93 protein-coding genes, 1 tRNA gene, 4 pseudogenes and 1 riboswitch (2 of these 99 cut by a window edge) are annotated in these 115,343 nt (G+C 34.8%); of the genes and pseudogenes, 56 read left to right on the forward strand and 42 right to left on the reverse strand.

Features of this window, described 5'->3' with window-relative positions:
• The 7 genes from ACNQGD_RS08390 to ACNQGD_RS08420 all read right to left on the reverse strand — a co-directional run.
• Positions 1–1,517, reverse strand: partial view of a TonB-dependent receptor plug domain-containing protein gene (locus tag ACNQGD_RS08390; RefSeq protein ID WP_417998985.1) — the 5' portion only. The gene continues 394 nt to the left of window position 1, outside the view; only the first 1,517 of its 1,911 coding nucleotides appear in the window; the start codon lies at positions 1,515–1,517; its stop codon lies off the left edge, out of view.
• 76 nt (positions 1,518–1,593) lie between these two features.
• Positions 1,594–1,871: riboswitch (cobalamin riboswitch) on the reverse strand.
• Positions 1,872–1,979: 108 nt separating this feature from the next.
• Complete coding sequence (cobC, locus tag ACNQGD_RS08395) at positions 1,980–2,519, reverse strand: alpha-ribazole phosphatase (RefSeq protein ID WP_417998986.1); 540 nt, start codon at positions 2,517–2,519, stop codon at positions 1,980–1,982.
• Positions 2,504–3,310, reverse strand: a complete 807-nt coding sequence (locus tag ACNQGD_RS08400) for an adenosylcobinamide-GDP ribazoletransferase (RefSeq protein ID WP_417998987.1) — start codon at positions 3,308–3,310, stop codon at positions 2,504–2,506. Before ACNQGD_RS08400 ends, cobC begins: the two co-directional genes overlap by 16 nt.
• Positions 3,311–3,400: 90 nt before the next feature.
• Positions 3,401–5,077, reverse strand: coding sequence for a nicotinate-nucleotide--dimethylbenzimidazole phosphoribosyltransferase (gene cobT / locus ACNQGD_RS08405; RefSeq protein WP_417998988.1), 1,677 nt, complete (start codon positions 5,075–5,077; stop codon positions 3,401–3,403).
• A 131-nt stretch (positions 5,078–5,208) separates the two neighbouring features.
• Positions 5,209–5,859 (reverse strand): Dph6-related ATP pyrophosphatase, encoded by a 651-nt coding sequence (locus ACNQGD_RS08410; RefSeq protein WP_417998989.1) that lies wholly within the window; start codon positions 5,857–5,859, stop codon positions 5,209–5,211.
• A 90-nt stretch (positions 5,860–5,949) separates the two neighbouring features.
• Positions 5,950–6,465, reverse strand: a complete 516-nt coding sequence (gene cobU / locus ACNQGD_RS08415; RefSeq protein WP_417998990.1) for a bifunctional adenosylcobinamide kinase/adenosylcobinamide-phosphate guanylyltransferase — start codon at positions 6,463–6,465, stop codon at positions 5,950–5,952.
• Between the two features lie 19 nt (positions 6,466–6,484).
• On the reverse strand, positions 6,485–6,850 hold the full coding sequence (locus ACNQGD_RS08420) for a DUF5522 domain-containing protein (RefSeq protein WP_417998991.1): 366 nt from the start codon (positions 6,848–6,850) through the stop codon (positions 6,485–6,487).
• A 96-nt stretch (positions 6,851–6,946) separates the two neighbouring features.
• Between ACNQGD_RS08420 and ACNQGD_RS08425 the strand changes: the two genes are divergently transcribed.
• From ACNQGD_RS08425 to ACNQGD_RS08440, 4 genes are all read left to right on the forward strand, one after another.
• A complete protein-coding gene (locus ACNQGD_RS08425) occupies positions 6,947–8,089 on the forward strand; it encodes an ABC transporter substrate-binding protein (protein ID WP_417998992.1) in 1,143 nt (380 codons plus the stop codon).
• Between the two features lies 1 nt (position 8,090).
• Entirely contained in the window at positions 8,091–9,122 is a 1,032-nt protein-coding gene (locus ACNQGD_RS08430; RefSeq protein ID WP_417998993.1) for an iron chelate uptake ABC transporter family permease subunit, read from the forward strand.
• The gene (locus ACNQGD_RS08435; RefSeq protein WP_417998994.1) at positions 9,122–9,904 is read left to right on the forward strand and encodes an ABC transporter ATP-binding protein; all 783 of its coding nucleotides are present in this window, start codon (positions 9,122–9,124) and stop codon (positions 9,902–9,904) included. The genes ACNQGD_RS08430 and ACNQGD_RS08435 overlap by 1 nt, the downstream gene beginning before the upstream one ends.
• 277 nt (positions 9,905–10,181) lie before the next feature.
• Positions 10,182–11,036, forward strand: coding sequence for a hypothetical protein (locus ACNQGD_RS08440; RefSeq protein ID WP_417998995.1), 855 nt, complete (start codon positions 10,182–10,184; stop codon positions 11,034–11,036).
• 57 nt (positions 11,037–11,093) lie between these two features.
• Here the strand turns inward: ACNQGD_RS08440 and ACNQGD_RS08445 are convergent, their stop codons facing one another.
• From ACNQGD_RS08445 to ACNQGD_RS08455, 3 genes are all read right to left on the reverse strand, one after another.
• A complete protein-coding gene (locus ACNQGD_RS08445; protein ID WP_417998996.1) occupies positions 11,094–12,704 on the reverse strand; it encodes a class I SAM-dependent methyltransferase in 1,611 nt (536 codons plus the stop codon).
• 114 nt (positions 12,705–12,818) lie between these two features.
• Complete coding sequence (locus ACNQGD_RS08450; protein ID WP_417994013.1) at positions 12,819–13,274, reverse strand: tRNA (cytidine(34)-2'-O)-methyltransferase; 456 nt, start codon at positions 13,272–13,274, stop codon at positions 12,819–12,821.
• Between the two features lie 26 nt (positions 13,275–13,300).
• Positions 13,301–13,876, reverse strand: a complete 576-nt coding sequence (locus tag ACNQGD_RS08455; RefSeq protein ID WP_417998997.1) for a pseudouridine synthase — start codon at positions 13,874–13,876, stop codon at positions 13,301–13,303.
• 170 nt (positions 13,877–14,046) lie between these two features.
• Here ACNQGD_RS08455 and ACNQGD_RS08460 point away from each other — a divergent pair, with 170 nt between their 5' ends.
• The gene (locus ACNQGD_RS08460) at positions 14,047–14,412 is read left to right on the forward strand and encodes a hypothetical protein (protein WP_417998998.1); all 366 of its coding nucleotides are present in this window, start codon (positions 14,047–14,049) and stop codon (positions 14,410–14,412) included.
• Positions 14,413–14,444: 32 nt separating this feature from the next.
• On the opposite strand, the gene ACNQGD_RS08465 is transcribed toward ACNQGD_RS08460, so the two are convergent.
• Complete coding sequence (locus ACNQGD_RS08465) at positions 14,445–15,086, reverse strand: Pr6Pr family membrane protein (RefSeq protein WP_417998999.1); 642 nt, start codon at positions 15,084–15,086, stop codon at positions 14,445–14,447.
• A gap of 137 nt (positions 15,087–15,223) precedes the next feature.
• Here ACNQGD_RS08465 and ACNQGD_RS08470 point away from each other — a divergent pair, with 137 nt between their 5' ends.
• The 4 genes from ACNQGD_RS08470 (at position 15,224) to ACNQGD_RS08485 (ending at position 18,322) form a co-directional block, all read left to right on the forward strand.
• Positions 15,224–16,594, forward strand: a complete 1,371-nt coding sequence (locus ACNQGD_RS08470; RefSeq protein WP_417994017.1) for a DNA recombination protein RmuC — start codon at positions 15,224–15,226, stop codon at positions 16,592–16,594.
• Positions 16,595–16,601: 7 nt separating this feature from the next.
• The gene (locus ACNQGD_RS08475) at positions 16,602–16,967 is read left to right on the forward strand and encodes a 6-phosphogluconate dehydrogenase (protein WP_417996619.1); all 366 of its coding nucleotides are present in this window, start codon (positions 16,602–16,604) and stop codon (positions 16,965–16,967) included.
• On the forward strand, positions 16,968–17,513 hold the full coding sequence (locus ACNQGD_RS08480) for an acyl-CoA thioesterase (RefSeq protein ID WP_417996618.1): 546 nt from the start codon (positions 16,968–16,970) through the stop codon (positions 17,511–17,513).
• Between the two features lie 269 nt (positions 17,514–17,782).
• Positions 17,783–18,322, forward strand: coding sequence for a YceI family protein (locus tag ACNQGD_RS08485; RefSeq protein ID WP_417999000.1), 540 nt, complete (start codon positions 17,783–17,785; stop codon positions 18,320–18,322).
• Positions 18,323–18,324: 2 nt separating this feature from the next.
• Here ACNQGD_RS08485 and ACNQGD_RS08490 read toward each other — a convergent pair whose 3' ends face one another.
• Positions 18,325–19,242 (reverse strand): TIGR01777 family oxidoreductase, encoded by a 918-nt coding sequence (locus ACNQGD_RS08490; RefSeq protein ID WP_417999001.1) that lies wholly within the window; start codon positions 19,240–19,242, stop codon positions 18,325–18,327.
• Positions 19,243–19,357: 115 nt separating this feature from the next.
• Here ACNQGD_RS08490 and ACNQGD_RS08495 point away from each other — a divergent pair, with 115 nt between their 5' ends.
• The 9 genes from ACNQGD_RS08495 to ACNQGD_RS08535 all read left to right on the forward strand — a co-directional run bounded on the left by ACNQGD_RS08495 (position 19,358) and on the right by ACNQGD_RS08535 (position 27,627).
• A complete protein-coding gene (locus ACNQGD_RS08495; protein WP_417999002.1) occupies positions 19,358–20,017 on the forward strand; it encodes a TetR family transcriptional regulator C-terminal domain-containing protein in 660 nt (219 codons plus the stop codon).
• Positions 20,017–21,324, forward strand: coding sequence for an ABC1 kinase family protein (locus ACNQGD_RS08500; RefSeq protein WP_417999003.1), 1,308 nt, complete (start codon positions 20,017–20,019; stop codon positions 21,322–21,324). The genes ACNQGD_RS08495 and ACNQGD_RS08500 overlap by 1 nt, the downstream gene beginning before the upstream one ends.
• Positions 21,324–21,458, forward strand: a complete 135-nt coding sequence (locus ACNQGD_RS08505) for a DUF2256 domain-containing protein (protein ID WP_082014130.1) — start codon at positions 21,324–21,326, stop codon at positions 21,456–21,458. Before ACNQGD_RS08500 ends, ACNQGD_RS08505 begins: the two co-directional genes overlap by 1 nt.
• Positions 21,434–22,738 carry a DASH family cryptochrome gene (locus ACNQGD_RS08510; protein WP_417999004.1) on the forward strand — a complete coding sequence of 435 codons (1,305 nt, stop codon included), beginning with the start codon at positions 21,434–21,436 and terminating at the stop codon, positions 22,736–22,738. Before ACNQGD_RS08505 ends, ACNQGD_RS08510 begins: the two co-directional genes overlap by 25 nt.
• Before the next feature lie 7 nt (positions 22,739–22,745).
• Positions 22,746–24,230: a cryptochrome/deoxyribodipyrimidine photo-lyase family protein gene (locus tag ACNQGD_RS08515; protein WP_417999005.1), complete on the forward strand. Its 1,485-nt coding sequence runs from the start codon at positions 22,746–22,748 to the stop codon at positions 24,228–24,230.
• A 54-nt stretch (positions 24,231–24,284) separates the two neighbouring features.
• Positions 24,285–24,566 (forward strand): TIGR03643 family protein, encoded by a 282-nt coding sequence (locus ACNQGD_RS08520; protein WP_416847286.1) that lies wholly within the window; start codon positions 24,285–24,287, stop codon positions 24,564–24,566.
• Positions 24,567–24,607: 41 nt separating this feature from the next.
• On the forward strand, positions 24,608–25,291 hold the full coding sequence (locus tag ACNQGD_RS08525) for an SDR family NAD(P)-dependent oxidoreductase (RefSeq protein ID WP_417994026.1): 684 nt from the start codon (positions 24,608–24,610) through the stop codon (positions 25,289–25,291).
• A gap of 145 nt (positions 25,292–25,436) precedes the next feature.
• On the forward strand, positions 25,437–26,048 hold the full coding sequence (gene folE, locus ACNQGD_RS08530) for a GTP cyclohydrolase I FolE (protein WP_417994027.1): 612 nt from the start codon (positions 25,437–25,439) through the stop codon (positions 26,046–26,048).
• A 160-nt stretch (positions 26,049–26,208) separates the two neighbouring features.
• Positions 26,209–27,627: an SDR family oxidoreductase gene (locus ACNQGD_RS08535; protein ID WP_417994028.1), complete on the forward strand. Its 1,419-nt coding sequence runs from the start codon at positions 26,209–26,211 to the stop codon at positions 27,625–27,627.
• A gap of 82 nt (positions 27,628–27,709) precedes the next feature.
• Here the strand turns inward: ACNQGD_RS08535 and ACNQGD_RS08540 are convergent, their stop codons facing one another.
• From ACNQGD_RS08540 to ACNQGD_RS08570, 7 genes are all read right to left on the reverse strand, one after another.
• Positions 27,710–29,005 (reverse strand): cryptochrome/photolyase family protein, encoded by a 1,296-nt coding sequence (locus tag ACNQGD_RS08540; RefSeq protein ID WP_417999006.1) that lies wholly within the window; start codon positions 29,003–29,005, stop codon positions 27,710–27,712.
• Positions 29,005–29,466: an SRPBCC family protein gene (locus ACNQGD_RS08545; RefSeq protein WP_417999007.1), complete on the reverse strand. Its 462-nt coding sequence runs from the start codon at positions 29,464–29,466 to the stop codon at positions 29,005–29,007. The genes ACNQGD_RS08540 and ACNQGD_RS08545 overlap by 1 nt, the downstream gene beginning before the upstream one ends.
• 177 nt (positions 29,467–29,643) lie before the next feature.
• Positions 29,644–30,084, reverse strand: a complete 441-nt coding sequence (locus tag ACNQGD_RS08550) for a sterol desaturase family protein (RefSeq protein ID WP_417999008.1) — start codon at positions 30,082–30,084, stop codon at positions 29,644–29,646.
• A gap of 47 nt (positions 30,085–30,131) precedes the next feature.
• Positions 30,132–30,971 carry a phytoene/squalene synthase family protein gene (locus tag ACNQGD_RS08555; RefSeq protein ID WP_417999009.1) on the reverse strand — a complete coding sequence of 280 codons (840 nt, stop codon included), beginning with the start codon at positions 30,969–30,971 and terminating at the stop codon, positions 30,132–30,134.
• A gap of 1 nt (position 30,972) precedes the next feature.
• Positions 30,973–32,448 (reverse strand): phytoene desaturase family protein, encoded by a 1,476-nt coding sequence (locus ACNQGD_RS08560; RefSeq protein ID WP_417999010.1) that lies wholly within the window; start codon positions 32,446–32,448, stop codon positions 30,973–30,975.
• Between the two features lie 36 nt (positions 32,449–32,484).
• The gene (locus ACNQGD_RS08565; RefSeq protein WP_417994034.1) at positions 32,485–33,384 is read right to left on the reverse strand and encodes a MerR family transcriptional regulator; all 900 of its coding nucleotides are present in this window, start codon (positions 33,382–33,384) and stop codon (positions 32,485–32,487) included.
• A 71-nt stretch (positions 33,385–33,455) separates the two neighbouring features.
• Positions 33,456–34,409 carry an ion channel gene (locus ACNQGD_RS08570; RefSeq protein ID WP_417994035.1) on the reverse strand — a complete coding sequence of 318 codons (954 nt, stop codon included), beginning with the start codon at positions 34,407–34,409 and terminating at the stop codon, positions 33,456–33,458.
• Positions 34,410–34,688: 279 nt separating this feature from the next.
• On the opposite strand from ACNQGD_RS08570, the gene ACNQGD_RS08575 reads away from it, so the two are divergent.
• From ACNQGD_RS08575 to ACNQGD_RS08605, 7 genes are all read left to right on the forward strand, one after another.
• Positions 34,689–35,324: a phosphoribosyltransferase gene (locus tag ACNQGD_RS08575; RefSeq protein ID WP_417999011.1), complete on the forward strand. Its 636-nt coding sequence runs from the start codon at positions 34,689–34,691 to the stop codon at positions 35,322–35,324.
• Between the two features lie 41 nt (positions 35,325–35,365).
• On the forward strand, positions 35,366–36,025 hold the full coding sequence (locus ACNQGD_RS08580) for a dienelactone hydrolase family protein (protein ID WP_417999012.1): 660 nt from the start codon (positions 35,366–35,368) through the stop codon (positions 36,023–36,025).
• A gap of 18 nt (positions 36,026–36,043) precedes the next feature.
• Complete coding sequence (locus ACNQGD_RS08585) at positions 36,044–36,481, forward strand: VOC family protein (protein ID WP_417999013.1); 438 nt, start codon at positions 36,044–36,046, stop codon at positions 36,479–36,481.
• Between the two features lie 201 nt (positions 36,482–36,682).
• The gene (locus ACNQGD_RS08590; RefSeq protein WP_417999014.1) at positions 36,683–37,576 is read left to right on the forward strand and encodes a dienelactone hydrolase family protein; all 894 of its coding nucleotides are present in this window, start codon (positions 36,683–36,685) and stop codon (positions 37,574–37,576) included.
• A 568-nt stretch (positions 37,577–38,144) separates the two neighbouring features.
• Complete coding sequence (locus tag ACNQGD_RS08595; RefSeq protein WP_417999015.1) at positions 38,145–39,680, forward strand: hypothetical protein; 1,536 nt, start codon at positions 38,145–38,147, stop codon at positions 39,678–39,680.
• Between the two features lie 484 nt (positions 39,681–40,164).
• Complete coding sequence (locus tag ACNQGD_RS08600) at positions 40,165–40,773, forward strand: YkgJ family cysteine cluster protein (RefSeq protein WP_417994041.1); 609 nt, start codon at positions 40,165–40,167, stop codon at positions 40,771–40,773.
• 475 nt (positions 40,774–41,248) lie between these two features.
• Positions 41,249–41,605: a hypothetical protein gene (locus ACNQGD_RS08605; protein WP_417999016.1), complete on the forward strand. Its 357-nt coding sequence runs from the start codon at positions 41,249–41,251 to the stop codon at positions 41,603–41,605.
• 167 nt (positions 41,606–41,772) lie between these two features.
• On the opposite strand, the pseudogene ACNQGD_RS08610 reads toward ACNQGD_RS08605, so the two are convergent.
• Positions 41,773–42,348: pseudogene (locus ACNQGD_RS08610) on the reverse strand (ATP-binding protein); the annotation flags it as partial.
• Between the two features lie 76 nt (positions 42,349–42,424).
• Between ACNQGD_RS08610 and ACNQGD_RS08615 the strand changes: the two are divergent.
• The 5 genes and pseudogenes from ACNQGD_RS08615 to ACNQGD_RS08635 all read left to right on the forward strand — a co-directional run bounded on the left by ACNQGD_RS08615 (position 42,425) and on the right by ACNQGD_RS08635 (position 46,954).
• Positions 42,425–42,694 (forward strand): hypothetical protein, encoded by a 270-nt coding sequence (locus tag ACNQGD_RS08615; protein ID WP_417999187.1) that lies wholly within the window; start codon positions 42,425–42,427, stop codon positions 42,692–42,694.
• A 470-nt stretch (positions 42,695–43,164) separates the two neighbouring features.
• Complete coding sequence (locus tag ACNQGD_RS08620; protein ID WP_417999017.1) at positions 43,165–44,628, forward strand: M28 family metallopeptidase; 1,464 nt, start codon at positions 43,165–43,167, stop codon at positions 44,626–44,628.
• Between the two features lie 9 nt (positions 44,629–44,637).
• Complete coding sequence (locus tag ACNQGD_RS08625; protein ID WP_417999018.1) at positions 44,638–45,804, forward strand: ATP-grasp domain-containing protein; 1,167 nt, start codon at positions 44,638–44,640, stop codon at positions 45,802–45,804.
• 432 nt (positions 45,805–46,236) lie between these two features.
• Positions 46,237–46,821 (forward strand): annotated as a pseudogene (locus ACNQGD_RS08630) (zeta toxin family protein).
• Positions 46,808–46,954, forward strand: a complete 147-nt coding sequence (locus ACNQGD_RS08635) for a hypothetical protein (RefSeq protein WP_416843104.1) — start codon at positions 46,808–46,810, stop codon at positions 46,952–46,954. The pseudogene ACNQGD_RS08630 and the gene ACNQGD_RS08635 overlap by 14 nt, the downstream one beginning before the upstream one ends.
• Positions 46,955–47,007: 53 nt before the next feature.
• Here ACNQGD_RS08635 and carB read toward each other — a convergent pair whose 3' ends face one another.
• Both carB and rpmH read right to left on the reverse strand, forming a co-directional pair.
• The gene (gene carB, locus ACNQGD_RS08640) at positions 47,008–49,860 is read right to left on the reverse strand and encodes a carbamoyl-phosphate synthase large subunit (protein WP_417996594.1); all 2,853 of its coding nucleotides are present in this window, start codon (positions 49,858–49,860) and stop codon (positions 47,008–47,010) included.
• A gap of 157 nt (positions 49,861–50,017) precedes the next feature.
• Positions 50,018–50,179 (reverse strand): 50S ribosomal protein L34, encoded by a 162-nt coding sequence (gene rpmH, locus ACNQGD_RS08645; RefSeq protein ID WP_007136275.1) that lies wholly within the window; start codon positions 50,177–50,179, stop codon positions 50,018–50,020.
• Between the two features lie 164 nt (positions 50,180–50,343).
• On the opposite strand from rpmH, the gene ACNQGD_RS08650 reads away from it, so the two are divergent.
• Positions 50,344–50,859: a DUF2892 domain-containing protein gene (locus ACNQGD_RS08650; RefSeq protein WP_417995328.1), complete on the forward strand. Its 516-nt coding sequence runs from the start codon at positions 50,344–50,346 to the stop codon at positions 50,857–50,859.
• Between the two features lie 273 nt (positions 50,860–51,132).
• On the opposite strand, the gene ACNQGD_RS08655 is transcribed toward ACNQGD_RS08650, so the two are convergent.
• Both ACNQGD_RS08655 and ACNQGD_RS08660 read right to left on the reverse strand, forming a co-directional pair.
• Entirely contained in the window at positions 51,133–52,026 is an 894-nt protein-coding gene (locus ACNQGD_RS08655) for a lytic transglycosylase domain-containing protein (protein WP_417999019.1), read from the reverse strand.
• A 27-nt stretch (positions 52,027–52,053) separates the two neighbouring features.
• On the reverse strand, positions 52,054–52,737 hold the full coding sequence (locus tag ACNQGD_RS08660; protein ID WP_417999020.1) for an alpha/beta hydrolase: 684 nt from the start codon (positions 52,735–52,737) through the stop codon (positions 52,054–52,056).
• 113 nt (positions 52,738–52,850) lie between these two features.
• Between ACNQGD_RS08660 and ACNQGD_RS08665 the strand changes: the two genes are divergently transcribed.
• Both ACNQGD_RS08665 and ACNQGD_RS08670 read left to right on the forward strand, forming a co-directional pair.
• A complete protein-coding gene (locus tag ACNQGD_RS08665; protein ID WP_417999021.1) occupies positions 52,851–53,573 on the forward strand; it encodes a pirin family protein in 723 nt (240 codons plus the stop codon).
• A gap of 24 nt (positions 53,574–53,597) precedes the next feature.
• Complete coding sequence (locus tag ACNQGD_RS08670) at positions 53,598–53,882, forward strand: GNAT family N-acetyltransferase (RefSeq protein WP_417999188.1); 285 nt, start codon at positions 53,598–53,600, stop codon at positions 53,880–53,882.
• A 56-nt stretch (positions 53,883–53,938) separates the two neighbouring features.
• Here ACNQGD_RS08670 and ACNQGD_RS08675 read toward each other — a convergent pair whose 3' ends face one another.
• A complete protein-coding gene (locus tag ACNQGD_RS08675; protein ID WP_417999022.1) occupies positions 53,939–55,573 on the reverse strand; it encodes an ABC-F family ATP-binding cassette domain-containing protein in 1,635 nt (544 codons plus the stop codon).
• Positions 55,574–55,963: 390 nt separating this feature from the next.
• Here ACNQGD_RS08675 and ACNQGD_RS08680 point away from each other — a divergent pair, with 390 nt between their 5' ends.
• The gene (locus ACNQGD_RS08680; protein WP_417999023.1) at positions 55,964–56,497 is read left to right on the forward strand and encodes a murein L,D-transpeptidase catalytic domain family protein; all 534 of its coding nucleotides are present in this window, start codon (positions 55,964–55,966) and stop codon (positions 56,495–56,497) included.
• 261 nt (positions 56,498–56,758) lie between these two features.
• On the opposite strand, the gene ACNQGD_RS08685 is transcribed toward ACNQGD_RS08680, so the two are convergent.
• Positions 56,759–57,934 (reverse strand): GlmU family protein, encoded by a 1,176-nt coding sequence (locus ACNQGD_RS08685; RefSeq protein ID WP_417999024.1) that lies wholly within the window; start codon positions 57,932–57,934, stop codon positions 56,759–56,761.
• Positions 57,935–58,115: 181 nt separating this feature from the next.
• Positions 58,116–58,367: a type B 50S ribosomal protein L31 gene (locus ACNQGD_RS08690; protein ID WP_039109118.1), complete on the reverse strand. Its 252-nt coding sequence runs from the start codon at positions 58,365–58,367 to the stop codon at positions 58,116–58,118.
• A gap of 240 nt (positions 58,368–58,607) precedes the next feature.
• On the opposite strand from ACNQGD_RS08690, the gene ACNQGD_RS08695 reads away from it, so the two are divergent.
• The 5 genes from ACNQGD_RS08695 (at position 58,608) to ACNQGD_RS08715 (ending at position 64,648) form a co-directional block, all read left to right on the forward strand.
• Positions 58,608–59,138, forward strand: coding sequence for a DUF4199 domain-containing protein (locus ACNQGD_RS08695; protein WP_417999025.1), 531 nt, complete (start codon positions 58,608–58,610; stop codon positions 59,136–59,138).
• 6 nt (positions 59,139–59,144) lie between these two features.
• The gene (locus tag ACNQGD_RS08700; protein WP_417994442.1) at positions 59,145–60,104 is read left to right on the forward strand and encodes a glycosyltransferase family 2 protein; all 960 of its coding nucleotides are present in this window, start codon (positions 59,145–59,147) and stop codon (positions 60,102–60,104) included.
• A gap of 194 nt (positions 60,105–60,298) precedes the next feature.
• Entirely contained in the window at positions 60,299–62,026 is a 1,728-nt protein-coding gene (locus ACNQGD_RS08705) for a phospho-sugar mutase (RefSeq protein ID WP_417999026.1), read from the forward strand.
• The gene (locus tag ACNQGD_RS08710) at positions 62,026–63,855 is read left to right on the forward strand and encodes an ABC transporter ATP-binding protein (protein WP_417999027.1); all 1,830 of its coding nucleotides are present in this window, start codon (positions 62,026–62,028) and stop codon (positions 63,853–63,855) included. Before ACNQGD_RS08705 ends, ACNQGD_RS08710 begins: the two co-directional genes overlap by 1 nt.
• A gap of 91 nt (positions 63,856–63,946) precedes the next feature.
• Positions 63,947–64,648: a hypothetical protein gene (locus tag ACNQGD_RS08715; RefSeq protein WP_417994445.1), complete on the forward strand. Its 702-nt coding sequence runs from the start codon at positions 63,947–63,949 to the stop codon at positions 64,646–64,648.
• Between the two features lie 11 nt (positions 64,649–64,659).
• Here the strand turns inward: ACNQGD_RS08715 and ACNQGD_RS08720 are convergent, their stop codons facing one another.
• The 3 genes from ACNQGD_RS08720 to ACNQGD_RS08730 all read right to left on the reverse strand — a co-directional run bounded on the left by ACNQGD_RS08720 (position 64,660) and on the right by ACNQGD_RS08730 (position 69,682).
• Positions 64,660–65,382: a hypothetical protein gene (locus ACNQGD_RS08720; protein WP_417996586.1), complete on the reverse strand. Its 723-nt coding sequence runs from the start codon at positions 65,380–65,382 to the stop codon at positions 64,660–64,662.
• Between the two features lie 121 nt (positions 65,383–65,503).
• Positions 65,504–67,972 carry a TonB-dependent receptor gene (locus tag ACNQGD_RS08725; RefSeq protein WP_417999028.1) on the reverse strand — a complete coding sequence of 823 codons (2,469 nt, stop codon included), beginning with the start codon at positions 67,970–67,972 and terminating at the stop codon, positions 65,504–65,506.
• A 12-nt stretch (positions 67,973–67,984) separates the two neighbouring features.
• Positions 67,985–69,682: a M23 family metallopeptidase gene (locus ACNQGD_RS08730; protein ID WP_417999029.1), complete on the reverse strand. Its 1,698-nt coding sequence runs from the start codon at positions 69,680–69,682 to the stop codon at positions 67,985–67,987.
• Between the two features lie 174 nt (positions 69,683–69,856).
• On the opposite strand from ACNQGD_RS08730, the gene ACNQGD_RS08735 reads away from it, so the two are divergent.
• From ACNQGD_RS08735 to rny, 3 genes are all read left to right on the forward strand, one after another.
• On the forward strand, positions 69,857–70,147 hold the full coding sequence (locus ACNQGD_RS08735; protein ID WP_417994449.1) for a hypothetical protein: 291 nt from the start codon (positions 69,857–69,859) through the stop codon (positions 70,145–70,147).
• Between the two features lie 8 nt (positions 70,148–70,155).
• Positions 70,156–70,449 carry a cell division protein ZapA gene (locus ACNQGD_RS08740; RefSeq protein ID WP_417994450.1) on the forward strand — a complete coding sequence of 98 codons (294 nt, stop codon included), beginning with the start codon at positions 70,156–70,158 and terminating at the stop codon, positions 70,447–70,449.
• Between the two features lie 207 nt (positions 70,450–70,656).
• Complete coding sequence (rny, locus tag ACNQGD_RS08750) at positions 70,657–72,222, forward strand: ribonuclease Y (RefSeq protein ID WP_417996583.1); 1,566 nt, start codon at positions 70,657–70,659, stop codon at positions 72,220–72,222.
• Between the two features lie 107 nt (positions 72,223–72,329).
• Here the strand turns inward: rny and ACNQGD_RS08755 are convergent, their stop codons facing one another.
• From ACNQGD_RS08755 to ACNQGD_RS08770, 4 genes are all read right to left on the reverse strand, one after another.
• Positions 72,330–73,856, reverse strand: a complete 1,527-nt coding sequence (locus ACNQGD_RS08755; protein ID WP_417999030.1) for a PAS domain-containing protein — start codon at positions 73,854–73,856, stop codon at positions 72,330–72,332.
• A gap of 188 nt (positions 73,857–74,044) precedes the next feature.
• Positions 74,045–74,941: a site-specific tyrosine recombinase XerD gene (gene xerD, locus ACNQGD_RS08760; RefSeq protein ID WP_417999031.1), complete on the reverse strand. Its 897-nt coding sequence runs from the start codon at positions 74,939–74,941 to the stop codon at positions 74,045–74,047.
• 78 nt (positions 74,942–75,019) lie between these two features.
• Positions 75,020–75,619 (reverse strand): hypothetical protein, encoded by a 600-nt coding sequence (locus ACNQGD_RS08765; protein WP_417999032.1) that lies wholly within the window; start codon positions 75,617–75,619, stop codon positions 75,020–75,022.
• A gap of 157 nt (positions 75,620–75,776) precedes the next feature.
• Positions 75,777–76,367: a porin family protein gene (locus tag ACNQGD_RS08770; RefSeq protein ID WP_417999033.1), complete on the reverse strand. Its 591-nt coding sequence runs from the start codon at positions 76,365–76,367 to the stop codon at positions 75,777–75,779.
• Between the two features lie 327 nt (positions 76,368–76,694).
• On the opposite strand from ACNQGD_RS08770, the gene ACNQGD_RS08775 reads away from it, so the two are divergent.
• The 3 genes from ACNQGD_RS08775 (at position 76,695) to ACNQGD_RS08785 (ending at position 80,333) form a co-directional block, all read left to right on the forward strand.
• Positions 76,695–77,258 carry a porin family protein gene (locus ACNQGD_RS08775; protein WP_417999034.1) on the forward strand — a complete coding sequence of 188 codons (564 nt, stop codon included), beginning with the start codon at positions 76,695–76,697 and terminating at the stop codon, positions 77,256–77,258.
• A gap of 77 nt (positions 77,259–77,335) precedes the next feature.
• Positions 77,336–77,749: a type II 3-dehydroquinate dehydratase gene (gene aroQ / locus ACNQGD_RS08780; protein WP_417994457.1), complete on the forward strand. Its 414-nt coding sequence runs from the start codon at positions 77,336–77,338 to the stop codon at positions 77,747–77,749.
• A 97-nt stretch (positions 77,750–77,846) separates the two neighbouring features.
• Positions 77,847–80,333, forward strand: a complete 2,487-nt coding sequence (locus tag ACNQGD_RS08785) for a DUF5686 and carboxypeptidase regulatory-like domain-containing protein (RefSeq protein ID WP_417999035.1) — start codon at positions 77,847–77,849, stop codon at positions 80,331–80,333.
• Between the two features lie 228 nt (positions 80,334–80,561).
• On the opposite strand, the gene ACNQGD_RS08790 is transcribed toward ACNQGD_RS08785, so the two are convergent.
• The 4 genes from ACNQGD_RS08790 to ACNQGD_RS08805 all read right to left on the reverse strand — a co-directional run bounded on the left by ACNQGD_RS08790 (position 80,562) and on the right by ACNQGD_RS08805 (position 84,061).
• Positions 80,562–81,428, reverse strand: a complete 867-nt coding sequence (locus ACNQGD_RS08790; RefSeq protein WP_417996576.1) for a cation diffusion facilitator family transporter — start codon at positions 81,426–81,428, stop codon at positions 80,562–80,564.
• A gap of 115 nt (positions 81,429–81,543) precedes the next feature.
• Positions 81,544–82,854: a UDP-N-acetylglucosamine 1-carboxyvinyltransferase gene (gene murA / locus ACNQGD_RS08795; protein ID WP_417999036.1), complete on the reverse strand. Its 1,311-nt coding sequence runs from the start codon at positions 82,852–82,854 to the stop codon at positions 81,544–81,546.
• 107 nt (positions 82,855–82,961) lie between these two features.
• Complete coding sequence (locus tag ACNQGD_RS08800; protein ID WP_417999037.1) at positions 82,962–83,687, reverse strand: DUF4290 domain-containing protein; 726 nt, start codon at positions 83,685–83,687, stop codon at positions 82,962–82,964.
• 89 nt (positions 83,688–83,776) lie between these two features.
• The gene (locus tag ACNQGD_RS08805) at positions 83,777–84,061 is read right to left on the reverse strand and encodes a DUF493 family protein (protein WP_417994462.1); all 285 of its coding nucleotides are present in this window, start codon (positions 84,059–84,061) and stop codon (positions 83,777–83,779) included.
• Between the two features lie 147 nt (positions 84,062–84,208).
• Between ACNQGD_RS08805 and ACNQGD_RS08810 the strand changes: the two genes are divergently transcribed.
• The 5 genes from ACNQGD_RS08810 to ACNQGD_RS08830 all read left to right on the forward strand — a co-directional run bounded on the left by ACNQGD_RS08810 (position 84,209) and on the right by ACNQGD_RS08830 (position 88,780).
• A complete protein-coding gene (locus ACNQGD_RS08810; protein WP_417999038.1) occupies positions 84,209–84,748 on the forward strand; it encodes an AAA family ATPase in 540 nt (179 codons plus the stop codon).
• 58 nt (positions 84,749–84,806) lie between these two features.
• Positions 84,807–86,702 carry a RecQ family ATP-dependent DNA helicase gene (locus ACNQGD_RS08815; RefSeq protein ID WP_417999039.1) on the forward strand — a complete coding sequence of 632 codons (1,896 nt, stop codon included), beginning with the start codon at positions 84,807–84,809 and terminating at the stop codon, positions 86,700–86,702.
• On the forward strand, positions 86,702–87,649 hold the full coding sequence (gene fmt, locus ACNQGD_RS08820; RefSeq protein ID WP_417999040.1) for a methionyl-tRNA formyltransferase: 948 nt from the start codon (positions 86,702–86,704) through the stop codon (positions 87,647–87,649). Before ACNQGD_RS08815 ends, fmt begins: the two co-directional genes overlap by 1 nt.
• A 180-nt stretch (positions 87,650–87,829) precedes the next feature.
• On the forward strand, positions 87,830–88,102 hold the full coding sequence (locus tag ACNQGD_RS08825; RefSeq protein WP_073017033.1) for an HU family DNA-binding protein: 273 nt from the start codon (positions 87,830–87,832) through the stop codon (positions 88,100–88,102).
• Positions 88,103–88,219: 117 nt separating this feature from the next.
• Entirely contained in the window at positions 88,220–88,780 is a 561-nt protein-coding gene (locus tag ACNQGD_RS08830; RefSeq protein ID WP_417994466.1) for a YqgE/AlgH family protein, read from the forward strand.
• On the opposite strand, the gene ACNQGD_RS08835 is transcribed toward ACNQGD_RS08830, so the two are convergent.
• Together ACNQGD_RS08835 and ACNQGD_RS08840 are read right to left on the reverse strand one after the other, a co-directional pair.
• Positions 88,777–89,616 carry an aminotransferase class IV gene (locus ACNQGD_RS08835; protein WP_417999041.1) on the reverse strand — a complete coding sequence of 280 codons (840 nt, stop codon included), beginning with the start codon at positions 89,614–89,616 and terminating at the stop codon, positions 88,777–88,779. The genes ACNQGD_RS08830 and ACNQGD_RS08835 overlap by 4 nt on opposite strands.
• Before the next feature lie 55 nt (positions 89,617–89,671).
• Positions 89,672–90,064 (reverse strand): START-like domain-containing protein, encoded by a 393-nt coding sequence (locus ACNQGD_RS08840; RefSeq protein ID WP_099716121.1) that lies wholly within the window; start codon positions 90,062–90,064, stop codon positions 89,672–89,674.
• Between the two features lie 155 nt (positions 90,065–90,219).
• On the opposite strand from ACNQGD_RS08840, the gene ACNQGD_RS08845 reads away from it, so the two are divergent.
• Both ACNQGD_RS08845 and ACNQGD_RS08850 read left to right on the forward strand, forming a co-directional pair.
• Positions 90,220–90,296: transfer RNA gene (locus ACNQGD_RS08845), tRNA-Met, on the forward strand.
• 440 nt (positions 90,297–90,736) lie between these two features.
• Positions 90,737–91,297 (forward strand): annotated as a pseudogene (locus tag ACNQGD_RS08850) (DUF6642 family protein).
• Positions 91,298–91,358: 61 nt separating this feature from the next.
• On the opposite strand, the gene ACNQGD_RS08855 reads toward ACNQGD_RS08850, so the two are convergent.
• Together ACNQGD_RS08855 and ACNQGD_RS08860 are read right to left on the reverse strand one after the other, a co-directional pair.
• Positions 91,359–91,622 (reverse strand): T9SS type A sorting domain-containing protein, encoded by a 264-nt coding sequence (locus ACNQGD_RS08855; protein WP_417999042.1) that lies wholly within the window; start codon positions 91,620–91,622, stop codon positions 91,359–91,361.
• Between the two features lie 762 nt (positions 91,623–92,384).
• Positions 92,385–92,981 carry a TonB-dependent receptor plug domain-containing protein gene (locus ACNQGD_RS08860; RefSeq protein WP_417999043.1) on the reverse strand — a complete coding sequence of 199 codons (597 nt, stop codon included), beginning with the start codon at positions 92,979–92,981 and terminating at the stop codon, positions 92,385–92,387.
• A 214-nt stretch (positions 92,982–93,195) separates the two neighbouring features.
• Between ACNQGD_RS08860 and ACNQGD_RS08865 the strand changes: the two are divergent.
• The 4 genes and pseudogenes from ACNQGD_RS08865 to ACNQGD_RS08880 all read left to right on the forward strand — a co-directional run.
• Positions 93,196–94,079, forward strand: a pseudogene (locus ACNQGD_RS08865) (IS982 family transposase).
• A gap of 280 nt (positions 94,080–94,359) precedes the next feature.
• Complete coding sequence (locus tag ACNQGD_RS08870; protein ID WP_417999044.1) at positions 94,360–100,764, forward strand: DUF8202 domain-containing protein; 6,405 nt, start codon at positions 94,360–94,362, stop codon at positions 100,762–100,764.
• A gap of 371 nt (positions 100,765–101,135) precedes the next feature.
• Complete coding sequence (locus tag ACNQGD_RS08875) at positions 101,136–106,799, forward strand: choice-of-anchor D domain-containing protein (protein WP_417999045.1); 5,664 nt, start codon at positions 101,136–101,138, stop codon at positions 106,797–106,799.
• Between the two features lie 443 nt (positions 106,800–107,242).
• Positions 107,243–115,343, forward strand: the 5' portion of a protein-coding gene (locus ACNQGD_RS08880) for a LamG-like jellyroll fold domain-containing protein (RefSeq protein WP_417999046.1). 3,668 nt of this gene lie beyond the right edge of the window; 8,101 of the gene's 11,769 nt are visible here — the first part of the coding sequence; its start codon is at positions 107,243–107,245; its stop codon lies beyond the right edge, outside the window.

Here is a 115,343-nt window from a genome sequence, read left to right on the forward strand (position 1 = left end):
GAAATCATTGTTTCAAAACCTTTTGCTTTGTTTTTACCCGCTACATTAAAGTATTTATACGTCATCAAATCAAATCCTATTGCATCTTCCTCTTCTCTTTGAAAAGCTACTGCATTTAAAACTAATTTTTTGTTTACTAAACTCACTTCAAAACCTACTTCGGCAGTGGCGTCTTTCTCAGGAGCTAAATTCAAATCACCATACGGAGAGTACAATTGGTACAAACTTGGTGTAACAAATGCAGTACTGTAAGAAGCCAAAACTTTTAATGATTCTGAAAAGCTATACGATGGATTCACATTATACACTAAATTATTCCCGAATTTACTATGAATAGTATACCGTGCTCCTGCATTTAAGTTTAATCCAAAGTCAGAATTATAAACAGCCGTTACATAAGGGTCAATCATATTAAATTTTGCCACCTCAGTTGTAATCGCATCATACTCGCTTGTATTTGACATTTCGTGAAACTGAAATTGTGCTCCAGTAACCACAAATAACTGAGATGAAATTTCATATTTATTAAAAGCATCCACATTAATGCTTCTTGACTTTGCCTGGAATAAAGAACCATAACTAAAGATGTCGCGGTTGATTACATTTGCGCCAGTATTAATTACCAATTCTCCTTTATTGTATTTGTATTTTGGAGAAAAACCAACTCTAAATTGCTCCGAAAGACTGAAGTTTTTAAGATCATCTGCAAACGAACCTGCATCAAAATCGTTTTTCATTCGGTCATAATTAGCAAAGAAATCCAAGGATAATTTTTTAGTTGGCGTAAAACCAATTTTCACTACAGAATTTATTCTTGAAAAATCATCCTTCTCAAATTTAGTATTTGAATTTAATGGCTTTGCTTCAGAAATCCCTGTTGTTTCAGTACTATTTAAAGAGGCAAAATAATTTATTTTTTCAAAACCTCCATTTACAGCAAATCCCTGATTGTAATCTTGTACATTATAATTTGCTTTTTTAGCAACTGTTTGTGTACCAATATTCATATATGCATTTCCTGCAATCGCTTTTTTACCTGCTTTTTTTAGTGTAATATTAATAACACCAGTCGCTGCTCCAGAACCGTATAAAGTACTTGAAGCGCCTTTCATAATCTCAATACTTTCAATTTGCTCCACAGGAAGTAATCTCAAATCATACGATAAACTAATCCCGGAAGCATCGGTTACCGGAACGCCATCAATCAAAATTAAAACCTGATGATTTCTCCCGCCTCGAATGTAAAGCCCTAGGTCTTTACCATTACGACTCTGATTTCCATTAATTTCAACACCTGCAACCGTACTTAAAATTGAAGCTACTGATTGTCCTGCTTTTTTCTTCAAATCTTCGGCAGTGATTTTGACGATCACTTTTCCTGATTTCTCTTTTGGCAAAGCAAATTTCGAATCAGAAACAACCACCTCATCAAGTTGTTTTGGCTCTTGGTCTTGTGCATACGTGTTCATTGCAAATAACAATGCAACCGCACTAAAGCGAATGAATTTTTTGTTCATTTTAAAAATGTAAAAATTTAATAAATTGGGAGAAAAGCACAGAATGACCCATACCCAAACCTTTTTTCCCGAAAGTTTGATACTCGATGTAATAGGCAGGTCTCCTGGCTTGCGTCTTGTTGTTTACCTTCCCAAGAAACTAAAATAAATTCAGCTAACTCAGTGGTTTTGTAGATAACAACAAGCTTGATAGCTTACAGTTGCGGGTACAGCGTGAGATTTTTGAATTTTGAATTTTGAATAATGAATTCAGATTTTAACTCTGAAATCAAAAATCGTTAATCATCAATCTTCAATCACTCTCTTCCCTTTTAATGTGGTTTGAAAAAACAAACCTCAACCTCAATACGGCGGCAAATATAATGTTAAAATTACTTAAAAATCAATTTTACAAAGCTTTTCGAAGTAAACTTTAAATAAAAAACAGTAATTCAAGCACTTAACAACTTTTATTATAATATTTTATTCTATTTCAATTTTAATTACAGATCCAAAATCTACTTTATTCTGAAAAGCCTCTTTAAGAGGTAAATCCGAAATTTTACATAAAAAACTTCGTATCACTCCTGCATGTGCCACAATAATTACTGGTTTTGAATGGGTTGTCTGAAGTTCATTATTTATAAAATCAATTACCCGATCATGCAAATCTGTAAATGATTCTCCATTGGGTACGCGCACATTTACAAAATCAGTCATCCAAGGTGTAAAATCATCTGGTGAAATTGCATCCCAATTTTTCATTTCCCAATCGCCAAAATTCATTTCCAGCAAGCGGGAATCTTCGTTAACAGTAGTAATTCCTGAATTGTCTTTGATGTAATTTGCCAAAAGCACACAGCGAAGCAAAGGACTGGAATACAGCGTTGCATCTTGTGGCAATTGACTCAAAACAGACTTAAAAACAGCGTCACTAGGCTCCATAATTTTCACATCAGATTGCCCATAACAAATTCCTTTTTCGCAAACCGTTTCGGTATGCCGTACTAAATAAACTTCCATACTGCAATCACTGATATATAAAAAACCACTTCACAAACCTGTTGGGTTGCGCCCAAACAATCCCCGGTATACCCGTCAATCCACTTCTGAAAATAACGTGCTAAAAAAAATCGAATCAGAAAAACAGGGATTAAAACCAACAGCATTTGCCACTGAAAATAGGACCAAATAACTAATGGAAGTAATCCAAAAAAGAAAGCTCCCACCACTTCTCTCCAGGAATAACTTTGTGCAATAGGTTTGCTTTTACTGGAAGCGTCTTCACGAGAATATTGATGGGTAAAAACAATTGAAATGGCCGCTAATCGACTGATGGAATGCGCCGAAACAAGGAGTAATAAAATTATACATTGTGGATTATAAATTATGAATTTAGGATTATCCGAGACATCAATTAATTGAGTCAACCCTTGAAATTTAAGCACTAATAACAGCACTAAACCAATTGCTCCATAAGCACCAATGGCGCTGTCTTTCATAATTATCAGGATTTTTTCTTTGGTCCAACCGCCGCCAAAACCATCGCAAACATCAGCAAATCCATCTTCATGAAAAGCTCCTGTAACTAAAACGGAAGCAATCATAGAGAAGATTACCGCAATTTCAGGAGTGACTAAATAATTAAAAACGCAATATACACCAAAAGCCACGCTACCCACAATCCAACCAATTAGTGGAAAATAACGAGACGCTTTATTTAAATAATCCGGATTATGATCGATGTTTTGAGGACATGGAATCCTGGTATAAAACATTAATGCTGTAAAAAATATGTGTAGTTCTTTTTTCATTTTTGGAATTATTTTTGATTTTATTTCTTGTAGAGACGCACGTAGAGACGCACTGCAGTGCGTCTCTACAACAATCCGGCATAATGCCGTTTATCGACTGCTAACCCCCGCTGATTCAAAACTCGCCATGTCATTCAAGAATGCTACAGCCGACTCAATTATAGGAAAAGCTATCGCGCAACCCGTGCCTTCGCCCAATCGCAAATCAAGTTGCAACAGGGAACGAACTCCTAAGTAATCTAATATTTTTTGGTGTCCTTGCTCCGCAGAAGAATGGCAAAAAATAGCATTTTTAATAATGGATGGATTCTTTTTAAAGGCAATTAAAAAAGCAACACTACAAATAAAGCCATCCACTAGAATCAGCATATTATCTTCTTTTGCCTGAAGCATTCCACCTACCATTTGCATGATTTCAAATCCTCCGAAATAAGCTAATTTACTGTCTAGATCCTCCGAACCATTATAATTAGCAAGGCATTTTTTAAGGATATTGATTTTTTGAAGCAACTGTTCGTCATTTACTCCAGTACCTTTTCCTACGCAATCTTGAATAGGCAGTTCTAAAATAATGCTCATTAAGACCGAAGCTGTAGCTGTGTTGCCAATACCCATTTCGCCAAAACCAATACAATTACTGCCCTTTTTTGCAATAGTGGCAACAATCTCGCTTCCTTTGATAAAACACAATTCAAGTTCTGTATTACTCATGGCAGGTCCTTGTAAAAAGGAGTGTGTTCCCTTCCCTATTTTTGCCGAAATCAAATTCGTATTCATAGGGAAATCATAATTCACACCTGCATCTACTATAGCTAATTGGATCTTATTTTGTTTACAAAACACGTTGATTGCTGCTCCCCCTATCAAAAAATTATTCACCATTTGTCTGGTGACATCTTGCGGATAGGCACTTACTCCATGATTTGCAATTCCGTGATCCGCAGCAAAAACAACCAGATTGGGTTTTATAATTTTTGGCTCTAAAGTTTGAAATACCATTCCTATTTGTTTCGCAAGCACTTCTAAAATTCCTAAAGAACCCGTTGGTTTGGTTTTTTGGTCTATTTTATGTTGTAACGCATTTGCGAAAGCAGTAGCATCCATTTCTTTTTTAGTATCAAAAAACACTTTCTCCACCTTACTTTGATGCAAAACAGTAATTTCCTCCACTAATGGAATTTCTTGTTTTTGTTTCCAATTCAGTTGTTGCAACATGGGTTGATTCTCATAATTGGTAGCCGGTTTTCCCACACAAAAATACCCCAACGGCTCCATGTTTTCAGGTAAATCCAATAATTGCTTGAACTGATAGTAATTCAATATGGAAACCCACCCCATAGAATAGCCTTGTTCCGTTAAGGATAGCCAAATATTTTGCGCCGCACAAACCGAGCTGAACTTTACCGATTCATTACTCCCAACGGTTCCAATGGTAAAATTATTCAAAACCGAACGATCATAACAAATGACTAATCCCAGTGGCGCTTCTTCAATAGCTTCTAACTTTAGGGCTTTGTAGGCTTGTTTTTGTTGTTCGTCATCTGTTAGTGCGACAGCTTTTTCATCATAATCTAAAAACAAATCTTTAATGGCTTTTTTTATTTCAGTCGACCTGATCAGATAGTATTTTGTAGCATCGGTCAAACCCACAGAAGGCGCCCAATGTCCCGCTTGCAGTGCTTTTTCAAGAACAGCATCCGGTACTTGATCCTCCGTAAAATGCCGGGTGTCGCGACGGGATTTTAAAATTTCATCTAAATAAGTCATGTTAAAATGATTTTTTGTTTTTATTCCAACGGATTAAAATCCGATGCTACAATATGTGCCGTTCCTACGGAACTTGGATATTCGTAAAAAGTTGTCAATGTGGGAGGTATTGTGAGAATGTTTTCTGAATTCTACCTTCCTGCCTCCCAAACGATGAAACAATAATTCTCATGGGTAATTTTATTGAATTCAGGCGGTTCAATCGCTCCCGAAAACAAGGGACAATTAATTACCAAAGTATGAAATTCCCCATTTTCACCACAAGGATCTATTCCTTTTTCATATAATTCTTGTGCTAATTCTTTAGTCAAAATTTTGCCCAGATAACACTCTCCCATCATGGTATTACAAGAAACAATCATCGTTACAATTCCGTTTTCAAGCATTTGATTTACCAAAACGATTCGGTCTTGTTGCCACAAAGGCAAAATTGCTTTTAACGAAGCTGCGGCACATACTTTATCTTCCCAATCTTTATGCGGTTGCAAATCAATATCCCCAAAAACAGCTGCTTCCAAATCAAATTTGGTTTTTAGCCTTTTCAAAACTGCAATAAACTTGGCTTCATAATCGCCCCAAGTTGCAGGAATTCCCTCTAGAGGCAATCCCATTTTTTGGGCTTGCTGATTCAATATAGACAAAGGCAACCCATGAGAACGGGATACTTTCCCGTTTTCATTCATCATATTGAGCAACACTTTGGGAACAAATCCTTGCTGAATTGCTTGCATCATTGCGTAACTGCTGTCTTTTCCGCCACTCCAAGAAGTTAGAAAATTCATATGTAGTTATTTATTGATTTTTAATTGAACATGTAATACGCTATGAGGCAATACTTTCTTTGAATTCAATATTGTAAAATCATAGCTATTTCATTTTTTTTCTTTTATTGTTACAGGAATTCCAGAAACCATCAGCACAACGGTATCGGCCTTTTTAGCAATGTATTGATTCATCCAACCTTGAAGTTCAGTAAATTTTCTACCAATATCGGTTTCGGCATGAACGCCCATTCCTATTTCGTTGGTTACAATAATTATAGTTGCATTTTCTTGATTGGCAATGGCGTCAAATTCAGCTTTAGCTTGTTCTAAACACAACGCAACATCATTTTTAGTATCTACAAAAAAGTTCGTTAACCAAAGCGTAACACAATCGACGATAGCTACTTTTCCTGAAAAATTAATATCACTCAAGTGCTTTTCTTTTTCGACATTAATCCATCGTTCATCCCGATCTTTTTGATGGCGATCGATTCTCTTTTGGAAATCATCATCCCATTTTCTAGCTGTGGCTACATACATTGGTTTATCTGACAATCCTTTTGCTAAATTTTCAGCATAATTGCTTTTACCGGAGCGTTCACCGCCTGTTATTAGGTATATCATTGTAATTGTAGATTGTTATTTATTTATACGGACAATGTCTACAACCATTGGTACAACAATGCCCTCTTTTTAGATGAAACCAAGCTTTAAAAACATAGTTCCCATTTTCTAAGTAATAGTCAATTCCTTCCACGATATTACTCGTTTTGGGTAAATCTTTAGCTTTATTATGCGTTGCTGATTCGGGAGTTACAGACTCCACATATTCTTCTATTTTAATGGAACAAGTAGTTGTAAAGCAACTTGGACAAAGGCAATCGACTACCTCTGATGGCGTGAAAATTGGCGGAAAATCATTGCACCAGCATTTACTTCCTTCTAGCGTATCTCCACAATTGAAAGGAGTTCCACAGGTAGAACAGTTTTTGACTTTAATGCTATTCATTTCGTAAAGATAGTATTTGTTGAATTTTTTACTGCTAAAAATAAACAAGAAATTTTATAAATTTGGTATACCTTTGTTGCTATCGAAAAATAAAACATGAAATTCACCTTTAAATTAATCCTTTTTGTTTTCTCTTTTTCCACTTTCGTTGGATGTAAAAAAAGCGAAAACAGGAACGTAAAAGAAAGTACAAATTCAAAAAACACGATCGAATATGCCTCGGGACTTTCTATTAACAAGTATGAAGGATATTCAATAGTGACAGTTTCAAATCCTTGGCCTGAAGCCAATAAAAACTTCACTTATATATTAAAAGAAAAAAACGGCAGCATTCCGGACAGCCTACAAAAATACACCACAATTTCAGTTCCTTTAGAATCAATTGTCGTTACCTCAACGACTAACATTCCTTTTTTGGAAATGCTGGGTGTTGAAAAAGCACTGGTGGGTTTCCCCCATACCGATTATGTTTCTTCTGAAAAAACCAGAAAACTAATTGATGACGGCGCTGTTAAAAACATCGGACAAAACGAAAAATTAAACGTGGAGCAGCTCATTGAATTGGCGCCTAATTTAATTGTAACTTTTGGAGTTAACAACAACAATCCGATGATTGATAATTTACAAAAAAGCGGTCTTAAAGTACTCATTCAAGCGGACTGGATGGAACAAACACCGTTAGGAAAAGCAGAATGGATTAAGCTTTACGGTGCTTTATTTGGAAAAGAAAAAGAAGCCAAAACGCTTTTTGATGAGATCGTTAAAAATTACAATGTTGCGATACAATTGGTAGCAACCAAAAAACCAACAGCAACAGTTCTTTACGGATCTATGTACCAAGACACATGGTATGTAGCAAGAGGAAACAGCTGGGTAGCCCAATTTATGAAAGATGCCAAAGCAAATTATTTGTGGGCAAATGTTGAAGGAACAGGAAGTCTTAGTTTGCCTTTCGAAAAAATATTAGAGAAAGCAAAAACAGCGCACTATTGGATTGCAACAGGTTCGTTTAAAAGTAGTGCTGAATTCGCAAATAGTAATCCACATTACAGTCAGTTTGACGCTTCAAAATCTAAAAATGTCTATACTTTTGAAAGTAAATTAGGTGCAACAGGAGGAACCATTTATTATGAATTAGCACCAAGCCGACCGGATTTGGTATTGAAAGATTTTATCAAAATCTTTCATCCTGAATTGCTTCCAAATTATACGTTTACTTTTGCACAAAAATTAAATTAAATTGGCGAATCAAAAACGAAATACGATTCTATTTTTCTTGCTTACTTTTGGGCTTGTGCTATTGTTTTTTGTAAACATTAGTTTTGGTTCCATTACGATACCTTTTAAAGAAATTTACACTAGTTTAACGGGTGGTCAAGCGAGTAAATCCACTTGGGAATATATCATCATCAATTATCGGTTGCCCAAAGCCATTACTGCAATTCTTGTTGGAATGGGATTATCCATAAGTGGTTTGCTGATGCAAACTTTATTTCGAAATCCATTGGCAGGACCTTATGTTTTAGGACTGAGTTCCGGTGCCAGTTTAGGTGTCGCTTTTGTAATCTTAGGAGCGAGCTTACTTCCCCCTTTTTTAAGTACTATTTTGTTATCCTCGTATGGAGTGGTTTTAGCCTCAACTATAGGAAGTTCTGTTGTATTACTCGCCGTTTTGATGGTTTCCCAAAGGCTACGCGATACCATGGCCATCTTAATTGTGGGATTGATGTTTGGTAGTTTTACCAGTGCAATAGTTGGCGTTCTTACGTATTTTAGTTCCGCTGAACAATTGCAAAAATTCACGTTTTGGTCCATGGGAAACTTAGGCAATTTGTCTTGGACTTCTATAGTAATTCTAACCGTTTGTGTAGCGATTGGTTTGTTATTAAGTCTGTTTAGCATCAAGCCTCTTAACGCATTGTTATTAGGTGAAAATTACGCTCGCAGTTTAGGTTTGAATTTCAAAAAAACACGATTAATTATTATTTTTGCAACAAGTATTTTAGCAGGAAGCATCACAGCGTATGCAGGTCCAATTGCCTTTATAGGACTGGCAGTCCCACATATAGCAAAATTAGTGTTTCAAACCAGTAACCATTCGGTTTTGTATTGGAGTACGCTACTTTTAGGCGCTTCAATTATGCTTATTTGTGATGTAATTTCAGAATTGCCCGGATTGGAAATCACTTTGCCAATCAATGCGGTGACTTCAATAATTGGTGCTCCTGTAGTAGTTTGGTTGTTGGTTAGTAAACGAAAAATGATTGCCTAATGGAAAATAAAATCATCTTACAAGCGTCTCAAATCAGCATTGGCTATTCTCATAAAAAAGAGAAAATCGTAGTAGCTTCGAATATTTCTATTGCTTTAAAAAAAGGAAAACTGATTGCTTTAATTGGTGCTAATGGCATAGGAAAATCAACACTTTTAAAAACGATAACGGGAATCCAGAAACCGCTTTCCGGTACTGTTTTCTTGAATGGAAGGAAAATTACTGATTACGAACCTTTGGACTTGGCACAAAACTTAAGTATCGTTTTAACCGAAAAATTGCCTCCCAGTAATTTAACTGTTTTCGAACTCATTGCTTTAGGAAGACAACCCTACACCAATTGGATGGGAACTTTATCTGATATTGATATTGTTAAAGTTAATGAAGCCATGGCATTGACACAAATCAGTCATTTAGCCCCAAAAAAGCATTATGAAATTAGTGATGGGCAATTGCAAAAAGTATTGATTGCACGCGCTTTAGCACAAGATACTCCGTTAATAATCTTGGACGAACCTACAACCCATTTGGATTTATTACATAAGGTGGCTTTATTCAAACTCTTGAAAAAGCTTACTCATGAAACCGGAAAATGCATTTTATTTTCTACTCATGATATTGATATGGCGATACAACTGAGTGACGAAATGATCATTATGACTCCTGAAACTGTGCTTCAAGACGAACCTTGTAATTTTATTGCAAAAGGAAGTTTCAATACTTTATTCAAAGACGAGCATATTGTTTTTGATGCTGAAAAGGGAAAATTCATGATTGTTTAGTTTCTTAGTAATTACCTACTGAAACACAACGTTTATAACAAAATTCTACTTTATAAAATCTGTTTTCTAAAAACTATTCTTTTCCCTATCTATAAATTTTATAATAGTTATAGATCATTCACGAACCAATTAACACAGAGCGTTTAATTAATTCTAAAATAAAAATATACTGAATATCAAGTAGTTATGATATTTATTGTATTTTTGTTCATCGTTTTATTTCCCCCAAAGCTTAACTTATCTACAGCATTAAAAACAATCTTTTAAAATTTTAATTATGAAAAATTTGTTTACATTGCCAAAAAAAATGATGGTTTTGGGGTCATTATTTTTCCTTTTTTCTTGTAGTCAAGATGAAATGATTATTACTGATTTACAAAAGAATGCATCCTCATCATTTACCGCTAAAACGAGTGCTGCCAAACTTACCGTATTTAAAGGACCTCAGGTAGCTCTTGGATACGGAAAACTACGTTCCTGGATTAGTGTGGATTCAAATGGTTATCCTAACGAAATAGGAATTGAAATCACTCCTGAAGCCTTTAAAAATCTGGAAACCAACAATAGTAAATCTGTTCCACCAGATGGCGAAACTATTGTAGTACCATTGCAATCAAAGGCGAGAGAATTAACCCCTTTTGATCACATTGGACTTAACTGGAATCCTCATGGTCATGAACCCGCTGGCGTTTTTGATGTATCCCATTTTGACATTCATTTTTACATGATTTCTGCCCAAGAGCAACTCGCAATACCGGCATGGTCAACAGAAACGGATGCTGCTTTCAACAATTATCCTCCTATAGGTTACATGCCTGCAGATTATTTTACTCCACCTGGTCCAGCAACTGCCGAGCCCCAAATGGGAAAACACTGGCTACCTATCAACTTAGGAGCGTATCTTCCATTTTCTAAAATTATGATTTACGGTTCTTATAATGGTAAATTTATTTTTGTGGAACCAATGATTACTTTAGATTATCTACTTTCTGATGTTGATTTTAGTGCCAATTATCCCCAACCCCAATATTTTGAAAAAGCGGGGAATTATCCAACGAAATATAATATTTATCACGATGCGGTGAGCGGAAACACATACGTTACATTAAGTGATTTCGTTGCTCGAAATTAATTCTAAATGAGGAAGTTTACTCAACTTCCTCATTTTCATTTTTTTTTTCAAAATATACTAACCATTTCCTTTCAATAAATTTATACTCACCGTTGCCGTATTGGAATCAGGAAATCTCCTAAAGAAATTAGTATCCGGATACAATCTTGCTTCAGCAGCGATTTTATGCAAAACGGGAATTTCGACGATGTATTGATCCGAAAAACCATGCGTGGCATCATACGCCGTAGCAGCCGTTTTCCCTAAATTAGCAGCAGTCAAATTTGGAGCAATCGTATGTAATTCAATCATTAACAACCCAAATTTCCGAACGTAAGGCGACCATTTATTCAAATGTTCCAATAGATTATCTTCGACTAAACTATTACTGATACGCTCTCCTCTATGCGCAAATGCGCCTGTAGAATGACTCACTCTGTCTTTGGTGATTTGCTTTGGCATTTTCCAAATTCGGTTGTGATCCAAGAAGGTTCTTACATTCAGTAAATCTTTCAAATCAATGTTATAATTTTCCAATAAGTCATTGGCTAATAAATCCGGCTGTCCAATATCGCCCCAAATTACTTTGGCCCAAATATCGGCTTTGATTAAATTGGCTCGGGTTACTTTCAACGCCGCCTGATTGTAATCGGCACCAACTAGGAATAAAGGATAATCATCGAGCATCTTTCCGCGAAGGGTTTGTCGTTCGACTACAGTATAAATATGTTCAATAAATGCGCCATTACCACAACCCATATCGAGAATTCCTTTCGGCTGATCTTCAATTGGTAAATTGAATAATTTGATAATAATTTCATCCACAATTTTAAAATAAGTATCGTGTGCGCCTCCGCTTCCCCAAACATTCATTTCTCGGTCCACATGAATTTCATCCTCGCCTTCGACCACCATTCGAAGTATATTTGGGTTACCAAAAAGCAAATCTTCTATTTTACTGAAAGTAGGTAAATACGAAACCGTCACGCCATAAGCAGACGCTCTTTTGGCAAAAAACAACCCCTTTTCCGTAAACTGATAATTGCCTTTTTTTTGGGTAAACCAACCTAAATTAACAAAGAAATCCAGTATGATTTTGAAATTTTCGGGAGATTTATGAAATTCTTCGGGACGAAAAGATATTTCCATAAAATATTTATGGAACATGCCGCTCATACCGAGTCGCACTAATATTGGTCCAACCAAACACCCTTCAATATGCGTTAGAATCTGATGCTGAATTTCATTGGTCAGCGCATCATTCGAAAATAAAATTCCATAATTAGCTGCGTACAATTCGAAAATTAAACCCAATCGAACAAATGGAATATCGTCTAACAATCGCGTGCGAAACTGCATCGTGAAATGCAGTAAATCAAGCACATCTTCATACAAATAGAACATTGGAAAAGCAATGGCACTTTTATCGTTTATGTTAAATTTAATTTGGTCCTTGGCAGTATTGATATGATAATCCAGGAATCCCTGCGAACACAAAACACGCAAGCCCACATTAAGATAACCTTCATTGGCTTTAAAATGTTTTGTGAGTTCCGAAAGTGTGACTTCTTTTTTATCAAGAATATAAGACAGTACTCCTTTTTCAAACAAAACATACGCAACTGGAGCGGTAACCAATCCATCCAAATGTTTGAAAATGGTACTTCTAAGGATAACTTTATCAATCATAAAAAGTACGTTTTAAAGGAGAAAAAAACACAATTCAATCAAAAATGACCTACTCAAATATATAAAATTTCAACTACAAAATCGACTTACTTTTTACAATTATAAATTCATAATTTAGAATTTACCAGCTATTTGTCTCTTAGCTTCGCCAATGACAAACGCAACAGAATTTGCAATGTTAAAACTTCTAATCAGCGATGACATTGGAATGGTCAGATGATTGGGGAATTCGTTTAAAACCGCTTCACTCAAACCTTTACTTTCTTTTCCAAAAACCAACCAATCTCCATCCTGAAAATCATTCTCCAGATATGATTTTTCGGCATGAGAACTCATCAGGAAAACTCGGGACAAATCCGAGATTTGTGCTTTCCATTCGGCTATATTTTGATATTCAGTAACATCAAGATGTACCCAATAATCCAAACCGGAACGTTTTAAGTTTTTATCATTAATAACAAATCCAAAAGGATGAATTAAGTGCAATCGGCTTTCGGTACCCACGCACAATCGGCCAATATTTCCGGTATTATTTGGGATTTCAGGTTCTACTAAAACGATGTTTAACATTTCTTTTGGGTTAATCGGTTATTTGTTTATTCGGTTATTTGAAAATCTTCAACTTCCAAAACTGCTCCAGCCTGCAAATCATTGAGATGTACATTTCCTATTCGAACACGAACCAAGCGCAATGTAGGAAAACCAACAGCGGCAGTCATTTTCCTGACTTGGCGAAACTTTCCTTCATTCACCGTAATCGAAGCCCAAGACGTAGGACCGTGGCGTTCATCCCGTATCTTTTTTCCTCTAGTTCCAAAGGCCGGAATTTGATGTATTAAAGTAGCTTTACACGGTTTTGTGATGTACTTAGTTCCATTAAAACCTATTTCAACCCCTTTTTGCAATTGTTCAATGGCTTCCTGATGAATAATGCCATCGACTTGGACATAATATTCTTTGTCGACTTTTTTGCTTCGAATGATTTCGCTCATCATCCCGTCCGTAGTCAACAGCAATAATCCTTCCGAATCTTCGTCAAGACGGCCTATTGCCATCGTGCCTTTAGGGAAATCGTGCAATTCTCCTAGCAGTTTCTTTTTTCTTTTTAATTCGTAAATAAACTGACTCAGATATCCGTAAGGTTTATGAATGATGAAATGAGAATGAGCCATTTTAGTGTATAAGTTGTACGTGCAAAGATAGTCTTGTTTTCGTTGGATTTAAAATAGTGTCGCCATACATTTATTGGTGTAAACCAAAAGCTATGTTAAATAATTGAAAACCATAGAATAAAAGACGTAATATTATAGTAGTTAACCGTATTCACTTTAAATCAAATATTATGGAAAACAAGGATTTAGGTTCAAAAAAAACAAATAACAAACAAAATATAAACGAAGGATTTAGCGGTCAGAATCTAGCCGAAAACACGAATCCTGAGGTTTCCCATTTAAAATCAGAGGTAGAAACCGACAATCATGGAAATCAAAAAATCGTTAAAAGAGCCCGAAATATAGACGGAACCTTGGAACAAAATGAGGATAACTGTCCTGAAAATATAAGTTCAGATGCCGCAAATGTTCCCGAAGAGCAAGCTAAAAAAATGGTAGAAAACAAAGACCATAACTCGGACATCATTCCAAACCGATATCCTAATGAACATCCCGATAATAAGGAAGACAGAGGGAATATTAAACTGGATCAATAACAATTGCTTTTATTCAAAAGGCCTATACGAATCTAATTTGTATGGGCCTTTTTTATTTTCCCAATACCAATGAATAAAGTTCCCAAAAAAAGAAAAGCCAATACCATAAAAAAGCTGTTAAGCAATACTTTGTTGTAGCCCAAAAGAATCACATCAACAAATGTATACGGGTAAAAACTAAAAAAAGCACCCCGAATTAAAGTGTAGACTAAATATACTGACGGAAAAATTAACCACGGAAAGATGTTTTTGAATTCTAATGTTTTTTTAGGAACAAAAAGAATCCAATAAGCTAAAACCAGAATTGGAACAACCAAATGCAATAACTCATCCGCTATTTTTTGGTAACCCGTTGGAGCCCATAAAAATCTAAGAATTGCATTGTAAACAAGCCCTACAATCGTGATGTACAACGTAATTGCGGTTGTGTTTTTGGGTTTCGAAAAAAACAAACCCCATTTGGATTTTGGCTTGAGCCAAAGAAAACTAAAGCATATTGCAACCAAAATATTCGTTTGAATCGTGAAAAAACTAAAAAACCGTACCATCGTTTCCGGAAGTGAAGCCACACGATTCAAAATTATAAGATACAATTGCAACACAACAGCAAACCAACCGATAATCGCTATGATTGCAAAAAAATAAAAATTCAATTTTAAAGATTTATCTTGCATATTTTTTATAGTATAAAAATTAATTGGTAACTAAATTTACTAATCCATGAATGCTAAAACTTGAGATACTATTTTGATTTCCGAAAGGAAAGAAGGAAACTTTTGTTTATTTTTACAAACTTACAAAAAGAAATTCTATGTCAAATATGCTTCCGTTTTTATTGCTTTTTATCGTTGCTCTCGCTATTGGTATTTTCATTGGCAAACTCATTTTCTCCGCCCGATTCCAATCGGAAAAAATTAGTTTAGAAGAAAAGCTGATTGCTTCCTCTTCCCAATTCAATCAACTGAAAGAACAAAATGGCATTGACAAAACAGCCTTTGAAAAGCAATTAGAAAATGCCAATGGGGAGAAAGAAAGCATTCGAAATGAAAAAGACAGTTTAGCCATTCAGCTTTCTAAGAAAGAGGTTGATTTTGAGAATCTTTGGGAACGCAACAAAGAGCAAAAAGAAGAAGTGGAGAAATTACAGGAAAAATTCACCAAAGAATTTGAGAATCTCGCCAACAAAATATTAGAAGAAAAGTCCAATAAATTTACGGAACAGAACAAGGAGAACATGAAAAATATCTTGACTCCTTTACAGGATAAAATTCAATTGTTCGAAAAAAAAGTCGAAGACACGCACAAAGAAAGTATTGATTATCATGCGGCTTTGCGCCAACAAATTCTGGGCTTACGAGAAATGAATATTCAAATGAGCAAGGAAACCATCAACCTGACGAAAGCTTTGAAAGGGGACAGCAAAATGCAGGGAAATTGGGGCGAATTAGTTTTGGAACGCGTTCTTGAAAAGTCAGGCTTAGAGAAAGGCCGTGAATACGAAGTGCAACAAGCGTTCACTACCGAGGATGGAAATCGCGTTTTTCCGGACGTGGTGATTAATCTGCCAGACGGCAAAAAGATGATTGTCGATTCTAAAGTTTCTTTGACTGCATATGAAAAATACATCAACGAGGAAGATGACGATGTAAAAATTGGCTATTTAAAAGAACACGTCAACTCTATCAAACGCCACGTAGAACAATTAGGCAATAAAAACTACCATGATTTATATCAAATAGAAAGCCCAGATTTTGTATTGCTATTTATCCCAATCGAACCCGCTTTTGCTATGGCGTTGAATGAGGATACCACTTTGTACAACAGAGCATTCGAGAAAAACATTGTCATTGTTACTCCAGCAACGCTACTGGCTACTTTGCGAACGATTGACAGCATGTGGACCAACCAAAAGCAACAGGAAAACGCTTTGGAAATTGCGAGACAGGCGGGCGCATTGTACGATAAATTTGAAGGATTTGTAGCAGATTTAATCAAAATTGGTAAGAAGATTGATGAAAGCAAAATTGAATACAGCGGCGCCATGAATAAACTAGTAGAAGGAAAAGGAAACTTAATCGTGAGTGTGGAGAAATTGAAAAAAATGGGAGCCAAAGCAAAAAAAGCGCTTCCGGAAAGCATATTGAATCGAGCAGAAAAAGACGAAAATCAACTTTTAAACTAAATAAAAAATGAGAAAATTTTTAATGGTTATTACTGTAATTGTTGTACTATCAGTTGCCGGTTATTTCGCTTTTTTATACAGTGCCACGTATAGCGAAGGGGTACGCTCAGGCGAATTAATAAAAGTGAGTCGTAAAGGAGTTGCATTCAAAACGTGGGAAGGTGAAATTAGTCAAGGAATTTCCGGGGCACAAATTTTCTCTTTTTCGGTGATGGACAGTGAGGAAAAAGTGATTGCCGATTTGAAAGATATGGAAGGGAAATATGTTCAGGTAACTTATGTAGAACGCTACAGAACTTTTCCTTGGTGGGGCGATACGCGCTATTTCATCACTGACGTAAAAATGGTAAATTCTCCTTTTAAAATAAAATAAATGAATCGTATTTTTAAAACTGTCGCATCCTCAAATATTAGAATTTCAGAATTAATGTTGCCGTCTCATACTAATTTTAGTGGTAAGATTCATGGCGGTTATATTTTATCGTTATTAGATCAGATTGCTTTTGCCTGTGCCTCAAAATTTTCAGGTAATTATTGTGTCACCGCATCCGTAGATACCGTAAATTTCCTTAATCCTATTGAAGTTGGCGAACTCGTGACGATGAAAGCCTGCGTGAATTACGTAGGTAACAGCTCCATGATTATTGGCATTCGTGTAGAGGCGGAGAATATTCAAACAGGGAAAATCAAACATTGTAATTCGTCTTATTTTACGATGGTTGCCAAAGATAAAGAAGGTAATAGCATGCCTGTTCCCGGTTTAATTTTATCTAATATGAATGAAGTACGTCGCTTTTTCAATTGCCTAAAACAAATCGCCTTAAAAAAAGAAAAAGACCTGCACGAAGAAAAGTTTGATTATACATCTAAAGAATCATTAGAAAGCTTACAAAAACACAACATAAAATTAGAACTGTAACGACAACTAAGAAAGTCAAAAGAAGCAATATTCCAAACAGTAGTTCAAAATCAACCTATTGTGTCATTTTGTCTAATTTTTAAACACGAGATTACATAATGGCTGTTACTTATCTAATTCGTAAAAAACTGTTTTTACGAATATTATACTTTAATTTCTGATTAAAAAACCCTTGAAAAATTAACTGATTAGCTGATTTTTCAACGGCTCAATACTTTCATTTCATTCGATTATTTCGTAACTTTAAGTAATTTAATTCATAAACCACTATGAAAAAAATTACTCTAATAGTACTGCTTATTGTTGCAATTAAATCTATTGCTCAAGATAAAATGGTTACTTATGGAGGAATCATACATTTTGAGGCTTCAATACCTTTATTTGAAGAAGTGAAAGCAAGCAATGAAAAAACAACCTGTATTTTGATAACTAAAACGGGACAGATTGCTTGTTGGATAAACATCAAAGATTTTAAATTTAAAAGAGATTTGATGCAAGAGCATTTCAATGAAAATTATATGGAAAGCAGCCGGTTTCCAAGAGCTGTTTTCAAAGGTAAAATTGAGAAATTTGATCTAAAAAATCTTAATTCAGAATCCAATCAATACCAAATAACGGGTAAAATAACGATACGCGGGCGAACTAAAAAAATAGTGATTACTGGAACTCTGAAAAAAGTGGGCAAAACAATTGAACTCCATACAGTATTTCGTTTGAATACGGATGATTTCAAAATCGACATTCCTTTTATAGTGCGTAGTAAAATATCTAAAAACGTAAGCACACAACTTATTTGTGTCTTAGAATAATTCTACTTTGTTAAACAATTTCTTAATGCCTCTTCCAGATTTTTAAATTTAAATTGAAAACCGGTTTGTTCGATTTTATCAGAGGAGACTCTTCTTCCAGTAAGGACAATTAATGCCATTTCACCCATAATTAATTTTAATACAAAAGCAGGAACATTGGGCAACCAAATAGAATATCCAAAAATACGTGCCAGTGTTTTAGAAAAAACAGTGTTGGTCGTATTATCATTAATGGCAGCATTGTAAGGCCCTTCCATATTGGGATTTGAAACCGCTTGAAGATAGATGTTACACAAATCGTCGACATGAATCCATGGCATGTATTGCTTTCCGGAACCTAATGCAGAACCCAATCGAAACTTAAACAACGGAATAAGTTTTTTCAAAAAACCCTCATTTTTCCCTAATACTAACCCAGTACGGATTTTTACGGTTCGAATGTTTAAGTTTTCAATAAAATCCAAAGCTGCTTCCCATTTCTGACATGTATACCCCAGAAAATCATTTGCATAAGGGGTGTTTTCTGAACAAATCTCTTCGCCATTTACTGCACCATAAATCCCTACAGCTGAAGCCGAAATAAAAGCGTCCAGTTTTTTATTATTCTTTTTTAAAATAGAATACAACAGTTGAGTAGATTTTTCCCGACTATCGATAATTGCAGCTTTACGTTTAGCCGTCCATCTTTTCTCCGCAATATTTTCACCCGCTAAGTGAATGATGTAATCTGCATTTAAAACTGCATTTTCATCTATGGTCTGATTTGCAACATCCCATTTGTAATAGAAAATGTCTTCTTTATTTTGTTTTTCACTTCTACTCAAGATAGATACTGAGTAGCCTTTCGCAATCAACAGACCCGTTAAATGACTCCCGATAAATCCAGAACCTCCGCTTATTAAAACATTTTTTTTCATCATAGTGTAAAGCTAATGATTTATAATGATATAAAATTATATTAAATTTTGTTTAACTTTATTGATATATAGTTAAACATTTCATACCTTTATACTTTAATTAGAAATATACTAAAAAATGGCGACTAAAAAATCGATAATAACGAAAGAGAAAATAGTTTCTATGTATATGATATATACATTAGAAAATAATGAAAAACCGAAATCCGTTTATAATTTCACTAAACTAAATAACTTTTCAGAAACTGAATTCTATCACTATTTCGGGACTATGGAAAGTTTAGAGAAAGAAATCTTTAAAATTTTTCTGGAAAAAACGGTCGAATTACTTCAGAAAGACGAGAACTATGAAACCTATAATATGAAAAGTAAAATGCTGAGTTTTTACTTTACTTTCTTTGAATTATTATCTGCTAATAGAAGTTACGTGACTCTCAGCTTGAAAGAACCACACAATAAGCTCCAAAATTTAATGCAACTTTCTAGTTTAAGAAACAGTTTTAAAAACTATATAGCAGGAATCATTTCAGATGAATACCGAATTAAACAAGAAAAAATTCAAAAATTTCAAGAGAAAGCGATTCAGGAAACGTCTTGGATCCAATTTTTATTGACCTTGAAATTCTGGCTAGATGATTCTTCACCAGCTTTTGAAAAAACAGACATCTACATTGAGAAGTCTGTAAAAGTCTCTTTTGAATTAATGAACATCGCACCGCTTGACAGCCTAATAGACTTTGGGAAATTTATTTTCAAAGAAAAAATATACAACAAATAATGAAAACGATAGATTACATCCCCACTTCAAAAATTGAAAGAGCTACAAAACTGGTGCAAACGGGTGCAAAAGTTGGCGTAAACTACCTGAAATATTACGGCGAAAAAATGGTCAATTCTGATTTGACACGTGATAAACTCAACGAAGATAACGCCGAAGATATTTACGATGGACTAAAAAGTCTAAAAGGAAGTGCGCTGAAAGTAGCACAAATGCTAAGTATGGACAAAAGCTTTTTGCCTCAGGCTTATGTAGAAAAATTTTCGCTTTCCCAATTTTCCGTTCCGCCACTTTCGGCTCCATTGGTATTGAAAACTTTCAAGACAAATTTTGGCAAAACGCCTTATGAGATTTTTGATGAGTTCGATGCGAATTCCGTTAATGCAGCGAGTATCGGACAAGTTCATGTTGCGGTAAAAGACGGTAAAAAGCTGGCTATAAAAATCCAATATCCTGGCATAGCAAATAGCATTTCCTCTGATTTAGCGATGGTAAAACCAATAGCAATCAGAATGTTTAACCTTCAAGGAAAAGATTCTGATAAATATTTCAAAGAGGTCGAAGATAAGTTAATCGAGGAAACTGATTATTTATTGGAACTAAAACAAAGCCAAGAGGTTGTTAAAGCGTGCAAAAAAATTGAAAATTTAGTTTTCCCAAATTACTATCCTGCCTATTCTTCGGAGAAAATTATCACAATGGACTGGATGACGGGAATTCATCTTTCTGAGTTCACTAAGAAAAATACCAATCAGGAAGCTGCCAATAATATTGGTCAGGCTTTATGGGATTTCTACATGTATCAAATACATATTTTGAAAAAAGTACACGCTGATCCACACCCAGGTAATTTCTTGGTCAACGACAAAAACCAATTAATAGCATTGGATTTTGGTTGCATGAAACAAATTCCTAATGCCTTCTATATTCCTTATTTCGAATTAATAAATAAAGAAGTGATTGATAACAAGAAACTTTTTAATGAAAAATTATTCGAATTGGAAATTCTTAGAGTAGATGATTCCAAAGAAGAAGTGGACTATTTCACGGAAATCTTTTATGATTTATTGTCGTTGTTCACCAAACCATTTCAAGAGAATACGTTCGATTTCTCAGATGCAGCCTTTTTTGAAAGTATTGCACAATTAGGAGAACGTTTTTCGAAAGACACCAATCTTAGAAAAATGAATGGAAATCGAGGTTCCAAACATTTTATTTATATGAATAGAACCTTTTTTGGCTTATATAATTTGATGTTCGATTTAAAAGCCACTATCGTCGTTAATCAATATCAGAAATACAACTAGTGAAAAAAGAGAACCTGCCTTCAAAAATGTGTTTGGTTTGCAACCGGCCTTTTAGCTGGCGGAAAAAATGGGAAAAAGTTTGGGATGAAGTCAAATATTGTAGCGAAAAATGCAAAAGAAACAAAAAGGGTTAGTTTGGTTTAGAAATGATTTGAGAGTTCATGATAATGAATCTTTAACGAATGCCGTATTAGAAAATGATACTGTATTTGCGGTGTATTGTTTTGATCCAAGGCATTTTGAGCAAAGCAAATTTGGTTTTAAGAAAACAGCCAAATTTCGAGCTCAATTCCTAATTGAATCGGTAAAGGCATTGAAAGAAAATCTGGAACAACTCAATATTTCGTTTTTGGTGTATCACCAAAAACCAGAAGAGTGTATTCCGGAAATAATTGCTCAAAATGAAATCAGCTCTGTTTACTTCCAAGAAGAATGGACGAGTGAGGAACTGGAAGTTTTAGAAAATATAAAATCAAAAGTTCCAGATTCAGTAGCATATAAAGCTACTTACAACCAGTTCTTATTTCATCCTGCAAGTATTCCGTTTGCTATTGAATCAATTCCAAATGTTTTTACACAATTCAGGAATCAGTGTGAAAAGTCGACGAAAGTCAGACCTGAATTTACAGTTCAACCACTTCTTCCAGAAAATTTGATACTAGATAAAACAGTAATTCCTACGATGGAAACATTGGGATTTGCTGATTTTGAAATGGATTCCAGAACCGCGTTTCCTTTTCGTGGCGGTGAAAATGAAGCACTGAAACGAATGAAAAATTATTTTTGGGAAACCAAAAAACTAAGCGTTTATAAATTGACTCGCAACGGATTGATTGGAGCTGATTTTAGTTCAAAATTTTCTCCTTGGTTGGCTAATGGCTCTATTTCGGCGAAAACAATTTATTGGGAAATTATTAAATACGAGCAAGAAGTCGAGAAAAATGATTCCACGTATTGGTTGGTTTTCGAGTTAATTTGGAGGGATTATTTTAAATATATTTCAATGAAAAACGGAAACTCTATTTTTAAAATTGGAGGGATTTTAGATAAAAATTACGATTGGAAAAACAATCAGTCGGCTATAAACAACTGGATCAACGGGAATACACAAGAGCCTTTTGTAAATGCCAACATGATTGAATTGCAACAAACAGGCTGGATGAGCAATCGTGGAAGGCAAAATGTAGCCTCTTATTTTGCTAAGAATTTACTTTTAGATTGGCGCATAGGAGCCGCTTATTTTGAAGCGATGCTAATTGATTACGATGTGCACAGCAATTACGGGAATTGGATGTATGTTTCAGGAGTTGGCAACGACCCAAGAGATCGAAAATTTAATATTAAGTTACAGGCTGAGAATTACGACGGACAATCAAAATTCCAGCAATTATGGTTGCAACAACAATTATTTTAAAAATTAAATGAATACAAACAAGAAACATATCAATGTGGTTTGGTTTAAAAGAGACCTTCGTTTACAAGATAACGAAGCAATTTTCAATGCAACAAAAACAGACACACCCACTTTGTTGCTTTATGTATTCGAAAAGTCTTTAGAAAACGATGCGCATTACAGTCCCAGACACTGGAATTTCATCAAGCAATCGCTTGTAGACATCAACAAACAACTGGAACAATCAAATACACATGTTTTAGCGGCCTCCTCAGAAGTGCTGCAGGTACTCAATACCATACAAGACACCTATAAAATAGATACCGTTTTTTCGCATCAGGAAACGGGTTTGAAAATCACGTACGAAAGAGACAAAACCTTCAAACGATTTTGCAAAAACAATCAAATCAATTGGGTTGAAAACACTAACAACGGGATTTTCAGGGCGCTAAGAAATAGAACAAATTGGGTTTCAAACTGGGAAAAATACATGAATGAACCACAATTTGTTTTTGATTCGAAAGCAGTAAATTTCCTCGATACGGAAGCAATAACCCAACTTGAAAAAGCATTGGAAAAGACAAATTTAGAAACTTTTCCGGATACAATTTTTCAAAAAGGTGGCAGTACAATGGCTGGAAAATATTTGCAAAACTTCTTTGAAGAGCGCTATCAAAATTACAGTTCGCATATTTCAAAGCCTTTATTGGCTCGAAAAAGTTGCAGCAGATTATCCCCTTATATCGCTTGGGGAAATGTATCCTCCAGACAAGTTTTGCAAAAAGCAGCCACTTTCAGATTGACATGCACCCATAAAAAGCAAATTGATTCATTTATATCCAGACTGACTTGGCAGGCACATTTCATTCAAAAATTTGAAATGGAAGAAATCATGGAGTTTGAAAGTGTCAACAAAGGCTTCCATTCGTTGAAAAAGAAAGTTAATGAAAACTATATTGAAGCTTGGAAAACCGGACAAACAGGATTTCCATTAATTGACGCTTCTATGCGTTGCTTGAACGAAACGGGCTATTTGAACTTTAGAATGCGTGCAATGTTAGTGTCGTTTTTTACGCATAATTTATGGCAGCCTTGGCAGGAAGCGACGCAACATTTATCACAAATGTTTCTGGACTTTGAACCTGGAATTCATTTTCCGCAATTGCAAATGCAGGCTGGTGAAACTGGAATCAATATGTTGCGCATTTATAATCCAATAAAGAACAGTTACGAACACGATCCAGATGGTGAATTTATAAAAAAATGGGTTCCGGAATTGCGCAATTTGCCTCGTGCATTTGTACATGAACCCTATAAAATGACCTATCTAGACCAGAAGTTTAATGATTTCGAAATAGGCATCAATTACCCGAAACCAATTGTAAATATGGAACGAACAAGGAAATTTGCTAGTGATTTATTATGGAAAATGAAAAAAAATCCATTGGTAAAAGAGGAAAGTTCGCGTATCTTAAAGTTACACACTATGGCTGATATTGGCGACAGCGAATAATTTTTCAATACATATTAAAAAAACAATAGCAATCTCAATTAAAAAAATATCGTGATTACAAAAAAAGAACTTACTGATTTAGACAAAGACCGAATCATAGAAATGGCTTGGGAAGACCGAACCACTTTTGATTCGATTTTAATGCAATTTGGATTAAAAGAACAAGAAGTTATCGACCTGATGCGCACCGAAATGAAACCTTCAAGTTTTAGAATGTGGCGTGAACGCGTTCAAGGACGAAAAACAAAACATGAGAAATTAAGGGATTTTCGAGAGGGTCGTTTTAAGTGTACGATGCAAAGACAAATTAACAACAACAAGATTTCCAAACGATAAAAATATTGGACTACATCCTGTTAAAATAACAACCTATAAAAATGAAAAACATAGTAATCATTGGTGGTAGCAAAGGAATTGGCAGTGCCATTTTGTTACAACAATTAGAGACAAACATGGTGTACAACATCAGCCGAAACGCTCCAAATATCACACATCCTAATCTGAAACACTTTTCTGTAGATGTATTGCAGGATTCGCTACCAGAAATAGAAACTATTGATGCCTTGATTTATTGTCCGGGTTCCATCAACTTGAAACCCATAGGAAGCCTTACTATAGATGATTTCAGGAAAGATTTTGAAATTAATGTTATTGGCGCTGTAAAAGCCATTCAGAAATATTTACCAAGTTTAAAAAAGGGAACTCATCCATCGATTGTTTTGTTCAGCACGGTAGCCGCAAAATTAGGAATGCCGTTTCATGCGAGTATTGCTACAGCAAAAGCAGGAGTTGAAGGATTAGTGAAATCATTGGGAGCAGAATTGGCTTCAGTAGTACGCATCAATGCTATAGCTCCCACGATCACCGAAACGGGACTTTCGGCAGGTATTTTGCGAAATGATCGAATGAAAGAAAATATGGTGGAACGCCACCCGATGAAAGGCTATTTAAAACCCGAAGAAGTAGCGAGTATGACTGGCTTCCTAATTTCGGAAAATGCGAAATCAATTTCAGGTCAAGTATTCGAAATGGATTACGGAATAGTGACTTTTAAAATCTAAAGAAGCTGTTTAAAACATAAAAAATATTAACCATTAAAGAATTAAGTTTATCTAGAAAAGATTGCTTAATTTTTCTTAATTGCTTAATGGTTCAAAACATCCAATAAAATAATTAACCAAACTAAAAATTAAAATACACCATACCATGATAAAAGAAATGAAGAGTTACGAGAAAATTGAACAATACGACACAGAAATAACAGAATTTTTAGCTGATAATTATAGAGTAATCATTGAAAATTTAGGGGAAGACATTAACAGAGAAGGTCTTGAAAAAACACCGGAACGTGTCGCCAAAGCAATGCAATATTTGACTCATGGTTACGGATTAGATCCATTAGAGATACTAAAATCAGCACTATTTACCGAAGACCATAAACAAATGATTGTGGTAAAAGACATTGAAGTATATTCCATGTGTGAACACCACATGTTACCCTTTTTTGGAAAAGCACATGTAGCTTATATTCCAAATGGGAAAATTGTAGGTTTAAGTAAAATCCCAAGAGTCGTAGATGCTTTTGCCAGAAGGATGCAAGTACAGGAACGATTGACAGACCAGATTAAAAACTGTATTCAGGAGGCTTTGAATCCACTAGGTGTAGCGGTTGTAATTGAAGCCCAACACATGTGCATGCAAATGCGTGGGATTCAAAAACAAAATTCGGTTACTACGACATCGTCTTTTACCGGAGCTTTTGAAAAAGACAAAACCAGAAAAGAATTTATCAGCTTAGTTTCGAATAAATTGAGTTAAATTTAATTACTCATTAGAAATGTTCCTTATTAACTAAAAACAGAACACGGATTAAACAGATTTTTGATTGATTAATTTGAAATTAGAGCTAATTCGTGTAATTCGTAGCAAAATATTTAAGTATTATTTCGAACCAGTATAATTGTTTAAATACAACACCATGAAAATTCTCTTAACTGGCGCAACAGGTTATATTGGCAAACGACTTTTGACTCTATTGGTAGAGCAAGGACACGACATAATCTGTTGTGTTAGAGATAAAAACAGGTTTTATTGTCCTGTCGAATTTCAAAAAAGTGTTACGGTAATTGAAGTCGATTTTCTCAAACAAGAAACATTGACAACCATTCCAGACGCTATTGATGCCGCATATTATTTGATTCATTCCATGTCAGGATCCGCTTCCAATTTTGATGAACTAGAAAGCATATCGGCACTTAATTTTGTACAACGTTTAAATGAAACCCAAGTAAAACAAGTTATTTATTTGAGCGGAATTGTAAATGACAAATCGTTATCCAAACATTTATCCTCGAGAAAAAAAGTAGAAGAAATTTTAAATATTGGAACGTTTGCCACGACAACTTTAAGAGCTGGAATTATTGTGGGTTCTGGCAGTGCTTCGTTTGAAATTATTCGGGATTTAGTGAACAAACTTCCCATAATGATTACTCCAAAATGGCTGAATACCAAGTGCCAACCGATTGCAATTCCGGATGTTCTTGATTTTTTATCCAAATCATTATTGAATCCCGTTACGTACAACCAAAGTTTTGATATTGGAGGGCCGGATATTTTAACGTACAAAGAGATGCTTTTGGGTTTTGCGGAAGCTAAAAAACTAAAACGATGGATATTTACTGTTCCCATAATGACACCAAAATTGTCCTCGTATTGGTTGTATTTTGTAACCTCAACATCCTATAGACTCGCGTCAGCACTAGTCAGCAGTATGAAAGTGGAAGTCATTTGCAGCGATAACAGAATCAACGCTTTATTGAATGTTACGCCTATGTCTTACAAGCAAGCGCTTTCCCGTGCTTTGATAAAAGTAGACGAGGACAAAGTAGCTTCGAGCTGGAAAGATTCCTTAATCAGTGGACGTTTTAGCAGTAATATGTCGGAATATTTAAAGGTTCCAAAAAAGGATTGCTACATCGACCGACGTAAAATGGAAATCTTAGACCGAGATTTTACCCTCAGTAGAATTTGGTCCATCGGTGGTGATACGGGTTGGTATTACGGTGATTGGTTGTGGGATTTACGTGGTTTTATAGACAAATTATACGGTGGCGTAGGTTCCAGAAGAGGAAGAACGAACCGACATGATATTCATTCTGGGGATGCATTGGATTTTTGGCGCGTTTTGTATGCCAATAAAGAAGAAGGGAAATTAATCTTATTTGCCGAAATGAAATTACCCGGTGAAGCTTGGTTGGAATTTAAAATTATCGGAAATACGTTGTATCAAGCGGCGACTTTCAGGCCAAGAGGAATTTGGGGAAAATTATACTGGTATTCCGTTTTACCGTTTCATGGATTTATTTTCGAGGGAATGCTGAAGAAATTGATCCGTTAATAAACAAATATCCTTTTCTATACCTGCTTGAAAAAAAAATTAAGATTGAACGAATTATGAATCCGTTCAATCTGTATCTATTTTATTTTAAAATTCCGGCTTTGTAAGTGGCAATCGCTCTATCTCTAGCCATAGCGTGCTCTACCATTGGTTTTCCATAGCCTAAATCAAATTCTTTGATCCATTTTCGGATGTAGCTTCCCTTTTCGTCGAATTTTTTCTGTTGTATTTCCGGATTGAAAACACGAAAATAAGGAGCGGCGTCACAACCGGTTCCTGCTGCCCATTGCCAGTTTCCAACATTGGCAGACAATTCGTAATCCAGTAATTTTTGAGCAAAATAAGCTTCTCCCCATTGCCATTGAATCAATAAATGCTTGCAGAGAAAACTCGCTACCACCATGCGGACTCTGTTGTGCATGTATCCGGTTTCATTGAGTTGACGCATTCCGGCATCCACCATAGGATATCCAGTTGTTCCTGAACACCAGCGCTTGAAATCTTCTTCATTATTGCGCCATTGAATCCCATCATACGCTGATTTGAAGTTTTGTGTAACGACTTTTGGAAAACTGAATAATATTTGCATAAAAAATTCTCTCCAAATCAATTCACTCAAAAAAACATCATTTTTATGAAATGCCCAATTGACTAATTTCCTAACGCTTACAGTTCCAAAACGCAGATGTGGCGAAAGATACGAAGTTTTATCCAAGGCTGGAAAATCTCTTATATCTTGATAATTTGCAATGAATTTTAAATTGTGCGGCTTTACTTTTATAGGACTTTCTTCGAAACCTATTTGTTCCAAAGTTGGAAAAACAAAGACACTTTTATAGAAATTAGAAAACATATCCGTGGCATCGTATTCTGGAACCGGAGCCATTGATTTGTATTTTTCTAACCATTTATTTTTAAAGGGAGTATAAACGGTATACGGCAATCCATCGGCTTTTGTGATTTCTTTTTCTTCGAAAATTACTTGATCTTTAAAAGAATAAGAAATCGTTTTTTTGGCTTCTAACATTTCACAAATAATGGTGTCACGTTGTATGGCGTATGGTTCGTAATCTTTATTGAAGAAAACTGTTGCGATATCGAATTCTTGTAAAAGTGATTGCCAAACGTCAATAGTTTTCCCTTTTTTTACCAAAAGAGAACTTCCTATTTCTTGTAATTGGGTATTTATTTTCGAAAGTGATTCATGAATGAAACCTACTCTGGCATCGTTTTTTGGCAAACTGTCTAAAATGGAATCATCAAAAATAAACAATGGAATAACCGGATATTTAGACTTCAAAGCATGGAATAATCCAACGTTATCTTCCAGACGCAAATCACGTCTGAACCAAAAAACAGAAACTTCTTGTTTACTCATTACTTTGCATTAAACATTTCGTCCACTTTAACTACACGGTAATTGAAAATAGATTTTAATTTATTTTTGACGACCAACGTGTTCATGATTTGGCCCAAAAAACCAAGTGGCAATCCGTAATGTACCACATCCGTCATTTTAGTTCCGTTAGGTGTAGCTTCAAAGAAATGTTTGTGGTGCCAGAAACTGTAAGGGCCAAAACGTTGTTCGTCTATGAAATAACTATTTTCCTTAACTTGAGTAATTACGGTCATCCACGACAAAGTAATTCCTAAAAGTGGCGTTACTTTATATTGAATAATTTGCCCGGGATACATGGCTTTTTTGTCGAAATCCGTGATTTGAAAACCCATTCCTTCTGGTGTGATTTTCTGAAGATTTTTTGGGTTTGAAAAAAAATCCCAGCATTCTTCTACGGTTGCATTTACGTGCTGAACGGTTTCTTTTTTGTAAATTTTCATAGTTGAATTTTAAGAATAAATACCGTCACGAAGCACTGAGTTTGCGTGAGGGATAAAAGTGAAGCTCTTTTTTAGACTGCCCTGTCAAGGTTTTGATCCTTGACAGGGCAGTCTAAAAAAAGCGGGAACGTGTAGCCCGACCCGATTTTTTCATCGGGTCACGCCCAAATAGAATTGTTATATTTTATAGTATTTGAAAGGCACAAATAACATACCGAAGCACTCTCCATGTTCTTTTCCCAAATGTTTGTGATGTACTTTGTGCGCTTTTCGCAAGCCTATTAAATACTTGTTATTGGTGTTTTTGAACCATTTGAAACGTTGATGAATCAGGACATCATGAATCATGAAATAACAGAATCCATAAAAAGTGATTCCGAGTCCAATGAAAAACAAATAGTTCATCCCGCCTTGCACACCATAATAAAAGAGAACGATGCTAGGAAGGGCAAAAATCACAAAGAAGATATCGTTTCGTTCAAAAATATTGGCGTATTTAGGTTGGTGATGATCAGCATGAAAATACCACATCAGACCGTGCATAATGTATTTGTGCGTAAGCCAGGTTACACATTCCATGACAAGGAAAACACCCAAAAAGATTAAAAAGAAAATCATTATTTTTTTATTTAATTAAAATATACTTTTTTAAAACAAGCTGTAATTTAAACCAACTTCAATTTATAGGTTACAAAAGATTGCGCCAAAAGACCCGCTTTTGTATAATTTGAAACCCGAATCCTTGCATTTCCAATTTCATGACTAGGCGTGTTTTCTAATTTTTTCAGTAGTTTTTTGTAATAAACAAATGCTGTGTACACGCCAAACTTAGCTTCTATTGGCAACTTCACAATTCCTTGATAGGCGACTTTGAAATCTTCTTCAATTTCATTGATGATTGCCGTTTTAGCTTTTTCATCGAATGAGTTCAAATCGACTCCAGGAAAATAATTTCGGTTTAACACCAAGTTATCGTCCTTTAAATCTCTCAAAAAATTAACTTTTTGGAAAGCAGAACCCAAACGCATGGCTTCGCCTTTCAATTGATTATATCTTTCTGTATCTCCTGCAACAAAAACCTTGAGACACATCAACCCAACCACATCAGCAGAGCCATAAATGTAATCGTCATATTCAGCCTTACTATTGTAATCTGATTTGATTAAATCCAATTTCATACTTCTCAAGAAAGCTTGAATTAAATCATCTGAAATATTGTATTGCTTTACCGTTTGCTGGAAAGAGTTCAAGATTGGATTTAAACTTATTCCTCTTTCGGTTGCTTTGTAATACTCATCCTCAAACTCCGTGATTAAACTTTCTTTGTCAAAACCGTGAAATGAATCAACAATTTCGTCCGCAAAACGAACAAATCCATAGATACTATAGATGGCATCTCTTATACTTGGCGACAACATGTAAACCGCCAGAGAGAAAGAGGTACTATAGTTTTTTGTAACTAGCTTGCTACATTTAAAAGATACATCATCAAATAGTTGCTTCATATTATTGCTCTGAAAATTGCTTGTTAATTAATTCTGATACTAATTTTCCAGAAATTAATGCTGGTGGAACACCTGGTCCAGGAACGGTCAATTGACCCGTAAAATATAAATTCTTTACTTTTTTACTTTTCAACTTTGGTCTCAAAAAAGCAGTTTGCAATAACGTATTTGCCATTCCATATGCATTTCCTTTGTAAGAGTTGTACTCCGAAACAAAGTCATTTTTACAAAATGATTTTTTAAATATAATATTATTTTTCACGCTTTGCTGTGTTAAAGTTTCAAAACGATCCATTATTTTATCAAAGTATTGTTCTCGTAATGCTTCAGTATCATTAATTCCGGGAGCTAATGGCACTAGAAAAAAACCAGATTCCATTCCATAAGGAGCGGCAGTTTTATCTGTCAATGATGGAAAATTGGCATAAAACAAGGGTTCTTTTGGCCATTGTGGCTCATCATAAATATCCTTGGCATGCTGATAAAAATCAACATCAAAAAACAACGCATGATGCGAAATATTTTCTATTTTTTTATTGAAACCAACATAAAATAATAACGAAGAAGGAGCAAAAACTCTGCTGTCCCAATATTTTTCAGAATACGCACGATGTTCTTGATCCAATAATGTTTCTGTGTGATGGTAATCAGCACCGCTCAAAATCAAATCTGAGGCAATCGTTTCGCCATTAATCAATAATCCTTTGGCTGTTTTATTGTTTACAATAATCTTTTCAATAATAGCGTTCGTTTTGAATTTTACTCCCAATTCCAACGCTAAACTTTCCATAGCCCGAACGACATCAAACATTCCTGTTTTTGGATGCCAAGTTCCAAGACCAAAATCAGCGTAATTCATAAAACTATAAAACGATGGCGTATCGGATGGTTTTGCACCAAGAAACAAAACGGGGAACTCCAGTATTTGAATCAACCGTTCATTTTTAAATTTCTTCCGAACATCTTTGCTGATGTTACTAAAAAACTGTCCTACTTTTTTAGCGGTTTCAACCGTTATTAATTCCAGTGGAGAAACACCCGGTCTATACACTAGATCTTTAATGGCAATGTCATAATTGCTTTTGGCCTCAGCCATGAAATCATTTAATATGGTACCGCTTCCTTTTTCAATTGCTTCAAAAGCGAAAATAATATCCGTTAAATTATCCGCAATTGTAATGAAATCATCGATCCCATAATACACACGGTATGCTGGTGATAACTTTATTAGCTCGTAATAATCTGTTGTTTTCTTTCCAAAATCGGCAAAGAAACGATCAAACACATCTGGCATCCAATACCAACTGGGCCCCATGTCAAAAGTGAAACCATCCATTTTTAATTGTCGTGCTCTTCCGCCAATAGTTGGGTTTTTTTCATACACAGTAACATTGTGACCGCTTTGAGCTAAATAACAGGAAGCAGCAAGCGAAGAAAACCCAGAACCTATAACTGCAATTTTTTTTATTTCTTTCATTTGTTTAGCAAATATACGAAAAGTTTAAACAAAAAATTAAATTTCACCGACTAAATCAGAAATAGAATTAAAAATTGATATTTTGTCTGAAAGCCCTTCTTTGTTGATAAACTCCACCAACCGTCCAGTATACCATAACTCCGTATTATCATCTAATAATTCATCCGCCATTTTTTGGATGTATTCGTCCAAAATATCTCTTTCGGGTTGCACCGTGAGGTAGGAAATAAAAATAATGGAGTCAAAATGTTTTTTTAAATCTTTTAGATTATTGATGGGCATGCTTTCACCCAAATAGATCGTTTTGTATCCCAATAATAAAATTTCATAATTCAAATACATCAAGCCAAGCTCATGAATTTCATTCATAGGAAGAGAAAGTACAAAAATTTTATCTTTTTTAGTTTGCTTTAAAACCTGTAATTTCTCGGTATTTATCAGTAATTTTTGTTTGATCAAATAACTTATAAAATGCTCGTGGGCTGGTGTAATCGTATCAGACTGCCATAATAATCCCAGTTCATTCATCAAAGGAATAAAAACTTGAAGAAATACTTCTTTAAATGATTTTTCAGCAATCAACCAATTGTAAGTATTGAAAAACAACTCTTGGTCAAAATTCATCATCGCCATCTTAAACTCACTGATGGCATGACTTTTAGCTGTTTTATTCGAAATTATTTCTCGTACAAGAGATGGTATTTTATCTTGTGGATACGTAGCTATTTTTGAAATTTTATAGCCATAGTCATGAAGCAAAGTAATATTTAATAGTTTTTGCAAACTAGCTAAATCGTACAATCGGATATTAGTATCTGTACGCATCGGTTGAAGAATGTCGTATCTCTTCTCCCAGATTCGTATAGTATGTGCTTTGATCCCTGAAAGATTTTCAAGATCTTTAATACTAAACACACTTTTCATATTGTTTATCATTTATCTACATTTAATAAACAAATGTAAAATAAATTTCATTATAAATTTGAAATAATTTGAAAACTATTGTATTATTCTAAAGTGACGCTGTAAAAGGCATTTAATTTGTCTAAGTCAAGGATTGTTTTTGAACTATCAGTACTTCGCGTGTACATCGGCTCAAATTTTGCTCCGTAAATAACTTCCTCAAAAGTATAAGAAGTACGAATGGCCACGGTATTACTAAACATATCATCAAAGGTTTTTATAAAAACAAGGATTTCACCGTGAATACTATCAAAATCTTCTTTGGTTAAATTATACAGCGGACTATCTTCTGTAATGGGATGGACCAAAGTCCAGCTTAAGGTTAGTGCATTTATTCTTTCCAATTCCAGTTCTAAAGTATAAAATTTATTAGTTTTAATACCATTGTCTTCCACACTCATTCCGAGAGTCATTTTGGCTACAGCATCAGTAAAATTAGTATTTTTAAAAGGTGTAATCCTGATCATTAACCCTTTTATTTCTCCATAAGGAGCGATAAGGGCATTGTGTGAAAATTTCAAAAAAGCAGTTGGTCTACTAAAACGTCCAAAGAATAAACCGGTCGCAATTGCGAAACTCAACAACCCAATCAAAGCTTCCGCAGCAGCTAATAAACTGGTCAAAAAACCAGAAGGACTAATATGCCCATATCCCACTGTTGTAAAGGTTTGCGCACTAAAAAAATAAGCCTGACCAAATTGAACCCAATTTGAACCTGAAGCGTCAATCCCATTCAAATTTTCGATCCCGATGGCATAATATAAGAACGCAAATAAAAAATTCATTCCCACATAGAACAATAAAAGAATCAACATGAATTTCCATCTTGGCAAATCAATCATGGTATGATACCAACTGATTCGGTGTAAAAGATGCATGCCTCGCTTCTCTACATTTGCAGTTCCATTTTTATTCACAAATCGCCCACCATAATTATTGGCATTGGTACCAAAACCAGTATTTGTATCTGCCTTAGCTTTTGAATTTATTTTCCTCATTGCAGTTATTGCTATCCATTTTTTGTGAGGCAAAAATAGCAAAAAAAAGAACTGATTTTATCATTAGGATAAGCCATTTCTCAGCCCAACTTATTTTTTATAATGCTATTCTTTCATTTGTAAAAAACAGTTCCAAATTCGTCATTAATATTCCTTTTAAGAACTTTATTTTTACATAATTTATAGTTTTATCGCTAAAATAATTTTAAAAAATAAAATTAACTACTTGAAAATCAATATCTTTAAACGTTATTATTCTTTTAAATAAAACTTCTAATTATGCATAACGAGATTTTAAAAGACAGAATTGAGGCCGGCTTATTGCTTTCTAAAAAATTAAAAAAATACCAGAATAGTGATTCCATAGTACTTGCTATACCCAGAGGCGGCGTACCTGTGGGATATGTAATTGCTAAAAACTTACATCTGCCCTTAGATATCGTTTTTTCAAAAAAAATAGGACATCCTAATAACAAAGAATTTGCAATTGGTGCGGTCTCATCAGATTATATGATTCTTGATGAGCATCCTAATGTCCCTCAAAAATATATTGACAATGAAATTATCCGACTGCAGAAATTAATGAAGGATAAATACGAACTCTACATGGGCAATAGAAAACCACTGGATATAAAAGGAAAAAATATAATTTTGGCAGATGATGGCATCGCTACAGGAAATACTTTGCTAGCCTGCATAAATATGCTTCGAAAAAAAAATCCTGCCAAAATAATCGTGGCAATTCCTGTAATACCCTCTGATACCGTGCCTGTAGTTGAGAAAAATACCGATGAGTTTGTCTATTTGATGGCTCCAACATATTTTAGCGGAGTAAGCGGATTTTACGAAGAATTCAATCAAGTGGAAGATGCCGAAGTCATACAATTATTAGGCATTCCCATTAGCAGTAAATAATATGATTTTCAGATAAACTTCCCTATTTAAAATTTAAAATGATGGAAAAATTAAATTTAGATATCCCTTTATCCGCTGTAACATTAAAAGGAGATTTGATAATTCCAGAAAACGCAAAAGGAATAGTCATTTTTTCGCACGGAAGTGGCAGCAGCAGATTCAGTTCCCGAAACAGAATGGTAGCCGAATTGATTCAAAACCAAAACATCGGCACATTTCTTTTTGACCTGCTCACCGAGGAAGAAGATAAACTTTATGAGAACAGATTCGATATTGATTTACTAACCAACCGATTAATCGAAACCACGCAATGGCTAATGGACTATAAAAGCACTAAAAACTTGCCCATGGGTTATTTTGGTGCCAGTACAGGAGCCGCATCGGCGTTGCGGGCAGCAGCTTATTTCAAGACAAAAATTAAAGCCGTGGTTTCTCGTGGCGGACGCCCTGACTTGGCAATTACCGAATTATCACAAGTTACTGCTCCTACTCTATTAATAGTTGGAGGACTCGATATTCCTGTAATCGGAATGAATAAAATGGCATTTGACAACTTAGAATCAGTAAAAGAAATAAAAATAATTCCCGGAGCCACCCATCTTTTTGAAGAACCCGGAAAATTACTTGAAGTAGCTGAATTAGCAATAGTTTGGTATAAAATATATTTGATAAAAAAAGAAGAAAAACAAACTAAAGTGTAACCCTTAAATCCAATTATCATGGTAACAGTAAATACATCCATTACTTATAATGGAAATTGTGAAGAAGCATTCTTATTTTACAAATCGGTTTTTGGCGGTGAATTTTCTTATTTTGGAAGATTCAAGGAAATGCCAATGACCGATGGCAAAACCTGTCCTCTTGGAGAATCTGAAAAAATAATGCATGTTTCTCTACCCATTAGTGACGAAACAGCTATAATGGGCAGTGACAGCTTCGAATCTTTTGGGGCAACAACTATTTACGGGAATAACTTTTCACTTTCTATCAATACCGAAAGTAAAGAAGAAGCCGATAAAATGTACAATGCACTTTCAGCAGGCGGAAAAGTTATAATGCCAATGGAAGATGCTTTTTGGGGCGACTATTTCGGGACATTCACCGATAAATTTGGAGTCAACTGGATGGTGAATTTTGAGCAAAATCACGAGAAATAAAATTAAAACAACACTGAAAAGTCTCTGTATTTAGGCTTTTTTTATGGCTTGTAGCAAACTGTTTTTAGATAAAAAACAATCCCAAACTACAGTAATTATTGCATTCCTGTTTTTTACAATAAAGGTTTAAAAAAATTGCAATTATAGCCGATGCTAAAACAATCGCTTTTTTTGCTAAATTAGTTGAATTAAATAATTGCTATGAAAAAACTAACCAAAGAAGACATCAGTCAGGAAGTATTTGACTTATACGATGATTATGCTCATAACAAAATTGAAAGAAGACAATTCGTCGAAAAACTATCCTTGTTTGCGGTAGGAACGCTTACACTTCCGTCACTTCTTAGCTTTATGACACCCAATTACATCGACTCTATTTTAATAAAACCCGGCGATCCAAGGTTGAAATCAGAATTTATAACCTACGATTCTCCTAAAGGCGGAGGTAAAATCAAGGGACTTTTATCCCAACCTGCGGGAACCAAAAAGAAATTACCGGGAATCATTGTTGTGCATGAAAACCGAGGGCTGAATCCTTATATTGAAGATGTAGGACGAAGAGCCGCTGTGGAAGGATTTATAACTTTGGCACCGGATGCCTTATCACCACTAGGAGGTTATCCCGGAAATGATGATGCGGGTAGAGATCTGCAGAAAAAACGCACCCGTGAAGAAATGCTGGAGGACTTCATTTCAGCCTATGAATACCTGAAATTACACAAAGATTGTAATGGACATATTGGTGTGGTAGGATTTTGTTTTGGCGGTTGGATTGCCAATATGATGGCGGTAAAAATACCAAAGCTATGTGCCGCAGTTCCCTATTACGGCGGACAACCCACTACCGATGAAGCCGACAAAATAAAAACACCTATCATGGCACACTATGCTAGTTTAGACACTCGCGTAAATGAAGGTTGGCCTGCTTATGAATCCATTCTCCAAAAGAACAAAGTAGAACATGTTGCTTATTTCTACGAAGGTGTGAATCATGGTTTTCATAACAATACCACGCCCAGATACGATGAAAAAGCCGCTACTTTATCGTGGATGCGAACGATTGATTTTTTTAAGGAGAAATTGAAGAAGAAATAATTTTTGAATGCAACTATTTTGAAAGTCCTGATTGGAGCTTTTTTTTATTTAATTTTAGTTTTTTTTTAAAATACTGTGTAGATTAAAACATTTTGTTAACAAGCGCGGGGAATCCAATAACGATAAGGATATACAACTTGCCTAAGATAATTGCTAGATTAACATTGGGGAGAAAGAGTTTCAAGGAAGTAGGTTTAACTGTACCCATCTTGGTAAGCCCAAAAGCCTTCATAAAACATTTATATGGCTGCTTCTTATCGATTTAATCAAACAAATAGATCAGATCCGACAAGAAACAAACATCATTGATTTAGGAATAGAACCACAAAAGGCTTACAAGTCCAGGGAGGAAAGTTATTTGTAAATAAGACCGTATTTATTTTTTGGCTAGACCCAGAAAATTTAAAACATAACTTTTTTGCACTATATAAATTTATGAGAGCACACACATTCAGGTTAATAAATTATTACTATTGTGTTAAATAAATCACAAACTAATAATTATTACTAAACAATTTTAATTATTTTTGTTTGATCTTTATGTAAATAAATTAAACAAAAAAAAATTATGAAAAATTTTAACAAGTTATTTTTTTATTTGTGTTTGCTTTTTGTTAGCACGACGTTTTTTGTTGGATGTAGTAATGACGACAGTTCACCGCAACTCACCGGGGAATCTAAGCAGTTCATTTTGCTCAGTAAATCAAACCCTGCCGTTAGCGGAACCGTTACGTTTGCAAAAAGAAATGATGACACAACGCTTATTACTGTTCAATTAAGCGGCACTAGTGCTGGTGGAAATCATCCGGCACACATCCACGCCGGTACAGCAGCAGAAGGCGGAGCTATTTCACTTGACCTAACTTCTATTACTGGAAGTACAGGTAAAAGTGAAACGGTTGTTAAAGCTTTAAATAATGGCTCGCCCATCACTTACGAACAGTTAATTAGTTTTGATGGTTATGTTAATGTTCACCTTAGCGGAACCGATCTCGCAACATTGATAGCGCAAGGTGATATTGGTATTAATGAACTTACAAATACTAGCAAAACGTATACCTTAACTTCCGTTTCCAATAGCGCCATAAATGGCACTGCTAAATTTACCAAAAGGGTAAGCGGTAAAACTTTGGTAAGTATTGCGATAACGGGTACAACTCCTGGAGTTACTTCTATTGCGCATATTCACGTCAATACTGTCGCTCAAACGGGCGGTGTAGTAGTAGATCTTACATCGGTAAATGGATCTACAGGAAAAAGTGATACCAGTGTAAACAAACTCAATACAGGAGCTGCCATAACTTATGATGAGCTTTTGAATTTTGACGGATATATAAATGTTCATGAAAGTGCTACCGCTTTATCAACATTAATCGCACAAGGTGATATTGGTAAGAATGAACTTACTAACGTCAGTAAAACCTACCCTTTAAATGCCGTTTCTAACAATGCTGTAAGTGGCACAGCAAAATTTACAAAAAGAGTGAGCGGTGAAACTTTAGTAAGTATTTCCATAACTGGAACAACTGCAGGAGTTAATTCCCCAACACACATCCATCTCAATACTGCTGCCCAGGGAGGACCTATAGCTATTGATCTTACATCTGTCACCGGTGCTACTGGAAAAAGTGAAACCAGCGTGAATAAACTCAATAATGGAACCGCCATTACCTATGACGAGCTATTAAATTTTAATGGATACATAAATGTTCACTTAAGTGCAATCAATTTAGCAACCATAATCGCTCAGGGTAACATTGGAGCTAATGCAGGAAATTTAAATGTCGTAAATTACAACATAACCAATACAAGTTCTACATCTTACGTATTTAATGGTGGGGGGTTAACTAATGGGAGTAATCCAAATTTAACTTTGCAAAGAGGTAAAACGTATAGTTTTACTATGAGTACACCTGGACATCCTTTCTTAATAAAGACCGTCCAAACAACTGGCAGTGCCAGCGCTTACAACAATGGAGTCACTAACAATGGCGCTATAAGTGGTGTCATATCTTTTACTGTACCCAGTGATGCACCAAACACCTTATATTACATCTGTGAATTCCATTCCTTAATGACAGGTATTATAACAATTACCAATTAAGTAGAAAACAAAAGTATCAGAATAAAGCCAGTGCAGATGTACTGGCTTTATTTATTAAAATTATTCCGATTTAAAGTAATTACCCGCATAAATAACTTATTTCAGAATTATTTAGAAAACCTCATTAGTAAATGCATATCTCTATGCTCAAAGTCCATTGATAAATTACAGTTATATATTTGGCAAATTAATTTTTAAATACCAAAATTCATTGCATGATGACAAATCCTCTTGTGCAATCAAAAACCACCTAATTAATTTTACCCGCGCGCAGAAATGTACCCCAATGACGCTTGGAAAATATCTCCAACTTTGACCATAAAGCAATGAGCCACTGACAAGAAACAATATCACAAAAAAAAATCTACTAATACCAATTTAATCTCACACTCCAAAACTTACCTTTCTGTAAAAATATAATCCGCAAGTAAAACGGCATTCTCTCTATAACGGTTTTTAATAGCCTACCTTAGAAAAAAAATTAATGTCTATAGAACACAAGGTCCGATTGGTTGAAGAATTATTTCACCGTCTTGAAAATGAAATTACGGCGTTCCAATCAGAAACTCATTTACAGTGTCGCGCTGGTTGTGGCAAGTGTTGTTCTACACCAGACATCGTTGCTTCTCCTTTGGAATTTTTGCCGTGGGCATTCCATTTATTTTTAAACGGTAAAGCCGAAGAAATGCTTGTTGAATTAAACAATAAATCCGATAGCAACTGTCATTTATACCGACCTCTAGATGTTTTGGACCGAAGCAACGGAAGCTGTAGCAACTATCGCTATCGCGGATTGATTTGCAGGCTTTTTGGGTATGCCGCAAGCAGAGATAAATATGGTAAACTGCGATTGGCGACTTGCAAAATAATCAAAGAAGAACAACAACAAAACTTCAAGGATACTGAAGAAGCCATTGGCAAAGGATTATACGTACCCATTTTTTCTGATTATTACATGCAACTTTCTCAAATTGACAACAGGCTAGCCATTACTTTACTACCCATAAACGAAGCCTTAAAAATAGCCATTGAAGAAGTCTTGCATTATTATGCGTACAGACCGTTTCCCGATGGTCCCGAAAATATCGCTTAAAAATACAATGCATAAAAAAAGCCCCGTTTGAACATGCCCCAAATAGTGTCTAACTTTTTGGGGCATGTTCAAACGGGGCTTTTTCAATATATAAACTCAAGTTTTATTTACTCAAATACATTTTTCTTCTGGAGTACAATTCGTAGAACTGATCGTCTTTCGGCCAACAAGTTCGCAGCTCTTTTTACCTGAATAAAAATGACAATACCAATGCGCGATGTTTTTTGAAATACTTATTAAGAATGGTCACTAAAAAATGCGAAATTATATGAGTGATAAGTTTCATGAAAAGTCAACGATAATAAATCTACTTGTTTTTTTATTCCAATTATTGAAAAATTAATTTATATAAAAATTAATTATATTTTCATAATTCACAGATAATCACCTCAACCATTAATATTTAGCTACATTTGAAAACGTATCCTTATTTAAACAAAAGGTAAAAATTTAACCCCAATTAAACAATCATTTTATGATCAAGAAACAAATTCTCGCATTTTTATTTATTGCGCTATCAATTGTAAGCTGTAGTAAAGACGAACCGACATCGACACCAGCAATTGTATTTACACAGGCAGAAGGAAAAGCTGTAAATGGAGAATATACTATTACAGGAACAATTACTTCTTCGGTGGCTTTATTAAAGGTTATTCTTACGAAAGAAGGGAGTTCAACACCTTTTATTATTGATGACACAACAGCAAAAAATAAAAATAACTATCCTTACTCTTACCTAATTACTGGTATTACCAAGGACACTTACATTATGATTGATGTCTATGATCAAAACAACACAAAAACCTCTACGAGATTTTTAATCAGAGTTTAGTAGTACTATTAATAACCAGAAAGCTCATTTTTACATTTGGGCTTTTTTTATCTTTAAATTTCAAAGGTGGTACGTACAAATATACTATACCAAGTGGTCCTTTCAAAAGACACACACCCCTAAAAAAGCCCCAAACGGGGCTTTTTACATATTATATATTCAAGTTTTTATTTACTCAAATACATTTTTCTTCTAGAGTACAACTCGTATAATTGATCGTCTTTCAAGTCGTCAATAAACAAGATGCTTTCTCCAGTTGATTTCATTTCTGGTACTAATACTTTATTTGCATTATGGAACTTGCTGAAAGAGAAAACCGGTTGTTTAATGGCGTATCCTTTTAGCTGTGGGTTGAAGGTAAAATCAGTTACTTTATTATGCCCTAACATAACTTTTGTCGCATAGTTAACATAAGGTTCTCCGTATGCTTTTGCAATAAATGGAACCGTACGGGATAATCTAGGATTTGCTTCAATGATGTAAACGATATCCTCTTTTATCGCAAACTGAATGTTGATTAAACCAACGGTTCACACAGCCAACGCAATATTTTTCGTATAGTCTTTTATTTGTTGCATTACAAATTCGCCTAAGTTAAACGGTGGCAAAGTGGCGTTACTGTCTCCAAAGTGTACTCCACATGGTTCCATGTGCTCCATAATTCCTATGATGTACATATTTTCTCCGTCACAAATTGCATCAGCTTCGGCTTCAATTGCTCCATTTAAATAATGGTCTAAAATCCCGATCCTTCGGGAGAATTGACGTTGGCAGATCAAAAAAATCACCCTAATTGTTTCTCCTCTTTCATTTACGACAATAGATTACGTTTTAAATAAATATGAAATATCAGAATCTATTTTGAATAAACTTCGAAAGTTTAAAATAATCTGTGAGGTTTGTGAGGTTAATGAAGAAACAATAGACAAAGCGTTGAATTCGAGTTTTAAAAATTTTCCAGATGCTGTCCAATATTTTACTGCTTTACAATCTAACTGCTCAATAATTATAACTAGAAACGGAAAAGACTTTAAGCATTCTACAATTCCAATTATGACAGCTGAGGAATATTTATGTAGCATTATATAAACCGACTACTGCCAAAAGCAAGAGTTTGTTGCGTCTACAGCACCAACAATAAAACTCTTGCTGTTTTGCGTAATCGAAACATGAAATCAAACAAATGAATCCTGAATTAAATTTAGTACTAACAAAAGAAGGTTTAGATATGAGCGACGACCTTAATGCTACTCATAAACGGTTAAGAAACTAGGATACAAAATAAAGTTCCAAATAGAATCGCTATGCGACACATTTCTTAGTAAACGAAACGGATTTACGTTATATTCGGGAATTATTAGAGCGCAATAGTAGAAAAACGCACAGCCAATGAAGTACCAAAAGCATTCAGCAAATAAAAAGTCATTTTGATGATTTGTAATAAAAGATTATCTATACATTTGGAAAGACTAGGCTATTTAATAGCGATTACAGACAGGCTGCCAATACTTACAGATCCTTTACGATTTTAAACTTTTCAATTTTTAAAAATAAACCTTATGAAATCCAAACAAATTCTTCTTTTAATATTATTTATTTCCACTTCGCTTTTTGCGCAAAGCACAGCACCACAATTAGATAAAATTAAGCAGCAAGATCTAAAAGATGATTTATATGAACTGGCGGGGGACGCCTTTCGGGGACGAAGAGGAGGAGAACTTGGCGAAATGCGAGCTTCTGTTTGGGTGGCTCAAAAGGCCCGTGAAGCTGGCCTTAAACCTGCAGGCGAAGATGGAACCTACTTCCAATTCTTTAATCTGAAACGCAGCCGTGTGGCCAATAGTAGTACTGTTAGTGTAAATGGTAAAGCACTTGATCTTTGGAAAGAGATTTGGCCAACTAATTTGGTTGACACTACCCTAGAAGGCTCCGTAGTTTGGTTGGACAAAATACCGGATAATACTGTCGATCTGAAAGGCAAAATTGTAGCTATAAATATTATGCCTCCAACCCCCATTATTCAAGACTGGGTGAGCCTCTGGCAATATCGTTATACCGCTTCTGCCATGAACCAGCAGGGAAAAGAACTCCTCAGCCGCGGTGTTACAGCTATCATTTTTATTGCTAATGATACGGTAGAATCACTTATTTCGTTTACGGGATTTCATTATCAAGAAGGAAGTTATGGAATTGAAGGTGCCGAATCCTCTACTGCAGCTACGGTACCAATTATATTGGCAAGTAAACAGTTAAAGAATATATTTTCTAAACAAGGCGCTTATTTAAAAACTAATTTGAAGGTAGAGAATTTTGACTATCCTTCTATTAATGTTATTGCAAAGGTTGATGGAACTGACCCTAAACTGAAAGAGGAATATGTTTTATTCAGCGGTCACCAGGACCATGACGGAGTAGGACCTGCTGTTAACGGTGATCCTATCTGGAACGGTGCTGATGATAATGCATCAGTAACAGTAGCGATGCTTGCAATAGGGAATGCGTGGAGTACACAACCCGCTAAGCGATCGGCTTTATTTGTGTGGCACGGATCTGAGGAAAGAGGTTTATTGGGTTCTCGCTATTTTGTTAGCCATCCCACCGTTAAACTGCCCTCCATAGTTGCTGTTTTAAATGGCGATATGATAGGACGCAATGCATCTGATTCTGCGGCGCTATTAGGCGTAACAGAACCTCATCTTAATTCTTCTGACCTTGTAGCTATCACTTTAGCAGCTAATAAAAGTATTGCCAACTTCAAAGTAGATACTTCTTGGGATGCTGCAGATCACCCAGAGAATTGGTACTTCCGAAGCGATCATCTTCCCTATGCTCAAGCTAATGTTCCAGCAATATTTTTTACCACCTTATTACACCCTGACTACCATACCCCCTTCGATAGCCCAGATAAAATTGACTATCTAAAACTGACTAAGATGACAAAGTGGATTTATGAAACCGGATGGAGAGTTGCTGAAAGTGACAAACGTCCTGCTTTAACTATTGAAATAAAAAGTAAAAAATAACTACCTATTATGTTCTTAATAGCCAAGCCATTTGTTTCCGATTTTCTTATCAAAACAATAAAAGATAATGATTATAAAATAATTGCAACCAAAGTAGCAAAAGAATTGGTAAAAGATGATTCTTTGGCATGGATAGCCGAAGAGGAAGCAATCACTTTACTAAAAAATAATCCAGAAATTTCTCTTTACAGCAATTCAGAGAACGCATTAGCTTGGATCGATCAATACTATGGAGAAAGTGAATTATCAAGTCAATTACAAGTTTTAAAAAATAAAGTAAAGTTTAGAGAACTTATAAAAGAGTTGTTTCCCGACTTTTATTTCAAGCAAATAAGTATTGAAGAAATCCAACGATTGTCCGATGATGAAATTCGGTTCCCTTTTGTAATTAAACCTGCTGTTGGTTTCTTTAGCATAGGGGTTCATATAGTAGAAAATGAGAAAGACTGGATAAAAGCTAAAAGTGAATTACAACCGGATAAACTTAAAAGTATATTTCCTGAGAATGTATTAAACACAAGTAATTTTATTATTGAAGAATTTATTCGTGGAGAAGAATATGCAATCGATTATTATTACGACAATAATGGAGATGCTGTATTGCTAAACGTTTTACACCACCTCTTTTCATCCGGAACAGATACAAGTGATCGAGTTTATTCAACATCCAAAGCAATCATTGAAAAGTATAAAATTGATCTTGAATGTTTTTTAAGTAAAATTGGTAAAGAGTTACATTTAAAAAATTTCCCGGCTCATGCAGAAGTCCGCATAGATGAAAATGGAAAAATAATCCCCATCGAAGTAAACCCTTTACGCTTTGGTGGATTTTGCACCACGGCCGACCTTCTAGGAGTAACTTTAGGATTTAATGAATACAAATGCTTTTGTGAAAACAAAAAACCAGACTGGGATACTATATTTAAAGGCAAAGAGAATAAAATATTTAGTGTCATTGTTTTGGATAATAATTCAGGAATAATCCCTTCGGATATTTTAAGATTTAACTATTCAGGTCTTGCTAAAGATTTTGAAAAACCAGTATTAATTAGAGAATTAGATATAAATAATTATCCTGTATTTGGATTTGCTTTTATTGAAAGTACAGCCAGTAATAAAAAGGAATTAAATGATATTCTAACCTCTGATTTAAGAAAATATATAGTATCAAAATAAGGAAAATTTTAAAGTGAACATGCTGACTTAGCCATCATAGAAAGTTAAGAAATAATCTTAATTTTAATCTATGAAACAAGTGTGCAAAATTTACGAAAAAGCTTTCAAAAAAAAAGCTGTCCAAAGCTAGACTTGGTTGCGTGGCACAATAAAAGCATCTGCACTATTTTACCTTTCAGCAAATTCCACAAAAAAAGCCCCAAATAGTGTCTAACTTTTTGGGGGCAGTCTAGAACGGGGCTTTTTACATATAAAAAATTCAAGTTTTTATTTACTCAAATACATTTTTCTTCTAGAGTACAATTCGTAGAATTGATCGTCTTTCAAATCATCGCTAAACAAGTTCTTTATCCAGTTGATTCATCTATAGATTAAGATGATGGAATAAAAAACTAATAATTTTAAAACCTAAAATTATTTACCTTTGTATAAATGAATAAAAACCTTTACATTATTGCTGGTTGCAATGGAGCAGGAAAAACAACTGCTTCCTTTACTATTTTACCAGAAATTTTAAATTGCAAAGAATTTGTAAATGCAGATGAAATTGCCAAAGGATTATCGCCTTTTCAGCCTGAAAAGGTATCTTTTGAAGCAGGAAGAATAATGCTCAAACGAATTAACGAACTTTTGGAAACAAATCAAACCTTTGCTTTTGAAACTACTTTGGCAACCAAAAGTTATAAATCTAAAATTGCCGAAGCAAAAAAGCAAAAATATAACGTAACGTTGTAATTTTTTTGGTTAAAAACTGTTGATTTAGCTATAGAAAGAGTTAAAACTCGAGTCATTGAAGGAGGTCATAATATAGAAACCGAAGTCATAAAGCGTAGATACATCAATGGAATTAAAAACCTTTTTGAAATTTATCTTGAAATTGCAGATGAAGTACTTATTTTTGATAATTCATTTGGAGTACCCGAATTAATTGCAGAAAAATCTTTAGAAACTGAAATAAAAATTTTAAGCGAAACTAAATTCTATAACTTAAAAAAATATTGGAATGAAAGAATATAAAAGATCTCAAAACCAACAAAAAATTGTTGATGGGATGAACAAAGTTTACGAGAAATTAATCGAATTCAAAAAGAGAACAAATAGTGAATTGGTTATTCTCAAGGATAATAAAATAGTTAGGGTAAAACCTTAAAACCACAAAAAAAGCCCCAATCGGGGCTTTTTACATATAACAAACTCAAGTTTTTATTTACTCAAATACATTTTTCTTCTGGAGTACAATTCGTAGAATTGATCGTCTTTCAAGTCATCAATAAACAAGATGCTTTCTCCAGTTGATTTCATTTCTGGTCCTAATGCTTTGTTCACATTGTGGAACTTGCTGAAAGAGAAAACCGGTTGCTTGATGGCATATCCTTTCAACTGTGGGTTGAAAGTAAAGTCGGTTACTTTATTGTGACCCAACATTACTTTAGTAGCATAGTTTACATAAGGTTCTCCGTAAGCTTTTGCAATAAATGGAACCGTACGAGACGCTCTAGGATTGGCTTCAATGATGTAAACGATATCATCTTTGATAGCAAACTGAATGTTGATTAAACCAACGGTTCTCAAAGCCAAGGCAATATTTTTGGTATGGTCTTTTATTTGTTGCATTACAAATTCACCTAAGTTAAACGGTGGTAAAGTAGCGTTACTATCTCCAGAGTGTACTCCGCAAGGTTCGATGTGCTCCATAATTCCTATGATGTACACATTCTCCCCATCGCAAATCGCATCGGCTTCTGCTTCAATCGCACCATCTAAATAATGGTCTAAAAGCAATTTATTTCCTGGGATCGTTTTCAATAAATTGATAACGTGTTCTTCTAATTCTTGTTTGTTGATGACAATTTTCATTCCCTGACCACCCAACACATAAGAAGGACGAATCAATAATGGAAAGTCTAAAGTATCAGCTAAAGCAGAAGCTTCGTCCGCTGTTTCTGCAATTCCAAACTGTGGAAAAGGAATTTTTAAATCGGTTAACAATTCTGAGAAACGTCCTCTGTCTTCGGCTAAATCCAAAGCATCAAAGCTCGTTCCTATAATTTTAATACCGTATTTAGACAGTTTTTCAGCCAATTTCAAAGCCGTTTGCCCTCCTAATTGCACGATAACGCCTTCCGGTTTCTCATGTTGAATAATATCATAAATATGCTCCCAGAAAACCGGTTCGAAATACAATTTATCCGCTGTATCGAAATCAGTCGAAACTGTTTCTGGATTACAGTTGATCATAATCGTTTCATACCCACATTCTTTGGCGGCAAGCACCCCGTGAACACAAGAATAATCAAACTCGATTCCTTGTCCAATTCTATTTGGGCCTGACCCAAGAACAATTATTTTCTTTTTATCCGTAACAACACTTTCGTTATCAACGTAACGTGTTCCATCTGCTTTTTCAATTTCTGCTTCAAAAGTCGAGTAATAGTAAGGCGTTTTTGCTTTAAATTCGGCCGCACAAGTATCAACGAGTTTGAATACACGATTGATATTCATTTCTGAACGTAAATTGTGAACTTGGCTTTCCAGGCAACCTACCATATGCGCGATTTGTCTGTCGGCAAAACCTTTTTGTTTCGCTTCAAGCAACAATTCTCTTGGTAAAGATTCTACTTTATAGTTTGAAATTTCTTTTTCTAACGTATAAAGCTCTTCGTATTGTTTCAAGAACCACATATCGATTTTAGTGATTTCATGAATGCGGCTCAATGGAATTCCCATCGCGATAGCATCATAAATCACAAAAACACGATCCCAACTCGCAAAAGTCAGTTTCTCGATAATTTGTTCGTAGTTAGTATATCCTTTTCCGTCAGCACCCAAACCATTTCTTTTGATTTCCAATGATTGAGTCGCTTTGTGCAATGCTTCTTGGAACGAACGTCCAATTCCCATAACCTCACCAACGGATTTCATTTGAAGTCCCAAAGTTCGGTCAGCTCCTTCGAATTTATCAAAGTTCCAACGCGGAATTTTTACAATCACATAATCCAAAGTTGGTTCGAATAATGCCGAAGTCGATTTGGTAATTTGATTTTGCAACTCGTCCAAGTTATATCCCAAAGCCAATTTGGAAGCAATTTTTGCAATAGGATACCCCGTTGCTTTTGATGCCAAAGCAGAGGAACGAGACACACGAGGATTGATTTCTATCGCTACAATATCTTCTTTATCATCTGGTGAAACGGCAAACTGCACGTTACAACCTCCAGCAAAATTTCCGATGCTACGCATCATCAAGATTGCATAGTCACGCATTCTTTGAAAAGTCGTGTCAGACAAAGTCATGGCAGGCGCAACCGTAATGGAATCTCCGGTGTGAATTCCCATTGGATCCATATTTTCGATCGAACAGATAATCACAACATTATCGTTTTTATCTCTCAAAAGTTCCAATTCGTATTCTTTCCAACCCATCAATGCTTTATCAATTAAAACTTCGTGAATGGGTGAAGCTTCTAGACCTCTAGTTAAGAGTTCATTAAAATCTTCCTTTTTATAAACAATAGCAGCGCCTGTTCCGCCTAAAGTAAAGGAAGGACGAATTACCAATGGGAAACCAAATTCCTGAGCAATTTCTTTTCCTCTTAAATAAGACGTACATATTTCGGCAGGTGCAGATGGCACACCGATTTTTTTAAGCAGTTGTTTAAACTGTTCTCTATCTTCGGTAATATTGATAGCATTAACATCAACACCAATTAATTTTACGCCAAAATCCTGCCAAATCCCTTTTTCATCGGCTTCTAAACAGAGATTTAAAGCCGTTTGCCCTCCCATTGTAGGTAGGACTGCATCAATCTGAGGATGTTCTTTTAAAATTTGAATAATTGATTTTGTCGTTAAAGGCAATAAATAAATATGATCCGCCATTGAAGGATCGGTCATAATTGTTGCCGGATTCGAATTGATCAAAATAACTTCAATTCCTTCTTCACGAATAGAACGGGCAGATTGTGATCCCGCATAATCAAATTCGCATGCTTGACCAATAACAATAGGACCTGAACCTATTATTAAAACGGATTTTATGGATGTATCTTTTGGCATTGTATGGTAGTATTGTGTTGTGTAGTTGTTGTTTTCAAAAGATTAAAGTTACTGAACTCAAACCCTTTACCTGTAAATCTTAGACTTTTTTTAACGAATAGGTATAAAAAAAGGCGATACTAAAAAAAGTAACGCCTTATTTATGTTTATACAAACATTATTTTTTGTGTCTTGGTTCGCAAGAAACAGTCAATTTATGTCTTCCTTTAGCTCTTCTTCTAGCAAGAACTTTTCTTCCATTCGCAGAAGCCATTCTGTCCATAAATCCGTGCTTATTTCTTCTTTTTCTTTTCGATGGTTGAAACGTTCTTTTGCTCATTGCTTTGTATCTTTAAAATCTTATTTATATGTCTTCCTATTTTTGAATAACTGTTATTCTAAAACCGAGTGCAAATATACAAAGACTTTTTTTTCTCACAAGTAGTTTTGTAAAAATATTTTCAATTCCTTTTACTATATTTGTGATCTTAAAATAAACACACTATGTTTCACAGAAATATTAAACTTATTATCGCCGGACTTATTATAGCTACTGGCATTTGGCAATTTACAGAAGGTAATATCGGTAACGGGATTTTCCTTATATTATTGAGCGCAATTCCAATTTTCCTGTACTTCAAAAACGAATTTATCTTACTTGCCTTCTTAAAACTACGAAAACAAGATTTTGAAGGGGCTAAAAAATGGTTGGCTTACATCAAAACCCCCGAAACTGCTTTAGTACAAAAACAACAAGGATACTTTAATTACTTACACGGAATCATGCTTTCGCAAACGAATATCAATCAAGCAGAGAAATATTTCAAGAAAGCAATTGAGTTAGGATTATCAATGGACATGGATCTGGCTGTAGCCAAATTAAATTTAGCCGGTGTAGCCATGACCCGTCGCCGAAAATTAGAGGCTACTTCCCTATTGAATGAAGCTAAAAAATTAGACAAACAGAATATGTTGAAGGAACAGATTACAATGATGAAAGATCAAATGAAGAAAATATAATTAAAAAAGGGTCAAATGATACACATTTGACCCTTTTTTATTTGGTTAATATCCTAATTTTTGAAACAAAACGGCTCCCTATTTTTTAATATCAATATGCGTGATTAATCCCAAACCGAAAAAATCAGCCACAAATTAAAAAAATTCACACCGATTTCTTGAATAATACAACCTAAAATCTGTGTAAATCTTTGAAATTCGTGGCAAAAAAATGCTTGGCACACTTTACGGACTGTCCTATTTCCTTAAATGCCTTACATGGTTTAAAAAAAGCTAATATCCTTTCAACGGAATTTCGATTTGGTATGTTTTACCAGTATCATTTACTAATTTTGTTTCCCTTAACCAAGGATTGTGTATTTTCAAAATCTTATAGTTGATTCCTTGGCTAATTGCAAAACTGGCCAAATCAGTAATCGAACTGTCAATTTCGATTTTCTTGGTGGGCAAGGTTCCGTATAAATCCTCCGAAGCAATTGAAAACCCATATTTTACGGGGTTTTTCATGATCTCTTTCAATGCTAAAATTCTAAAAACATAGCGAGACGTTTCTTCCGTCAGTAACAAATCATAATAATTAGATACTTTTTGAATGTCGATTTGCTTATTCACACCCGTCATTCCGCCATTATAGGAAGCTGCTGCCAAAGTCCAACTGCCAAATTTTCCTTTGGCACTCAAAAGATAACTGCAAGCTGCTTCTGTAGATTTTTCTAAATCATAACGTTCATCAACATTTTCATTGACTTCCATTTTTCTTTCTTTGGCTGTCTCAGGCATAAATTGCCAAACGCCTCTTGCTCCCGCTGGTGAAACTACATTCACTAAACCACTCTCTATAACTGCCAGGTATTTAAAATCATCCGGAATACCGTTCTTTTTTAAAATAGGCTCAATCACCGGAAAAGCACGATTGGCTCTCTTTATAGCCAAAATAGTTGATGCATGCAGATTTACATTTACCAGCAACTCTCGGTCCAAACGTTCTTTTACATCCGATATTTTCAATGGTGTTTCTTCGCCTGCAAAATCCAACTTTACAGGAAAATCACTAGTAATTTCGTTTGCAACCTCTTTTCTTTCTGTCGGATTTTTAGCGGCAAAAATAAATACACCACTCGCAAAAATCACGGTAAGAACTATGGCAACTTTATTGATCAATTTCATGTTTTCTTTTTTATGCCTTTCATGTAGTTATAAAAGTGCGTTTACTTCTTTTTTTGGTTCCAATATAATGGAAGGCAAATTTTCATTCAACCATTTGTACTTGTTCAAAATCATAATGTGCGTCCCTCCTTTTACAACGATACAATTCTTAATATATTTGATTGGAAAAACATCATCTGCATCTCCGTGAATGTGAATTACGCTCTCGTCAATATGGGTTCTATTCCATAAAATCACTTGTTCTACTGCCCAATTCAAATAGCCAATATCCCGAACCGAAAGAAATTTTTCGTAAAGCTTAAGTCGTTGATTTACTTTTTCGCCAAAGGAAAACTTAGCCAGACTATCTATATTTGCAAATAAACGCATCGGAATCAGTTTATAGGCTTTAGTAGTTTTAGCAATTTTCAATCTTCGAGGAAATTCAGCATTACATCGTACACTCGAAATAATAATCACTTTGCGTGCCGTAACATATTTTGCCATTTCCTGTACCAAAATACCTCCGAACGAAACGCCAATCAAAACCGGATTCTCATGTTTTATCTTTTCAGTAATTCGCTTTGCATAATCCGCTAAAGACTCTTTATCAAGAGGAATTTCCCACTCTAACAAATGAATTTCAAACTCGTCTTCAGGAAGTACAATACGCTCAAAAATAGCAGCACTTGACGCCAAACCAGGCATTAGATACACGGGGATTTTACTCATAATTGTTTTAACGATTTTATAACAAGATTCCGCTTTTTTATGGCGAATTTTGTATAAAATTAATTTTTTTATCCACACCCTATTCACTTTTTACTTTATATTATCAATAATTTATGACTACACAACTATTTGAATCAAATACAAGAGGCAAGGCCGATTTTGGATGGCTTAAAGCCAATTTCTCCTTTTCTTTTGGAAATTATTTCAATCCTGAGCGGGCACAATTTGGAATGTTACGCGTTTTAAATGACGATATCATTGCGGGCGGAACAGGTTTTGGCACACACGGACACGCCAATATGGAAATCATTACCATTCCGCTAGAAGGCGGACTAAAACATCGTGACAGTATGGGAAATGAAGGTGTAATTGGTTTTGGAGAAGTACAAGTAATGAGTGCCGGATCTGGAGTGGAACATTCTGAAATGAATGCCAGCCAGAAAGACGAAGCAAAAACACTGCAATTATGGGTTTTTCCTGATACCGAAAACGGGATCCCAAGATATGACCAGAAATCATTTGATATTGAAAATCAAATCAATACCTTTGTAAATATCGTTTCGCCAAAAGATAATAATGACGGAAATGCGCTTTGGGTTTACCAGAAAACCTTTTTTCATTTAGGAATTTTCGATAGCAATACCACTTCGGCATACCAGGTTAAAATTCCTCAAAACGGAGTTTATTTATTCTTGATTGAAGGCGAAATAGAAGTGAATAATCAAATTTTGAAGGCAAGAGATGCCATGGGAATAACTGATTTCGATCAATTTGAAATCAAGATTATAGCCAAATCAAAAATACTTTTGGTAGAAGTACCAATGAATCAGAGTTAAATTATTATGGAAGTACCAATTACTATGGAAATCAAGGACAATACTTTTGCAAGACAATTTGAAACTGAAGTGAAAGAAGGATTGGTATCTGTTGAATATTCGTTTCAAGAGAAAAAAATATTTTTGACAAAAATCAATACTCCCGATTCCTTCGATGACGAGGAATTTATTTCTAATTTTCTAAAAAACATCATGGAAATTGCGATGGAACGAAAATTCAAAGTCGTCCCTATCCTTCCTAAAATAGTGTTGTTTTTCAAAAAAAATCCTGTTTACAAAGAATTACTTCCACCGGGAATACGATTGTAAAAAAAGAGGCTGTATTTTGAAATACAGCCTCTTTTTTTTATAATGATTTTATAGAATTATTTTTCTATCTCTCGCATATTGTCCATTTTCTTGTGTGCCAAGAAACCGGCAATATCTTCAAAATGTTCCACCACTCTTTTGTTTCCAAACTCGAAAACTTTAGTAGCCAATCCATCCAAGAAATCCCTATCGTGAGAAACCAAAATTAATGTTCCGTCAAAATCACGCAACGCATCTTTGATAATATCTTTGGTTTTCATATCCAAGTGATTCGAAGGCTCATCCAAAATCAACAAATTCACTGGTTCCAGCAATAATTTAATCATTGCCAAACGCGTTTTCTCCCCACCGGAAAGCACTTTCACTTTTTTGGTTACGTCATCCCCCTGAAACATGAAAGCCCCAAGAATATCTTTTATTTTAGTTCGAACATCTCCCACGGCAATATCATCAATAGTTTCAAAAATAGTGGCATTTTCATTTAACAATGAAGCTTGGTTTTGGGCAAAATAACCAATTTGTGCATTATGACCAATTTCTAAACTTCCACCATTAATTTCTATTTCTTTCATAATGGCTTTGATCATCGTCGATTTTCCCTCTCCATTTTTCCCTACGAAAGCTACTTTTTCTCCTCTTTCAATAACCATATTTGCATTCGAAAAAACCACATGATCGCCATACGATTTTGATAAATCTTTGACAATTACCGGATATTGCCCGGAACGAGCAGCAGGCGGAAATTTTAGTTTCAAAGCCGAAGTATCCACCTCATCAACCTGAACGATAACCAGTTTCTCTAACATTTTAACACGGGATTGAACCGCATCCGTTTTAGAAAACGTCCCTTTAAAACGATCTATAAAAGTTCTATTATCAGCAATCATGCGTTGTTGCTCGTCATACGCTTTTTGCTGATGCACACGTCTGTCTTTTCTAAGTTCCAAATAATGAGAATATTTGGCTTTATAATCATAAATACGCCCCATGGTAACTTCGATCGTACGATTTGTAATATTATCGACAAAAGCCCTGTCGTGAGAAATTACCACAACTGCTTTGGCTGAATTAATCAAGAAATCCTCTAACCATTGAATGCTTTCAATATCCATGTGATTGGTAGGCTCATCCAGTAAAATTAAGTCTGGTTTTTGCAAAAGGATTTTGGCAAGTTCAATTCGCATTCTCCATCCACCAGAAAACTCTGAAGTTTGACGGCTAAAATCTTCGCGAACAAATCCCAAACCAATTAGAATTTTCTCTACTTCGGCTTCATAATTTATTTCTTCGATAGCATAAAATTTCTCACTTAAGTCAGAAACTCTTTCTATTAATTTCATGTACGCATCACTTTCGTAATCAGTACGAATGGTTAATTGCTCGTTGATTTGATCGATTTCTGCTTTCATTGCAAAAACTTCTCCAAAAGCTTTTGAAGTTTCTTGCATAACTGTAGCGCCATCTGTAGTCAATAAATGCTGAGGCAAATAGGCCACAACAGCATCTTTTGGTGCCGAAATATTACCGGTTGAAGGCTTGCTTTGACCTGCAATAATTTTAAGAAGCGTCGATTTTCCTGCTCCATTTTTACCCATTAAGGCAATTTTATCATTTTCATTTATAGCAAAAGAAACATCACTAAAAAGTGTCGTGCCACCAAACTGCACAGAAATATCGTTAACTGTAATCATTTAGATTTTTAGATTTTTAGACTGCTTAGATTTTTAGACTTCTCAGCAAGTGTTTTTTAAAAGTGCAAAGATAGATTAATTCAGGAATTGGACAATTGAATAATTTATAACAATTTAAATTTTGAATAAGAGAAACATAAAATTTAAACCGAGCACAATAATAGTGTTTTTTTATAGTTTTTCATTTGATATCTAGACTCTTAACAACTAAAAACATTTTCATTTGAAACAACATTAAATCTCAAAAACAACAAATCCCTAAATCATTATGAAAATTGCAATCCCTGTTTTAAACAATGTAAAAACAGGAGAATGGTGTAGAAAATAAAATCGATGTGTAGACCGAAAACCTGATTTTTATAGGTTGAATGAAAAAATTAAAACTAGATCATGACAAAAAAGATAACAATTATTCTCTTGTGCGCTTTCCAGTTTATTGCGGCCCAAAGCAATGAAGAAATTGTACAAAAAGCTTGCGAAGTACAAACAAAATGGGGCTTTAAAGCCAAGAATAAAAATATTATCACATTAATTGATTTTTCAAAATCAATAAACGAAGCAAGGCTCTACGTTATTGATTTAAAAAACAACAAAATACTATTGACCAGTAATGTTGATCATGGTTTTGGCTCAGGAACGGGACTGACTCCCAGTTCATTTAGCAATACTGAAGGAAGTAAAGCCACTTCATTAGGATGTTACCTTACGTTACAGACGTATGAAGGCATGTGGGGATATTCCTTAAGATTAGATGGTCTGGAAAGCGATAAGAATTCGAATGCTTTGAAAAGAAATATCGTAGTCCATTCGTCAAAAAAGATGTTCAGTAAATTCAGTTGGGGGTGTTTTTCAGTTCCAGACAGTAATGCCAACACCTTGATTAACTTAATAAAAAATGGTTCACTTATTTATGCTTATCAATAAAGGTTAACTTAAAATAAAAAAGCCTCAGTTGAGGCGAGGGCACTGAAAAAGTCCCGCTAGAAAAAATTGCGACAAAATCTTGATGGGAAAACGGAATAAACGCTCTGAGAATCACTTAATCAAGTTTAAAAACTTTTAAGTTTGAAAACATAGCAAAAAGAAGGGGCTTAAACTGATTTAAAGTTTAAGCCCTTTTATTTATAGGTAGTTTTTCAGTGCCCTCGTTGAGGCTTTTTATATTTTATATCCGAAAACGAGAAATTATTCTTTTCTCCACTTTTTTGATTCTTCAAAAACATGTTCTAGAATGGCAGCTTCTCTTTCATCAAAATCAACATTTCTGCGACTCATGACTAATCGAGCTGTTTCAAAAGCTTTTTTGGTCATATAAGTCGTAAAACCAGAAGCGCCACCCCAAGAAAAACTAGGCACAAAATTGCGAGGAAATCCGCTGCCAAAAATATTAGCGCTTACGCCTACTACCGTTCCGGTATTGAACATGGTGTTAATGCCGCACTTGCTGTGATCTCCCATCATCAAACCGCAAAACTGAAGACCCGTTTTAGCAAAACCTTCCGTTACATAGCTCCACAATTTCACTTCTTCGTAATTGTTTTTCAGATTCGAATTGTTACTGTCCGCTCCAATATTACACCATTCGCCAAGAACAGAATTCCCTAAGAATCCATCATGTCCTTTATTAGAATATCCAAATAAAACGGAATTATTAACTTCTCCTCCAATTCTGGAATAAGGTCCAACCGTTGTAGCGCCATATACTTTTGAAGCCATTTTTACAACTGCATTTTCACACAAGACAAAAGGGCCTCTGATTACGGAACCTTCCATGATTTCTGAATCTTTACCAATATAAATAGGACCTGCAGAAGCATTCAAGGTAACAAATTCTAACTTTGCCCCTTCTTCTATAAATATATTTTCGGGTGCGATGACATTAACACTTTTTGGAATTGGTTGTGATTTTCTATCCTCAGTCAGGTATTCAAAATCCTCTCGTATCGCTGCATCGTTTTTGGAAAAAATATCCCAAGTATGTTCTACCGTTAAGCAATCATCAGTATATTCAATAATTTCATAGGTATCAAAATCTACTTCTTCCTGCTCTTCATTCGTATAAAAAGCAATTACTTCATCTCCTTTGAAAATAGCTTGATTGGGTTCCAGATTGCTAACCATTTCCGCTAATACATCATTAGGAAGAAAAGAAGCGTTTATCATTACATTTTCCTCTAATTCTACCATTGGAAATTTCTCTGACAAATATTCCTCTGTCAACGTAGTGGTAGTAGAACCCAGGCGTATTTCCCATTTTTGACGAATCGTCATGATTCCAATAAGAATATCCGCAACCGGACGCGTGAAAGTAAAAGGCAATAAAGCGTTTCTGGAAGGTCCGTCAAAAAGTATGTAATTCATAAAATTGTTTATTTGTTGGTTCGGTTATTTGTTGGTTCGGTTATTTGTTGATTCGAAAATTAATTTTACCAACCTGCCGTTTTAATTATATTGACACCAAAGTTACAAAGTTTTCAAATAGATAAAAATAAAAAAGCCTCCCAAAAAGGAAGGCTTTAATGTATTTGATAACAAGTTAAAATTATTTAACGTGTTTAGCGTATTTAGTTTTAAATTTATCAATACGTCCTGCAGTATCGATAAGTTTAGATTTACCTGTGTAAAAAGGGTGAGAAGTTCTAGAGATCTCCATTTTCACAACTGGGTATTCAACACCATCAACTGTTAATGTTTCTCTTGTATCTGCAGTAGATTTAGTGATAAAAACTTCGTCATTTGACATGTCTTTAAATGCAACTAATCTGTAATTTTCTGGGTGAATTCCTTTTTTCATCTTGTTAATCTTTTTTATTTGTTAATTATAATTAGTCTTGAAGCTTTTCTTCTCACAGAAAAGGTATAAACTCCTTATAACTTTTTGTTTTACACTATTATTTTGAGTTTGCAAATTTACAATTATTTTCCAATAAACAAATCTTTGCATCACTTTTTTTATATAATCGTAAAAAACGATTTTTAGCTACGAATATATTGGGAATTGTTATATTTGTGGATTAATTCTAAAACAACAATAATGATAAATGAAATTATTAAAAAGAATGGAATAACCTACGGTGTAATAACAGGAGTTATATTATCATTAATAACTGCTTTTATGTATGCAATAGATATTGAATTATTCATTGCTTGGTGGACTACACTTTTAAGTTTCTCAGTTTTTATAATTATTCCTATTATATTGCTTTCAAGAACAAAGAAAGAGTTAAGTGGAATATTTCCTTTTAAAGATGCCTTTACTACTTATTTTATTTCGGCAGTAATAGGAGTACTTATATCTGTAGCTTTTAAAATCGTTCTTTTTAATTTCATTGATCCTGCTGTAAAGGAAACTCTTTTAGATTTAACAATAAAATATTTGATTAGTACTTCCGAAAATTTTGGAGTTCCAGCATCCTCACTGAACGAAACAATTTCTAAGTTGAGAGAAACTGATCCGTATTCTATCGTGGAGCAATTAAAAGGGTCAATTTTTACAATCTTTTTTTGTGCTATTTTAGGACTTATAATGGCAGCATTCTTTAAAAGCAAATCTACACAAGAATAAATAGTAATGAATTTATCTATACTCATACCGCTTCTTAATGAAGAGGAATCGCTTAATGAACTATACAACTGGATCATCAAAGTGATGCAATCTCATAATTACACGTACGAAATCATTTTTTTGGATGATGGTAGTACTGATAATTCATGGACTATTATCGAAGGATTTGCACAAGAAAACCCTCATGTAAAAGGGGTTCGTTTCATGAAAAATTTTGGAAAATCACAAGCGTTGCATGCTGGTTTTGCAAAAGCGAAAGGCGATGTGATTATCACTATGGATGCTGATTTGCAGGACAGTCCAGAGGAAATTCCTGGATTGTATGATATGATTACCAATGGAAAATATGATTTGGTTTCCGGATGGAAAAAGAAACGCTACGATTCCGTGGTGGCAAAAAACTTGCCGTCTAAATTATTCAATTGGGCTGCCAGAAAAACTTCGGGAGTGGAATTGAATGATTTTAATTGCGGACTGAAAGCCTACAAAAATATTGTGGTAAAAAACATTGAAGTTTCAGGTGAAATGCACCGATACATTCCGGTTTTGGCAAAAAATGCCGGTTTTGGTAAAATTGGTGAAAAAGTAGTACAACATCAAGCTAGAAAATATGGTGAAACTAAATTTGGGATGGAACGATTCATTAATGGTTTTCTGGATTTAATTACCATTTGGTTTCTTTCCCGTTTTGGAAAAAGACCGATGCATTTATTCGGTGCCATGGGATCCGTAATGTTTATTATTGGGTTTATGCTTGCTGGATATATTGGCATTTCTAAACTATATCACATGTACAATGACATGCGTTATACTCTAGTAACTAATAATCCTTGGTTCTACATCGCACTTACGACAATGGTTTTGGGAACACAATTATTTTTGGCCGGATTTCTTGGCGAAATAATTTTGCGAACAAAAAACAATGAAGAGCGTTATAAAGTGTCGAGTGAAGTTAATTTTTTATAGTTTCAACAAAAACTAAATGAAAAAATAATTTTTCTCGTGTAACTAATAACTAGCCCTGATAACAGCGGCATCCTTTTTCTTTTTTTTCTTTAAAAAAAGAAAAAGATACAGCGGATAGCAGGATATAGCTCCTAAAATTAAAACGACTGTATTTAAATTTTAATTACGAATTTAAAAACTAAAAAACATATAGCATGGAAATCAAACAAAATATTTTGGACGCAGTAAATGAGTGGCTTACGCCAACATTTGACACCGCTACACAGGAAGCTATTAAAGAACTGATGACTACATCGCCTAAAGAACTGGAAGAGAGTTTCTATAAGAATCTTGAATTTGGAACAGGTGGAATGCGCGGTGTTATGGGCGTTGGTAACAATCGCATCAATAAATACACGCTTGGAAAAAGTACGCAAGGACTTTCGGATTACTTGCATACTGCATTTCCTAACCAGCCTTTGAAAGCGGTTATTGCTTACGATTGTCGCCACAATAGTGATACGTTGGCCAAATTAGTGGCGGATGTTTTCTCGGCAAACGGAATTGAAGTGTATTTGTTTTCGGAATTGAGACCTACTCCAGAATTGTCATTTGCGGTGAAACATTTAGGTTGTCAATGCGGAATAGTTTTAACTGCCTCTCACAATCCACCGGAATATAACGGATACAAAGTGTACTGGCAAGATGGTGGACAAATTGTACCGCCGGAAGATGAGGGAATTATCTCTGTTATCGAGAATTTAAATTACAATCAAATCAAGTTTACTGCCAATGAAGACTTGATACATTATATTGATACCGAAGTTGATGAAGCTTTTATCAAATCGACTATCGAGAATGCCAGCTTTGGAACTTCGGCTGACGCCAAAGAAAATCTGAATATTGTTTTCACCTCTTTGCATGGGACTTCCATAACCTTAGTTCCTGACACCTTATCGCAAGCGGGTTATCCTAACGTAAATATTGTTGAAGAACAAAGAGTACCAAATGGTGATTTCCCAACCGTAAAATCTCCAAATCCGGAGGAGCCCGAAGCACTGACAATGGCATTGGCTTTAGCAGACAAAACGAATTCGGATATTGTAATTGGGACTGATCCTGACTGTGACCGTTTAGGAGTTGCCGTTAGAAACAACGAAGGCAAAATGACGTTGCTTAACGGAAATCAAACCATGATTTTGATGACTGCCTTTTTATTGGAACAATGGAAAAAAGCAGGGAAAATCAACGGAAAACAATTTGTAGGTTCTACAATCGTTTCGACTCCTATGATGATGGAATTAGCGACAAACTACGATGTAGAATGCAAGGTGGGTTTGACTGGTTTCAAATGGATTGCTAAAATGATTAAAGATTTTCCTGAGTTGGAATTCATTGGAGGTGGTGAAGAAAGTTTTGGTTATATGGTAGGCGATGCCGTACGGGATAAAGATGCTGTTGCTGCTACTTTATTGATTTGCGAAGTTGCAGCTCAAGCCAAAGCCAAAGGAAGCACGGTTTACAAAGAATTACTACAACTGTATGTGGACAACGGTTTTTACAAAGAACACTTAGTTTCGTTGACTAAAAAAGGAATGGATGGTTTACAGGAAATCAATCAGATGATGATTGACATGAGAGAAAATCCAATGAAAGAAATCAACGGACAACGAGTGATTATGTTAGAAGATTACCAATCATCGATAGCGAAAAATTTGCTTACGGATGAGGAAACCAAAATGAATATTCCAAAATCGAACGTATTGATTTATTATACAGAAGACGGATCAAAAATATGTGCCAGACCTAGCGGAACGGAACCAAAAATAAAATTTTATATCAGTGTAAATACTGAATTGAATACTGTAGAAGATTTTCAGGAAGTAGAAACCGTGTTAAACGACAAAATTAAAAATATTATTATTGCAATGCAATTGAACTAATGGACAGAAATTTAATAAAATTAATTCCTTTTACTAAACCGTACAAAACTCATATTATCTGGAATGTGGTGTACAACGTCCTCTATGCGTTGTTCAGCACAATTTCTATGTTGACACTGCTTCCAGTACTTCAAGTACTTTTTGGCAAAGTCAAAACAATTGAAAAAGAGCCAATATATACCGGAATTGGAAATATAAAAGACTACGGTACTGATCTTTTGTATTTTAAAATTACCGAATTAACAAAAGACAATAGTCCTCAGTTTGCTCTTTTATTAGTTGTCTCTTTGGTAATCATCACTTTTTTATTCAAAAATTTGTTTAATTATCTGGCTTCCCATCACATCATGCACCTCAAAAATGGCGTATTACGCGATTTACGAAAATCAATGTATGATAAAATCATTGAATTACCTATATCCTACTATTCAGAGAAAAGAAAAGGGGATATAATGGCGCGAATGCTAGGTGATGTCAACGAAGTTCAAAATTCCTTTTTTTCGATACTGGAACTTATCGTAAAAGAACCATTAACGATCGTATTTGCAATAGTCACCATGTTTTTCATAAGCGTAGAACTTACGTTTTTTGTTTTAGTTTTTATTCCGATTTCGGGATTTATAATTTCAAAAATCGCTAAAAATTTGAGAGCACAATCCTTAGAAGCACAAAAAGAAAGTGGATTTCTGATTTCAATAGTAGATGAAAGTTTGGGCGGTTTGAAAGTGATTAAAAGTTATAATGCAGAACCTAATTTTAAAAACAGATTCAATGATTCGGTAACCCGATTATTGAATTTATCAAATAGCATTGGAGACAAAAATAATTTGGCAACGCCATTAAGTGAATTTTTAGGGATCACAACAATTGCTGCCTTGCTTTGGTATGGTGGAAACTTAGTGTTAATAGACAAAACCCTTGAAGGCGCTGCTTTTATTGTTTTTCTAACGTTGGCGTTTAATATTCTGACTCCTGCTAAAGCCATTTCTAAAGCATCTTATGCCGTGAAAAATGGTCTAGCCGCTGCAGAACGGGTTTTTGAGGTTTTGGAAGTCGAAAATGAAATTACTTCAAAAGAAAATGCTATTGAAAAAACAACTTTCGATTCGAAGATAACTCTCCATAACATCAATTTTAAATACGAAAAAGAAAATGTCTTGAAAGACTTTAATCTTACAGTAAAAAAAGGACAAACGGTGGCTCTTGTCGGGCAATCTGGGAGCGGAAAAAGCACTATTGCTAATTTGCTCACCCGTTTTTATGACACTAGCGAAGGTGAAATCACCATTGACGGAATGGACATAAAAGATTTCAGTTTGAAATCGCTTCGAGGCTTGATGGGTCTAGTTACACAAGACAGTATCCTATTTAACGACACGATCAAAGCCAATGTAGCATTGGGAAAAATAGACGCTACAGATGAGGAAATTATCGAAGCGCTGAAAATCGCCAATGCCTATGAATTCGTAAAAGAGTTACCTTTAGGAATTCACACGAATATTGGTGACAGCGGAAACAAACTTTCCGGCGGACAAAAACAACGCTTATCCATTGCCAGAGCGGTTTTGAAAAACCCTCCAATTATGATTCTGGATGAAGCTACATCAGCATTGGATACGGAAAGCGAAAAATTCGTGCAAGTAGCGCTGGAAAACATGATGCAAAATAGAACTTCGATCGTAATTGCGCACCGCCTTTCTACCATTCAAAAAGCAGATTTGATTGTGGTGATGCAAAAAGGAAAAATAGTGGAGCAAGGAAAACATGAAGAACTTATTGCAATGAATGGCATGTATAACAAATTAGTTTCTATGCAGTCTTTTGAATAAAGATTGTAGATTAACGATTTTTGATTTAAGATTTTATTGAGGGTCGAAAATCTTTAAATCATTCAATTTTTTAAATTTTTAAATCTAAAAAATGTACATCAACAACCCAAACATAAAACTTCCTGAAGATCCAAATACTGTAGTTTGGAAATATCTTGATTTATCTAAGTTTTTAGACTTGTTGATGTCCGAAAAGCTATTCATGTCGCGATCTGATAAATTCGAAGATCAATATGAAGGTACCTTTAGCGAACCTACTTTTGAGGAAATAAAAAAACTTTCGATTGACAAGCCTGACTTTTTAAACTATTACAAAACACATCGGGAAAAAGTAGCGATTAGCAGCTGGCATATCAATGAATATGAATCATTTGCTATGTGGCAGATTTTTACCCAAAACAGTGAAGGTTTGGCGATTCAATCGACAATTGGGAGATTACAGAAATCCCTTGTTCCGGAAACTAATTTCAATCAATATATTGGGGAAGTAAATTACATCGATTACAAAAAAGAACACATTCCGTTTGATGATCTATTTTTTCCTTTTTTATTCAAGCGAAAAAGTTTTCAATATGAAGGCGAAGTGCGCATCATCACAGACATTGGCGAAAGCGATATTAAAATCAATGAAGGACTTAAAATCAATGTGAATATCAATCATTTAATCGAAAAAATATACATTCATCCCAAATCTGAAAACTGGTATAAAAACCTGGTTATTCAATTAGTAAAACAACTGGGTTTTGATTTCACTATAGAAAAATCCGATTTAGAAAGTGAGATTTTGATTTAAAATCAGTGTTTCTAAACCGGCTCGTAACCAATTATCTTCCATTCCTTTTTTGACAAATCAATATAATAATAATTCACTACATCTTTCTTGTCAAACTGTCCGTTTTTATTGGTATCCTCAACGGTTCTGTAGTACAAACGATTTTTCGACCCTATCAATTTCCAATCTATTAATTCCTGAAAATCCGAAGATATTTTAGTGAATTTCTCACCGCTAATTTCGCTTAAATACAAGGCTTTTATATCGCTAGTATCTAATTTCCCGTCTTTATTTGTATCCATATCAACCATAGTGTACACCATGATTTGGTTATTGGTTTTATCAGCAACCGACTTCAAATACGTAGCTGTTTGAATCAAAACAGGTTTGTCTGTCAATTTTCTGATGGAATCCGAATCAACTTTTTGAAATTTCAAATTCTGCAAAAAACCGGTGATTTCAAATTCGCCATAATTCGATATTGTAAAACTCAAATCGTTAACGCTGGAAGAACCATATCTCGATTTTATCCCTTTTTCACGAATACTTAAATCAGCAACAGGATGAATCAAATAATCGGTTCCTTCCATTTGAAGTGGCAAATCGGCAATTTGTATTTGGGTAGAATCGGTTATGGCAATTGCTTTACCTCTATTAGCCCCATTATAAGTCACTTTTGGTTTTTCGATTTCCTCTTTGCAACTGGCTAAAAATAAAACTGCGATTCCTACTATTGTGATATGTAGTTTTTTCATGTTGTTGTACTATTAAAATTCAAATGTAATCATTTTTAAAAATGGTAACGGCATCCGATACTTGATTTAACGAATTAAAATTGGGTTAAACTTTACGCTAAACCTAAGTGATTCTTAATATTTACAACTTCGCAGTCAATTTTACATTAAAAACTCTGGTGGTCATATAATTAGGAATCGCATATTGGTTTTTCGAATATACATCGCGAACCCAAGTATTGGTAATGGCATTTTGATTGTCAAAAAGATTAAAAATTTCCAGTCCTATTGCCAACTCTTCAAAATCTTTGAACCAACCCGTATTCTTTTTTACTGTAGTGTTATCAATAAAAACTTTGGAGAAACCAACATCTACGCGGCGGTAATCATTCAATCGATTTTGGTATAAGTAAGGATCAGCGTACGAGGGTGAACCTCCCGGCAATCCAGTATTGTAAACTAAATTCAGATACAATTTTATACTTGGAATATTAGGCATGTAATCTTGAAACAAAAGCCCAAATTTCAATCTTTGATCCGTAGGTCTGGCAATATATCCTTTGTCATTACTGTTTTCCTCTGTTTTCAAATAGCCAAAACTAAACCACGATTCCGTTCCGGGTACAAATTCCCCGTTCAAGCGAACATCCAATCCTTGTGCATACGCTGTTGCATTATTGTTGGCTGCATACCGAATGCGAACATTATCAATTGTGTATGTATTTACATTTGTCAGCGATTTATAATACAACTCCGAAACCAACTTGAAAGGACGATCCCACATCTTGAAACTATAATCATTCCCAAAAACAACATGAACAGATTGTTGTGCCTTGGTATTGGGTTGCACCATTCCACCCGCATCTCTCAATTCCCTGTAAAATGGCGGTTGATGGTATAATCCTCCCGAAAGTCTAAAAACCATATCTTTCTCCCAATCTGGTTTTATGGCAAATTGTGCTCTGGGGCTAAAAGTAACTTGGGACTTTCCCGATATTGTAGCCCCTATAACTTCCCAATTATGCAGTCGCACACCAGCATTATACCAAACTTCACTCGAACCAATATTCGATTTCAAGCTCCATTGACCATACCCTGAAAACCTATTGATGGAGTTAAAATTAATCGCTCTAATATTTTGATACGGAACAAGCGGTCCGGTGTACGGCGAATATGGCTGATCATTTTTAGGCAAATCAATACTTGGTGGATTCAATGAAAATCCAGCCGAATCAATTACCTCCCACTCTATAATTCTGTCCCGAATGGATTCTCGTGTGTATTTTATTCCCCATTCAAATTGGCTTTCTTTCCAATCATGAAATCCTTTTATTTCCGTATTAACAATCAGTGCGTCTAAGTCATTTCTGGCATGACTGAGCTGAGAACCAATTCCTCTGGTAAAAGCTACATCTCCAAAAGTTTCTGATCCAATACTAGAATCCACTTCACCTAATCGGTATTGGGCAAAAACATCAAAATATTCTTGTTCTAAAGTCTGAAAAACAGAACCAATAAATTTCAACGTAAAATTATCCGATACATTGAAAGTTGTTTTTAAAGCTCCAAAATACGTATCGTATTTATCCTTTTCCCGACCTTCATAAAAAACAGTCAGTGCCATAGGATTATCTATCGTTCCAAAATTAGTCTGTCTCGTTAAGGGCTGATATTGGTATTTATTTTGAGAAATATTCCCCAAAAAACTCCACTGCCATTTAGCCGATGCCTGATAATTTATATTGGTTTGAATATCCGCAAAAGACGGGCTAAAATTCGTTTGAGTTTCTTGACTATTTACCAAAAGACTGTTGTTTCGATATCGAACTCCCGTAACCGCAGACCATTTTTTATCTTTAGAAACCGCATCTACAGAAAGGCTTCCGCCAAGGAAACTTGCTTCAAGGCTTGCGCCAAATTTAACCGGTTTTCGATACGTAATATCTAAAACTGAGGATAATTTATCTCCAAACTTCGCTTGAAAACCTCCTGCGGAGAAATCGACATTTTGTACCAAATCGGTATTGGTAAAACTCAACCCTTCTTGTTGTCCCGAACGAATCAGGAACGGGCGATAGACTTCAATTTCATTCACATAAACTAAATTCTCGTCATAATTTCCACCACGCACAGCATATTGCGTACTCAATTCGTTATTAGAATTTACTCCGGGTAAGGTTTTCAAAATGTTTTCGATACCGGCATTTGCTCCAGGAATTTTTCTGATGATTTCAGGTTCAATTGTTGCAACACCCTGAATCAGCTTTCGGTTATTGGATATCACAATCACTTCGCCCATTTGTTCTTCCTGATCACTCATAACAGGATTGAACTCCTTTTGTTCATTGGAATCCAAAGAAAAAATAATGGTAATTTTTTTTAACGAGACATGTGTAAAAACTAACGTTACTTTTTGATTCGCAGGAACTTTTATATCGTAAAATCCATTTTTATTGGATTGAGTGCCAATAGTGGAATAAGAAACATTTACATTTTCTACCGGTTGATTGTTTTTGTCCAAAATGACTCCTTTTATTCTAGCCGTTTGAGCCAATAAAGCTAGGCTTGCGAAGCAAAAAAAGAAAACAAAAATTAATTTATTAGTGCTCAAATGATTTGGTTTTTATTTTTTTTGGCTTCTAAAAAAACGAGTTTCAAAGGTAGTTGAATTTCCTACATTATCAATTACCACAACTTTTAAATCATTGGCACCATCAGCAACAATTCCATCAGTGAAATAATGCGTTAATTTTCTGGTTTTGTTGTCATATTCAAATAACACCCATTTTCCGTTTAAATAGCCGTTGTAAGATTTTATGCCCGACACCGCATCGTATATGGAAAGCTGAATTGTTTTTTGCTCGCTGATCCATTTTCCTTCAATAGGAACCGCCATAGTTATTTTTGGTGCAACTGTATCAGAAACCAAAGCATATTTACCTAAAATTTTAACTTTTGTATGGAACACGCTGTCCTTTCTATAGGTTGGATTGTAATTTATTTTCTTTCCTTCTATTCTCCCGATGAACATTTTCTCTTTCTGCGCTTCAGTCGATTTTGTATCTTCAATTGAAACCGTAAAATTAGTGTGAACCGGAACAGTATCGTCGTGTAAAAACAACGTATCATTTTTTACATCAAAATTTAAATCAAAATCTTCGTAAAAAGTTCCTGCTGGAAAGAAAACTGACATATTCGCTAAAGCAAAATTACTGTCTTTATTGGCTCTGACGAAATAATTCGATTGCACTGGCTCAGGGCTTATTATCGTAGTCAATAAATCATATTGAACAGGAATGGCTATTGTTTTTTTATTTCCAAAGAAATCTGAAACTTCAATGCGATACAGCGATGCTAAGTTTGGAGTAACTTGTAGCACTCCATTATTTTCATCGGATTTGATAATGCTCAAATTATATGGGGTTTTCATGAATAATTTCTGAACCCTTTGTTGCATTTTTTTATATCGCGAATAATCAATCAGCGCATTGATGTAGCGCATGTCGTCAAATGAATAGGTATTGAATTCATATCCGAAGTTTGGTTTTCCATTATAAAAAGATTGCACTTTATACACTCCATTATTATTAAACGAAACATCATCCGTGTCATAAGCAGAAATACCAAAACCTATTGTACCATTTGCCACCACTTTATCTGAAAGATAGGTGCCGTCTTTTTGCAAAGAAACACTCAGTAACAAAGGTCGTTTCGAATGATTGACCGTAGTTTTCGAATCCAAAGGATACACATAAACTCCGGAAATAGTTGGTTTCTTTGTATCTTTTAAAAATTTATCGAACCCAAAAAGCAACGGATTGATTATAAACTCTGTTTTAGAATCTCGAAATTCGAAATGCAGATGCGGTCCTTCTGACGCTCCTGTATTTCCAGAAAAAGCAATGATTTCTCCTTTTTTCACTACCATTTCATCTGGTTTCAAAAACATTTCAATTTCAAATGATGCTTCTTTATAATGCGTTTTCTTGATGTAGTTTTCTATTTCACCGTTGGCCATTTTTAAATGCCCATAAACCGATGTGTATCCATTGGGATGGTTGATGTAAATAGTTTTTCCGTTACCAAAAGTAGATATCTTTATTCTTGACACATAACCATCGGCCACTGCGTACACTTTTAATCCTTCTTTTTGCTGCGTTCTTAAATCAAAACCGGCATGAAAATGATTGGGTCTCAACTCTCCGAAATTCCCGGATAATTGCATCGGAATATCTAAAGGAGATCTAAAATAGTCTTTCGGAAAGTCCGCTTGTGCAAAAACAGCAGTGCAAAAAAATAATAAAAATACAGAAAATCTCATCGTTTACATTTTTGCTAAGATAAAAAAAGTATTCAAAACAGCACTAAAAAAAACAGTCCGTAACCATTTGTTTAACTGATATTTAATTAATTTAATGCAAAAAAAATAATAAAATATTGCAAAATTAAAAAGGAATACTAACTTTGTATGATTATGTAATGAATAAGATATATAATGAGTGCAATTGCAGAAATTATTGATACTCTTGAAAATAAGATTGAAAAACTTTTTATAAAAATGAAAGGTTTAGAGAAAAATAATCAAGATTTGAAAAACGAATTAACAAAAACTGCATCCACAATACAAACTCAGTCACAAGAGATTGAAGCGCTAAAAACGCAGTATGAAACACTCAAAGTAGCAAATACATTACTAGGCAGTGACGATAATAAAAGAGATACGAAGCTTAAAATAAATTCATTAATTCGCGAAATTGATTACTGTATAGCACAGCTATCAGATTAATAAAAGATATGGACGAAAAGCTTAAAATTAAAATATCAATCGCAGACAGAGTCTACCCGTTAACGGTGGATCTCTCGCAGGAAGAAGGCCTTAGAAGCGCTTCGAAAAAAATTGATACGATGATCAAGCAATTTGAAGAAAATTATGCAGTTCGTGACAAGCAAGATGTATTAGCCATGTGTGCTTTACAATTTGCTTCTCAAACAGAACAAAAACAAATTGATAATACCATAGATGGAGAAGCAACCATCGAAAGAATTAAAAAAATCAATTCGATTTTAGATCAATATCTCGACAAATAAACGTTCTTTACAAAAACTAAGATACTGCCTACATTAGTTCACATTTGGTAAACTCAACACTAACAATTTAGAATGAGCAAATCATCGTTACTATAGCAAGCCAATTCAGTTTGGAAGCTTGAACAACGAGTTAGCTCAAAACTTGTCTTTTCGAGTTTATTCAATTCACTCTAATGTAGGCTTTTTTATATATAAATTTTAACAAACATGGACAACATATTAACGATTATTATTTCAGGAATTATAGGTATTGCAGGAGGTTTTGCTATCGCCAAACTAATAGAAAAAAGCAATATTTCAAACTTAATTAAAAACGCAAAAAAAGAAGCATCATCCATTTTGAAAGATGCAAATCTGGAAGCTGAAAACATAAAAAAAGATAAAATTCTTCAAGCAAAAGAGAAATTTATTGAATTAAAATCAGAACACGAACAAGTTATTTTATCCCGTGACAAAAAAGTTGCCGAAATAGAAAAAAGAGTTCGCGATAAAGAATCTCAAATTTCTAATGAATTATCAAAAGCTAAAAAAGTAAATGATGATTTTGAATCTAAAACTTTAGAACACACCACTAAAATTGAAAACCTAGATAAGAAACAAGCTGAAGTTGACAAACTACATAAAAGTCAATTGCAACAATTGGAAGTTATCTCTGGTTTATCTGCTGAAGAAGCTAAAGATCAGCTAGTAGAAGGATTGAAAGCCGAAGCTAAAAGCAAAGCAATGTCTCATATTCAAGATACTATTGAAGAGGCAAAATTGACTGCACAGCAAGAAGCTAAAAAAATCATCATCAATACCATTCAAAGAGTTGGTACAGAAGAAGCAGTAGAAAACTGTGTTTCGGTATTTAACATTGAATCTGACGATGTAAAAGGAAGAATCATTGGCCGTGAAGGTAGAAATATCCGCGCACTGGAAGCTGCAACTGGAGTTGAAATCATTGTAGATGATACGCCAGAAGCTATTATTCTTTCTTGTTTTGATCCAGTACGTAGAGAAATTGCTCGTTTGGCATTACATAAATTAGTAACTGACGGAAGAATTCACCCAGCTCGAATTGAAGAAGTAGTTGCAAAAACTGCTAAACAAATCGACGATGAAATTATAGAAGTTGGTAAACGTACTGTTATTGATTTAGGAATTCATGGTTTACATCCTGAATTGATTAAAGTGGTAGGACGTATGAAATACCGTTCTTCTTACGGACAGAATTTATTACAACACTCTCGAGAAGTTTCTAAACTTTGTGGAATCATGGCTGCTGAACTTGGCCTAAACGTAAAACTGGCTAAAAGAGCTGGTTTGCTACACGATATTGGTAAAGTTCCAGATGCTGAAAGTGATTTACCACACGCATTATTAGGAATGCAATGGGCGGAGAAATATGGTGAAAAAGAAGAGGTTTGTAACGCTATTGGGGCACACCACGATGAGATTGAAATGAAATCATTATTATCACCAATTATTCAGGTTTGTGATGCTATCTCAGGTGCAAGACCAGGAGCGAGAAGACAAGTATTAGATTCTTACATTCAACGTCTAAAAGATCTTGAAGAAGTAGCGTACGGATTCAGTGGTGTGAAAAACGCTTATGCCATTCAAGCAGGTAGAGAACTTCGTGTAATTGTGGAAAGCGAAAAAGTTTCTGATGAAAATGCAGCTAACTTATCTTTTGATATCTCACAAAAAATCCAGACTGAGATGACCTATCCAGGACAAGTTAAAGTAACTGTCATTCGGGAAACAAGAGCAGTAAATATTGCTAAATAACTTATTTTAATTTTACATATAAAAAACTTCTCATCACTGAGAAGTTTTTTTTTTGCATCATAATTGAAGAAGAAGCTCCTCAAAAACACTTTATTTATTTAAACTAATTATTCATTCAAGCTGTCGTTGAAAACGATTTTAAACGTAGTTCCTACTCCTACTTCACTTTCAACCGAAACCGTTCCTTTCATCGATTCTATTTGATTCTTCGTAATATGTAATCCTAATCCTCTGGCGTCTTCATGTTTGTGAAATGTTTTATACATTCCAAAAAGAGAATCTCCATATTTTTTCAAATCGATGCCTAATCCATTATCTGAAATGGACAACGTTTTTTTACCGTTTTCAACTGAGAAAGAATATTTTATCTCAATAGGTTTATTAGAATTCGAATATTTTATAGCATTTGTTGTAAAATTCAACAAAACACTTTCTAAATATGCCGGATTGAAATCGACAAAAACGCCCGCAGGAATTTCGTTTATAATAGTTACCTGATTATAATTTTTAAAATTCTTGATCAAATCCAAAGTCTTATTTAAGTATAAATTCAAGTCTAATGATTTAATTGGGATGTTCGAATTGCTTTGTATTAATACCAACTGGGTCAAATTAGCAATTGTTTCGTTTAAATCATTCGAAACAGTGCGCAAATGAGCTAACATTTCTTTATTGCTCTCTAAATCATCATCGCCATCTATAATGTCTAAAAGTGATTTAATATTACCCGCTTGCGTATTTAAATTATGGGATACAATATGTGAAAAATTTAATAATCGGCTATTTTGCTGACTATACAATTCCATTGTTCGTACTAACTCTGATTCTTTTTCTTTTTGTAAAGAGATATCGGTATGTGTACCTACAACTCGCAATGGCTTTCCATCTGCGTCACGCTCAATTACTTTCCCTCGGTCTAAAATCCATTTGTATTTTCCACTTGAAGTTAAGACTCGATGGTAATTTTCATAAAAGGGCGTTTTATTGTCAAAATGATCCTGAATTTCAGAATAATATTTTTCTAAATCTTCAGGGTGCACAATTTCATCCCAACGTTCCGGATTATCAAAAATATCCAAAGACTCCTGCTCTAGAATTTTCATCGATTGTGAGGAATAAAAAACATTATTTGTGGTTAAATCCCAATCCCATACTCCAGCTGTTGACGCTTCAAGAGCAAATTTAAAACGCTCTTCCGAAATTTTAAGTTTAATTTCCTGTTCTTTTAAGTCGGTCACATCCGAAATTCTTCCATAAAAAGCAATATTCCCATTAGGATATAATGCTGGTTTTGATGAAACTTTAAGCCAACGCAATCCGTTTTCAGGCAATAAAACCCGAAACTCAAAATCCCATCTTGTAATATTCCTTTTAGCATTTACCAATGACTGAAAAAACGACAATCGATCCGTTTCCAATATCCTATCATAGATAAGGAACTTGTCACTGTCTACGAAATGATCTGAAGACAACTCAAAAAAATCATTTACCGATTTACTCACTAAAGGAAACAAATAGGTATTGTCAGGAGCAATCACAAATTCAAAAATTAAATCTGGAATCTCATTAAATAATTTACTGTAAAAATCATTTACCTCTTGGCAATTTTCGTTTTGGGGAAAATCAAAAACCATATTACTTTTTATAAGATTTTAGTTCAACACAATTTAGATTATATTTTTTATTAAAAAGCCAAATTAACAATAAAATCTCATCAATTTAATAAGACGTTAAGCTGAGCCTTTAAAATTTTATTTTAGGTTTAATACCTAAACCTTTTCTCTCTTAAACAATACAAAAATTAAAATTAGCAACAAAAATGTTATTTTCTGGGATGAAATGAATTCAGAACTTGCATCAAAAATTTTCTGTCAAGATGCACATAAATTTCTGTTGTTGTAATCGATTCATGACCAAGCATTAATTGTATGGAGCGCAAATCAGCGCCATTTTCTAAAAGATGAGTTGCAAAAGAATGTCTTAAAGTATGCGGGCTTATCGTTTTATTCAGATCTATTTTGACTGCTAAACTTTTAATTATTGTAAAAATCATAGCTCTGGTCAGTTGCTTTCCTCTTCTATTTAAAAAGAGTGTGTCTTCAAAACCTTTTTGAATTGTAATCTGCGTTCTACTATTATTCCTATAAATTTGAATGTATTTTTGCGTCAAATCACTTATTGGAACAAAGCGCTGCTTATTTCCTTTACCCGTTATTTTAATAAAACCTTCCTCAAAAAATAAGTCGGAAATTTTTAAAGAAACTAATTCTGAAACCCGCAATCCACAGCCATATAGTGTTTCGAGCATGGCGCAATTGCGTTCGCCTTCGTTAGTATTTAAATCTATTGCAAAAATAAGACTATCAATCTCTTCCACTGATAAGGTATCCGGCAGTTTCCTGCCTGTTTTGGGAGTTTCAATAAGTTCTAATGGATTGTCTGCCCGATAATCTTCAAATATCAAATAACTAAAAAAACTTTTAAGTCCTGATATGATTCTGGCTTGTGAACGTGGATGGACTTCCTTAGCTACACTATAAATAAATTGCTGCACCATTTCTTCGTCTATTTTAATCGGAGAAACTACAATTGCATTTTTGGTCAAAAAAAGGCATAATCGTTCGATGTCAAAAGAATAGTTATCTATAGTATTCTTAGACAAACCGCGCTCTATTTTCAAGTAAGATTGATAGCTTTTGATGCAGGTAATCCAATTCATGGTCACAAAGTAACGCCTTTTTAACCAAAAAAAACCACTACAAAGAGTGGTTATAAAAATATTTTTAAGAGTAATAGGTTATTTTCCCCATTTTCCTCCACCCAAATAAAATCCTAAATGAATCCCTAAATAAGAATTTGAAACAGAACCTTTATTAGCTCCATTAGAATCTTCTAAATTAGTATCCGGAACTAAATTATACTCCAAACCCATTCTAAATTTTCCCCATTCGAAACCGGCTCTAACTAAACCGCCAAATACACCGCTAACTTCCGGTTGCAATTCTGTCCCAGCATTAACATCAGCTTCGTTAAACTCAACGTTTCCTATGGCGTAATAACCCGCACCACCTCCTACATAAGGAACAAAAGATTTGCCAGATCTATTAAAATAATAGTCATAGGTTCCTACAAATGAACTGCTCGCTGAAAGTTTAGCATTATCAATTTGTCCATTAGAACTTTCAACATCACGAACTATAGCTGCAATACCCATTCGTAAACCAACATTCATATTATCCTGAATATTGAATTTTGGCTCCAAAGAAAATAAGATCCCGCCTCCGCCATTAGTTGGAACAACTCCTAAATCTAAACCAACTCTAAAACCATCCTTTTTTTGCGAATAAACGCTGAAACCTGCCAAAGTAATAAGTACTGCTAAAATAATTCTTTTCATTTTTTATGTTTAATTGTTAATACCGACATAAAAGTATAGTAATTATAAAGTACTACACTTCCTATTTTATATAAGTTACTAACATATTTAAATTATGATTCCACAAAAAAAACCTCCCAAATTGGGAGGTTTAGCATAGTAACTTTTTAAAAAAAAATTAAAATTTATAACCTACAGAAATTTGAAAAACAGAATTTTTAGATTCCTCTTCACCCTGAAATAATTCATCTTGCAAACGTGTCAAGCCTAAATTATAACGTGCACCAATCATAAAATTTTCTGTAATATCATATCCTAAACCAAAATTTAAACTTACATCAGTTGATTTTAGCTCGTCCTTAACGTCCTCAGATACCCCACCAGATTTTGTTTTGGCAGATACTAAAAAACCTATTTGAGGGCCTAATTCCAGACTAAAAGCATCCGCTACATAATATTTAGCCATAACTGGAATAGTAATATAATCTAATTTTAAATCTCCACTTTCTCCCTCAAACTCTAGTTCAGTTCCTTGTGCAGAGTACAAAATTTCAGGTTGAATTGCGAATGTATTACTAACCCTAAATTCTCCAAAAAAACCAACATGAAATCCTACTAAAGATTTTGAATTTTCTCCATCTACATCAGCATTAGTAATTGTGGCAATATTCAAACCTCCTTTTACTCCAAATGCCATAGCTGCTTTTTCTTGAGCATTCACAAAACCAAAAGTGAATACCATAACTCCCGTTAAAATAATTTTTTTCATGATTTATCATTTAAAATTAATATTGCCAAAGTTAAAAAAATCAAATAGGACATGTCTTAATTAATAAAAATACTCGTTGTGCATCAAATAAATCAGATTAAAAACAATTAAAAAATAATTTACAAATAATTGATTATCAATATATTACGTTTTAACTAAATTTAAAAACATAAAAAAAAGGTTAAAAAAGGGCATTTAATATTCCTTTTGTAATTTATTGGACTAATTTTTGCAAGAACTGTTTTTAAGAAAAATTAGACAATAATACTTAAACAAAATAGTTTTAAGTAAAGTCCCAATTCAATTATTAATATAAAAAAACAAATTATGAAAAGAATAATTCTAGTAGCAGTAGTACTTCTTGCAGCGTCTGTAGACATGCAAGCTCAATTGATCAAGTTTGGTATCAAAGCTGGTTTAAACTACGCCAATCAAACAGGTAGTGATATTACAATTAACAGTGGTAATTATGATAAGGAAGCAATTACCAGTTATCACGCTGGTTTAATAGCCGAAATTAAATTGACTGATGGTTTTTCTGTTCAACCCGAATTATTATATTCGACACAGGGAGCAACATACAAATATGCAGCTACAGAATTCAAAAAGGAGTTAGGTTATTTATCTATCCCGGTTTTGGCAAAATTTCATTTGAATAAAACAGTCAGTCTAGATCTTGGACCGCAAGCTTCTTTTTTATTGAGCGAAAGAAAGAATGTTAATATCAACGATTCTGAAACGTTCGAGTTTGGTGTAGCAGGAGGATTAGGATTTAATATCACTAAACACTTTTTCCTACAAGGCCGTTATGTGTTAGGATTAACCGAAGCATCAAAAGAGGCCGAAGTTAAGAATTCTGTTGTTCAAATATCAGCTGGATTTACGTTCTAATTCCAATAAAAAATTAAATTTATCAAAACCGTTCTTTAAATTGGAACGGTTTTTTTATTTTTACAAAAACTGGAATTATGAAAATTAGTATTATCAACGGACCAAATCTCAATCTTTTAGGAAAACGCGAACCAGAAGTTTATGGCAGCTTAACCTTTGAAGAATATTTCACCTCTTTACAAATAAAATTTCCAACAATAGAATTCAGCTATTTCCAGAGTAATATAGAAGGTGAACTGATTGATAAAATTCAGGAATTTGGTTTCACTTACGATGGTATTATTCTAAATGCCGGCGCTTATACCCACACTTCCATTGGTATTGGAGATGCTATTAAAGCCATTACTACTCCAGTTGTTGAAGTCCATATTTCGAATACATTTTCACGTGAAAGTTTCAGGCACCAATCCTACATTTCTGGAAATGCAAAAGGAGTAATTTTAGGTTTTGGTTTAAAAAGTTATGAATTGGCAATCCAATCTTTCTTGTAAGTTCCAAATTAGAATAAAAATATTCCTATAAATGTTTAACAAATAATTAATACCCTCTTTTTAAACTTCTTATATTTTTGTGAAAGAAAAAACTTTCATGAGAAAATACTACCTACTTCTAATTTCGCTGGTATCTCTTACCAACTTCGCACAAATAAAAGGAAGCGTTTCTGACGAAAAAGGGAATCCTCTGCCTTTTGTAACCATTTTTCAAGAAGAAACCTATAATGGGACAACCTCAAATGAAGTAGGTAAATATGAGCTGAATTTAAAGAAAGCGGAAAAACAAACCGTTGTTTTTCAATTTTTAGGTTTTAAAACACAAAGAATAACCATTCAAAAGGATAAATTACCTTATTCATTTGATGTTAAAATGATTGAAGAAAGTTACTCATTGAATGAAGTGGTAATCAATACCAAAATTAATCCTGCACTTGCTATCATAAAAAATGCGATTGCCAGCAAAAAAGAAAATACCGAAAAAACAGCCCGTTTTAATGCCGATTTTTATTCCAGAGGAATTTTCAAACTAAAAAATGCCCCTAAAAAAATATTCGTCCAAAAAATTGGTGACCTTAATGGCTCTTTGGATTCTACAGGAACGGGAATTATTTCACTATCGGAAACTTTCTCTAAAATTACTTTTGAAAAACCCAATAATTTAAAAGAAGTTGTAACTGCCTCAAAAGTAAGCGGGAGAGATAACGGCTACAGTTACAATACGGCCAGATCTTCCTTTTATGATTTCTATGACAACACGATTGACTTTGGGGTTAATATGATTTCTCCAATTGCCAATAATGCCTTCAATTACTATAAATATAAACTGGAGAGCACTTTTTATGATGCCAATAATCAAATGATTAATAAAATAAAGGTTACTGCAAAACGAGACAGCGAACCTGTTTTTGAAGGTTACATTTATATTGTTGACGATTCATGGGCCATATATGCCGTTGACTTGGATATAAAAGGATACCGAATGAAAGAGGAATTTGTCGATGTCATGACTTTAAAACAAAACTTCAGCTACAATAAAAACAACAAAATTTGGGCTAAAAATACCCAAAGTCTCGATATTACGGCCGGAGCCTTTGGAATAAAATTCGATGGAAAATATACCTATGTGTATAGTAATTATGAATTTGTGAACTCTTTTGCTAAAAAGACTTTTACAAATGAAATTACTAGTGTCGAAATAAATTCAAATAAAAAAGATTCTGTTTTTTGGAATAGCAACAGACCGATTCCTTTAACAATCGAAGAAAGCAGTGATTACATTCGAAAAGACAGTATTTACAAAGTTCGAAATTCTAAAAAGTATTTAGACTCCATTGATGCAAAAGAGAATAAATTCAAACTCTTGAAGTTACTGACCGGTTACACTTACAAAAACAGTACAGAAAAACATAGCCTTAGTTACGAGGGATTATTAAACCTTGGTTCGCTAAGTTTCAATACCGTACAAGGTTATAACTTTGATTCTGGATTTAAATACACAAACTGGAAAAATCAGGAAAGTAAAGGAATATATACTTCCATAAGCACAAAACTCAATTACGGTTTTGCTGAAGATCGTATGCGCGTAACAGGACAATTTATCCACCGATTCAACAATCAAAATTATGGAACTTTATACTTGACGGGAGGAAATACAGTGAAACAATTTAATGCAGAACAACCCATTAGTGCTACTATAAATTCGATCAGTTCCTTGGTATTCAAAAACAATTATATGAAACTGTATAATCTTGAATTTGCGGCAATTGGCTATAGTCAAGACATTGCAAATGGAGTAAACTTAAATGGAAAGCTAGAATATCAGCAACGCAAACCATTATTCAACACCACTGATTTTTCTTTGTTTAGCAAGGACGATTTATACACTTCAAATAATCCTTTGGCACCGGATGATTTCACTACTCCAGCTTTTGAAAAACATCATTTGATCAAAGCTACTCTAAATGCAAGAATAAATTTCGGGAATAAATATTCTTCTCGACCAGACGGAAAATATAATATTAGAAATAGAAAATATCCTACACTATTTTTAGGGTATGAAAAAGGGTTTGCTGCCAATGAAAAAAAATATGAGTTTGACCATGTAAATGCACGATTAACTTATGATTTAAAATTAGAAAACAAAGGAACTCTAGGAATGAATTTAAAAGCCGGTAAATTCCTGAATGCAGAGAATATCTCCTTTGTAGACTACAAACATTTCAATGGAAATCAAACACATATAGGTCAGACAGCACGTTATTTGAATGTTTTTAACTTATTGCCTTATTATTCAAACAGTACAAATAACCGTTATTTTGAAGCACACGCAGAATACAATGATGAAGGATATATTATAAATAAAATTCCGTTGTTGAATAAATTAAAATCAACTTTAATACTGGGTGCTCATACACTTTCTACACCTAATGTTAAGCCCTACACCGAATTTACGGTTGGTTTAGATAATTTAGGTTTTGGAAAATTTAAGATGTTGCGTATTGATTATGTACGTTCCTACCAAAATGGTTTCCAAGGCGACGGGGTAGTTTTTGGACTTAAATTTTTAAATATTTTAGAGTAATCCCAAGGTATTTATAAATTAGTCCAATTGTCAGTTCGAGCGCAGTCGAGAACTATTATTGCATCTCGACTGCGCTCGATGTGACAAAAAACATTGGACTAAAAGATATTCATTGGTATAGAACAACAACGATAAAATAGTTTAACAACAAGAAAAAAGGCACGAGAAATAATCTTCTTGTGCCTTTTTTAGTTTTTTATAAATTTCAATATGATTTAAATACTGAAATTAATTCGGTTCCACATGAATCAAAACATGAGCTAGTTCCGGCATTTCCTCTCGCAAGGTATCTTTCAGTTTATGTGCTAAGTCATGTCCTTCTTTTACTGTAATATTCGAATCCACAATTGCATGCAAATCTACGTGATATTGCATTCCTGCTTTTCGAATAAAACACTTTTCCGTATCTATAATTCCATCGACTTGAAGTGAGATCATTCGAATTTGGGCTATTAAATCATCGTATAAATGTTCATCCATTATTTCGCCCAAAGCGGGTCTGAATATTTGATAACTATTATAAAGAATGAATCCCGAAGCAAAAAGTGCCGCCCAATCATCGGCTGATTCGTATCCATTCCCTAAAATCAAAGCAATAGAAATTCCAAGAAATGCTGCTACAGATGTTATTGCGTCGCTGCGATGGTGCCAAGCATCTGCTCTTAATGAGGAACTATTGGTTTGAATACTCCTTTTCATCACTACTCGAAAGGAATACTCTTTCCAAATAATTATTGCCCCAAGAACGATTAATGTCCATGGTTTTGGCAATTGATGTGGCGTACCAATATTGATGATACTTTCATAAGCAATAATGGTGGCTGAAGTGATTAAAAAACCAACAACCAAGAAAGTGATTAAAGGTTCTGCCCTTCCATGTCCATAAGGATGATTTTTATCTGCAGGTTTATTGGAATATTTAATTCCAAATAAGACTAAAAATGAAGCGAAAATATCCGTTGTAGATTCAATTGCGTCCGCTATTAAAGCATAGGAGTTACCGAAAAATCCCGCCAATCCTTTTATAATTGCCAAACATGTATTTCCAATGATACTAAAATAAGTGGCCTTTATCGCTGTTTGTTCGATTGACATGCTCTTTTTCTAAAAGTTAATTAAAATTAAAAACGTTTAAGTAAACCGTATTGAATGGTTAGATTCAAATCCTATTGGGTCTACTTAAACGATATTTTATACTTATTTATTTTATTTACACGCGTACAATATTAGCTCCAATAGCTCTCAATCGTTCGTCAATACGCTCGTATCCTCTGTCAATTTGTTCAATATTCTGAATGGTACTCGTCCCTTTTGCTGAAAGCGCTGCAATCAATAAGGAGATTCCCGCACGAATATCTGGTGAAGACATTGTAGTAGCTTTCAATTGTGATTTAAAATCGTGCCCCATAACAACTGCTCGGTGTGGATCACACAACATGATTTTAGCACCCATATCGATTAATTTATCCACAAAGAACAATCTGCTTTCAAACATTTTTTGATGAATCAATACATCGCCTCTTGCTTGAGTGGCAACCACAAGAACAATACTCAATAAATCAGGAGTAAATCCAGGCCAAGGAGCATCTGCAATTGTTAAAATAGAACCATCAATATCTGTTTTTACTTCATACCCATCTACATGAGCAGGAATGTATATATCATCTCCTTTACGTTCCAGGGTAATTCCTAATTTTCTAAAAGTATTAGGGATTACGCCCAGATTATCCCAACTTACATCTTTTATCGTAATCTCTGATTTTGTCATTGCAGCTAGACCGATCCAACTCCCTATTTCGATCATATCAGGAAGAATTCTATGCTCACAACCACCTAGACTTTTTACACCTTCAATGGTCAATAAGTTAGATCCCACGCCCGTTATATTAGCTCCCATGGAGTTTAACATTTTACACAATTGTTGTAAATAAGGTTCACAAGCAGCGTTATAAACTGTTGTTTTTCCTTTGGCTAAAACGGCAGCCATAACAATGTTAGCGGTTCCAGTTACGGATGCTTCGTCCAATAACATATCGGCCCCTTTCAATCCTTTAGGCGCTTCTACACCATAAAAATGATCTTCTCTATTGTAACGGAATTTTGCCCCAAGATTTATAAATCCTTCAAAGTGAGTATCTAATCTTCTGCGTCCAATTTTATCACCGCCTGGTTTTGGAATATATCCTTTTCCAAATCGTGCCAAAAGTGGTCCAACAATCATAATAGAACCGCGAAGAGATCCGCCTTCTTTCTTGAATGCTTCGGTTTCTAAATACGCTATATTCACTTCATCCGCTTGAAAAGTATACGAGCCTGATCCTGTTTTTTGGATTTTAACGCCTAAATTTCCTAAAAGCGTAATTAGTTTATTGATGTCAATAATATCCGGAATATTATTAATGATCACTTTTTCAGGAGTTAAAAGAACAGCACATAAAATTTGTAATGCTTCATTTTTGGCTCCTTGTGGCGTGATTTCTCCTTTAAGACTAATGCCTCCTTCTATTTTGAAAATTCCCATTTTTTACAGTTAAGAGTTATAAATTATTGGTTATGAGTTAAAAAGTTACGAGCTAAAAGTTATGCATAAAAAATTCAAAAACTTTTAGCTCCTAATTTATAACTGACTTACAACGGTTTTCTATTTTGATTTTTGTGCGTCGGATTTAGTTTTCCCGTTTTTGTATTCTTGTTGCTAAGAATTTTTGGTTGTCCTACCGGCAAGATTTTGTTAGAAACTCGCTTATTTGTTCGTAATAAATCAGTGGTATTTAATAATTCCTCTGTACTTTGAATCAAATTTAACTTGCCCTCTGACAATTCGTATAAATGTTCGAAAATAACATCATCTTTAACCGTGTCTTTGTTCCAACTCAAATAGGATTTTTTCATGTGATTCGCGATCACTTTCACTAAAGCACTTTTCATTTCACCATCTTCCCATTTATTGGCTACATCAATCATGTATTTTATGTTGTTGCCATAATACCTGTATTTTGGAAAATTCTGAGGGTAACTTAATACATCCGGTTTCAATTGTAATACTTCACGGGATGGAATTGGATAGGGAGAATCAGCCACTAATTTAAAATCGGACATGATAAAAATCTGATCCCACAATTTATGCTGAAAATCAGGAACATCACGCAAGTGTGGATTCAAGCTACCCATTACCTGAATGATGTATTTTGCGGCTTTGTTGCGCTCTACAGCATCTTCAATTTTAGTTGCCTGATCAATTAATTTTTGTAAATGGCGTCCATATTCCGGAATAATCAAATGTGATCTTTCTGCATTATATTCCAAGTGATGCACGACATCGTTCGAGTTTTCTTTAATATATTTTGAATTCATATTCGAATGTATATTTTTTAATCTTACCTGCTCTTTTTCGAAGATTTGAAATCATTCGATTGGATATGCATCAAAATTTAGTTTTATATCTAAAGAGAAATAATTCCCTTAATTGTAGAAACTTCTAGGTATTTATCTACTATTTCTTGTGAATCTTTCATGGTTACGTCAACAGAAATACTGGTAAACTTGCCCGTTTTGGATTTTGTCGTTTTTATAACCGCTCCCATACAATCAAAAGCCAACTGAACACGCTCAATATTATCATTTTCTGTTGGCACAATAAACTTAAATAAGTATTCCGCCGGCCATGTATTACTTAGGTCCAGTTCTACTTTTAATCTATCATAAAATTCTTGAGTGTTCTTATCCATTTTCTATTTAAAAAGAAAGGCAAATATACAGTTTCAAACGTAAATTATGAATTTTGAATTATGATTTTTTACCTAATCTTATTTTAACCGCAATCATTTTTTCAAATCCCAATAAGTTTAAGTAAATTTGCTCCTTATTTTTTAAAGGTGCAAAAAGAAATCATAGTTATCATTGGCGGTCCAGGAACAGGTAAAACAACTATCATCGATGGATTGGTAGCTAATGGATATTGTTGCTATCCCGAAATTTCACGGGAAGTAACTTTAGAAGCAAAAAAACAAGGAATTGAGCAATTATTCCTAGAAAAACCACTGTTATTCAGCGAATTACTTCTTGAAGGAAGAAAAAAACAGTTTCATAATGCTTCCAAAGAGCAACATGAAGTCGTTTTTATTGACCGGGGAATTCCTGACGTTTTGGCCTACATGCATTATATTGGCGATAGCTATCCTGCCACTTTTGACATCGCTTGTCGAGAACATACGTACTCAAAAATATTCATTCTTCCACCTTGGGAAGAAATCTATATTAGTGATCACGAGCGTTATGAAAACTTCGAACAAGCTAAACTCATCTATAACCATCTTACTGAAACGTATCAAAATTACGGCTACGAACTTATAGAAGTCCCTAAAGATACCCTGAATAACAGAATTCTTTTTATCTTAGATGAAATTTCTAAATAATTTTCAAGTTTAGAAGTTACAATTTGGGATGTTTTCTACGAATTGAAATCTGTAATCTATGCCAGAAGCGTTAGCTATTCTTCAAAAATATTGGAAACACGACAAATTCAGGTCGCTGCAAAAGGAAATTATTGATTCCGTTTTAAGTGGTCAAGATACTTTTGCATTGATGCCAACCGGCGGAGGAAAATCAATATGTTTCCAGATTCCGGCAATGTTGACCGAAGGAATTTGTTTGGTAATTTCGCCATTGGTCGCATTAATGAAAGATCAAGTTGCTAATTTGCAAAAGCGAAATATTAAAGCCATTGCATTAACTGGCGGCATCAGATCCGAAGAAATGATTGATTTGCTGGACAATTGCCAATTCGGTAATTATAAATTCCTGTATTTATCCCCGGAGCGCTTACAATCTGACTGGATTTTGGAACGAATAAAAAGCCTTCCCATACACTTAATTACTATTGATGAAGCGCATTGCGTGTCACAATGGGGGCATGATTTCCGACCTGCTTATTTGAAGATTTCGGCATTAAAAAAACATTTTCCAAAAGTACCTTTCCTTGCATTAACGGCTACCGCAACTCCAAAAGTCAAAGAAGACATCATCACTGAACTTGGATTGCAGGATGTGCACGTTTTTGAAAAATCATTTGCAAGAGAAAATATTGCCTACATGGTTTTTGAAGTAGAAGACAAACTTTTCAGAATAGAACAAATCCTGAAGAAAAATCCTGAATCATCCATTATTTATGTTCGAAACAGAAAATCCTGTTTGGACATTTCGGCACAATTGAATGCGTTAGGATTTAAAGCAACGTATTATCACGGCGGACTTTCGTCCAAAGAAAAAGATAAAAACATGCAGTTGTGGATGAATGATGAAGTTCAAGTCATTATTGCAACGAATGCCTTTGGAATGGGAATTGACAAGGCCAATGTAAAAACCGTAATCCACATTCAACTACCCGAAAATTTAGAAAATTATTACCAAGAAGCGGGACGAGCGGGAAGAAATGGCGAAAAAGCCTATGCCGTTTTACTAACAAGCCCTTCGGATATTATTCAGGCTGAAAACCAATTTATAAATATTCTTCCCGATAAAAAGTTTTTGAATCTCATGTATGTCAAACTCTGCAATTATTTTCAGATTGCTTACGGAGAGGGAATCAATGAGCAGTTTACATTCAATTTGCATCATTTTTGTTTAAAATATGAATTTCCAACATTGAAAACCTACAATGCAATGCAATTTCTGGACAGGCAAGGAATTATCAATTTGTCCCAAGCGTTTTCTGAAAAAATTACGTTACAATTTCTTATTCCTTCCAAAGAAGTGATTCGGTATATGAGTTTGAATCCAAATGACGAAGAAATTATTTTGGCAATATTACGAACCTATCCTGGGATTTATGAAATGCAAACCGCTTTTAACTTACAATTGATTGCCAAAAAATCAAATCACAAGGAAGCTGAAATACAAGCGGTCTTACATAAATTGAAAGGAAAAGAAATTATTGAGTACCATTCGAAAAATAATGATTCCACATTAATTTTTAATGAAGTTCGCGAAGATGAAAGAACGATAAGTCGGGTTTCAAAATATTTAGAAAATCAAAATCAACTAAAGAAAGAACAACTTCAATCCGTTCTGAATTACATTACCGAAAAAAAGGTTTGCAAGAACAAGCTTATCTTGAATTATTTTGGAGAAAAAACGAATGTTGATTGTGGAATTTGTTCCTTTTGCATTACCAAAAAAAAGAAAAAAAAAGACAACACGTCACTTTCAAAAGAAATCATTACTTTATTACAATCCGAAGATTTAAATTCGAGAGACATTCAAAACCGAACTAAAAATAACCCTGACGAAGTTATCTCTACACTTCAGGACTTATTAGAAAATAACACGATTTTGGTTAAATCAAATAATAAATATACTTTAAAATCATAATGGAAAAATTACGAATTGTTTTTATGGGAACGCCAGAATTTGCAGTTGGAATATTAGACACCATACTCAAAAACAACTACGAAGTTGTGGGAGTCATTACCGCCGCAGATAAACCTGCCGGTCGCGGACAAAAATTAAAATATTCAGCCGTAAAAGAATATGCGCTGGCTAATAATCTTACTTTATTACAGCCCGCAAACCTTAAAGACGAAACTTTTTTATCAGAATTGAAATCGTTGAATGCTAACTTACAAATTGTAGTTGCCTTTAGAATGTTGCCAAAAGTAGTATGGGAAATGCCTTCGTTAGGAACTTTCAATCTTCACGCTTCACTTCTTCCTAACTATCGCGGAGCAGCGCCTATAAACTGGGCAATAATAAATGGAGAGACTAAAACAGGTGTGACTACTTTTTTTATTGATGACAAAATTGATACCGGTGCAATGATTTTAAGCGCCGAAACACCTATCAATGAAACCGAAAATGCGGGTCAATTGCATGACCGATTAATGGATTTGGGAAGCAAGACTGTAATTGAAACTTTGGGAATGATTGAAAAAGGCAATGTATCCACAATTATTCAAAAAGATACTGCCGAGATTAAAACGGCTTACAAACTCAATAAAGAGAATTGCAAAATTGATTGGACAAAATCAGCCTTGGAAATCAACAATCTCATTAGAGGTTTGAGTCCATATCCAGCAGCCTGGTGTTTCATTCAGGACAAGAATGAAGAATGGAATGTAAAAATATACGAAGCTAAAATTATTTTAGAAGATCATGATTACAGCATTGGAACTCTGATTTGCACCAAAAAAGAAATGAAGATTGCGGTAGAAAATGGATATATCCAAGTCCTAAGTTTGCAGTTTCCAGGCAAAAAGAAAATGAATACACCCGAATTACTTAATGGAATCACATTTTCGGCTGAAACAAAAGCTCATTAACATCAATAAAAACGGGCATTTCTTTAATTTTAACAAGAAATAACTTTTGTTTTATTAACAAAATAAATAAGTTATCAACAAAACAAGCTAAAATCAAGCAAAACACTTGCAAGGAACGTATTTCCTACTAAATTTGTGTATTAACAATTTTTTTTAACCAACAATTAATAACTAATTATTATGAACAAATCAGAATTAATCGATGCTATCGCTGCTGATGCAGGAATAACTAAAGCTGCAGCAAAATTGGCTTTAGAGTCGTTTTTAGGTAATGTAGGTGGAACTTTGAAAAAAGGCGGAAGAGTATCTTTAGTAGGTTTCGGATCATGGTCAGTTTCTGCTAGAGCTGCTAGAGACGGTAGAAATCCTCAAACAGGAAAAACTATCCAAATCGCTGCTAAAAATGTAGTGAAATTTAAAGCAGGTGCAGAATTAGAAGGTGCGGTAAACTAATTTTAGTTCCCCCAATATAATCAAAACCTTCCAGATGGAAGGTTTTTTTATGCGTTTCATCGATTTTATTTTGCATTATTATAATAAAAAACTTAAATTTAATAAAAATATATTCCGATGATTACAGATAAACTAAAGAAAGGATATTTGCTTATAGCAGAGCCTACGATAATTGGGGATCTATCATTCAACAGATCGGTAATTTTACTAGCTGATTACAACGAAGAAGGATCGGTGGGTTTTATAATTAACAAACCCTTGAAATATACCATCCATGATTTAATCCCGGATATAGATGCGCGATTTAAGATTTATAATGGTGGTCCAGTAGAACAAGACAACCTCTATTTTATACATAACATTCCGGATTTGATTCCTAATAGCATCGAAATCTCTAATGGAATTTACTGGGGAGGTGATTTTGAATCGACAAAAGAACTGATCAATAAAGGCGCAATTAACAACGATAACATCCGATTTTTTTTAGGTTACACGGGTTGGAACGAGAACCAATTAGAAAATGAAATGGAAAGCAATTCCTGGATTATTACCGCTAATAGCTATGAAAATAAAATAATTGGAAAATCAGCAACACATTTCTGGAAAGAGCAAATTATGGAATTAGGTGGAGAATATCTCATCTGGTCTAATGCTCCAGAAAATCCATACTTAAATTAAGTAATACTGATCATCTCATTAAGCTTTTCGGTCAATTGGACTGACAGACTAGTCGTGAATACTTTTTTTCGGTAATGGGTTATCGGTTGAATTCCTTTTATAACATTTGTAATAAATAATTCATCTGCTTTTTGAAGGTCAAATGGTGAGATTACTTCCTCTACAACTTCTAAATTTTCTATTTTTTTAGCCAAACTTAGAATTTGTTTTCTCATAACGCCATTTAAGCATCCCTCAGAAACTGGAGGTGTAATTAATTTGTTGCCTAATAGCATAAAGACATTGCCTTGTAATGCTTCTACAATATTTTTACTATCATTCAACAACAAACAATTATCCAAACCGTTTTCATTTGCAAAAATGCTTCCTGTTATGTTTATTATTTTATTAGTCGTTTTAATAGAAGACAACAATTGTTTTGTAATGTAAAAATCTTTGTATAAATCAACTTCATATTGCTTTTTTTCAATTGAATACAATGTATTTTCAAGCGCTATTGAATGGATGAGAAAAGATACCGTATTAGTTTGCGGCAAATAATACCCACCATCATTTCTATAAACGGTAATTCGAGCACGAGATGAATCAACTACTTGATTTTTTGCGACCAAAGAAAGTATTTGTTCTTCCAGATATTCCATCGTAAAATTCATTGGAATTTCCATTCGAACGACACGCATTGAAGACATTAACCTAAAATAATGATCCTCGAGAAAAAGGATTTTATTGTTTATTATTTTAACCGTTTCAAAAACGGCATCGCCATAAAGAAAAGCGCGATTTTGTGTCAATATATTAGCATCCTCAGATACAATAGTTCCATTAAAATTAATCATAAAAAAAGCCCTAAATTTTATTCAGGGCAAATATAAGTTATAAAATACTATTTTACTATACAGAACCAATTAGATGTTTAAGATCTGAAATTTGATTTTCCCACAACAGTGTAGCCTCGTCAACCTCATCTTTCTCTGCAAAATCGACTACCATCAAGGAAACATCTTTGGTAAGTTCATCCACTAAAATATGCAATTCAAAAAAGTATTCTGTGTCTTTACTATTCTCATCGACCCACTTAAATTTTACTTTTTCACCTGTTTTCTTTGAGGCAAGTCTAGCTTTTTCTTGGGAATCATTCCAAATGAAAGTAAAAAATTCACCACGAGAATTCACATTATCGGCAAACCATTCAGACAAACCTGAAGGAGTCGATATATATTGATACAATAATTGAGGCGAAGAATTTATGGGAAACTCGATTTCGTAACGTACTTTTTGATCCATGAGCTACATTTATTTTTTTCGAAATATATAGAATATAACTCCGAAAAAAAAGTGTTTTTAAAAATATTTTTTTTTATTAAAAATATGCTTGCAGACATTAATTTTATTTTTATATTTGCACCCGCATTCAGGGATGGTTATTCACCCGAAAACATGGCGAGATAGCTCAGTCGGTTAGAGCGCAGGATTCATAACCCTGAGGTCCCGAGTTCAAATCTCGGTCTCGCTACCAAAGCAAAAACCCTAACATCAATACGTTAGGGTTTTTTTATGCTTAAAATTTGACTAATTCTTCAGACCTGAACACTAGAAGTGGCATTTACGTTCAAAAAATTGAAACTTTCAACACAAAGTCTTCTTTTTTATCAAAATGTAAAGTATAGACGACTTTGTAATCCGTATTCACAATTATAAACTCAACTGAGCCAGCCCTGAGTCTTTTTTACCGAAAGGTTAACAACTATTTATTGTTAAATACTAGCAACAAATTTCTTTCTGAAGTATTTTTACAAAATGAAATTACGAAGCCCTAATCTGAGAGGATTTCATTCTCTATGAAAAGTACTAAAAAAGCTTATGCTTATTTTTCTAATGCTAAGGGTTTCACTTCTTACAATTATTATCTTAATAAAACATTTGTTTGTATTATATCATTTATCTAAATTAAATTTCATGGATTCAGACACCTTTATTTTCTGCCTCGAAGCTGTTCCCGATATAGAAACTGACACTATTAGTGAAGTGTTCAAAAACTTAGAACAACTGGCCTTTTAACAAGGTATTACAAGTATTTATAAAACCTGCGATACTATTGAAGGATTAGAAGAAAGTTTAAATACGTTGCTCTATGAGGACCATAATTTTACCAATTATGAAATAATCTATTTAGTAATGCAAGGCGAAGAAAATAACATTTGCCTTAACGGTTATTACTACAGTTTAGAGGAAATAGCAGAGCTTTTTGAAGGAAAAATGAAAGGAAAAATTTTACATTTTGCCAATGCAAAAGCATTAGACTTAAGTGCGGAAGAAGCACAATACTTTTTAGATATTACAGGAGCACGCGCGGTTTCTGGTTATGGGGTAGTATTCCAAAAATTAACTAGCATTGCCCTCGACAAAGCTTTCTTTGGTTTATTTGAAGAGCAAGATGATGTTGTCAAAATTGTGGAAGATTTATTTGAAAAATACTATGCGCTTTGCAAATTACTCGATTTCAGGTTGTATTATTAAAAATTGAATATTCCCTGAGCTGCAGTCTTATTCAGAGCTTTAAATTGACCTATTAGTGTCGTTAAATTTTCGAATTCGTTCCCATAAAAACTTCAGCACCTACATAAACCCTGAATTTTATAGTTTTTAAATTATTAGTTTTTGACGATAATTTTTTTGTTGCCATTTCTGTTTTGTCAACTGAATTTAACTTAACAATATAAATTCCGTTACTTAAATCTGATGTCGAAAACGAATACGAGGAATCAGTTTCCAACCTGCTTTTTGTAAAAATTAATTTACCGGCAACATTATATAAACTATAAGATACGAGTTCTTTAAGCAATCAATTTCTAATTGTTAAATCCTTTGTAATGTTGTTTTGTTGCACTAAAAAGCTTTGCCTTATCAAATCATCAATGCCTAAGCTACCGTTACTAAAAGTAATTTCATATTGTGTATTATAAGTTCCCGCAGGCAATGTCAAATCGAAGAAATTGTTTTTAATATCATGATATACATTAGCAACCTTAAGTACATATTTCTCTTTTTTAAAATTTAAGTATTTTCATTTTTTTTTTTAAAATGAAAAAAAAATCTACCAATTAAATGATTTATTGACAATATCTCAAAAAAAATGCATTTCAATATAAATTTAAAAATCTAAACAAAATAAAAATAAAACGCCCATTTACGGTTTTCTGTAAATGGGCGTATAATTTAATTTAACTCTCAATAAAACTATTATGTTTTTATCTGACCAAAAATTTAACACATCATCATTATTCCTTTAGAAATAATAAATAAAATCATGCCTTGATTTTAACAACACTGCATTAAATTCTACAAACCTGAAAATTTCAATTCGTGATTCATTTATAAACTCTTCAGAGTAAAACTTTTTTTAAAAGAAGTTTTCAGAATATGCGTCAAGAATACGGAACCTGAATTCAATAAATCACAAACAAACCCTGAAGTCCCGATTTTAAATCCCGGCATTGACACTAAATAAAATTCCTAAAAAACAAATGTTTATGATTTTTTCTTGACAAATAAAAGAATGTAAGAGCTGTAATTCCAGGTCCCATTAGAGAATCATTTATACTTATCAAAACTGTTTCGTTTTAATGATAATAACTCCTGCAGAAGCCTGTGATCCATAAATAGACGCAGCAGCATCCTTTAATACACTTACACTTTTCACATTATTAGGGGAAATATAATCAATACTTGAAACGATAATACCATCGACTACAAATAATGGATCTACAATGTTCCGAAGTGAACTCACTCCCCTAACAGATATTTTATTGTCTCTTGATACAATAACTCCCGCTAAACGCCCTCGTATGAGGTCATATATAGTAATATAAATACTGGAGTTTTTATCATTTTCAGCATCTAAATTTTGTGTTGTACTTACTTTATATTGCTTATCCCCTTCAGAATATCCGATACTAATATTATCCTCATTTTTTGCTCGATCTTTTATCGATTTTTGAGATTCTAAAAACATGAAATTCATTACATTTTCATTATTGAATTTAGAAGACAGCAAACCATATTTATGCGAGTACACATTAATAACAGCAACCTTTTCAGGAAGTAAAACTTCAAAATCACCTTTACTATTTGTAATAACGTTTGAATAAATGGAATCTAAATATATCCTGGCATTGGCTACTGGCTTACTCTTGTTATCCATAACCTTTCCTGACAGCTTATTTTGTGCGTTCCCAAAACTAACAAACATGAAAAATACAACTACTACTGTTTTAAAAATTTTCATAATGCTATAATTTATAAATTTTATTAAATGTAACCCGTTGGGTGTAATTATTTAAAGCAAAATAAATTGATTAGATATTGGTCAAGATACTGAAATTCAGTATCTTGAAGTCGCCAAACAACCAATATCTATGTCAAATATAGTAAAAAATTATTTTAGAGTTTTAGAAGTTATAAGTTCTTTGAATTGTGAATTAGAATATAAATCGGATGTTGGTAGAAAACAAAAAATGTCTGATTTAGAAGTAGTTGCATTGAGTTTGACAGCTGAATTTATGTCTATTGATAGTGAGAATTCTCTATTTAAAGAGATTGATAAGCAACAAATTCCTAATTTAATTGAGCGAAGTCAGTTCAATAAAAGAAGACGAAAATTATTTTTATTTTCAGAAGAAGTAAGAACAAAATTAGCCTCAAGGTTTTTAGAATTTGAAGATTATTATATTGTCGATAGTATGCCGTTAGAGATTTGCAAATTTGCTCTTCATAAGAGAATTAAAATATGTAAAAATGAGTTTGAAACTGCACCTTCAAAAGGGTTTTGTACTTCTCAAAACAATTGGTTTTACAGGTATAAACTCCATGGAGTTTGTTCAGTAAAGGGAATTTTTCATTCTTTAGATATTACAAAAGTAGAGGTTCATGATGTCCATTTTTTGAAAAATATAAAACAACAAATATCTGATTGTATGCTACTTGGATACATAGGTTACTTGTCTCAGAGCATTCAATTAGATTTATTTCAAACGGTAAATATCCAATTAGAAACCCCAAAAAGAAAAAATAAAAAAGACTACAAACCACAACCTTATATTTTTAGAAAATCAAAAAAAGAATCGAAACATTATTTTCGCAATTATATGACCAATTCAGAATTAGAAACAATTATGCTAAAACTTTTGAAGGTTTTAAAACAAGAATTTTAGCAAAAATAACAGCATTAACATTAGTTCAATACATCAATATATTTATCTTCAATAGACCAATAAATAATATCAAAAATCAAATTATTTAATTACACCAACGGATTAAATAAAACAGTTAAAATAACAAGCGAAAAACCTATCTTTCTTAATAAAAAAAGAAAAAAAATCAATTTCGTGAGTTTAATCGGTTTTAATAGGTTTTTATCGATAAAAAAGATAGTAGCGTAATTAAAATTATTTTATATTTGGCGAGTCAAATCACGTACATAAAGTATTAATTAGCTGGCAATTAAAACCAACGAACAAAAACATACGTAAATGCAAATACAACTGTTTAAAAAAATTTAGAACTAATACTTTTTTCATAATATGAAGATAACTTTACCTTTTTCAAAAAATATCTTTTTTACTTTATTTTTTTTATTAATTAGTCTTTTTGGATTCTCCCAATCCTCACAAACATTCAGCACACCAGGAATCTATTCCTTTACAGTTCCGGCTGGAATAAATAGCATAAATATTGAAGCATGGGGTGCAGGTGGTGCAGGTGGTGGTGCTACAGGAACAAATTCTTCTGGTGGTGGTGGAGCAGGTGGTGGCTATGCTAGAAGAAATTCATATGCTGTAACTCCTGGTGCTAACTACACAGTAACTGTGGGTACAGGTGGTATAGGAAGCAGAGGTAATGGTACAGCTGGAGGGTTTTCATCATTGAGTAGTGGGGCAACAACTTACTTATTAGCCGTTGGTGGCAATGCTGCAGGTGCAACAAGTATGAATAATACTTACACCACAGGTGCTACCGTAGTTAGCTTGGGTAATATAGGATTTACGGCTTCTCTTAGCTATTATGGAGGAAAAGGCGGAGATGGTCTACTTGGTGGTGGTGCTGGAGGATCAAGCGCAGGAACAGGCTCTAATGGAAATTCTGGTATTGACCAAACTGGAGGAGCAGCAGTAACTGGAGGAGTAAAAGGAGCTGATGGTTCTGTAGAAAGTGGAGATGGTGCTTTTGGTAGCCCTCCTGGTGGTGGTGGTGCAGGAGCAAATGCTATAACAAAAACTGATAGATCTGGTGGTGGTGGTGGAAATGGACAAGTAATCATTTCATGGACATGTCCTACTTTTAGCTTGAATAGCACCTCTGTAGCATCTCCTTTATGTTCAACTTATACAGCAAATGTATCTGTTACCTCGAGTGCAACAGGACTGCCAGTGGGTAACTATACTGTAACCTATAGCATTTCAGGAGCTAATACTGCTTCTGGAAATACTGCAACTATGAATGTTACAACTGCCGGTACAGGAAGTTTTACTACCAGTATCTTGCCAAACTCAGGATTAACTACAATAATGATAACAAATCTAGCCGCTGGAACATGTAGTAATGACATTTTACTACTTAACAGTTCAAGTGTGACCGTAGCGGCTACCCCTACTATAACTTCAACTACCCCTAATTCAAGAACTGGTACAGGGACAGTTGCTTTGAGTGCGGTAGCCTCAGCAGGGACAATTTCTTGGTTTGCAACAGCGACTGGAGGAACAGCGTTAACAACAGGTAATAGTTACACTACACCATCTATTACAGCCACAACTACCTATTATATACAATCAATTAATGGATCCTGTACATCAAGTCCCAGAGTAGCTGTAGTAGCTACTATAAACAATCCAGAAATTGCCGTTTCAGGAAATGGTTTCACTATTACAGATGGTGATACTACTCCAAACACTACTGATTTTTCTAATTTAGGAAGTTCCAATCTTCTAATAGGTTTAACCAGAACGTATACAGTCAATAATTTAGGTGCTGCTACATTAAATTTAGGCAGCATAACCATTGGAGGAACAAATGCCTCAGAATTTGTAGCGACAAATCCACCAATATCAATTGCTCCTCAATCAAGTGCAACCTTTACTATTACCTTTACTCCCACAGCTATTGGTACACGAAACGCAACTTTATCATTTACTACTGATGATGCTGACGAAAATCCATTTAACTTTAATATAGCCGGAACTGGAGATACTGGGGTAACACCCGAAATTAATGTACAAGGAAACAGCACTAATATTAAAGACGGTGCAACATCCGGATCAACAACCGACGATACTGATTTTGGCGCTCCACTTATTAACACAAACACAACTAAAACCTTTACCATTCAAAATCTAGGTACTGGCCCTCTACTTCTTACTACCTCACCAATAGTTACAATTACAGGTGATAATGTATTTACGGTTACTAGTCAACCAATTAGCAATTCAATAGTGTCTAGTGCCAGTTTAACTTTTCAAATTACTTTTAATACTCCTATAAGTGGTAACTTTTTAGCTGTTGTAAGTATAGCTAATAGTGATAATGATGAAAGTATTTATGATTTTGTAATCACAGCAAATGCAACAGTCACGGGTATAGAGATAGATATACAAGGTAATGATGTTTCTATTGTATCTGGTGATACAACGCCAGGTGCATTAGATCAAACTGATTTTGGAATAACTGATTCATCTATTCCTATTAAAATTCCGTTTTACATCTATTCATTTGGAACCACTGACTTAATAATCAATAGTACAGTAACTGTTACCCCTTTAACAGGAACTGGGTTTTCTTCTACCTCAGTAACACAAACCACTTTGCCATATAATGCAAGCGGACAATTAATATATTTAACTGACTTTGTAGTAAGTTTTACACCTACAGCAACTTTAGGAATAAACACAGCTAGAATAACAGTCAAAAGTAATGATCCAAATGAAGGCAATTATACTTTTGTAGTTCAAGCCGAAGTAAAAGCTGCTACGCCCCTAACAATTGCGCCTGGTGGCACAACCTCCAATTTAAAATTTTGGTTAAAAGCAGATAGTAATATAGGAAACAAAGCAGATGGAGCTTCAATGTCAAGTTGGTCAGAGAGTACTACCGCAAATACTAAAAGTGCAGTAGCAAAACTTGGAAAAGAACCTAAATTTAACCATAATATTGCCAAGAATGTCAATTTTAATCCCGTAATTTATTTTAATGGATCCACTGCCATGACTGGAAGTCAAGGCTTTAATAATCCTGATATGTATGTCGTGGTTAAACCAACAGCAACTATTAATTTTCAGTCAAATGCAAATGATGTTTATTGCGGTGACGATGTTGCATCAAACAAACCTAATCAAGATATTACTGGTTTTGAAATGGGAGGAAGAACTGCTAGGTATACAAATGAAGTTGTATCGTATAATCAAGCCGCTAGTACCAATTACGGCGTTGGCGAACTTAGTAATACAAAATCATATACTGGAGTCAATATTTTCAATCCTAGTGGTAATGGAACCCGTATGGGAATATACAATAATGGCATATTATTAACTACAACAGAAGCAAATACAAGCACTTATAAAAATATAGTAAACTCAAGATACTGGTTAGGAGCAAGTGAAACCTTTGGCCCTAGCTACGAAGGAGACATTCTCGAAATCATCAATTATAACATCAGTAATAGTGCAACTGACAGAAGGAGAATTGAGACTTATTTAGCTATTAAATATGGCATTACCTTGGGAAATAATGGCACCAGTTTAGATTATTATAACTCTGCTTCTACAAATACAGCGACATCCATTTACGATGTAAGTGCAGGATTTAATTACAATATTGCTGGGATAGGACGTGATGATAAATCTGCATTAAAACAAAGACAATCTAAAACTGAAAATTCAGTTGATGATATTACAATAGGGCTTGGAGGCATTTATGATAAAAACTCAGATAACCCAAATAATTTCATCAACGATAAAGAGTTTTTAATTTGGGGAAGTAATAATGGTACACTGCTTGCGCAACCTGCAGTACTAGTTAACATGAGTTCGGGGATAACACCTGCACTAACTACTGCAGTTGATTTTATTTCAATAGGAAGAACTTGGAGAGTGAAAGAAACTGGAGGAAATATTCCTTCTTGCAAGATTTCTATTCCTTCTACTCTACTTACTTCCACTATAACTCCTCCTGGAGATTTCTTAATGTTTATTTCGAGTACTCCCCAATTTAATCCAACATCCGAATATAAAGTTATGCGCATTAACGGGTCAAAATTAGAAACTGATTATGATTTTGACGGAACTAAATACATTACTTTTGGTTATGCTCCTGAGCGAACTTTTGAAAGAGCAATTGATTTTGATGGCGTAAATGATTATCTAGATGCAGGTAAAGTATTAGATTTAAACACCTCCTTTACAGTTTCTGCTTGGATAAAAAGCAGTACTATAAACCAAACAATACTTTCCAAAAGAAACAACCCTTATACTGCAGGGTATGATTTAAGTATAAATGCAGCTGGAAAAGTTGAGATGAGTTGGTTTAATGGAACTAAACAAACTATAACATCTTCAATAATAATGCCTACAGAGAAATGGCATAATGTATGTGTGGTATATGATAATTCCTCCTCAATTGCAAAATTATATATAGATGGTTTTGAAGATGCAAGTAAAACATTAAGTAATGTACCTGCTAATCCATCACAATCTTTCTTGATAGCAGCTGCAGATGGTGTAACACCTACGTCTTTCTTTAATGGTACTATCGATGAGGTTCGCGTTTGGAATGTTGCGCTCTCTATAAAAGAACTACGTTATGTTATGAATCAAGAAATTCTAAGTAACGGCATAGCAACTAATGGAAAAATTATCCCTATTAGTATTACATCGAATGAAATTAGTAGTATTCCTTGGTCAAATTTAAGCGCTTATTATCCTATGTCTACCTATACTTTTACTAATGCAAAAGACATATCAAACAACAATAATACGGCTGCTTTACGAAATTTAACAACTGTAGATTTACAAACTGCACCATTACCTTATGAGTCTTTAGCAAATGGAAACTGGGAAACTCCTGGTACATGGAAAAACAATACCGTTCAAGATATTCCATATAGTTTATCAATAGTAGATGATACTGAAACTATAGACTGGAATATTGTAAAAATAAAGAGTAATAACGCTATTACTTCGGTAGGAAATAAAACAGTCTTAGGGTTATTTGTTGAACCAAACGCCAATTTAATTGCTACAACCAGCGGAGGACTTCAAACTGACGGAACTAAAATTGAAGTTTCCCATTACTTGAAACTTGATGGAAAAATTGATTTAGTAGGAAGATCACAATTGGTACAAAAATTAGGCAGTGACTTAGATGCAACCAGTTCCGGTTCCTTAGAAAGAGACCAGCAAGGACAGGCTAACAAATACAATTACAATTATTGGAGTTCACCTGTAGGGACTATAAACAATACTACAAACAACAATAGCTTTACTGTAGCCGGAGTTTTAAGAGATGGGAAAAATGCTGCAGCACCAGGAACCATAAATTGGGTTCCCGGATATGACGGATCGCCAACAACTCCAATAAGCTTAGCACGGTACTGGATTTATAAATTTGATAATTTAGGGAATAATTATGCCAATTGGACTCAAATAGGTGAAACAGGACCATTAGAAGCCAGTAAAGGATTTACTTTAAAAGGTCCAGGAACCTCAGGAACACAAAACCTCACCTTTTTAGGAAAACCAAATAACGGCACCATAACAAATACTATAGGAGCAGATCAATTGCTGTTAATAGGAAACCCATATCCATCAGCATTGGATGCAAATAAATTTATAACGGATAACATTGGTTCAATAGAAACATCAACTAGTAATCCCGCAATTGATGGTGCACTGTATTTCTGGGAGCACTATGCAACTAATAATTCCCATAATTTAGCAGCCTATCAAGGAGGCTATGGAATCAGAAATCTTTCTGGCGGAGTAGCTCCAAGTGCTACTGGTGTAGATTTCATAAGTGGATCCGGCACAACTAGCAAGTCAATTCCTAACCAATTCATTCCTGTAGGTCAAGGTTTCTTTGTAATTGGAAAAATTGGGTCTGTAGGAGCAACCGTAATTTTTAATAATAGTCAAAGAGAGTTTATTAAAGAGGACAATACGGGTTTTTCTCAGACAACCTACAGAATTCCTCTTACTCCAAAAACTGCTAATCATTGGACAGACAACACCGATACTGTAATTGAGAAAGACACTCATAAAAAAATACGACTAGGATTTAATGTTACAGACAAACAGTTCCACAGACAAGTGCTATTAGCCTTTATGGACGAAAAAGCAACTAGCAACATGGATGATGGTTACGATGCCTTCAATATTGATGATTCACCAAGTGATATGTATTTATTGAATGGCGAAAATGAATTAGCAATACAAGGAGAAGGCTATTTTGATGAAAATGCTTCCTTCCCTATTGCTGTACGAACAGAAGCTAGTGGAAAAGTATCATTTGGAATTGATGCCTTAGAAAACTTCAATCAGAGCCAAAATATTTTCATTTACGATAAAGAAACGGATACCTACAATAGCATAACCAACAAGCTTTATGAATTAGAACTTCCTGAAGGATACTTCAAGGATCGTTTCTCCCTTCGCTTTACGGATAAAACGCTTAGTGTAAAAGATGTAATTTATGAAAATAGTATTCAAGTAGTTTTTACACGTTCTAATAATGTATTGAATATTACAAATGAAGCAAACGACAATACTGTTCTTGCAGTTTCACTATTCAACATTCAAGGAAAATTAATAGCTACATGGGATGTTTCTGAAAAGGAACAAACTAGTATTAAAATCCCGATTCAAAACAAAACATCAGGAGTTTATATCTTAAAATTGAAAACTTCAAAAGGAAATATCAATAAAAAAATTATTATCAAATAATTTAAAACAATCCAAGTTAAGAAAAGACTTCCCATAACCGGGAAGTCTTTTTTTTTTACAATAAAATCAGTTATAAAAATCCTCATTCAAATCATAAATAGTGAATTAAGAAAGGCTTTTTTTCAAGATTTTATTTTTTTAAAAAGTAAATAATATTCAAAAAAAATTAGAAACCAGTTCCTGTTTTCAAACAATAATATTCTCATAAAACTACTAGGGAAAAATTATTTTTTATATTAATTAACTTGCAATAAATAAATAAAAGTGCACTTAATCGTTTTTATTAGCTTTTTAGCTGGTTAATTAGAGTAATAAATTTAAATTTATTGTACTAAAAAAACTAAATCTTAATTAAATACAGTAATTAGATCATGAAGAAAATTACTTTAATAAGCAAAAAAAAAGTTTTTACAATTAGCTTTCTTTTTATAACCATTTTTGCAATTTCACAAACAAGTCAAACCTTCAATACTTCTGGAACTTTTACAGTTCCTGCTGGAGTAACATCTATACAAGTAGAAGCTTGGGGAGGCGGAGGAAAAGGTGGTAAAAAAACAAGTGGAAATAGCGCGTATGGTGGCGGTGGCGGTGGTGCTTATGCCAAAAAATTAGTAACTGTTACACCTGGAACAACTTATACAGTTACAGTTGGTATTGGAAGTAATACTCAAACGACTACCGCTGCTAGTAATTCATGGTTTGATAACAATACGTCAATTCTAGCCAAAGGTGGTAATAGTGTATTAGATAATTCAACCTTAGGAGCTGCTGGTGGTTCATTATCAAGTTGTATCGGAGATTTTGTTCTATCTGGCGGTAATGGTGCAAATAGCATAACTAACGGTGGTGGTGGTGGATCTTCTGCAGGAACAGCTTTAAACGGAACAACAGCTACCAGTCAAACCGGAGCAATCGCACCAAGCGGTGGTGGTAATGGAGGTAATGGTTCAACTGGCTCAGCAACAACTACCGGTTCATCTCCCGGCGGTGGTGGGGGGGGTGGTAAAAACAATGACGATGGAGCAAATGGAGCAAATGGTAAAGTTATACTTACATGGTCCTGCCCTAACTATAGCTTAAGCACAACAGCTGTAACATCATCGATATGCGCAACAGCGACTGCAAGTGTATCCGTTACTTCTACAGCTGCAGGATTGCCAACAGGAACTTATACCGTCACCTACAACTTTACGGGCGGAAATACTGCAACAGCGAGTGCAGGAACTATGACCGTTATAACGGCTGGTTCAGGAACTTTTATAACAAGTACTTTACCAAATTCAGGTATAACTACCATAACTATCACAAATCTAACCACTGGTGGAGCTTCTCCAAATAATTGCAGTTCAGCCATTGGTACAAATAATACTGCAAACGTAACCGTAAATGCCATCCCTACAATTACAGGTACGACACCAGCTTCTAGAATTGGCTCTGGAACGGTCGATTTGGGAGCTACAACTTCTGCAGGAACAATTTCTTGGTATGCCGCTGCTACAGGCGGAAGCGCTTTAGGAACAGGAGCTAGTTTTACCACACCCGTTATTGCAACAACTACAACCTATTATGTTGAAACAACCAATAATTCTTGCACTTCTTCTCCAAGAATTCCAATAATAGCAACCGTAAATGTACCCGAAATAAATATGCTGGGAAATGCGATTTCTATTATTGATGGTGATGCAACACCTAGTACCACAGATTGGACCGACTTTGGGTCAATGGAAACCAGTACTGGAATCATTACAAAAACATATACCATTCAAAATACTGGAACATCACCCTTATCCATAGGCGCTATAACTATTTCTGGAACTAATACAAGTGATTTCTCAGTTACAACTAGTCCGAGTGCATCAATTGCTACAGGAGGTAGTGCTACATTTTCTATCAGCTTTAATCCTACTACTTTAGGTTTAAAAACGGCCTCACTTTCGATCGTGAACGATGATAGCAATGAGAACCCTTATGATTTTTCTATTCAGGGAACAGGAATCCAAACCTTTTATGATAGCGACGGGGATGGAGTTTATGACAACTTTGACATTGATGATGATAACGACGGTATCCTAGATGCCACCGAAGAGGTAAATTGCAACAGCTCAAATGGTCGTAAAGTAGATTATAAATTCTTGAACGAAACCTTTGGCACAGGAGGAAAAACTTCGAGTTTTACGGCTGCTTATAATGCAACAACAACCTATTGTTATGAAGACGGAATTGCAGGCACTAATACTACAGCATGTCCTAGTCAATCAACTTGGATACTGGACGATGGTGAATACACGGTAGTCTCTAAAATAACAGGAACAGTAGCCAGCGACCCAGAAAACATTCATGGTGATTTAGCATGGTATAATGGCGAAGACCATACCACAGGAGATACCAATGGAAGGATGGCTGTTTTTAATGCCAGTTTTACTCCTGGCACATTTTATGAAACAACTATTACTGGAGTCTTGTCAAATTTACCGATAACCTATAGTTTTTGGGTGTTAAATATTATGGCATCCTCTACTTTCCCAGGCTCAATTTTACCCAATGTTACGGTAGAATTTTATGATTTATCAAACAATCTTCTTACGACTTTCAACACAGGAGATATCGGCAGATGCTCAGGAAGCACGACAGATAACACTTGTGCGCAAGGAGTTTGGAAACAATTCACCACTAGTGTTAACTTAGGAAATGTAAATGCCTTTACCATTCGTTTTAAAAATAATGCTCCTGGTGGTGGCGGTAATGATCTTGCACTGGATGACATCCTAATTTCACAAACTTTATGCGATTTAGATTATGATGGCGTTGCAGATATGTTTGATTTGGATGCCGATAATGATGGTATAGAAGATGTTATTGAAGCTGGTTTAGGAAACTTGAGTAATGCTAAAGGAAAAATTGATGTGAGTTGGGTCGACACAAACGGAAATGGACTTCATGATAGTAGTGAATCAGCAGCAGCATTACCAACATTAGATTCTGATGGTGATGGAATTCCTAATTATATTGATTTAGATAGCGACAATGACAGCCTTTTTGACGTAGACGAATCTGGAGCCGGAAATACAAATGCCGTTTCCGGATATCAAAATGGTGATGGTGATATCAATGGTGATGGTGTTGGTGATGGACCGGAATCAGAAACATTTAGAAATAAAGACATTAATGGGGATGGGATTGCTGAGGGTTTTGGCGATGGAATACTAGACATTTATGACTATGGCGCAGGCCTTACGAACCAATACGGAAATTTGGGACAAGGAATTGCAACTGCAAATCCAGCTACTACCTATCTAAAAGACTCAGATGCAGACGGAATTCCTGATTACTTAGATCTCATGTCCAATGGAAGTACATTCGATATTGCTAACACAATATTGATCTATGATTACAAAACTTTAGACACTAATAACAATGGAATTATTGATGGCACAACGGACATTGATAAAGACGGGATTCTGGACATTTTTGACACTAATACGGCTTCTTTTGGTTCACCAAGAGACATACGCACAAAACTATTTCTAGATTTTGACGGACGAAATGATTATGGACAAAGTACCGCAATTCTTGGTGGTTTAGCCAATGCATCGCTCATGGCGTGGATTAATTTAAACCCTGCATTTTCTTCAGAAGGAGTAATAGTAGGACAAAATAATTTCCAAATACGAATTACTGCCGGTAAGAAATTAGAAGCAGTTGTTAATGGAACATCCCTTCTTTTTAATACCACTTTAAATGTGTCACAGTGGTACAATGTTGGTGTAATCTATGATGGATCAAATATTAAATTATATTTAAACGGTACTTTGGTGACAAGCCAAGCTAAAACAGGAAGTATTCCAGCAGATGCGTCACTCTTTACTTTAGGAAAGGATCCAAGCAGTAACACAAAATATTTTAAAGGAAAAATAGATGAAGTTAGAGTATTTAATTTGGCTTTGACCGAATCTCAATTGCAAAGGATGGTCTATCAGGAAATTCAAGATACAGGTTCCCAAATTAGAGGTATGATTGTTCCAAAAAACGTAGCTTCCGCTCCTATTTCTTTGCCATTTACTAATTTGCTTCGTTATTATAGAATGGATAATTACAAAGATGATATCATTGATGACCTAACAACTCCAGCAATTGATATCATTGGAACAAAAATATACAACCATAAAAACATTCATGTTCAACAAGCTCCTATGCCATTTTTAACGGAACGAAATGGAAGTTTTGCAACAGCCGTAAACAGCCCTACTAAAGAAATAAGAGGTGGAGATATCATGGAACAAGACTGGTCGATTGTACATGTAAAACATGATATTACAGAAACGGCAAACAATATTGATCTAGGAATGCTGGTAGATGCAGGGAAAAATATCCTAATGAACAATGATACCAAAATACAAAATGATTGGTACTTGAAATTAGACGGGAAAATAGATTTGGCAGGAATGTCACAGTTAGTTCAAACTGCTGAAAGCGATTTAGACGTTACAAGCTCAGGATATATTGAAAGAGATCAAAAAGGACAATCAAATTTATACAATTATAATTATTGGAGCTCACCAGTCAGCCCAATAAATGCAACTACAAATAACACTAATTATACCGTTTCCGGCAGCCTGAAAGATGGGACTAATCCTCTAGCACCAACAGCAATAAATTGGATTGGCGGGTATGACGGAGCTCCTACATTTCCTATTAGTCTAGCAAGATATTGGCTGTATAAATTTGACAATTACACCAATGATTATGCAAATTGGGTTCAAATAACTGAAAATAACCCAATACGAGTAGGACAAGGATTCACTTTAAAAGGAAGTGGCGGTGTATTAGGAACACAAAATTATACCTTCATTGGAAAACCAAATAATGGATCTATTACAACAAATACAGTTGGAGATGATCAGTTATTGCTAACCGGTAATCCTTATCCTTCAGCATTAGATGCTGATGCTTTCATAACAGCCAACATAAATTCAAATCCCTCCACAGATGGCACTTTATATTTTTGGGAACATTATGCCAGTAATAATACTCACATTTTACGGGATTACCAAGGAGGATATGCGGTACGAAATTTAACTGGAGGATTAGCTCCATCGGCTTCGGGCGTAGATTTTATTAGTCAGGCAGGAACTCCATCAAGAGGTATCCCTAACCGTTATATTCCCGTTGGCCAAGGCTTTTTTGTAAACGGAAAAATTGGATCCGGCGGAACAGTTATTTTTAACAATAGCCTAAGAGGATTTCATAAAGAAAATGACTCTTTGAACTCCAATGTGATGTATAAAATTGCATCGGGGAAAGAAAAAACCTGGAATAACAATGATAATGATGTAGTAATAAATGATACTTATAAAAAAATTAGATTGGGATTTAACTCCCATAATGATTACCACAGACAGGTATTGTTAGGATTTATGGAAGAAAAAGCGACCAGCGAAATGGATCACGGTTATGACGGTTTAAATATAGATGACTTTCCAAATGACATGTATTTTTTGAATGGGGAAAATCAACTGGTAATTCAAGGTGAAGGTTTTTTTGACCTCGATGCTTCCTACCCTATCGGTGTAAAAACGGATGCTGATGGGAAAGTAAAATTCATGATTGATTCTTTAGAAGATTTTGATGCAAACCAGCCGATTTTTCTATACGATGATGAAACTAAAATATACCATAATATCCGAAATGAAGCTTTTGAAATCAATCTTGCAAATGGCGAACACCATTCCCGTTTTTCATTACGATTCAAGGACAAAACATTAAGTCTTAATGATGAAACCAGTATTGACAATGAAATAAAAATAGCACATTCACAAAGTAAAAACACAATAATAATCAACAATAAAGCAATAGACACGACTGTTCAAGAAGTGACTTTATTCAATATTATTGGGCAATCAATCACCACTTGGAAAATTGAAAATCAAGGACAATATGACATACAGCTTCCAATTAAAAAAATAAGTTCAGGCGTGTATGTTGTAAAACTAAGAACTTCCAAAGGATCGCTCAGTAAAAAAATAATTATCAAATAATTTCAGGTTTAATAAACTTCAAAAAGAGAAAACTGTCTGCAAAGACAGTTTTTTTTATGTCAAAATTGTTTCTAAAAAAGGAAAAAAAGAAAACCTTCGAGTTTAATTTTTTTAAAACAAGTAGTTGGTCGGGAGATAAAATCCTTTTATCGAAAAAAGGATCCTTTTAGACAATACACCATTATAAATAACTAATTTTAAGTTAATTAAGATAAACCATCTAAAAAAAACAATATATAAAATCCGAACAAAATCATAGTTGTTGTCATTTTTAAATATCAATTAACAAGAGATAAGATATAAAGTATGACAACAGTTTGATTCATTTTTTCATTACAAATAATACCACTACAATAAACTTTATTTACTTCTGTAAAAGTCATGGATTATTCTATGCCCAGTTTACAAAATCATTAATTGTTTGATTAAAAAGTGTGCCTATTATGAAAAAAAATTACTTTAGATTCAATATAAATTCATTTTTTGTATTACTAAATTCGAAGAATTCTCTTTTAATTGTTTTGATTGTTTTTCTGTTCAGTATTGATAGTTTTGCCCAATCCATATCGAATTTTAATCCAATTAATGCCTGTACCAATTCTGGGGATTCAGTTATCATAACTGGAACTAATTTTACCGGAGCGACTTCAGTCACCTTTAATGGTATAAAAGCAACTTCTTTTACTGTCGATAATGGCTCCCAAATAACCGCAATACTGAGTGCAACAGCTACAACTGGATTTATTTCAGTAGTTACTCCTTCAGGAACTGCTTCCAGTGCAGGAATTTTTACAGTAGATTCTTTACCAACTGCAACTGCCGGTGGAACACAAACTATTTGTTCTAATGCAACGGCAACCGTAAGTGGTGCTTCCGCAACTAACGGAACAATCGCATGGACTGAAAACGGGGCAGGAACAATTACCGCAGGAGCTACAACGCTAACGCCAACTTATACACCAACTGCTGCCGATGCGGGAACTTCTGTTACTTTGACAATGACAGTAACCAGCAACAATACCTGTGCTCCTCAAACTCAAACAGCAACCTTTACAGTAATTGTGAATCCGTTACCAACTGTATCAATCGCAGTAAATCCGGGAAATAACATCTGCGCAGGTACCTCCGTTACTTTTACAGCTACTCCAATTAATGGAGGAGCTTCTCCTTCCTATCAATGGAAAGTAAATGGTATAAACGTTGGAACCAATATTCCAACATTTACTTCTACTTCACTTGTGAATACAGATAAAGTAACCGTTGTATTAACATCCAGCACTGCTTGTACTTCTCCAGTTACCAGTAATTTAATTACAATGACTGTGAATGATGTTGTTGTACCATCTGTGAGTATATCCGCTTCCACTACAACCATTTGCCCAAGCAGTTCGGTAATTTTTTCTGCTTTAGCAACGAATGGGGGTACGACTCCTTCGTATCAATGGATGATTAATGGTATTAATACTGGCACAAATAGTCCTAGTTTTTCTACTTCATCACTTGCCGATGGGGATATCGTAACTGTTAAACTAACATCTAATGCCATTTGCGTATCGCCAATAACTGATGTAAGCAATAGTATTACCATCACAGTTAATCCGGCTACACCAGCAACTCCTGGAGTAATCTCAGGAACACCAACTGTGTGTCCTGGTATTACCGGATTAACGTATAGCATTATTGCAGTAATCAACGCAACAAGTTATACTTGGTTAATTCCAAATGGATGGTCAATAACTGCAGGCGCAGGAACAAATTCTATTACTGTGACATCTGGAAGCGCAGGACAAAATGGAAACATCAGTGTTACCGCTTCAAATAGTTGTGGCACAAGTCCTTCTAACTCTTTGCCCGTTATTGTAAGTCCGGCAACGCCAGCAATGCCAGGAGCAATAACGGGAACGGTTACACAATGTCCTGTATTAACAGGACAAACATATAGTATTGCTGCTGTTGCAAATGCTTCATCGTATACTTGGACAGTACCAACTGGATGGTCTATTACAGCAGGTGCAGGAACAAATTCAATAACTGTAACATCTGGTAATGCAGGTCAAAATGGAACTATTAGTGTTACAGCCACAAATAGCTGTGGAACGAGTACAGATAGTACTCTAGTAGTAACCATAAATCCGGCAAAACCTGCAACGCCAGGGGGAATAACTGGAACTGGAACACAATGTCCTGCTTTAACAGGGCAAACGTATAGTATTGTTGCAGTAGCAAATGCTGCAATGTATAACTGGACAGTACCAACTGGATGGTCAATTACTGCAGGTACAGGAACAAATTCTATTACTGTAACATCCGGTAGTACAGGCCAAAATGGAACTATTAGTGTTACTGCAACAAATAGCTGTGGAACGAGTTCAGCTAGTTCTTTTGGAGTAACCGTAAGTCCGGCAACACCAATAACACCAGGATTAATTGGCGGAACACCGACTGTATGTCCGGCAATTATTGGATTAACATACAGTATAACAGCAGTTCCTAATGCTACAACTTATACTTGGACAGTTCCATCAGGATGGTCAATTACTGCAGGCACAGGAACAAATTCAATCACCGTTACATCAGGTAATACAGGCCAGAATGGAACTATTAGCGTTACTGCAACAAACAGCTGTGGAACAAGTTCAGCTAGTTCTCTTGGAGTAACCGTAAGTCCTGCAACACCGGCAACGCCAGGAGCAATATCAGGAACGGTTACACAATGTCCTGCATTAACAGGACAAACATATAGTATTGCTGCTGTTGCAAATGCTTCATCGTATACTTGGACAGTACCAACTGGATGGACAATAACCGGAGGTGCAGGAACAAATTCAATAACTGTAACATCAGGTACAGCGGGTCAAAATGGAACTATTAGTGTCACAGCAATAAATAGCTGCGGAACGAGTTCATCTAGTTCTCTTGGGGTAACCGTTAGTCCGGCAACACCAGTAACACCAGTATTAATTACTGGAACATCGACTGTATGTCCGGCAATTACTGGATTAGTATATAGCATCGCTTTAGTAACTAATGCTACAACTTATACTTGGCTAGTCCCAACAGGGTGGTCAATAACTGCAGGTGCGGGAACAAATTCAATCACCGTTACATCAGGTAATACAGGCCAGAGTGGAACTATTAGTGTTACTGCAACAAATAGCTGCGGAACGAGTTTAGCAAAAACTTTGGCGGTAACAGTAAGTCCAGCAACACCAGCAATACCGGGAGCAATAAGTGGTGCTGCAGAACAATGCATAAGCAGAACGGGACTTGTTTATAGTATATCTGCTGTTGCAAATGCTTCATCGTATACGTGGTCTTTACCGTCAGGATGGAGTATAACAGCTGGTATAAATACAAGTTCTATTACCGTTTCAACATCAGGCAACGCAGTTGGTGGAAATATTACTGTAATTGCTAATAATTCATGCGGAACAAGTAGCGCTCAAACTTTTGCGGTTTCTGTAAATACTGCAACCCCGGCAACCCCGGCAACCCCTACCGCTGCTATTGGTCAAGCTAGTTCAATTTGTCCGGTAGCCACAGGTTTAATGTATTCAATACCAGCTGTTGCTAATGCAACTAGTTACACTTGGAATGTCCCTGCTGGATGGTCAATTACATCAGGTCAGGGAACCACATCAATAACAGTCAATGCAAATGTCCAAACTACTGGTAATAAAAATATTTCTGTTACTGCAACGAATGCTTGTGGCTCAAGTATTAGTCAAAATTTAGGCGTAACAGTAGGCACATTTGCCTACATAAATGCTGGAATTGATCAAATTATATGTGCTGGTACAACAAGCGTCATACTAAATGCAACAGCTGGTGGAGCTACCAATATAAATAATGATTTAACTTGGAGCGCTCCATCAGGATCTTTTTCAAATTCAGGAAAATACAATAGTACTTATACAATTGATAATACAATAGTAATTAATGGAGGTTCAGTTATACTTACTGCAACTGCGAAAGCAGAGGGTAGCTGTGGAACTGCAACTGACCAAATGATTATCACAGTTCTTCCTACTCCTACAGCCAACATTAGTGTAACTGGAGCAAATCCAATCTGTAATGGATCTACATCTAATATAACATTCACTGCAACTCCTAATACAACTCTAACTTATACCGTTTCGGGTGTTGCCGGTTCATCAACTGTGAATGTTGGAGCAAGTGGAACAGCTACATTAACTACAGCGGCATTGACTTCAAGCACGACCTATACGTTAACAAATGTTTCATATACATCAACTCCAACATGTAGTCAAACTATTTCAGGAACTGCAACTGTCACTGTAAATTCCGCTCCAACGGTAAATGCTGGAGGATCTAATGTGATTTGTCAATCTCCAACTCCTTCACCCATTACATTAGTCGGAGCAACTCTTGGCGGAGGAGCCACAACTGGCGCATGGTCTATAACTACAGGCGGTGGATTATTAAGTAGTACAGCCCAAACTGGTACTCCCGCAACCGTTACCTATACTCCTGCTGCAAATTTCAACGGAACAGTTTTCTTGACTCTTACCACAAATGCACCAACTGCATGTTTTCCAGCAAGCGCAACAAGAACTATTACCGTGAATGCTCCTCCAACGGTAAATGCTGGAGGAGCAGATATTGTTTGTCAATCAGCTTCACCAGCAGCCATTACATTAACTGGAGCAACTATTGGTGGCGGTGCTACAACCGGAGCATGGGCTATTACTTCGGGAGGTGGATTATTAAGTAGTACAGCACAAACAGCAACTCCTGCTACTGTTACTTATACTCCTGCTGTAAATTTCAGCGGTACACTCACGTTGACTCTTACTACTAATGTACCAACTGGGTGTTCTATAATAAGTGCAACCAGAACCATCACTATAAATGCTGCTCCAACGGTAAATGCTGGAAGTCCTGATATTGTTTGTCAATCTCCAACACCGTCTGCGATTACATTATCGGGTGCAAGTATTGGTGGTGGAGCTACAACTGGAGCATGGTCTGTCACTTCGGGAGGTGGATCATTGAGCGATACAGCCCAAACTACCACTCCTTCAACCGTTACTTATACTCCTGCTGTGAATTTTAGCGGAACCGTTACCTTGACTCTTACTACAAATACTCCAACTGGGTGTTCTGTCGAAAGTACAACTAGAACTATTAGTGTCAATGCAACACCAACTGTGAACGCTGGAGGCCCTAATACTGTTTGCCAATCGGGAACACCATCCGCAATTACACTAATTGGTGCAACCATTGGTGGCGGAGCGACAACCGGAGCATGGGCTATTACTTCGGGAGGTGGATTATTAAGTAGTACAGCACAAACAACAACTCCTGCTACAGTTACTTATACTCCTGCTGTAAATTTCAGCGGTACAGTCACGTTGACTCTTACTACAAATACACCAACTGGGTGTTCTGTCATAAGTGCAACCAGAACCATCACTATAAATGCTGCTCCAACTGTAAATGCTGGAAGTCCTGATATTGTTTGTCAATCTTCAACACCGTCTGCGATTACATTATCGGGTGCAAGTATTGGTGGTGGAGCTACAACCGGAGCATGGTCTGTCACTTCGGGAGGTGGATCATTGAGCGATACAGCCCAAACTGCTACTCCTTCAACCGTTACTTATACTCCCGCTGTGAATTTCAGCGGTACTGTCACTCTTACTCTTACTACAAATGCTCTAAGTGGCTGTTTAGTCATAAGTGCTGTAAAAACCATTACTGTAAATGCTGCTCCAACGGTAAATGCTGGAGGAACTGTAACTGTTTGTCAATCTCCAACACCGTCTGCGATTACACTTTCTAGTGCAAGTATCGGTGGTGGAGCTACTACCGGAGCATGGTCTATTACTTTAGGCGGAGGAACCTTAAGCAGTACAGCTCAAACGGCAACTCCTGCGACCATTACTTATACTCCTGTTGCTAATTTCAGTGGAACTGTTACATTGACTCTTACTACAAATGCATTAACTGCCTGTTCTGCCGTAAGTGCTACTAGAACCATTAGTGTGAATGAAGCTTCAACAGTTAGTGCTGGAATAAATCAAACTATCTGTTCAAATACTACAGCTACAATGGCGGGTTCATTTGGAGGTGGTGCTGCTTCGGCTACTTGGAGTACAAGTGGAAGTGGTACATTTAATAACAATACACCAACTGCTATTTATAGCCCAAGTGCAACTGATATTAATTCAGGCACAGTTACTTTAACGTATTCTACTAATGATCCAATTGGTCCATGTGGACCTTTAAATGCCAATATGATTCTAACGATAAAAAAAGCTGTTGCAATTACAAATCAGCCTTCGAATACAAGTATATGTGCCAGTTTTCCTTCAAGTCTAAGCGTATTTGCCGTTGGTGACGGCTTAACGTATCAATGGTATAAAGGCGCCGCTCCTGGTGGTACAGCAATAGTTAATTCAGCTAATATCTCGGGTGCGCAAGCTGCTAATCTTAATTTCAATCAAGCAAGTTTAAGTGATGACGGTAGTTATTATGTAGTTATTAATGGAGCATCACCCTGTAATGCAGTCACTTCTGCACAAAGGACATTGAATGTAGATCAAGCGATTATAGTATCTTCTCAACCTGTTTCACAATCACTCTGTAATGGCTCTAATGTTACATTTACCGTAGTTGCTGATGCAAACGGAGATCCTTTATCGTATCAATGGAGAAAAAATGGTTCGAATATTATTGGACAAACAGCTTCAACCTTAACAATAAATTCTATTGCATCAGGAGATGCTGCAAACTACGATGTAGTAATTTCAGGGCCAGTTGGTTATACCTGTTCCTCTGTACAATCAGCAATAGCAACATTAATGGTAACACAAATTCCTACAGTATCAATTAGTTATGTAGGAAATCCATTTTGTAAAAATAATACAACCGCTCAATCTGTAACAAGAACAGGAACAAATGCCTTTACAGGAGGTTCTTATTCCTACTCAATTGTTTCAGGCGGACCAGCATTAAGTTTAGACACTTCGACTGGAGCAATAACTCCTAGTACAAGCAGCGCAGGAACTTATACCATAACGTATACAACTCCTGTTACTGGAATTTGTGCGCCTGTAACAGCGACCACAACAGTTACGATAACTCCAATTCCTACGGCAACTATAAGTTATACAGGAACACCTTTTTGTAATTCATCAAGTGGTGCTCAAGCGGTAAATTTAAGTGGCACAAATGCCTACACCGGGGGAACCTATACTGCTCCAAGTGGAGTAACAATTAACGCAACTACCGGAGCAATTATACCTAGTTCAAGCACTGCTGGTACATATACAATAACTTATACTAGTCCTACCACTGGTGGTTGTGCGCCTGCTTCAGCAACAACAAGTGTGACGATTACTCCAATTCCAACGGCAACTATCAGTTATACAGGAACACCTTTTTGTAATTCATCCAGTAGTGTTCAAGCTGTAAATTTAACGGGCACAAATGCATATACCGGAGGAATCTATTCAGCTCTTGGTGGATTAACAATTAATACAACTACTGGAGCAATAACCCCTAGTACAAGTACGGCTGGAACTTATACTGTAACTTATACCGGCCCTACTATTGGTGGTTGTGCGCCTGCTTCAGCAACTACTAGTGTTACGATTACGCCTATTCCAACGGCATCTATCAGTTATACGGGAACTCCTTTTTGCAATTCAATAAGTACGGCACAAGCAGTAAATTTAACGGGAACAAATGCTTATACCGGAGGAACCTATTCTGCCCCTGCCGGATTATCAATTAATATAGCTACGGGAGCAATAACACCTAGTTCAAGTACTGCAGGCACATACACAGTAACCTATACAATTCCGGCTTCTGGAGGTTGCGCTATCATAGCAGTAACAACTACGGTTACTATTAATCCGCTTCCTGTTGCTACATTTAATTATGGTTCCACTACTTTTTGTAAGAGTGCTGCAAATCCATTGTTGACTTTTACCGGAGGTGGAGTTGCAGGAGTATTTAGCGCGACACCTGCGGGATTGTCTATTAATTCATCTACGGGAGCAATCAATTTGGCGACAAGCACAGCAGGAACATATACAGTTACCAATACTATAGCAGCATCAGGTGGTTGTATAGCTGTTACCCATTCCCAATTATTGACAATTCATCCTGTAACCATTGGTGGTTCAATAACTGGTTTTTTTAGTGCTACTCCCACAGTAATAAGTAATATAATTACTGCCTGTCATCTAGGTAGTGGTACACTTAATTTAAGTAGTACTGTTGGGAATATTCTAAGATGGGAATACACTACTAATGGTGGCGTAACTTGGGTGCCTATTGCAAATACGACTACAACAAATAATTTTACAAATATCAGTCAAACAACATTATACAGAGCAGTACTTGAAAGTGGAGCTTGTGGAATTGCTTATTCAGCCATAGCAATTGTAAATGTTATTCCGCCAAATATCAAACCAGATCCTGTATCGGCATCACCTTCAACTTTATGCTTAGGAAGTTCTTCGTTATTTACATCCCAAAGCGGTTATGGTACGGGGCAATTTTTGCAAGGCG

Source organism: Flavobacterium glucosi (assembly GCF_048286535.1).
GTDB lineage: Bacteria > Bacteroidota > Bacteroidia > Flavobacteriales > Flavobacteriaceae > Flavobacterium.

Bases quoted from the DNA above. Each gene is read 5' to 3' on its own strand.
- ACNQGD_RS08525 (WP_417994026.1), top strand. From the start codon at position 24,608: ATGAAAAACATAGTAATCATTGGTGGTAGCAAAGGAATTGGCAGTGCC.
- ACNQGD_RS08590 (WP_417999014.1), top strand. From the start codon at position 36,683: ATGAAAAAACTAACCAAAGAAGACATCAGTCAGGAAGTATTTGACTTA.
- rpmH (WP_007136275.1), bottom strand. From the start codon at position 50,179: ATGAGCAAAAGAACGTTTCAACCATCGAAAAGAAAAAGAAGAAATAAG.
- carB (WP_417996594.1), bottom strand. From the start codon at position 49,860: ATGCCAAAAGATACATCCATAAAATCCGTTTTAATAATAGGTTCAGGT.
- ACNQGD_RS08450 (WP_417994013.1), bottom strand. From the start codon at position 13,274: ATGTTAAACATCGTTTTAGTAGAACCTGAAATCCCAAATAATACCGGA.
- ACNQGD_RS08700 (WP_417994442.1), top strand. From the start codon at position 59,145: ATGAATTTATCTATACTCATACCGCTTCTTAATGAAGAGGAATCGCTT.
- cobU (WP_417998990.1), bottom strand. From the start codon at position 6,465: ATGATATACCTAATAACAGGCGGTGAACGCTCCGGTAAAAGCAATTAT.
- ACNQGD_RS08545 (WP_417999007.1), bottom strand. From the start codon at position 29,466: ATGAAAATTTACAAAAAAGAAACCGTTCAGCACGTAAATGCAACCGTA.
- ACNQGD_RS08565 (WP_417994034.1), bottom strand. From the start codon at position 33,384: ATGATAAACAATATGAAAAGTGTGTTTAGTATTAAAGATCTTGAAAAT.
- ACNQGD_RS08455 (WP_417998997.1), bottom strand. From the start codon at position 13,876: ATGGCTCATTCTCATTTCATCATTCATAAACCTTACGGATATCTGAGT.
- ACNQGD_RS08550 (WP_417999008.1), bottom strand. From the start codon at position 30,084: ATGATTTTCTTTTTAATCTTTTTGGGTGTTTTCCTTGTCATGGAATGT.
- ACNQGD_RS08600 (WP_417994041.1), top strand. From the start codon at position 40,165: ATGTCTATAGAACACAAGGTCCGATTGGTTGAAGAATTATTTCACCGT.
- ACNQGD_RS08695 (WP_417999025.1), top strand. From the start codon at position 58,608: ATGATAAATGAAATTATTAAAAAGAATGGAATAACCTACGGTGTAATA.
- ACNQGD_RS08435 (WP_417998994.1), top strand. From the start codon at position 9,122: ATGGAAAATAAAATCATCTTACAAGCGTCTCAAATCAGCATTGGCTAT.
- ACNQGD_RS08605 (WP_417999016.1), top strand. From the start codon at position 41,249: ATGATCAAGAAACAAATTCTCGCATTTTTATTTATTGCGCTATCAATT.
- ACNQGD_RS08830 (WP_417994466.1), top strand. From the start codon at position 88,220: ATGATTACAGATAAACTAAAGAAAGGATATTTGCTTATAGCAGAGCCT.
- ACNQGD_RS08570 (WP_417994035.1), bottom strand. From the start codon at position 34,409: ATGAGGAAAATAAATTCAAAAGCTAAGGCAGATACAAATACTGGTTTT.
- ACNQGD_RS08775 (WP_417999034.1), top strand. From the start codon at position 76,695: ATGAAAAGAATAATTCTAGTAGCAGTAGTACTTCTTGCAGCGTCTGTA.
- ACNQGD_RS08665 (WP_417999021.1), top strand. From the start codon at position 52,851: ATGACTACACAACTATTTGAATCAAATACAAGAGGCAAGGCCGATTTT.
- ACNQGD_RS08585 (WP_417999013.1), top strand. From the start codon at position 36,044: ATGGTAACAGTAAATACATCCATTACTTATAATGGAAATTGTGAAGAA.
- fmt (WP_417999040.1), top strand. From the start codon at position 86,702: ATGGAAAAATTACGAATTGTTTTTATGGGAACGCCAGAATTTGCAGTT.
- ACNQGD_RS08705 (WP_417999026.1), top strand. From the start codon at position 60,299: ATGGAAATCAAACAAAATATTTTGGACGCAGTAAATGAGTGGCTTACG.
- ACNQGD_RS08715 (WP_417994445.1), top strand. From the start codon at position 63,947: ATGTACATCAACAACCCAAACATAAAACTTCCTGAAGATCCAAATACT.
- ACNQGD_RS08440 (WP_417998995.1), top strand. From the start codon at position 10,182: ATGAAAAATTTGTTTACATTGCCAAAAAAAATGATGGTTTTGGGGTCA.
- ACNQGD_RS08835 (WP_417999041.1), bottom strand. From the start codon at position 89,616: ATGATTAATTTTAATGGAACTATTGTATCTGAGGATGCTAATATATTG.
- xerD (WP_417999031.1), bottom strand. From the start codon at position 74,941: ATGAATTGGATTACCTGCATCAAAAGCTATCAATCTTACTTGAAAATA.
- ACNQGD_RS08460 (WP_417998998.1), top strand. From the start codon at position 14,047: ATGGAAAACAAGGATTTAGGTTCAAAAAAAACAAATAACAAACAAAAT.
- murA (WP_417999036.1), bottom strand. From the start codon at position 82,854: ATGGGAATTTTCAAAATAGAAGGAGGCATTAGTCTTAAAGGAGAAATC.
- cobT (WP_417998988.1), bottom strand. From the start codon at position 5,077: ATGACTTATTTAGATGAAATTTTAAAATCCCGTCGCGACACCCGGCAT.
- ACNQGD_RS08465 (WP_417998999.1), bottom strand. From the start codon at position 15,086: ATGCAAGATAAATCTTTAAAATTGAATTTTTATTTTTTTGCAATCATA.
- ACNQGD_RS08625 (WP_417999018.1), top strand. From the start codon at position 44,638: ATGTTCTTAATAGCCAAGCCATTTGTTTCCGATTTTCTTATCAAAACA.
- ACNQGD_RS08860 (WP_417999043.1), bottom strand. From the start codon at position 92,981: ATGGATAACAAGAGTAAGCCAGTAGCCAATGCCAGGATATATTTAGAT.
- ACNQGD_RS08770 (WP_417999033.1), bottom strand. From the start codon at position 76,367: ATGAAAAAAATTATTTTAACGGGAGTTATGGTATTCACTTTTGGTTTT.
- ACNQGD_RS08685 (WP_417999024.1), bottom strand. From the start codon at position 57,934: ATGAATTACATACTTTTTGACGGACCTTCCAGAAACGCTTTATTGCCT.
- ACNQGD_RS08690 (WP_039109118.1), bottom strand. From the start codon at position 58,367: ATGAAAAAAGGAATTCACCCAGAAAATTACAGATTAGTTGCATTTAAA.
- ACNQGD_RS08785 (WP_417999035.1), top strand. From the start codon at position 77,847: ATGAGAAAATACTACCTACTTCTAATTTCGCTGGTATCTCTTACCAAC.
- ACNQGD_RS08445 (WP_417998996.1), bottom strand. From the start codon at position 12,704: ATGATTGATAAAGTTATCCTTAGAAGTACCATTTTCAAACATTTGGAT.
- ACNQGD_RS08710 (WP_417999027.1), top strand. From the start codon at position 62,026: ATGGACAGAAATTTAATAAAATTAATTCCTTTTACTAAACCGTACAAA.
- ACNQGD_RS08540 (WP_417999006.1), bottom strand. From the start codon at position 29,005: ATGAGTAAACAAGAAGTTTCTGTTTTTTGGTTCAGACGTGATTTGCGT.
- ACNQGD_RS08575 (WP_417999011.1), top strand. From the start codon at position 34,689: ATGCATAACGAGATTTTAAAAGACAGAATTGAGGCCGGCTTATTGCTT.
- ACNQGD_RS08410 (WP_417998989.1), bottom strand. From the start codon at position 5,859: ATGAATTTTCTAACTTCTTGGAGTGGCGGAAAAGACAGCAGTTACGCA.
- ACNQGD_RS08475 (WP_417996619.1), top strand. From the start codon at position 16,602: ATGAGAAAATTTTTAATGGTTATTACTGTAATTGTTGTACTATCAGTT.
- ACNQGD_RS08670 (WP_417999188.1), top strand. From the start codon at position 53,598: ATGGAAATCAAGGACAATACTTTTGCAAGACAATTTGAAACTGAAGTG.
- ACNQGD_RS08735 (WP_417994449.1), top strand. From the start codon at position 69,857: ATGAGTGCAATTGCAGAAATTATTGATACTCTTGAAAATAAGATTGAA.
- ACNQGD_RS08650 (WP_417995328.1), top strand. From the start codon at position 50,344: ATGTTTCACAGAAATATTAAACTTATTATCGCCGGACTTATTATAGCT.
- ACNQGD_RS08840 (WP_099716121.1), bottom strand. From the start codon at position 90,064: ATGGATCAAAAAGTACGTTACGAAATCGAGTTTCCCATAAATTCTTCG.
- ACNQGD_RS08805 (WP_417994462.1), bottom strand. From the start codon at position 84,061: ATGGATAAGAACACTCAAGAATTTTATGATAGATTAAAAGTAGAACTG.
- ACNQGD_RS08620 (WP_417999017.1), top strand. From the start codon at position 43,165: ATGAAATCCAAACAAATTCTTCTTTTAATATTATTTATTTCCACTTCG.
- ACNQGD_RS08825 (WP_073017033.1), top strand. From the start codon at position 87,830: ATGAACAAATCAGAATTAATCGATGCTATCGCTGCTGATGCAGGAATA.
- ACNQGD_RS08470 (WP_417994017.1), top strand. From the start codon at position 15,224: ATGTCAAATATGCTTCCGTTTTTATTGCTTTTTATCGTTGCTCTCGCT.
- ACNQGD_RS08675 (WP_417999022.1), bottom strand. From the start codon at position 55,573: ATGATTACAGTTAACGATATTTCTGTGCAGTTTGGTGGCACGACACTT.
- ACNQGD_RS08800 (WP_417999037.1), bottom strand. From the start codon at position 83,687: ATGAATTCAAAATATATTAAAGAAAACTCGAACGATGTCGTGCATCAC.
- rny (WP_417996583.1), top strand. From the start codon at position 70,657: ATGGACAACATATTAACGATTATTATTTCAGGAATTATAGGTATTGCA.
- ACNQGD_RS08480 (WP_417996618.1), top strand. From the start codon at position 16,968: ATGAATCGTATTTTTAAAACTGTCGCATCCTCAAATATTAGAATTTCA.
- ACNQGD_RS08720 (WP_417996586.1), bottom strand. From the start codon at position 65,382: ATGAAAAAACTACATATCACAATAGTAGGAATCGCAGTTTTATTTTTA.
- ACNQGD_RS08730 (WP_417999029.1), bottom strand. From the start codon at position 69,682: ATGAGATTTTCTGTATTTTTATTATTTTTTTGCACTGCTGTTTTTGCA.
- ACNQGD_RS08595 (WP_417999015.1), top strand. From the start codon at position 38,145: ATGAAAAATTTTAACAAGTTATTTTTTTATTTGTGTTTGCTTTTTGTT.
- ACNQGD_RS08635 (WP_416843104.1), top strand. From the start codon at position 46,808: ATGAAAGAATATAAAAGATCTCAAAACCAACAAAAAATTGTTGATGGG.
- ACNQGD_RS08490 (WP_417999001.1), bottom strand. From the start codon at position 19,242: ATGATGAAAAAAAATGTTTTAATAAGCGGAGGTTCTGGATTTATCGGG.
- ACNQGD_RS08680 (WP_417999023.1), top strand. From the start codon at position 55,964: ATGACAAAAAAGATAACAATTATTCTCTTGTGCGCTTTCCAGTTTATT.
- ACNQGD_RS08790 (WP_417996576.1), bottom strand. From the start codon at position 81,428: ATGTCAATCGAACAAACAGCGATAAAGGCCACTTATTTTAGTATCATT.
- ACNQGD_RS08560 (WP_417999010.1), bottom strand. From the start codon at position 32,448: ATGAAAGAAATAAAAAAAATTGCAGTTATAGGTTCTGGGTTTTCTTCG.
- aroQ (WP_417994457.1), top strand. From the start codon at position 77,336: ATGAAAATTAGTATTATCAACGGACCAAATCTCAATCTTTTAGGAAAA.
- ACNQGD_RS08420 (WP_417998991.1), bottom strand. From the start codon at position 6,850: ATGAATAGCATTAAAGTCAAAAACTGTTCTACCTGTGGAACTCCTTTC.
- ACNQGD_RS08510 (WP_417999004.1), top strand. From the start codon at position 21,434: ATGCAAAAGAAACAAAAAGGGTTAGTTTGGTTTAGAAATGATTTGAGA.
- ACNQGD_RS08580 (WP_417999012.1), top strand. From the start codon at position 35,366: ATGGAAAAATTAAATTTAGATATCCCTTTATCCGCTGTAACATTAAAA.
- ACNQGD_RS08815 (WP_417999039.1), top strand. From the start codon at position 84,807: ATGCCAGAAGCGTTAGCTATTCTTCAAAAATATTGGAAACACGACAAA.
- ACNQGD_RS08755 (WP_417999030.1), bottom strand. From the start codon at position 73,856: ATGGTTTTTGATTTTCCCCAAAACGAAAATTGCCAAGAGGTAAATGAT.
- ACNQGD_RS08765 (WP_417999032.1), bottom strand. From the start codon at position 75,619: ATGAAAAGAATTATTTTAGCAGTACTTATTACTTTGGCAGGTTTCAGC.
- ACNQGD_RS08740 (WP_417994450.1), top strand. From the start codon at position 70,156: ATGGACGAAAAGCTTAAAATTAAAATATCAATCGCAGACAGAGTCTAC.
- folE (WP_417994027.1), top strand. From the start codon at position 25,437: ATGATAAAAGAAATGAAGAGTTACGAGAAAATTGAACAATACGACACA.
- ACNQGD_RS08875 (WP_417999045.1), top strand. From the start codon at position 101,136: ATGAAGAAAATTACTTTAATAAGCAAAAAAAAAGTTTTTACAATTAGC.
- ACNQGD_RS08655 (WP_417999019.1), bottom strand. From the start codon at position 52,026: ATGAAATTGATCAATAAAGTTGCCATAGTTCTTACCGTGATTTTTGCG.
- ACNQGD_RS08870 (WP_417999044.1), top strand. From the start codon at position 94,360: ATGAAGATAACTTTACCTTTTTCAAAAAATATCTTTTTTACTTTATTT.
- ACNQGD_RS08495 (WP_417999002.1), top strand. From the start codon at position 19,358: ATGGCGACTAAAAAATCGATAATAACGAAAGAGAAAATAGTTTCTATG.
- ACNQGD_RS08400 (WP_417998987.1), bottom strand. From the start codon at position 3,310: ATGAAAAAAGAACTACACATATTTTTTACAGCATTAATGTTTTATACC.
- ACNQGD_RS08555 (WP_417999009.1), bottom strand. From the start codon at position 30,971: ATGAAGCAACTATTTGATGATGTATCTTTTAAATGTAGCAAGCTAGTT.
- ACNQGD_RS08660 (WP_417999020.1), bottom strand. From the start codon at position 52,737: ATGAGTAAAATCCCCGTGTATCTAATGCCTGGTTTGGCGTCAAGTGCT.
- cobC (WP_417998986.1), bottom strand. From the start codon at position 2,519: ATGGAAGTTTATTTAGTACGGCATACCGAAACGGTTTGCGAAAAAGGA.
- ACNQGD_RS08515 (WP_417999005.1), top strand. From the start codon at position 22,746: ATGAATACAAACAAGAAACATATCAATGTGGTTTGGTTTAAAAGAGAC.
- ACNQGD_RS08485 (WP_417999000.1), top strand. From the start codon at position 17,783: ATGAAAAAAATTACTCTAATAGTACTGCTTATTGTTGCAATTAAATCT.
- ACNQGD_RS08425 (WP_417998992.1), top strand. From the start codon at position 6,947: ATGAAATTCACCTTTAAATTAATCCTTTTTGTTTTCTCTTTTTCCACT.
- ACNQGD_RS08535 (WP_417994028.1), top strand. From the start codon at position 26,209: ATGAAAATTCTCTTAACTGGCGCAACAGGTTATATTGGCAAACGACTT.
- ACNQGD_RS08500 (WP_417999003.1), top strand. From the start codon at position 20,017: ATGAAAACGATAGATTACATCCCCACTTCAAAAATTGAAAGAGCTACA.